This is a genomic window from Paenibacillus sp. FJAT-26967 (assembly GCF_001541095.1).
GTDB lineage: Bacteria > Bacillota > Bacilli > Paenibacillales > NBRC-103111 > Paenibacillus_F.
Genome location: NZ_LMXH01000002.1, coordinates 119,010 through 233,044 on the forward strand (window position 1 = coordinate 119,010; position 114,035 = coordinate 233,044).

The 114,035-nt window shown below is 50.1% G+C and carries 128 protein-coding genes, 1 tRNA gene, 1 riboswitch and 1 other annotated feature; of the genes, 116 read left to right on the forward strand and 13 right to left on the reverse strand.

Features of this window, described 5'->3' with window-relative positions; all coding sequences use genetic code 11:
• Positions 1–177: 177 nt before the first annotated feature.
• Positions 178–780 carry a biotin transporter BioY gene (locus AR333_RS10430; RefSeq protein ID WP_068775313.1) on the reverse strand — a complete coding sequence of 201 codons (603 nt, stop codon included), beginning with the start codon at positions 778–780 and terminating at the stop codon, positions 178–180.
• 160 nt (positions 781–940) lie between these two features.
• Here AR333_RS10430 and AR333_RS10435 point away from each other — a divergent pair, with 160 nt between their 5' ends.
• Complete coding sequence (locus tag AR333_RS10435) at positions 941–1,777, forward strand: ATP-binding cassette domain-containing protein (RefSeq protein WP_253735802.1); 837 nt, start codon at positions 941–943, stop codon at positions 1,775–1,777.
• Positions 1,761–3,875: an ATP-binding cassette domain-containing protein gene (locus AR333_RS10440; RefSeq protein ID WP_068775315.1), complete on the forward strand. Its 2,115-nt coding sequence runs from the start codon at positions 1,761–1,763 to the stop codon at positions 3,873–3,875. Before AR333_RS10435 ends, AR333_RS10440 begins: the two co-directional genes overlap by 17 nt.
• 115 nt (positions 3,876–3,990) lie before the next feature.
• On the opposite strand, the gene AR333_RS10445 is transcribed toward AR333_RS10440, so the two are convergent.
• Positions 3,991–4,260 carry a hypothetical protein gene (locus AR333_RS10445; RefSeq protein WP_068775316.1) on the reverse strand — a complete coding sequence of 90 codons (270 nt, stop codon included), beginning with the start codon at positions 4,258–4,260 and terminating at the stop codon, positions 3,991–3,993.
• A 108-nt stretch (positions 4,261–4,368) separates the two neighbouring features.
• On the opposite strand from AR333_RS10445, the gene AR333_RS10450 reads away from it, so the two are divergent.
• The 3 genes from AR333_RS10450 to AR333_RS10465 all read left to right on the forward strand — a co-directional run bounded on the left by AR333_RS10450 (position 4,369) and on the right by AR333_RS10465 (position 5,746).
• Positions 4,369–4,641, forward strand: a complete 273-nt coding sequence (locus AR333_RS10450; RefSeq protein WP_068775317.1) for a hypothetical protein — start codon at positions 4,369–4,371, stop codon at positions 4,639–4,641.
• Positions 4,642–5,052: 411 nt separating this feature from the next.
• Positions 5,053–5,256: a hypothetical protein gene (locus AR333_RS10460; RefSeq protein ID WP_068775319.1), complete on the forward strand. Its 204-nt coding sequence runs from the start codon at positions 5,053–5,055 to the stop codon at positions 5,254–5,256.
• A gap of 127 nt (positions 5,257–5,383) precedes the next feature.
• Positions 5,384–5,746: a carboxymuconolactone decarboxylase family protein gene (locus tag AR333_RS10465; RefSeq protein WP_068775320.1), complete on the forward strand. Its 363-nt coding sequence runs from the start codon at positions 5,384–5,386 to the stop codon at positions 5,744–5,746.
• A gap of 146 nt (positions 5,747–5,892) precedes the next feature.
• Here AR333_RS10465 and AR333_RS10470 read toward each other — a convergent pair whose 3' ends face one another.
• Complete coding sequence (locus tag AR333_RS10470; protein ID WP_068775321.1) at positions 5,893–6,150, reverse strand: DUF2627 domain-containing protein; 258 nt, start codon at positions 6,148–6,150, stop codon at positions 5,893–5,895.
• Between the two features lie 352 nt (positions 6,151–6,502).
• Here AR333_RS10470 and lpdA point away from each other — a divergent pair, with 352 nt between their 5' ends.
• From lpdA to AR333_RS10490, 4 genes are all read left to right on the forward strand, one after another.
• Positions 6,503–7,927, forward strand: a complete 1,425-nt coding sequence (gene lpdA / locus AR333_RS10475; RefSeq protein ID WP_068775322.1) for a dihydrolipoyl dehydrogenase — start codon at positions 6,503–6,505, stop codon at positions 7,925–7,927.
• A gap of 120 nt (positions 7,928–8,047) precedes the next feature.
• Positions 8,048–9,049 (forward strand): thiamine pyrophosphate-dependent dehydrogenase E1 component subunit alpha, encoded by a 1,002-nt coding sequence (locus tag AR333_RS10480; RefSeq protein WP_068775323.1) that lies wholly within the window; start codon positions 8,048–8,050, stop codon positions 9,047–9,049.
• A gap of 29 nt (positions 9,050–9,078) precedes the next feature.
• The gene (locus AR333_RS10485; protein WP_068775324.1) at positions 9,079–10,059 is read left to right on the forward strand and encodes an alpha-ketoacid dehydrogenase subunit beta; all 981 of its coding nucleotides are present in this window, start codon (positions 9,079–9,081) and stop codon (positions 10,057–10,059) included.
• A 14-nt stretch (positions 10,060–10,073) separates the two neighbouring features.
• Complete coding sequence (locus AR333_RS10490; protein WP_068775325.1) at positions 10,074–11,591, forward strand: dihydrolipoamide acetyltransferase family protein; 1,518 nt, start codon at positions 10,074–10,076, stop codon at positions 11,589–11,591.
• Between the two features lie 7 nt (positions 11,592–11,598).
• Here the strand turns inward: AR333_RS10490 and prli42 are convergent, their stop codons facing one another.
• A complete protein-coding gene (prli42, locus tag AR333_RS24605) occupies positions 11,599–11,700 on the reverse strand; it encodes a stressosome-associated protein Prli42 (RefSeq protein ID WP_156430882.1) in 102 nt (33 codons plus the stop codon).
• Positions 11,701–11,767: 67 nt separating this feature from the next.
• Here prli42 and AR333_RS10495 point away from each other — a divergent pair, with 67 nt between their 5' ends.
• Positions 11,768–12,907, forward strand: a complete 1,140-nt coding sequence (locus AR333_RS10495) for a M20/M25/M40 family metallo-hydrolase (protein ID WP_068775326.1) — start codon at positions 11,768–11,770, stop codon at positions 12,905–12,907.
• A 240-nt stretch (positions 12,908–13,147) separates the two neighbouring features.
• Positions 13,148–14,257 carry an LCP family protein gene (locus AR333_RS10500; RefSeq protein ID WP_084783599.1) on the forward strand — a complete coding sequence of 370 codons (1,110 nt, stop codon included), beginning with the start codon at positions 13,148–13,150 and terminating at the stop codon, positions 14,255–14,257.
• On the opposite strand, the gene mciZ is transcribed toward AR333_RS10500, so the two are convergent.
• Complete coding sequence (gene mciZ / locus AR333_RS24265) at positions 14,236–14,385, reverse strand: Z-ring formation inhibitor MciZ (RefSeq protein WP_084783601.1); 150 nt, start codon at positions 14,383–14,385, stop codon at positions 14,236–14,238. The two genes, AR333_RS10500 and mciZ, sit on opposite strands and share 22 nt — an antisense overlap.
• Positions 14,386–14,627: 242 nt before the next feature.
• Between mciZ and AR333_RS10505 the strand changes: the two genes are divergently transcribed.
• Complete coding sequence (locus AR333_RS10505) at positions 14,628–15,194, forward strand: NUDIX hydrolase (protein WP_068775327.1); 567 nt, start codon at positions 14,628–14,630, stop codon at positions 15,192–15,194.
• 21 nt (positions 15,195–15,215) lie between these two features.
• Here the strand turns inward: AR333_RS10505 and AR333_RS25375 are convergent, their stop codons facing one another.
• Positions 15,216–15,353 carry a hypothetical protein gene (locus tag AR333_RS25375; protein WP_253735803.1) on the reverse strand — a complete coding sequence of 46 codons (138 nt, stop codon included), beginning with the start codon at positions 15,351–15,353 and terminating at the stop codon, positions 15,216–15,218.
• A 48-nt stretch (positions 15,354–15,401) separates the two neighbouring features.
• Between AR333_RS25375 and AR333_RS10510 the strand changes: the two genes are divergently transcribed.
• The 18 genes from AR333_RS10510 to sigF all read left to right on the forward strand — a co-directional run bounded on the left by AR333_RS10510 (position 15,402) and on the right by sigF (position 32,601).
• Positions 15,402–16,418: an endonuclease Q family protein gene (locus AR333_RS10510; RefSeq protein WP_253735804.1), complete on the forward strand. Its 1,017-nt coding sequence runs from the start codon at positions 15,402–15,404 to the stop codon at positions 16,416–16,418.
• Between the two features lie 217 nt (positions 16,419–16,635).
• The gene (locus AR333_RS10515; protein WP_068775329.1) at positions 16,636–17,127 is read left to right on the forward strand and encodes a PCYCGC motif-containing (lipo)protein; all 492 of its coding nucleotides are present in this window, start codon (positions 16,636–16,638) and stop codon (positions 17,125–17,127) included.
• Between the two features lie 221 nt (positions 17,128–17,348).
• Positions 17,349–18,443, forward strand: coding sequence for an NAD/NADP octopine/nopaline dehydrogenase family protein (locus AR333_RS10520; RefSeq protein WP_068775330.1), 1,095 nt, complete (start codon positions 17,349–17,351; stop codon positions 18,441–18,443).
• A gap of 80 nt (positions 18,444–18,523) precedes the next feature.
• Positions 18,524–19,969 (forward strand): Na+/H+ antiporter NhaC, encoded by a 1,446-nt coding sequence (gene nhaC, locus AR333_RS10525; RefSeq protein WP_068776063.1) that lies wholly within the window; start codon positions 18,524–18,526, stop codon positions 19,967–19,969.
• 88 nt (positions 19,970–20,057) lie between these two features.
• Positions 20,058–20,780, forward strand: coding sequence for a sulfite exporter TauE/SafE family protein (locus AR333_RS10530; protein WP_216638972.1), 723 nt, complete (start codon positions 20,058–20,060; stop codon positions 20,778–20,780).
• A 94-nt stretch (positions 20,781–20,874) separates the two neighbouring features.
• The gene (locus AR333_RS10535) at positions 20,875–22,026 is read left to right on the forward strand and encodes a PucR family transcriptional regulator (RefSeq protein WP_068775331.1); all 1,152 of its coding nucleotides are present in this window, start codon (positions 20,875–20,877) and stop codon (positions 22,024–22,026) included.
• A gap of 71 nt (positions 22,027–22,097) precedes the next feature.
• Positions 22,098–22,739, forward strand: a complete 642-nt coding sequence (spoIIM, locus tag AR333_RS10540) for a stage II sporulation protein M (protein WP_068775332.1) — start codon at positions 22,098–22,100, stop codon at positions 22,737–22,739.
• Positions 22,740–22,848: 109 nt separating this feature from the next.
• The gene (locus AR333_RS10545; protein WP_068775333.1) at positions 22,849–23,349 is read left to right on the forward strand and encodes a Fur family transcriptional regulator; all 501 of its coding nucleotides are present in this window, start codon (positions 22,849–22,851) and stop codon (positions 23,347–23,349) included.
• 301 nt (positions 23,350–23,650) lie between these two features.
• Entirely contained in the window at positions 23,651–24,466 is an 816-nt protein-coding gene (locus tag AR333_RS10550) for an SDR family NAD(P)-dependent oxidoreductase (RefSeq protein WP_068775334.1), read from the forward strand.
• A gap of 58 nt (positions 24,467–24,524) precedes the next feature.
• On the forward strand, positions 24,525–25,643 hold the full coding sequence (ald, locus tag AR333_RS10555) for an alanine dehydrogenase (protein ID WP_068775335.1): 1,119 nt from the start codon (positions 24,525–24,527) through the stop codon (positions 25,641–25,643).
• A gap of 623 nt (positions 25,644–26,266) precedes the next feature.
• Positions 26,267–26,503 carry a DUF4227 family protein gene (locus AR333_RS10560; protein ID WP_068775336.1) on the forward strand — a complete coding sequence of 79 codons (237 nt, stop codon included), beginning with the start codon at positions 26,267–26,269 and terminating at the stop codon, positions 26,501–26,503.
• 81 nt (positions 26,504–26,584) lie between these two features.
• Entirely contained in the window at positions 26,585–27,505 is a 921-nt protein-coding gene (gene xerD, locus AR333_RS10565) for a site-specific tyrosine recombinase XerD (protein WP_068776064.1), read from the forward strand.
• A 419-nt stretch (positions 27,506–27,924) separates the two neighbouring features.
• Entirely contained in the window at positions 27,925–28,746 is an 822-nt protein-coding gene (locus tag AR333_RS10570; RefSeq protein ID WP_068775337.1) for a purine-nucleoside phosphorylase, read from the forward strand.
• A 276-nt stretch (positions 28,747–29,022) separates the two neighbouring features.
• A complete protein-coding gene (locus AR333_RS10575; protein WP_068775338.1) occupies positions 29,023–29,403 on the forward strand; it encodes a hypothetical protein in 381 nt (126 codons plus the stop codon).
• A 335-nt stretch (positions 29,404–29,738) separates the two neighbouring features.
• Complete coding sequence (locus AR333_RS10580) at positions 29,739–30,914, forward strand: D-alanyl-D-alanine carboxypeptidase family protein (protein ID WP_068775339.1); 1,176 nt, start codon at positions 29,739–29,741, stop codon at positions 30,912–30,914.
• A 122-nt stretch (positions 30,915–31,036) separates the two neighbouring features.
• A complete protein-coding gene (spoIIAA, locus tag AR333_RS10585; RefSeq protein WP_068775340.1) occupies positions 31,037–31,390 on the forward strand; it encodes an anti-sigma F factor antagonist in 354 nt (117 codons plus the stop codon).
• Positions 31,387–31,833, forward strand: a complete 447-nt coding sequence (gene spoIIAB / locus AR333_RS10590) for an anti-sigma F factor (protein WP_068775341.1) — start codon at positions 31,387–31,389, stop codon at positions 31,831–31,833. Before spoIIAA ends, spoIIAB begins: the two co-directional genes overlap by 4 nt.
• A 12-nt stretch (positions 31,834–31,845) precedes the next feature.
• Positions 31,846–32,601 (forward strand): RNA polymerase sporulation sigma factor SigF, encoded by a 756-nt coding sequence (sigF, locus tag AR333_RS10595; RefSeq protein ID WP_068775342.1) that lies wholly within the window; start codon positions 31,846–31,848, stop codon positions 32,599–32,601.
• A 240-nt stretch (positions 32,602–32,841) separates the two neighbouring features.
• On the opposite strand, the gene AR333_RS10600 is transcribed toward sigF, so the two are convergent.
• The gene (locus AR333_RS10600; protein WP_068775343.1) at positions 32,842–33,051 is read right to left on the reverse strand and encodes a DUF378 domain-containing protein; all 210 of its coding nucleotides are present in this window, start codon (positions 33,049–33,051) and stop codon (positions 32,842–32,844) included.
• 208 nt (positions 33,052–33,259) lie between these two features.
• On the opposite strand from AR333_RS10600, the gene AR333_RS10605 reads away from it, so the two are divergent.
• From AR333_RS10605 to AR333_RS10625, 5 genes are all read left to right on the forward strand, one after another.
• Positions 33,260–33,895 carry a stage V sporulation protein AA gene (locus tag AR333_RS10605; protein ID WP_068775344.1) on the forward strand — a complete coding sequence of 212 codons (636 nt, stop codon included), beginning with the start codon at positions 33,260–33,262 and terminating at the stop codon, positions 33,893–33,895.
• Positions 33,892–34,311, forward strand: coding sequence for a stage V sporulation protein AB (locus tag AR333_RS10610; RefSeq protein WP_068775345.1), 420 nt, complete (start codon positions 33,892–33,894; stop codon positions 34,309–34,311). Before AR333_RS10605 ends, AR333_RS10610 begins: the two co-directional genes overlap by 4 nt.
• Before the next feature lie 21 nt (positions 34,312–34,332).
• Positions 34,333–36,219, forward strand: a complete 1,887-nt coding sequence (locus AR333_RS10615; RefSeq protein WP_253735806.1) for a spore germination protein — start codon at positions 34,333–34,335, stop codon at positions 36,217–36,219.
• A gap of 129 nt (positions 36,220–36,348) precedes the next feature.
• Positions 36,349–37,680 carry a diaminopimelate decarboxylase gene (gene lysA, locus AR333_RS10620; RefSeq protein ID WP_068776065.1) on the forward strand — a complete coding sequence of 444 codons (1,332 nt, stop codon included), beginning with the start codon at positions 36,349–36,351 and terminating at the stop codon, positions 37,678–37,680.
• Between the two features lie 266 nt (positions 37,681–37,946).
• Positions 37,947–38,378 carry a peptidylprolyl isomerase gene (locus AR333_RS10625; protein ID WP_068775346.1) on the forward strand — a complete coding sequence of 144 codons (432 nt, stop codon included), beginning with the start codon at positions 37,947–37,949 and terminating at the stop codon, positions 38,376–38,378.
• A 151-nt stretch (positions 38,379–38,529) separates the two neighbouring features.
• Here AR333_RS10625 and AR333_RS10630 read toward each other — a convergent pair whose 3' ends face one another.
• The gene (locus AR333_RS10630) at positions 38,530–38,802 is read right to left on the reverse strand and encodes a YetF domain-containing protein (RefSeq protein WP_068775347.1); all 273 of its coding nucleotides are present in this window, start codon (positions 38,800–38,802) and stop codon (positions 38,530–38,532) included.
• Between the two features lie 218 nt (positions 38,803–39,020).
• Positions 39,021–39,207, forward strand: a riboswitch (FMN riboswitch).
• A gap of 597 nt (positions 39,208–39,804) precedes the next feature.
• Here AR333_RS10630 and ribD point away from each other — a divergent pair.
• The 8 genes from ribD (at position 39,805) to ytfJ (ending at position 46,414) form a co-directional block, all read left to right on the forward strand.
• Positions 39,805–40,947: a bifunctional diaminohydroxyphosphoribosylaminopyrimidine deaminase/5-amino-6-(5-phosphoribosylamino)uracil reductase RibD gene (ribD, locus tag AR333_RS10640; RefSeq protein ID WP_068775349.1), complete on the forward strand. Its 1,143-nt coding sequence runs from the start codon at positions 39,805–39,807 to the stop codon at positions 40,945–40,947.
• On the forward strand, positions 40,932–41,600 hold the full coding sequence (ribE, locus tag AR333_RS10645) for a riboflavin synthase (protein ID WP_068775350.1): 669 nt from the start codon (positions 40,932–40,934) through the stop codon (positions 41,598–41,600). Before ribD ends, ribE (AR333_RS10645) begins: the two co-directional genes overlap by 16 nt.
• 25 nt (positions 41,601–41,625) lie before the next feature.
• Complete coding sequence (locus AR333_RS10650; RefSeq protein WP_068775351.1) at positions 41,626–42,849, forward strand: bifunctional 3,4-dihydroxy-2-butanone-4-phosphate synthase/GTP cyclohydrolase II; 1,224 nt, start codon at positions 41,626–41,628, stop codon at positions 42,847–42,849.
• A gap of 75 nt (positions 42,850–42,924) precedes the next feature.
• A complete protein-coding gene (ribE, locus tag AR333_RS10655) occupies positions 42,925–43,395 on the forward strand; it encodes a 6,7-dimethyl-8-ribityllumazine synthase (RefSeq protein WP_068775352.1) in 471 nt (156 codons plus the stop codon).
• A gap of 100 nt (positions 43,396–43,495) precedes the next feature.
• Positions 43,496–44,278: a ScpA family protein gene (locus AR333_RS10660; RefSeq protein ID WP_068775353.1), complete on the forward strand. Its 783-nt coding sequence runs from the start codon at positions 43,496–43,498 to the stop codon at positions 44,276–44,278.
• On the forward strand, positions 44,247–44,939 hold the full coding sequence (scpB, locus tag AR333_RS10665) for an SMC-Scp complex subunit ScpB (RefSeq protein WP_084783603.1): 693 nt from the start codon (positions 44,247–44,249) through the stop codon (positions 44,937–44,939). The genes AR333_RS10660 and scpB overlap by 32 nt, the downstream gene beginning before the upstream one ends.
• 181 nt (positions 44,940–45,120) lie before the next feature.
• Positions 45,121–45,837 carry a DUF2953 domain-containing protein gene (locus tag AR333_RS10670; RefSeq protein WP_068775354.1) on the forward strand — a complete coding sequence of 239 codons (717 nt, stop codon included), beginning with the start codon at positions 45,121–45,123 and terminating at the stop codon, positions 45,835–45,837.
• Between the two features lie 109 nt (positions 45,838–45,946).
• Complete coding sequence (gene ytfJ, locus AR333_RS10675) at positions 45,947–46,414, forward strand: GerW family sporulation protein (RefSeq protein WP_068775355.1); 468 nt, start codon at positions 45,947–45,949, stop codon at positions 46,412–46,414.
• A gap of 84 nt (positions 46,415–46,498) precedes the next feature.
• On the opposite strand, the gene AR333_RS10680 is transcribed toward ytfJ, so the two are convergent.
• Positions 46,499–47,173 carry a class I SAM-dependent methyltransferase gene (locus AR333_RS10680; RefSeq protein WP_068775356.1) on the reverse strand — a complete coding sequence of 225 codons (675 nt, stop codon included), beginning with the start codon at positions 47,171–47,173 and terminating at the stop codon, positions 46,499–46,501.
• Between the two features lie 282 nt (positions 47,174–47,455).
• On the opposite strand from AR333_RS10680, the gene AR333_RS10685 reads away from it, so the two are divergent.
• The 9 genes from AR333_RS10685 (at position 47,456) to AR333_RS10725 (ending at position 56,991) form a co-directional block, all read left to right on the forward strand.
• Complete coding sequence (locus tag AR333_RS10685; RefSeq protein ID WP_068775357.1) at positions 47,456–48,622, forward strand: D-alanyl-D-alanine carboxypeptidase family protein; 1,167 nt, start codon at positions 47,456–47,458, stop codon at positions 48,620–48,622.
• A 50-nt stretch (positions 48,623–48,672) separates the two neighbouring features.
• Positions 48,673–49,272, forward strand: a complete 600-nt coding sequence (locus AR333_RS10690; protein WP_068775358.1) for a nucleoside recognition domain-containing protein — start codon at positions 48,673–48,675, stop codon at positions 49,270–49,272.
• Between the two features lie 7 nt (positions 49,273–49,279).
• Positions 49,280–49,816, forward strand: a complete 537-nt coding sequence (locus AR333_RS10695; RefSeq protein WP_068775359.1) for a spore maturation protein — start codon at positions 49,280–49,282, stop codon at positions 49,814–49,816.
• A 162-nt stretch (positions 49,817–49,978) separates the two neighbouring features.
• Positions 49,979–50,725, forward strand: a complete 747-nt coding sequence (locus tag AR333_RS10700; RefSeq protein WP_068775360.1) for a pseudouridine synthase — start codon at positions 49,979–49,981, stop codon at positions 50,723–50,725.
• Between the two features lie 60 nt (positions 50,726–50,785).
• Positions 50,786–51,331 (forward strand): thiol-disulfide oxidoreductase ResA, encoded by a 546-nt coding sequence (gene resA, locus AR333_RS10705; protein WP_068775361.1) that lies wholly within the window; start codon positions 50,786–50,788, stop codon positions 51,329–51,331.
• A 69-nt stretch (positions 51,332–51,400) separates the two neighbouring features.
• Positions 51,401–53,068 (forward strand): cytochrome c biogenesis protein ResB, encoded by a 1,668-nt coding sequence (locus tag AR333_RS10710; protein WP_068775362.1) that lies wholly within the window; start codon positions 51,401–51,403, stop codon positions 53,066–53,068.
• Positions 53,065–54,324 carry a cytochrome c biogenesis protein CcsA gene (ccsA, locus tag AR333_RS10715; protein WP_068775363.1) on the forward strand — a complete coding sequence of 420 codons (1,260 nt, stop codon included), beginning with the start codon at positions 53,065–53,067 and terminating at the stop codon, positions 54,322–54,324. Before AR333_RS10710 ends, ccsA begins: the two co-directional genes overlap by 4 nt.
• 80 nt (positions 54,325–54,404) lie before the next feature.
• Complete coding sequence (locus tag AR333_RS10720) at positions 54,405–55,118, forward strand: response regulator transcription factor (protein ID WP_068775364.1); 714 nt, start codon at positions 54,405–54,407, stop codon at positions 55,116–55,118.
• 1 nt (position 55,119) lies between these two features.
• A complete protein-coding gene (locus AR333_RS10725; protein WP_068775365.1) occupies positions 55,120–56,991 on the forward strand; it encodes an ATP-binding protein in 1,872 nt (623 codons plus the stop codon).
• 284 nt (positions 56,992–57,275) lie between these two features.
• Here AR333_RS10725 and serA read toward each other — a convergent pair whose 3' ends face one another.
• Complete coding sequence (serA, locus tag AR333_RS10730; RefSeq protein ID WP_068775366.1) at positions 57,276–58,859, reverse strand: phosphoglycerate dehydrogenase; 1,584 nt, start codon at positions 58,857–58,859, stop codon at positions 57,276–57,278.
• Between the two features lie 66 nt (positions 58,860–58,925).
• Positions 58,926–59,160: a binding site (T-box leader), on the reverse strand.
• A 202-nt stretch (positions 59,161–59,362) separates the two neighbouring features.
• Between serA and AR333_RS10735 the strand changes: the two genes are divergently transcribed.
• The 3 genes from AR333_RS10735 (at position 59,363) to AR333_RS10745 (ending at position 60,765) form a co-directional block, all read left to right on the forward strand.
• Positions 59,363–59,686, forward strand: coding sequence for a rhodanese-like domain-containing protein (locus AR333_RS10735; RefSeq protein ID WP_068775367.1), 324 nt, complete (start codon positions 59,363–59,365; stop codon positions 59,684–59,686).
• Between the two features lie 236 nt (positions 59,687–59,922).
• Positions 59,923–60,534 carry a CPBP family intramembrane glutamic endopeptidase gene (locus AR333_RS10740; protein ID WP_068775368.1) on the forward strand — a complete coding sequence of 204 codons (612 nt, stop codon included), beginning with the start codon at positions 59,923–59,925 and terminating at the stop codon, positions 60,532–60,534.
• A gap of 6 nt (positions 60,535–60,540) precedes the next feature.
• Positions 60,541–60,765, forward strand: coding sequence for a hypothetical protein (locus AR333_RS10745; RefSeq protein ID WP_156430883.1), 225 nt, complete (start codon positions 60,541–60,543; stop codon positions 60,763–60,765).
• Between the two features lie 108 nt (positions 60,766–60,873).
• On the opposite strand, the gene AR333_RS10750 is transcribed toward AR333_RS10745, so the two are convergent.
• Positions 60,874–61,752 (reverse strand): polysaccharide deacetylase family protein, encoded by an 879-nt coding sequence (locus AR333_RS10750; RefSeq protein ID WP_068775369.1) that lies wholly within the window; start codon positions 61,750–61,752, stop codon positions 60,874–60,876.
• Positions 61,753–61,979: 227 nt separating this feature from the next.
• Between AR333_RS10750 and AR333_RS10755 the strand changes: the two genes are divergently transcribed.
• The 60 genes from AR333_RS10755 (at position 61,980) to AR333_RS11045 (ending at position 111,927) form a co-directional block, all read left to right on the forward strand.
• The gene (locus AR333_RS10755; protein WP_068775370.1) at positions 61,980–62,399 is read left to right on the forward strand and encodes a hypothetical protein; all 420 of its coding nucleotides are present in this window, start codon (positions 61,980–61,982) and stop codon (positions 62,397–62,399) included.
• 243 nt (positions 62,400–62,642) lie between these two features.
• On the forward strand, positions 62,643–63,248 hold the full coding sequence (locus AR333_RS10760; protein ID WP_068775371.1) for a genetic competence negative regulator: 606 nt from the start codon (positions 62,643–62,645) through the stop codon (positions 63,246–63,248).
• A 178-nt stretch (positions 63,249–63,426) separates the two neighbouring features.
• A complete protein-coding gene (locus AR333_RS10765) occupies positions 63,427–64,683 on the forward strand; it encodes a Glu/Leu/Phe/Val dehydrogenase (RefSeq protein WP_068775372.1) in 1,257 nt (418 codons plus the stop codon).
• A gap of 46 nt (positions 64,684–64,729) precedes the next feature.
• Positions 64,730–65,431, forward strand: coding sequence for a glutamic-type intramembrane protease PrsW (gene prsW, locus AR333_RS10770; protein ID WP_068775373.1), 702 nt, complete (start codon positions 64,730–64,732; stop codon positions 65,429–65,431).
• A gap of 63 nt (positions 65,432–65,494) precedes the next feature.
• Positions 65,495–65,650 (forward strand): hypothetical protein, encoded by a 156-nt coding sequence (locus AR333_RS24945; protein ID WP_166541951.1) that lies wholly within the window; start codon positions 65,495–65,497, stop codon positions 65,648–65,650.
• 98 nt (positions 65,651–65,748) lie between these two features.
• On the forward strand, positions 65,749–67,113 hold the full coding sequence (gene ypeB, locus AR333_RS10775; protein WP_068775374.1) for a germination protein YpeB: 1,365 nt from the start codon (positions 65,749–65,751) through the stop codon (positions 67,111–67,113).
• Positions 67,114–67,299: 186 nt separating this feature from the next.
• Entirely contained in the window at positions 67,300–67,959 is a 660-nt protein-coding gene (locus AR333_RS10780; RefSeq protein WP_068775375.1) for a flagellar brake protein, read from the forward strand.
• Positions 67,960–68,034: 75 nt separating this feature from the next.
• The gene (locus AR333_RS10785) at positions 68,035–68,277 is read left to right on the forward strand and encodes a hypothetical protein (protein ID WP_068775376.1); all 243 of its coding nucleotides are present in this window, start codon (positions 68,035–68,037) and stop codon (positions 68,275–68,277) included.
• 127 nt (positions 68,278–68,404) lie between these two features.
• Positions 68,405–69,088, forward strand: a complete 684-nt coding sequence (cmk, locus tag AR333_RS10790) for a (d)CMP kinase (protein ID WP_068775377.1) — start codon at positions 68,405–68,407, stop codon at positions 69,086–69,088.
• Entirely contained in the window at positions 69,088–69,675 is a 588-nt protein-coding gene (locus AR333_RS10795; protein ID WP_172798866.1) for a 1-acyl-sn-glycerol-3-phosphate acyltransferase, read from the forward strand. The genes cmk and AR333_RS10795 overlap by 1 nt, the downstream gene beginning before the upstream one ends.
• Positions 69,676–69,779: 104 nt before the next feature.
• A complete protein-coding gene (gene rpsA, locus AR333_RS10800) occupies positions 69,780–71,039 on the forward strand; it encodes a 30S ribosomal protein S1 (RefSeq protein ID WP_068775379.1) in 1,260 nt (419 codons plus the stop codon).
• Between the two features lie 25 nt (positions 71,040–71,064).
• Positions 71,065–72,114, forward strand: coding sequence for a type 2 isopentenyl-diphosphate Delta-isomerase (gene fni / locus AR333_RS10805; RefSeq protein ID WP_068775380.1), 1,050 nt, complete (start codon positions 71,065–71,067; stop codon positions 72,112–72,114).
• A 137-nt stretch (positions 72,115–72,251) separates the two neighbouring features.
• Positions 72,252–72,800, forward strand: a complete 549-nt coding sequence (locus AR333_RS10810) for a hypothetical protein (protein WP_253735807.1) — start codon at positions 72,252–72,254, stop codon at positions 72,798–72,800.
• On the forward strand, positions 72,797–73,705 hold the full coding sequence (locus tag AR333_RS10815; protein WP_068776067.1) for a YIEGIA family protein: 909 nt from the start codon (positions 72,797–72,799) through the stop codon (positions 73,703–73,705). Before AR333_RS10810 ends, AR333_RS10815 begins: the two co-directional genes overlap by 4 nt.
• Positions 73,706–73,708: 3 nt before the next feature.
• A complete protein-coding gene (locus AR333_RS24950) occupies positions 73,709–73,885 on the forward strand; it encodes a hypothetical protein (RefSeq protein WP_172798838.1) in 177 nt (58 codons plus the stop codon).
• Positions 73,886–74,010: 125 nt separating this feature from the next.
• Entirely contained in the window at positions 74,011–75,333 is a 1,323-nt protein-coding gene (gene der / locus AR333_RS10820; RefSeq protein WP_068775381.1) for a ribosome biogenesis GTPase Der, read from the forward strand.
• A 12-nt stretch (positions 75,334–75,345) separates the two neighbouring features.
• Complete coding sequence (gene plsY, locus AR333_RS10825) at positions 75,346–75,942, forward strand: glycerol-3-phosphate 1-O-acyltransferase PlsY (protein ID WP_068775382.1); 597 nt, start codon at positions 75,346–75,348, stop codon at positions 75,940–75,942.
• Between the two features lie 60 nt (positions 75,943–76,002).
• Positions 76,003–77,043 (forward strand): NAD(P)H-dependent glycerol-3-phosphate dehydrogenase, encoded by a 1,041-nt coding sequence (locus tag AR333_RS10830; protein WP_068775383.1) that lies wholly within the window; start codon positions 76,003–76,005, stop codon positions 77,041–77,043.
• A 94-nt stretch (positions 77,044–77,137) separates the two neighbouring features.
• Positions 77,138–77,410: a stage VI sporulation protein F gene (locus AR333_RS10835; RefSeq protein ID WP_068775384.1), complete on the forward strand. Its 273-nt coding sequence runs from the start codon at positions 77,138–77,140 to the stop codon at positions 77,408–77,410.
• Between the two features lie 139 nt (positions 77,411–77,549).
• Positions 77,550–77,843, forward strand: coding sequence for a 2Fe-2S iron-sulfur cluster-binding protein (locus AR333_RS10840; protein ID WP_068775385.1), 294 nt, complete (start codon positions 77,550–77,552; stop codon positions 77,841–77,843).
• Positions 77,844–77,853: 10 nt separating this feature from the next.
• Positions 77,854–78,522 carry a hypothetical protein gene (locus AR333_RS10845; RefSeq protein WP_068775386.1) on the forward strand — a complete coding sequence of 223 codons (669 nt, stop codon included), beginning with the start codon at positions 77,854–77,856 and terminating at the stop codon, positions 78,520–78,522.
• Positions 78,523–78,548: 26 nt separating this feature from the next.
• Positions 78,549–78,899: a 2Fe-2S iron-sulfur cluster-binding protein gene (locus tag AR333_RS10850; protein ID WP_068775387.1), complete on the forward strand. Its 351-nt coding sequence runs from the start codon at positions 78,549–78,551 to the stop codon at positions 78,897–78,899.
• 63 nt (positions 78,900–78,962) lie between these two features.
• Positions 78,963–79,718, forward strand: coding sequence for a hypothetical protein (locus AR333_RS10855; protein WP_253735808.1), 756 nt, complete (start codon positions 78,963–78,965; stop codon positions 79,716–79,718).
• 267 nt (positions 79,719–79,985) lie between these two features.
• On the forward strand, positions 79,986–81,464 hold the full coding sequence (gene spoIVA, locus AR333_RS10860; RefSeq protein ID WP_068775389.1) for a stage IV sporulation protein A: 1,479 nt from the start codon (positions 79,986–79,988) through the stop codon (positions 81,462–81,464).
• Positions 81,465–81,762: 298 nt separating this feature from the next.
• Positions 81,763–82,035, forward strand: coding sequence for an HU family DNA-binding protein (locus AR333_RS10865; RefSeq protein WP_009671985.1), 273 nt, complete (start codon positions 81,763–81,765; stop codon positions 82,033–82,035).
• Between the two features lie 261 nt (positions 82,036–82,296).
• The gene (locus AR333_RS10870) at positions 82,297–83,379 is read left to right on the forward strand and encodes a stalk domain-containing protein (protein WP_068775390.1); all 1,083 of its coding nucleotides are present in this window, start codon (positions 82,297–82,299) and stop codon (positions 83,377–83,379) included.
• A gap of 104 nt (positions 83,380–83,483) precedes the next feature.
• Positions 83,484–83,560, forward strand: a tRNA-Pro gene (locus tag AR333_RS10875).
• 195 nt (positions 83,561–83,755) lie between these two features.
• The gene (locus AR333_RS10880) at positions 83,756–85,009 is read left to right on the forward strand and encodes a sorbosone dehydrogenase family protein (protein WP_068775391.1); all 1,254 of its coding nucleotides are present in this window, start codon (positions 83,756–83,758) and stop codon (positions 85,007–85,009) included.
• 94 nt (positions 85,010–85,103) lie between these two features.
• Positions 85,104–85,322: a trp RNA-binding attenuation protein MtrB gene (gene mtrB, locus AR333_RS10885; protein ID WP_068775392.1), complete on the forward strand. Its 219-nt coding sequence runs from the start codon at positions 85,104–85,106 to the stop codon at positions 85,320–85,322.
• 71 nt (positions 85,323–85,393) lie between these two features.
• A complete protein-coding gene (locus AR333_RS10890; protein WP_068775393.1) occupies positions 85,394–85,927 on the forward strand; it encodes a hypothetical protein in 534 nt (177 codons plus the stop codon).
• An 83-nt stretch (positions 85,928–86,010) separates the two neighbouring features.
• Complete coding sequence (locus tag AR333_RS10895; protein WP_068775394.1) at positions 86,011–86,874, forward strand: heptaprenyl diphosphate synthase component 1; 864 nt, start codon at positions 86,011–86,013, stop codon at positions 86,872–86,874.
• Positions 86,875–86,889: 15 nt separating this feature from the next.
• Entirely contained in the window at positions 86,890–87,642 is a 753-nt protein-coding gene (locus tag AR333_RS10900; protein WP_068775395.1) for a demethylmenaquinone methyltransferase, read from the forward strand.
• Positions 87,623–88,507: a UbiA-like polyprenyltransferase gene (locus AR333_RS10905; RefSeq protein ID WP_068775396.1), complete on the forward strand. Its 885-nt coding sequence runs from the start codon at positions 87,623–87,625 to the stop codon at positions 88,505–88,507. Before AR333_RS10900 ends, AR333_RS10905 begins: the two co-directional genes overlap by 20 nt.
• Complete coding sequence (locus tag AR333_RS10910) at positions 88,504–89,136, forward strand: UbiX family flavin prenyltransferase (protein WP_068775397.1); 633 nt, start codon at positions 88,504–88,506, stop codon at positions 89,134–89,136. The genes AR333_RS10905 and AR333_RS10910 overlap by 4 nt, the downstream gene beginning before the upstream one ends.
• Positions 89,096–89,959, forward strand: coding sequence for a menaquinone biosynthesis protein (locus AR333_RS10915; RefSeq protein WP_068775398.1), 864 nt, complete (start codon positions 89,096–89,098; stop codon positions 89,957–89,959). The genes AR333_RS10910 and AR333_RS10915 overlap by 41 nt, the downstream gene beginning before the upstream one ends.
• The gene (locus tag AR333_RS10920; protein WP_068775399.1) at positions 89,956–90,930 is read left to right on the forward strand and encodes a polyprenyl synthetase family protein; all 975 of its coding nucleotides are present in this window, start codon (positions 89,956–89,958) and stop codon (positions 90,928–90,930) included. The genes AR333_RS10915 and AR333_RS10920 overlap by 4 nt, the downstream gene beginning before the upstream one ends.
• A gap of 122 nt (positions 90,931–91,052) precedes the next feature.
• On the forward strand, positions 91,053–91,496 hold the full coding sequence (ndk, locus tag AR333_RS10925; protein WP_068775400.1) for a nucleoside-diphosphate kinase: 444 nt from the start codon (positions 91,053–91,055) through the stop codon (positions 91,494–91,496).
• Positions 91,497–91,622: 126 nt separating this feature from the next.
• A complete protein-coding gene (locus AR333_RS10930) occupies positions 91,623–92,405 on the forward strand; it encodes a protein-glutamate O-methyltransferase CheR (protein ID WP_068775401.1) in 783 nt (260 codons plus the stop codon).
• A gap of 60 nt (positions 92,406–92,465) precedes the next feature.
• A complete protein-coding gene (locus tag AR333_RS24955; RefSeq protein ID WP_172798839.1) occupies positions 92,466–92,630 on the forward strand; it encodes a hypothetical protein in 165 nt (54 codons plus the stop codon).
• A 195-nt stretch (positions 92,631–92,825) separates the two neighbouring features.
• Entirely contained in the window at positions 92,826–93,989 is a 1,164-nt protein-coding gene (aroC, locus tag AR333_RS10935; protein ID WP_068775402.1) for a chorismate synthase, read from the forward strand.
• A gap of 1 nt (position 93,990) precedes the next feature.
• Positions 93,991–95,085: a 3-dehydroquinate synthase gene (aroB, locus tag AR333_RS10940; RefSeq protein ID WP_068775403.1), complete on the forward strand. Its 1,095-nt coding sequence runs from the start codon at positions 93,991–93,993 to the stop codon at positions 95,083–95,085.
• A gap of 3 nt (positions 95,086–95,088) precedes the next feature.
• Positions 95,089–95,466 (forward strand): chorismate mutase, encoded by a 378-nt coding sequence (gene aroH, locus AR333_RS10945; protein WP_068775404.1) that lies wholly within the window; start codon positions 95,089–95,091, stop codon positions 95,464–95,466.
• A 420-nt stretch (positions 95,467–95,886) separates the two neighbouring features.
• Complete coding sequence (trpD, locus tag AR333_RS10950; protein WP_068775405.1) at positions 95,887–96,927, forward strand: anthranilate phosphoribosyltransferase; 1,041 nt, start codon at positions 95,887–95,889, stop codon at positions 96,925–96,927.
• Positions 96,917–97,717: an indole-3-glycerol phosphate synthase TrpC gene (trpC, locus tag AR333_RS10955; protein WP_068775406.1), complete on the forward strand. Its 801-nt coding sequence runs from the start codon at positions 96,917–96,919 to the stop codon at positions 97,715–97,717. Before trpD ends, trpC begins: the two co-directional genes overlap by 11 nt.
• A gap of 144 nt (positions 97,718–97,861) precedes the next feature.
• Positions 97,862–98,665, forward strand: coding sequence for a phosphoribosylanthranilate isomerase (locus tag AR333_RS10960; protein WP_068775407.1), 804 nt, complete (start codon positions 97,862–97,864; stop codon positions 98,663–98,665).
• Entirely contained in the window at positions 98,646–99,854 is a 1,209-nt protein-coding gene (gene trpB / locus AR333_RS10965) for a tryptophan synthase subunit beta (protein ID WP_068775408.1), read from the forward strand. The genes AR333_RS10960 and trpB overlap by 20 nt, the downstream gene beginning before the upstream one ends.
• A complete protein-coding gene (gene trpA / locus AR333_RS10970; RefSeq protein ID WP_068775409.1) occupies positions 99,841–100,668 on the forward strand; it encodes a tryptophan synthase subunit alpha in 828 nt (275 codons plus the stop codon). The genes trpB and trpA overlap by 14 nt, the downstream gene beginning before the upstream one ends.
• Positions 100,669–100,705: 37 nt before the next feature.
• A complete protein-coding gene (gene hisC / locus AR333_RS10975) occupies positions 100,706–101,812 on the forward strand; it encodes a histidinol-phosphate transaminase (RefSeq protein WP_068775410.1) in 1,107 nt (368 codons plus the stop codon).
• 17 nt (positions 101,813–101,829) lie between these two features.
• Positions 101,830–102,918: a prephenate dehydrogenase gene (locus AR333_RS10980; RefSeq protein WP_068775411.1), complete on the forward strand. Its 1,089-nt coding sequence runs from the start codon at positions 101,830–101,832 to the stop codon at positions 102,916–102,918.
• Between the two features lie 479 nt (positions 102,919–103,397).
• Entirely contained in the window at positions 103,398–103,976 is a 579-nt protein-coding gene (locus AR333_RS10990) for an RNA polymerase sigma factor (RefSeq protein WP_068775413.1), read from the forward strand.
• 373 nt (positions 103,977–104,349) lie between these two features.
• A complete protein-coding gene (locus AR333_RS11000) occupies positions 104,350–104,922 on the forward strand; it encodes a histidine phosphatase family protein (protein WP_068775415.1) in 573 nt (190 codons plus the stop codon).
• Between the two features lie 179 nt (positions 104,923–105,101).
• Positions 105,102–106,211, forward strand: coding sequence for a hypothetical protein (locus tag AR333_RS11005; RefSeq protein WP_068775416.1), 1,110 nt, complete (start codon positions 105,102–105,104; stop codon positions 106,209–106,211).
• Between the two features lie 112 nt (positions 106,212–106,323).
• The gene (locus AR333_RS11010; RefSeq protein ID WP_068775417.1) at positions 106,324–106,839 is read left to right on the forward strand and encodes a gamma carbonic anhydrase family protein; all 516 of its coding nucleotides are present in this window, start codon (positions 106,324–106,326) and stop codon (positions 106,837–106,839) included.
• A gap of 53 nt (positions 106,840–106,892) precedes the next feature.
• Positions 106,893–107,081, forward strand: coding sequence for an IDEAL domain-containing protein (locus tag AR333_RS11015; RefSeq protein WP_068775418.1), 189 nt, complete (start codon positions 106,893–106,895; stop codon positions 107,079–107,081).
• Positions 107,082–107,396: 315 nt separating this feature from the next.
• Entirely contained in the window at positions 107,397–107,831 is a 435-nt protein-coding gene (locus AR333_RS11020) for a DUF2487 family protein (protein ID WP_068775419.1), read from the forward strand.
• Between the two features lie 273 nt (positions 107,832–108,104).
• On the forward strand, positions 108,105–108,647 hold the full coding sequence (locus tag AR333_RS11025) for a ubiquinol-cytochrome c reductase iron-sulfur subunit (RefSeq protein ID WP_068775420.1): 543 nt from the start codon (positions 108,105–108,107) through the stop codon (positions 108,645–108,647).
• Positions 108,648–108,666: 19 nt separating this feature from the next.
• Positions 108,667–109,338, forward strand: a complete 672-nt coding sequence (gene qcrB, locus AR333_RS11030) for a menaquinol-cytochrome c reductase cytochrome b subunit (RefSeq protein ID WP_068775421.1) — start codon at positions 108,667–108,669, stop codon at positions 109,336–109,338.
• 20 nt (positions 109,339–109,358) lie between these two features.
• Entirely contained in the window at positions 109,359–110,252 is an 894-nt protein-coding gene (locus AR333_RS11035) for a menaquinol-cytochrome c reductase cytochrome b/c subunit (protein ID WP_068775422.1), read from the forward strand.
• A gap of 105 nt (positions 110,253–110,357) precedes the next feature.
• The gene (locus tag AR333_RS11040) at positions 110,358–111,017 is read left to right on the forward strand and encodes a DUF1405 domain-containing protein (protein WP_068775423.1); all 660 of its coding nucleotides are present in this window, start codon (positions 110,358–110,360) and stop codon (positions 111,015–111,017) included.
• A gap of 43 nt (positions 111,018–111,060) precedes the next feature.
• On the forward strand, positions 111,061–111,927 hold the full coding sequence (locus AR333_RS11045; RefSeq protein ID WP_068775424.1) for a sporulation protein YpjB: 867 nt from the start codon (positions 111,061–111,063) through the stop codon (positions 111,925–111,927).
• Here the strand turns inward: AR333_RS11045 and AR333_RS11050 are convergent.
• Positions 111,924–112,796 (reverse strand): YitT family protein, encoded by an 873-nt coding sequence (locus AR333_RS11050; protein WP_068775425.1) that lies wholly within the window; start codon positions 112,794–112,796, stop codon positions 111,924–111,926. The two genes, AR333_RS11045 and AR333_RS11050, sit on opposite strands and share 4 nt — an antisense overlap.
• Positions 112,797–113,021: 225 nt before the next feature.
• On the reverse strand, positions 113,022–113,453 hold the full coding sequence (locus tag AR333_RS11055; RefSeq protein ID WP_068775426.1) for a hypothetical protein: 432 nt from the start codon (positions 113,451–113,453) through the stop codon (positions 113,022–113,024).
• A 212-nt stretch (positions 113,454–113,665) separates the two neighbouring features.
• Between AR333_RS11055 and AR333_RS11060 the strand changes: the two genes are divergently transcribed.
• Positions 113,666–114,004 (forward strand): nucleotide pyrophosphohydrolase, encoded by a 339-nt coding sequence (locus AR333_RS11060; protein ID WP_068775427.1) that lies wholly within the window; start codon positions 113,666–113,668, stop codon positions 114,002–114,004.
• Positions 114,005–114,035: the final 31 nt, after the last annotated feature.

Consider the following 114,035-nt stretch of genomic DNA (forward strand, 5'->3'; position numbering starts at 1 on the left):
CAAACGAAACTAAATAACCAGTCGCCGCTTGAATTCCGACGACTGGCTGCATAACTTGAAAGGTGTTTTGATCCCTGTCTCACAAACAGGGGTCAGTCCTATATGAAGGCGCGGCTTTTTGAGATGATAAGCATTGGAATCAGGTGGGGTAGGTTAAGCATAGGTCGTAAATGAGCTTTAACGGGCAGCCCAAGCTTTCGTTTGACCTCCGACTAGCCGGGAGGCGGGATACATGTGACGGACCGGTACGATAATTAGGGTCGCGATCACCGCTTTGAGTGCATCTCCGATCAGGAAGGGATAACAGCCGACCGCCATGGCTTTGGCAAACGTCATATTAGGCACGACATGCATCATCCATGGTACGCCCGTAACATAAAGCAGCAAGGAGCCGAATAACATCAGCACGCCAAAAGTAAAAATAAATGCGGGAACTCCTTTTCCTTTGATACGCGGAATCATCCAGCCGATGAACAGCGCAGCTAACGGGTAGGCCCAGATAAAGCCGCCCGTAGGCCCGAGAATAAGGTCCAGTCCGCCCCTGCCGTGCAGAAGCGGGAGTCCGGCAGCAGTTAACCCGACGACTAAGGCAATGCTGAAAAATCCATAACGTGCGCCTAAAAGGGCGCCGGCAAGCATAATCGCAAAGTTGGACATCGTGATCGGAACGGGAGAAAATCCGACATGGATGTTAACGAAGCTTAGGGCGACAAGAAGAGCGGCAAACATGGCGCTGAACGTAATGCCGCGGACTGTTAGTGGGGAACGTTTCAATTGCATCTTCTCCATTCTTTTGTTAACTTAATATTATGTATTCGGTTGACAATAACAATTTGCATTGTAGCACAGGAGTAACTCATTGGGAATTGTTTTTTTTTGATAGATTCGAAGATAGAGAGAAGGGGCTGGAACAGTAATGAAGCAGGCAGGTCCCTACCGCATGAATAACATATCTGTTATCTGGACGGCAGACCCGGTAATGACAGATGAGAACAGTAAGGACAAGATTGTCTTGAATAAAATCCGTTTGGAGCTGAATCAGGGAGAGTGGCTCGTTCTGGTCGGCCCCAACGGAAGCGGTAAAAGCACGTTAGCCAAAGCCATCGCTGGATTGATTCCTGTAACGGGAGGAACGGTCGAGCCCGGATGGACGTCCGGAGAACGCATGCGTATGGTGCTTCAGAACCCGGACACTCAGCTGATCGGTGAGACGGTGTATGAAGATATTTGCTTCGGACTTGAAAATATTGCGGCAGACCCGGAAGAAATGCCGGACATTGCAAGAAACGTACTCTCACTCGTAGGGATGGAAAATCGGATGGACGACATGTGCGAACAATTGTCCGGCGGTCAAAAACAGCTTGTTGCTGTTGCCGGAGCATTGGCAGTGGGTGCGTCCGTGCTCATACTGGACGAAGTAACGTCTATGCTCGACGCAAGTTCCAGACAAGCCGTGACGGAAGCTTTGGATTATTTACATAGAAGAGGAACGACCGTCGTCTGGATAACCCAGTGGATGGATGAGTTAGCTCTGGCTGACCGTGTGATTGCCTTGGATCAAGCGGAGATTGTATTTGAAGGTTCTGCTCAGGATTTCTTTTATTCGCAACAAAATGGAATGGATGTTACGCCGTGTGAAAAGTTAGGTTATCAGCCTCCTTATTCCGTACAAGTGATGAGGGAGCTTCAGAAACTGGAGCCGCGCATGTCGGGTCTCCGCCCTGTTTCTTTGGAAGAATGGATGGAGGTTATGAAAGAATATGGGCCTCAAAGTTGAAAATGTGTCTAAACAAGGGGAGGCTGCCTCTGATTTTAGACTTGAAATTTTAGATGGGATTTCTTTTGCTGCGGATAGAGGCGGCATTACGCTTATTCTGGGCCGAAGCGGATCGGGAAAGTCTACCCTGCTCGATGTGGCGGGGGGATTATCCGTACCGGATCAGGGCAGTGTATGGGTGGGCGGGGAATCTCTGTGGCAGCATAGTTCTGCCAGCAGGGACATCCGTCGAAAGCTCGCCATGGTGTTCCAGCAGCCGGAGGAGCAGCTGTTCGCGGCGACGGTTCAGCGTGAGTTTGACTACACGCTGAAGCCGCAGCGCCTGTCTGCGGGCCAAGCGGACAGGCGCATCCGCGAGGCGCTGCAGCAGATGGGCCTCGGCCCCGATCTCCTGGGCCAAAGCCCGCACGAGCTCAGCGGCGGCACGAAGCGCAGGGTGGCGCTGGCCGCTGTCTTCGCGGCAGCCCCAGAGTGGCTGCTGCTGGACGAGCCGACGGCAGGCCTCGATCACGAGGCGGCTGCCGTGCTCGTCAGGACGGTGCGGGAGTGGACGCACCGGACCGGCGGCGGCGCGCTCATCGCGACGCATGATCTGGATGCGTTCCTGCCTGTGGCGGACCGCATCGTGATGCTGTCACGGGGACGTGTCGTGCACGACTGCACCCGTGACGAGCTGGCCCGGCGTCCCGAGCTTCTGCGGGACGGCGGGCTGCAGCTGCCGGAGGCGCTGGCGCTCGGCAGCTGGCTGCGGCGGCAAGGAGCAGCGGTGCCGCCGGGGTTTCCCGCGCCTGCGCAGATGGCGCGGGCAATTGCTGATGCGCTGCGGGCATCGGCGGCGGGGAGCGGGCAGGGGATTAACGCGACCACGGGTGGCGCGCCAATTCTGCCGGAAGCTGCCGTGTCCGGAAACAAGCCCGTACCGAACGAGCCTGCCGAGTCAGCGACAGCCGGGCACGCCGCAGCCCATGCGCGCAGTGTGACAGCCAGCGGCCCTGTTTCCGGGCAGCCGGCAGGAGTGAAGCCTGCACTTCAAGAGCCGAAGGAGCCAGCGGCGCCAGCCGCGCACGTGCTGGGCGCACCGAATACGTGCAGCTTGCCTGACAAGCAACCGTCAGACGATTCTCCGGCAGCACCTGAGGAGTTGACGGCTATGCCGCTTGCGGCCCAAGTTCCCGGCGTAGCTCCCGGCTTCCTGCAGGGCTCCGGGCATGAGCAAGAAACGTATGCCTCCAGCTACCTCCAAACAGGGATGTCTGCCGGAGCTGCAGATGCGAAGCCTATGGGAAGCTGCGATTTGAACCCGTCCGGCTCTCATAAGGATTCGGGCTCAGCACCGGTCCGGATCGGTCATATTCTCGATCCCCGAACGTTCTGGATCGGCTATATCCTGCTTTCTGCCGGTATCCTGATGCAGAGAACGCCGGCGGGACTCGCCGCGGCCGCTATAGTAACGGCAGTGGCTGTGCTGCTGTCCCGGGTACCTGCAGCGGTCATTTGGAGGCCGCTGCGGGCCTTTCTCATCTTCATGCTCATATCCGGCGTCATAGCCGGTATCTCTCTGCCGCTGGGCTCGGGCGGGAGCAGGTGGGTGAGTTTCAACCCGGCCGCTGCCCTGGAAGCGGTCCGCGGGCTGCTTGGGATTATGCTGGTGCTTATTCTGGGAGTGCTATTCCCGCAGTTAATCGGGTATTTACGGATGAAAAGAGGAGTGGAGCAAGGGCTGCACTTTCTCACCCGGTTTAAACTGCCTGTAGAAGCGGTTGCCTTAACGGCCTCTCTTATGTTCCGTTTTATTCCTCTAATCCAGGCGCAGTGGGTCCGGTTTGGCCGCATAGCCAGAGCAAGAGGCCAGGGCCGGAGCAGGAAAGAGGGGATCGGATTGGGGGAGTTTCGAATCATGGCGATCCCTTTTGTGGTCTCCCTTATCCGCATGGCCGATGAATTCTCGACCGCTTTAGAGTTAAGAGGCTACAGCCGGACCGGTGAAGCAAGAACCCGAAGCTTTACGCTTAAGATGCAAAAGTCGGATTACATGGCCTTGTTCATTTTTCTTCTGGTCTTTATTGCGCTCTTCCTGGTGAAGCGTCTGTCCTCCTAAGCGGATGCGGATCAAGGAAGACAAAAAGCCTATGGTCCGGGAAGTTCCCGGAAACATAGGCTTTTTTAACAACCCTTCGACTAGCGGGGCGGATGCCCGGCCGAGACGATCTGGTTTACTTTTCGATTTTCTCCAGAGCTTGTCCGGAAATCTTGTCCAGATAACGGTCCAGACAGTTGCAAAGGAAATCTTTGCGGCAAATTGGGCAGGGTTCTTTGAGCAAACGGCTGATTCTCGAAGCTTTGATTTCACCGGTTTGCAAGTTGCGTTCGAAGAAAATACGGCCGTGTGTACGGTCCTTCAGAATAACGACGACTTCGAACAAGCCGTTCTTGGGATTATCACTTACTTTGGTTGCTTCAACAACCTGCGGATCATATGCCATGTTTCTTCCTCCTTAGTCACTCCTGCATCTTCGGACAAAGACAGGCAGTGGATTTTTATATTATAATAAAATTATCACGTTGTATTCAATAGGAAGGTTGGAAGCCAGATGATTATTGATTATCATGAAGTCCATCCGAGCGAGGCTTACTTAAATGTAACGGTAGGCATTCACTTTGAAGATGAGCCCGATTCGTACTATGTAATCGACCTTTATGCGGCAGAGGACGGTCTGGTTACGGACATGTTGCTTCTTTATAACGGTTTTCAGTGCAAGTACACCTTTAAATCCGAAGAGAAACAGGCAATAACGGCTTATTTGAATGAACAGAAGCTCCTGACACCTTACCTGCACATTCCTCAGGAACTCAGCGGAAAATAACAAACGGAACCGTCCTCAACATAGGGGAACGCGTTCCGTTTGTGTTTGTGTTCTTGTCTCCGCCGTTTTTCTTCTAGAGTAGGCGTCACTCGGGTTAAAGGCTGCACGTCCGACCAACCTCTGCGTTTAACTGCCGGATCTAACTTTCCTTCACGGACTCGTTTGGCCCGCTGTTTACTTGCCTTGCTCGCTGCCATATAAAGTGGCCTCCTTTTCCTATCCTCACCAACAGCGTTCAGTTAGTTTGGATTTCCTAGCGTTTTGAATACCCGTCTATTATACGCCGTACACTGTCAGATTGACAACAGAGCTGTCGGATAAGGATAAGAAGCGCTTATTTATAGACACCGGATTCGGAATGGATAAGAATTTCTTTTGGAGTAGTTGATTACATATAAAAGGAGGATGGAAATGAAAGTGAAAATTGATCTCACCGCAGGTGGAGAACTTGTCCAAGAGGCCGTGATCGAAATCGATGACCGCAAGGTCGAACATCTGGACGAGGATCAGCTGAGACAAGCGATTGAAATCAATATCCGGAGCTGGGCGGACCGGACGATCGGTATTTCATGGGAGATTACGGAAGGGATCGAACGAGAGGAAGACATGGATTAACGGTGGATTCCTATGCTTTCAGTGATTGGCTGATTCTGATTCCGTTGTTATTTATTCCGAATGGGCCTGAAGTTAGCGGGGTATTCTACAGGAGCAGTGAATGTCATCACGGATGGGGTGAAGGATAATGGTTGAAAACGAAGCGGGAACTCCGGCTTGGGACGGTAAGGTGGATGCTTATAAAGAGGGCATCGCACTTTTGAAAAAGCAGCTTCCGGATGTTGCGGAGGCCTATCATCAGTTCACCGGGGAATGCTTCAAGGACGGGGCTCTGCCAGCAAGCACGAAGCAGCTGATCGCTCTCGGAATGGGTCTTTTTGCAAATAATGAAGTGTGTACGTTCTATCATGTCCAGGAAGCGCTTAGCAAGGGAGCAACGGCAGATGAGATTATGGAGACGGTAGCTGTCGCTGCTGCAATCGGCGGAGGCCATGTCATGTCGCAGGGCGCTACCCGTGTAGAGCAGGCACTCCAAGGTCCCGTCCATTAAGGACAGTATCTTTGCAAAGCACTACGCAGCAAAACAACAGCAAAACAGCTCCGAACTGTGAGGATGAGTATCCATCTTTGCAGCGGAGCTGTTTGTTTGTGCACGAATTTGTACGTATTTTATCCTAGTTATGAGATAAGAGCCGTTTATTTTCTGCGCTTGGGCTTAAAACGCGGGGCGACGTAATTGCGTTTGCGATCCCTGAAAAAAGTCCAGCCGCCAATAAAGGCAATACCGAGCCCGAATAAAATAAAACCGAAAACCATTTTGCCCCAAGGAAGATAGCCGTCCGGTTCAAATTGATAGAAGAATGCGTCTTTCATAGCCAGAAAACCGTATGTGGCCATTAAACCCGGGACAACCAGGAGAAGTATGGCGACAAAACGGCCGAGTTTATCTTTCATGATGCGGCTCCTTTTTACGCTGTAGAATAGCGGGAAAATAAGTGGCGAAGACGCCATTATGCTAATCATACCGCCTCTTCGGGCTTCTGTCTATTTTGTGTATAAACTATGTTTCGGTGAGGAATAAAAGTTACAATGAAATTATAGTTGCGGGGGATCTTATTCTTCTAATCTGGCTTTAACTGAATAATATTTGTAGAATGAGAACATAGACCGCATTAGGAAGATACATATAGGATTACAAAGGCTTGGCATGGAATCTTTGAGAAAACAGCTGCCGGTTTTTCTTGTTACGCCACTTGAGGGTGAAGGAAAAACAGGTGCTGCTTATATGAATAGGAGGCAAGACAATATGAGCGGACAAGTTTACGATATCGTCATTCTGGGAGGCGGTACAGGAGGTTATGTAGCGGCCATACGGGCGGCTCAGCTGGGGAAGAAAGTGGCTGTTGTGGAGAAGGACAAGCTGGGCGGTACTTGCCTGCATAGGGGATGTATTCCGAGCAAGGCGCTGCTTCGAAGCGCAGAGGTGCTTGCGGTAACCAGAGGGGCAAAAGATTTTGGAGTCATCGTGCCGGAGGTTAAGCTGGATTTTGAACGGGTACAGGCCCGCAAGGAGGGCATTGTCAGCCAAATCCATAAGGGTGTTCAATATTTAATGAACAAGAATCAAATCGATGTGTACAGCGGCATCGGCCGGATTATGGCACCGTCGATTTTTGCTTCAAGAAGCGGTACGGTTTCGGTCGAAATGGAAGACGGATCGTTCGAGACGCTCGTACCGGGTCATCTCATCATCGCGACAGGTTCGAGGCCGCGTACGCTGCCGGGTCTGGAGACGGATGGGGAGTATATTCTCAGCAGCGACGATGCGCTTCAGCTGGAGACCCTGCCTGAGTCACTGATCATCGTGGGCGGCGGGGTGATCGGAGTCGAATGGGCCTCAATGATGAACGATTTCGGCGTCAACGTAACGATCGTGGAGGCGGGGCCGCGCCTGCTTCCTGGCGAGGATGAGGAAGTCTCGCGCGAGCTGCAGCGTCTGTTCCGCAAGAGGGGCATGACTATTGTAACGGACGCTCAAATACAAACGGATACACTGCAGAAGGAAGCAGGAACGGTTAAGTTTGCGGCAGAGCAGAATGGGGAGCGGCTGGAACTGGCCGCCGACAAGCTGCTCGTCTCCGTGGGCCGGTCTCCGAATGTCGAAGGATTCGGTCTCGAGAATACCGATGTGCTGCTGGCAGGCGGCTTTATAAGCGTCAATGAGTATATGCAGACGAAAGTGCCGCATATCTATGCGATCGGCGATGTGATCGGCGGATTGCAGCTTGCACATGCCGCGAGCCATGAGGGGGTCGTAGCGGTTGAGCATATTTGCGGGCACAAACCGTTCATTCACGAGCCGCACAGAATTCCCCGCTGCGTCTATACGCGCACCGAGATTGCCTCCGTCGGCTGGACCGAAGCGCAGGCCAGAGAACGCGGATATGAGATCCGGACAGGCAAATTCGGCTTCAAACCGCTCGGCAAGGCCATGGTTCAAGGAGAGAACGAGGGCTTCGTCAAGGTTATAATCGATACGGAGAAGAACGATCTGCTGGGTGTCCATATGATCGGGCCTCATGTGACAGACTACATAGCCGAAGCTTCTCTGGCTCAGTTGCTGGAAGCTTCACCCTGGGAGATTGCGAATACGATTCACCCCCACCCGACACTATCTGAAGCTTTTGCAGAAGCGGTTCTTGCGGCGGAGGGACGGGCAATTCATATTTAGACGGCCGGTAAAATAGGACTGCCGAACCAAATGCTCGTTGAATTGGGTTTCATTTAAGTCTATAATAAAGTTATAGAGGCTAGTATTAAGACCAGGTAACAAAAAGGAGGCGCAGCCCCAATGTCCATCGGTCAATACACGAAACACCACCAATTAGGACTATCCGATGAGAAAGTCATTGAAATGTATACAGCTATGCAGCGTGCCCGCAAATTTGACGATCGTTCTCTGGTTCTTCAGCGTTCGGGCAAGATTGCTTTTCACGTATCAGGGATTGGCCAGGAAGCCGCACAGGCTGGAGCAGCATTTGCATTAGACATGGAGAAGGATTATTTCCTTCCGTATTACAGAGATTACGCGTTTGTGCTGGCGGCCGGCATGACGATGAAGGAACTGATGCTTTCCGTATTTACGAAAGCAGAAGATCCGAACAGCGGAGGCAGACAAATGCCGGGCCACTTCGGTCACCGTAAGCTGCGGATCGTAACGGGCTCCAGCCCGGTTACGACGCAGGTGCCTCACGCCGTCGGTATTGCTCTGGCTGCCAAGATGAAGGGAGACCCGCTGGTTTCGTTCGTTACCTTCGGAGAAGGCTCCAGCAATCAGGGGGATTTCCATGAAGGATGCAACTTTGCAGGCGTACACAAGCTGCCGGTTATCCTTATGTGCGAGAACAACAGATATGCCATATCGGTACCCCATCATAAGCAGGTGGCAGGCAATATCGCGGACCGTGCGCTCGGCTACGGTTTCCCGGGCATCAAGGTAGACGGCAATGATCCGCTTGAAGTGTACCGGGTCGTCAAAGAAGCCCGCGAGCGTGCAATGCGCGGAGAAGGACCTACGCTCATTGAAGCGGACATGTACCGCGTCTCGCCGCATTCCACGTCGGATAATGATCTGCTCTACCGGACCAAGGAAGAGGTAGAGGAGAACCGTGCGAAGGACGGACTGCCGAAATTCCGCCAGTATTTGATGGATTGTGAGATCTGGGATGAGGAGAAGGACCGCGAGCTGCTGGCCGCTATTCAGCAGGAAATCAATGATGCGACCGCTTATGCGGATGCGGCTCCTTATCCGGCTGGTGAAGATACGCTGAAGCACGTTTACGCGGAGGCGTAAACGGGAATACGGATGGGGAGGCAGCAAATGTGGCTGTAATTACTTATTTGGAAGCAATTCGCTCCGCGATGCAGGACGAAATGCAGCGGGACGAGAACGTCTTCGTGCTCGGGGAAGATATAGGCAAGGGCGGCGTGCTTAACACGACCAAAGGCTTGCGTGATCTGTACGGCGAAAGCCGGGTCCTGGATACTCCGCTGGCGGAATCGGCTATCGTGGGTACGGCTATCGGCGCCGCTATGTACGGAATGAAGCCGATTGCGGAAATCCAATTCGCGGATTTTATTTTTCCGGCAACGAACCAGATTATCAGTGAAGCGGCGAGAATCCGTTATCGTTCCAATAACGACTGGACTTGTCCCATTGTCATCCGTGCCCCTTACGGCGCGGCTGGCGGCGGCGGACTTTACCATTCCCAGTGTCCGGAATCCGTGTTCTTCGGAACGCCTGGACTTAAGATGGTAGCCCCGTCTAATCCTTATGATGCCAAAGGGCTGCTGATTGCAGCGATACGGGATCCGGATCCGGTCCTTTATTTTGAACATAAAAAAGCCTATCTCTCTCTATCCGCTGAAGTACCGGACGGCGATTTCATTGTGCCGATCGGCAAAGCGGATGTGAAGCGGGAAGGCGACGACATAACGGTCATTGCTTACGGCATCGCGGTTCAGTATGCGCTGCAAGCTGCCGAGGAGCTGGCCGCCGAGGGTATCAGCGCCCATGTGCTGGATCTGCGCACTCTTCAGCCGCTGGATAATGAAGCGATTCTGGAGGCCGCAGCCAAGACAGGTAAAGTGCTGATTGTGCATGAAGACAACAAAACGGGCGGTATCGGAGCCGAAGTAGCGGCGATCATCGCAGAAGAACTTCTGTATGACCTCGATGCGCCGATACGCCGGTTGTGCGGGCCGGATGTTCCGGCTGTCGGCATGAACCCGCCGATGGAGAAGTTTTTCCTTCTCAACACGGATAAATTAGCGGACGCGATGAGAGAACTCGCGCAGTTTTAATGGGGGAACGCGATATGAGCGAAATCAACAGCCGTCTGGCCGAAGTGCCGGTTCCCCATCTTGCGGAGAGCTTAGTCTCCGCAACGGTGGGAACCTGGCTCAAACAGCCCGGCGATTATATCCAGCAGTACGATGTGCTTTGCGAGCTGTATACGGATAAAGTAAACGTGGAAATGCCGAGTCCGATCGAAGGCAGACTTATCAAAATTCTGGTCGGCAACGGCGAAACTGCCGCAGTGGGCGATCCGATCTGCCTGATTGAGCTGCCGGAATCCTCAGCGGGATCTGCGGCGGCACCGGCAGCTCCCGGAACTAACAGCCCGGCTGAAAGAGCGGGAGTTCATAAGCGGAGCGGCGTGCAAGGCGGCTTCACAGCCCGCCCGTCAGGAACTGGCGCACAGCCGCCGCACAGCAGTTCGGCTGGAGGAAGCGGCGGCAATGATCCTATGAGGGGACGCTACTCCCCGGCGGTGCTGCGTCTTGCGGCCGAGCATAATCTTGACCTGGGCCGTGTCACAGGCACGGGCATGGGAGGACGTATCACGCGCAAAGACGTAGAGATGCTTATAGCGCGGGGAGAAGCGGCGGGTGCCGGCCAAGCTGCTTCCGCACCGGCTTACACATCTGCGCCGGTGCAGGCTTATAGCGGCCAGCAACAGGCTCAGGTGCCTCCACAGGCACCTGGTGACGCTGCCGGAATCCCGGCGGGATATCTTCAAGGGGTTAGTGACGCATACAAGGCTGCCCAATTCCCGGTACGAAGCAGCGGAATCCATCTGTCCCAGCATCCGGCTACGCCGCTTGGCGAGATGGAAGAGCGCAGTACGGATGGCCGCGGCGATACGTATATCGACGTTACCCCGATCCGCAATACGATCGCAAGCCGTATGCGTCAGAGCGTGTCCGAAATCCCGCATGCCTGGACGATGATCGAAGTCGACGTGACTAATCTGGTTACGCTGCGCAGTAAATCCAAAGATGATTTTATGAAGCGTGAAGGCATTAATCTGACTTACCTGCCGTTTCTGCTTAAAGCCGTCGTGAACGCGATCAAGGATTATCCGATCATGAATTCCGTATGGGCGGTTGATAAAATCATCATTAAGCGCGATATTAATCTGGCGCTTGCGGTGGGGACGGAAGAATCCGTTCTAACGCCCGTGATTAAGAAAGCCGACCAGATGAATATTGCCGGGCTTGCCCGTGAAGCGGATATGCTCAGTAAAAAGGCCCGCACCGGAAGGCTGTCGCTTGACGACCTGCAGGGGGGCACTTTTACGGTGAATAATACCGGTTCATTCGGTTCCATCTTGTCCAAGCCAATCATTAATTACCCTCAAGCGGCAATCCTTACCTTCGAATCGATTGTGAAGAAACCTGTCGTTATTCAGGACATGATCGCGGTCCGGTCGATGGTTAACATCTGCTTGTCTCTGGACCATCGTATTCTTGACGGAGTCATCTGCGGCAGGTTCCTGCAGCGCGTGAAGGAGAATATGGAAGGTTACGACTTGGACACGAAGCTGTACTGACGGTCGTTTAGAATGTCACCAGGTAGCTGAGGGACATCATCAGAGTGGACAACACCATGCTGAACAGCATAATGTACACGACGATTTTGAACCAGCGGTTTCGTTTCATAATTAATCACTCCTATTCGGACAACTTATAAGACTATTGTAAACCATCGCAACATAGGAGGAAAGATATGATCCAGCAAGAAAGGTTAATTCAGGAATTTATTGAGCTCGTTCAGGTGGATAGTGTAACGCAGCATGAACAGGAAATCAGCCGGGTGCTTCAGAGCAAGTTTGAAGCACTCGGGCTTTCCGTAGTTATGGATGACGCTGCCGCGAAGACGGGTCACGGCGCAGGCAATCTGATCTGTATGCTGGAGGCATCCAGTGGCGCCCCGGATAAGACTCCGTGTATTTTCTTCACCAGTCATATGGATACAGTAGCGCCCGGCAACGGTATCAAACCTCAGATCGGGGAAGACGGAATCATCCGCAGTGACGGCACCACGATTCTGGGAAGCGATGACAAAGCGGGGATCGCGGCTATGTTCGAAGCGATCCGTGTCCTGAAGGAACACAGTATTCCACACGGTCCTGTCCAGTTCGTCATCACCGTAGGTGAAGAATCCGGGCTGAAAGGTGCCCGTGCCATGGACCCGTCTGTCATGAAAGCCGAATTCGGCTATGCGCTGGACTCCAATGGTGAAATCGGCGGAATCGCAGTCGCAGCTCCCGCCCGCGCTGAAATCAAAATTGTGATGTACGGCAAGTCGGCTCATGCGGGCGTAAATCCTGAAGATGGCATTTCCGCCATCCAGGTAGCAAGCAAAGCCATTGCACGTATGAAATTGGGCCGGATTGACTCGGAGACAACGGCTAATATCGGCAGCTTCTCCGGTATCGGACCTCTTAACGTGGTCTGTGACCGGGTGGTTCTCGAAGCCGAAGCGCGGAGCATCGTGCAGGAGAAACTTGTTGCTCAGCTTGAAGCCATGAAAGAAGCATGCCTCAGCACGGCCGCGGACTACGGAACCACATGCGATTTCGAATCGGACATCGCTTACCCGGCGTTCATGTACGAGGATAACGCGCCTGTTGTCCAGCTGGCGATAAAAGCACTGGAAGGTATCGGCTGCAAGACGAGCACCTTCCATTCCGGCGGCGGCAGTGACGCTAACATTTTTAACGGAATGGGCATTCCGACAGTGAACCTGGCCGTAGGTTACAAGGAGATCCACACGACGCAGGAGAATATTGCGGTCTCCGATCTTGTGAAGACAGCTGAAGCGGTTGTTGCGATTATCCGGGAAGTAACGGAGCAGGCGAAGTGAGTACTTCCTTTCTTTAATGTGCATGAGTAGCAGAAATTTTTAACCGACCAGAGAAGTCCCCGGCATTCGATAAGAGTGCAAGGGGGCTTTTTTGTTTACTTCCAACCATTCCAAGCGTCTGGCCTATGCAGAGAATCCCGCAGTTCACAGAAGATGCTAGGCGATCGGGTCATTTTTTTGAGAACGCCTACCGCATACTATGGAGACTGAAATGAAGACTGCAGAGGGAGGAGGGTGAGGATGACAACCGGAAAGAAACGATCTCGTTTAAAATGGCTGCTGATTCCGCTTGCCGCCCTGCTTTTATTCGGGGGCTATTATGTATGGAATGCTTACTCGAGCTGGAATCAGGTATACCAGGAGCACAATCAAACGGGGGAGCGGCCTGTAGAGCCGGTCAGCCCGGTTCCTGTCCAGGAGCCTCTTAATAAAACGACCTACTCCTTTCTTCTGCTTGGCGTTGATTCAGGCAATGTAGAGAAGGGCAGATCGGACAGCAACATGCTGGCGGTGGCCAATGCACAGACGCAGCAAATCTCCCTGCTCTCTATTCCGCGGGATACGTACTTGCCTATTCAAGGGCATGGCAAAGAAAAACTGGCTCACGCTTATGCCTACGGGGGAGCCGGGTTGGCCGTAAAGACGGTGGAGGACTTTCTGGCCACCCCCGTCGATCATTACGTAGCTTTTAATTTCAATGGAGTCCAGAAGTTTGTGGATGCGCTCGGAGGCTTGTCCGTAGATGTGGAGAAAGATATGGATTTTGACGACCGGATTACACACAAGCATGTGTATCTCAAAAAAGGCCGCCAAACGCTGAACGGGGAGCAGACATTAAACTATGCGAGATACCGCGGAGATGCGGATGGTGATTTGGCGCGGATGAGAAGGCAGCAGCAGGTCGTCAAAGAGCTGCTCACGCAAACCGTGAATTACCGGAATGTAGCTAAAATCAATCGTTTCCTTAAAATTATGGGGGATAATGTACGGACGGATATTCCGATCCGGAGGCTTTTGCAGTTTGCGGGAGCTTTCTCGACATTAACTGGGAGTCAAGTGGACACGATTCCGATGGAAGCGGCTCCTTCGAGCATTAACGGTGTGTCTTACATGCTCATCACTGCGGAAGAGCGGCGGCGGGTGCAGGCTCAGCTGCAAGCGCTAATACAAGGCGGCGGCCAAGACCGGGCTCCGGAGCCTGTCACGCATTCAGGCAGCATCAATTCCGAGAGCTCCGCCGATGCCATCCGCTCAGGTGGTCTGACTGATTCGGTTAACAGGTCTGGCAGAAGCACTTTCGGAATCCCTCCAGGCTTTCCGGACTTCCCTCAATCACGGCAGGGGCCATAACGTTTGGTGAGATAGTCGGAGAGAGAGATCTTGTCCTCCTGCCGGCGCAGCATTTGCTGTAAATAAGCTTTGATTTCCCAACCTTTACCGCTTAAACGCAGACCTTGTGCACCGGAATAATTTTTCATCGGATACGCCCTCTTTCTGTTCCTGATTTATGAAAAGCTTATGCGCCGGCGGGACAAGGTATTCCAATTCCTCCACAAGTTATTTCAATCATTCCAAAAGGATCAAAAGAGAGCCGAGGCGGGTTCTCTTTTGTATTTTCCATACTCTGACACAGAGTTTAGCTGATTTTACACAAGAATTTGCTATAATAGAACACGTGAGTTTACGATAATGGATAAGAAACAGCACAGGAGGGATTGTTATGTCTAATCAATCAGCCGATCAGAAATTTGAAGAAGTAACGGTCCGTACCGAGCCTATATTTCAAGGAAAAGTGATCTCCCTGCAGGTGGATCATGTCCGTCTGCCCAACGGGGAGATGGCGACCCGGGAAATCGTTAAACATCCCGGAGCGGTAGGAGTGCTCGCCATAACCGGAGACGACCGGATGATTGTGGTCGAGCAGTACCGCAAACCGCTGGGGAAAAGCCAGGTGGAAATCCCGGCAGGCAAGCTGGATCCGGGCGAAGAGCCCATGACCGCTGCTCTGCGTGAGCTGGAAGAAGAAACCGGCTATCGCAGTAAGTCGCTGCAGCCTGTGTGTTCATTCTATACATCGCCGGGATTTGCCGATGAGATCCTGCACTTGTTCGCAGCCCAAGGCTTAACGGCTGGTGAAGCGCGTCCGGATGAGGATGAATTCCTTGAATGTACGGCTATTACACTGGAAGAAGCTAAGGAACTGATTGCACAGGGCAGAATCAGTGACGCTAAAACCATCACGGCCGTTTATGCCTGGCAATCCTATAAGCTGACAGGTTCCTTCTAACGTGCGGACGTACTACGCGGTTTACATATTCATATCGGCCGTACGGAGAAGGGCGCAGCCGTCAAAATCAGCGGTGCCCGCAATCTGACGTTCTACAACATCGCCCGCGAAGCGTCGGACCGCAAAGGACTGGATATTGTCGGAATTATCGACTGTCATTCACCAGCCGTTCAGGACGAAATCGACCAGTATCTCGCAAATGGTGAAATGGTGGAGCTCCCGGGAGGCGGAATCCGGTATGGCGGCACCACGATCCTGCTGGGCAGCGAGATTGAGGTAAGAGACCCGGGAACGGGGCCGGTTCATCTGCTCGCCTTCTTGCGCTCGCTTCAGGATATGAAAGCATTCACGGAGTGGATGCGGCCGCGCATGAAGAATGTGGAGTTGAGCTCCCAGCGTATGTATGTAACGGCGCGTGAACTGCAGGCGGAAGTCGTGAGCAGAGGGGGAATCCTGATTCCCGCGCATATCTTTACGCCTCACAAAAGCATGTACGGAAGCGGTTCATCCCGCATGGAGCATATGCTTGATCTGGAGGCCATTGCCGGTGTAGAGCTCGGCCTGAGCTCGGATTCCGAAATGGCGGGTTTGCTGTCGGAACTGGACCGGTATACGTTCGTGACCAACTCCGACGCTCATTCTCTTGGCAAAATCGGCCGGGAGTATAACAAGCTTCTCATGGAAGAGCCGACATTCGATGAGCTTGTACTGGCGCTCAGGCGCAAGGACGGGCGCGGGGTTGCGGCCAATTACGGCCTGAATCCGCGTCTGGGCAAATACCACCGCACTTACTGCCCTAGCTGCGAGAGCATCCTGGATGAAAGCGAAGCGGCAGTAGGGCGGTGTCTGTATTGCGGCAGCCCCAAAATTGTGCGGGGTGTAATGGACCGCATTATGGAGCTTTCCGACCGCTCCGATTCTTACATCCCGGACTATCGGCCTCCTTATTTGTACCAGGTGCCGCTGGAATTTATACCGGGTCTGGGGCCGCGTAAAATGACTGCGCTGCTGGACCGGTTCGGTTCGGAGATGGCGATTCTTCATGAGACTTCCCAAGAAGCGCTTGCCGAAATTGTGGGCGCAGAGATAGCGGGCATGATCGCTGCTGCGCGAAGCGGTACTTTAGAGCTTCGTGTGGGAGGCGGCGGGACTTACGGCAAAGTAGCTTCATTGCCGGCAACCTCAGCCGAAACTGCTGGACGCGGGACGGTACCGGAGGAATAGCCGGGCAAGTGAGGCCTCGAGTTACGCAACTGCATTAGATGGGCAAGAGTACTAAACATGGGTCCACCCATGACAATATACGCCGCCTTAAGTAGTCCGAGGGACTGGACAAGCATGCAGCTCAGAGGCTGCATGCGGCTTAGCCGGATGGATCAGCCCCTGGCTAGGATCGTCCTGTCTTTTGCGCGAACAAGCAGGCTTATGGAGAGTGAAACATATGAAAAGAAACATGAGTTGGACTTTGCTGCTCATTATGCTCGCAAGCCTTGTCCTGACCGCTTGCGGCGGCGAGTCTAAGAAGACGGAGCACACTACGGAGCACGCGCCTAACGGCGACCTTCAAGAAAAGACCGCTTCGGTGAAAGTGCTGCCGGCTTTCCTGGCAAGTCAAAAAGAGGAAATCCGCACGATTTACCAATTAGCGGGTGAGAACAAAGAGCTGCTGGAATGGATGCCATGCTACTGCGGATGCGGCGAAAGTGCCGGACATAAGAGCAATCAGAACTGCTTTATCCGTGAAACCGGCTCCGACGGCTCCATCGTATGGGATGATCACGGAACCCGCTGCGGTATCTGTCTGGAAATCGCCCTTAAATCCGTAGCTATGAAGAAGCAGGGGAAGAGCACGCTTGAAATTCGTAAAGCGATTGACGAAGCTTACAAAACCGGTGCAGGCAAACCGACCGACACTCCGATGCCGCAAGCTTAATGCTGCAGATGTACACCCAAAGTTCCCTTCCGCTTTGTCGCGGCGGGGAACTTTTTTGCGTTGGCTCGGCAGCAGAGATGAACTTTTCTTCGGGGGAGCGGAAGCGCAGCCAATCCTGTGATTTGTGCTCCAGCACAATTTTTTTTGAATAGACGAACGTAGAAATCGCTTTCAGACTGTGAGATAACTAATTAGGAAGAGCAAAGGGAGGTTATCACATCATGAATGTAACCAGAGTCGCCATTCTAGGCGCCGGAAACGGCGGTATCACTGCTGCCGCGGACTTAAAGGCAAAGGGTTTTGAAATCGCTTTATTTGAAATGCCGGAGTTTGGCGGCAACTTGGAAGGCATCCGTAGGCGAGGAGGCATCCTCCTGCAGGATACAAAGGGTGAAGCATTCTATGAGGTAGACGTCGTCACGACGGATCTGGAAGAGGCGATCCGGGGCGCACAGATTGTCATGCTGACGGTTCCGGGATTTGCCATAGAACTGTTTGCCGGGCAGCTGGCTCCTCTGGTATCGGAAGAGCAGGTGATTCTGCTGAATGGAGCGGCGGCTATGGGCTGCGTACGTTTCGTCAATAAAGCCAGAGAGCTGGGGATTCAGAAGGAATTCAAAATAGCCGAGACTAATTCGTTGACATACGGCACGAGGGCTTTTCCCGAGGAAGCAAGGGTGGAGCTGTCTCTTCGGGTAAAGAAACTGTTTTTTGCCGCGTATCCGCACGAGAACAGTAAAGAATTGTTAGAAGTCTGCTCACAAATTTATAATTGCTTTGTATTGGCGGACAACATTTGGCACACCACACTGGAAAACGGGAACCCGGAGGTTCACCCGGGACCAAGCTTGCTGAATGCCGGAAGAATTGATTATTCCGAAGGAGAGTTCTGGCTTTACCGGGAAGGAATCACGGAGCATACCGTTAAAGTGCTTAGGGCCATTGAGCGCGAACGTATGGCGATCGGACAAGCATTCGAATTTCAGCTGGAAGATGCGGTGCAAAGCAGGGCCCGGAGGGGATATTTCCGCAGCGAGGAAGAGGACCTGCAGACACTTTTTAATACGAGCGAAGTGTTCACGCAAATTAAAGGACCGCATAGCGTGAGGTCCCGTTACTTTACGGAAGATATTTCGAACGGATTAGTCTTATGGTCCGATCTGGGTAAAGCGTCCGGTGTGCCGACTCCAAATATCGATGCCGTTATCGTACTGGGCGGTTCCTTGCTGGATACGGACTTTTACCGGGATGGTCTGAACCTGCAAAAGCTGGGTTTTGAAGGCTTTACGGTCAGGAAGTTAATTGAAAGCGTTTAATCAGCCGAAGGCAGCCGGAAAAACCGAGCCTGTCTATCATGCATGGGTGAGGGGGCAGCTGGATGAAGGGAGGCCTGTCTGTGAAACGTAAGCCGACATTACTGGAATCGGTATCCTGTCTGGTGTTTATGGCGGTCGCTGTCGGGGTAGGATTTGGTTATTTTAAAATAGGAATTCAGCCGTTACTGATCTTATCGGCCGTATACGCCGCTTTTATCGGCAAACGGGTAGGATTGACATGGGACGAAATGGAGAAAGGGATATCTGTCCGGTTAGGTAACTGCATGCCCGCCATTTTCATTTTGTTTGCGGTTGGTATTGTTATCGGTACATGGGTCTACTCCGGGACGGTTCCGATGATGATTTATTACGGGCTCAAAATTATTAACCCGAGCTTTTTCCTTGTGACTGCTTTCGTCATTGTGGCTATCGTATCGACGGCTACAGGTACGGCATGGGGTTCTACCGCAACGGCGGGGGTCGCGCTAATGGGTATCGCTGCCGAATTGGGGGTTCCGCTGCCTATGGCAGCCGGCGCGATTATTGCGGGCGGAGTGTTCGGGGATAAACTGTCCCCTCTCTCCGATACGACCAATCTGGCTCCTATGATAACCGGCGTCAACTTGTTCGACCATATCAAACATATGCTGTATACGACGATTCCGGCGTCAGTGATCGCGATGGTTGTGTATGTCATTGTCGGTCTCAACAGGGAGGCCGGGACCGTGAACGATGCCAACATCCAGGCGCTGCTGGCCGATCTGGATTCGATTTATCAATGGAATGTATTTATGCTGCTGCCTTTTGCCGTGATATTCTGGGGCGCTTATTACAAAAAACCAACCGTGCCTGTGATGCTGCTGTCTTCGGCCGCAGCCGTTGTGGTTGGTATGCTGTCCAACGGATTCGGTTTTGTAGACGGATTCCAGTCGATGATCAACGGGTTTAACGTCTCCATGGTGCATGCCGCGGGATTCGACCCGTCCGCCATTTCCGACACGGTAACGAAGCTGATTAACCGGGGCGGTATTTTCTCGATGACGACCATCGCGGTAACGATTATTTGCGGCTATGCTTTCGCTGGCATTGTTGAAGTGGCAGGCTGCCTGGATGTGATCCTGGATGCCTTTTACAGCAAAGTATCCAAGGTATGGCATCTGATCGGTGTTACGATTCTGGGAAGTGCCGCCATCGTGTTTACAGCAGGCGTAGCCTCAATTTCCATTATTATGATGGGAACGTTACTGAAGGACGCTTATGCCAAAATGGGACTGCATCCCAAGAATCTCTCCAGAACTCTGGAAGATTCGGGTACGATGCTGCTGCCATTTGTTCCTTGGGGCGTATCCGGAATATTCTACCTGGAAGTTCTGGGAGTCGGCCCGGGGAGCTTCTGGATCTGGGCTATCCCATGTTATTTATGCGTCGTGTTCGCGATGATTTACGCCTTTACCGGCTTTGGAATCGAGAAGCTGAAGAAGCAAGAGCATCCGGTCAATCCGCAATCGGCTGTGAACGTGAAGTAAGGGGACGTGAAATAAACGCAAGCGATTAGTTCAGTAGTGGCTCCATCTGGTATTAACTGGATGGGGCTGTCTTTTTGGAGGTTCGAAGATGTCCATTACTTTGCAGGAGTTTCTGTTCTTGCTTGTCGTATTAATCGGCAATACCGTGGAATCCATGACAGGTTTTGCGGGCACTTTACTCGCCATGCCGGCATCCGTGCTTCTGATCGGGGTTGATGAGGCCAAGACGGTCCTGAATGTCATGGCGCTCATCTGCTGCTCATGGATCGCCTTCAGGCACCGCAAACATATTAACGGGAAAGAATTTAGAAAGATAACCGGATATATGTTCCTGGGAATGATCGGCGGCGTCGTGATTTACGATACGCTGCCATCTGCTTTCCTGCTTAAAATTTATGCGGTTCTCATCATCGCCATTGCCCTCAAGAAGATGTTCATCAAGAAAAACGTTACGCTTCCCGGTCTGCTGCTGATTCTGACTATTCTGGGCGCAGGTGTAATTCACGGAATGTTCCTGTCGGGGGGATCGCTGCTGGTCATTTATGCCGTCATGGTACTTAGAGACAAGTCGGAATTCCGTGCCACGCTCGCCGCCGTCTGGGCCGTGCTTGATTTCTTCTTGTTCCTGAACCAGGCGAGGCTCGGACACGTGAACAGCGACACGATTCCGCTGATCGGGATCGCGCTGGTTCCCCTGGCGCTCGGGATTGCGCTCGGCAACCGCCTGCATCACAGAATCAATCAGAACCATTTCCTGCTGGTTACCTATGTCCTGTTATTCATTTCCGGTGTGTCTCTCCTTGTCAAATAACCGTATGTAAGCCTATCCTATTCATAAACGATCCGAGTTGTGGATGGACTTAAGAGAAATGATCACCAAGGAGTGAACGGCTATTTCCATTCTGTTGAGCAAACTTTACCATAGCGTAGTCGGACAGTATTCGATCAAGCTGGTTGCTGGGGAAAACGGCTTAAGCAATGCCGTCAAGTGGGTGCATATGGTCGAAAACAAGGAGATCTCCTCCTTTCTGGATGGGCAAGAAATCGTATTTACAACCGGAATCGGCATACAGACACCGGAGGATCTGCTTGCTTTAATCAAAGAGAATGTACGCAACCGTGCAAGCGGGATGGTCGTCAATATCGGTCCTTATATCAAAGAAGTGACTCCCGAAATGCTGGATTACTGCAATGAAGTGCATTTTCCCTTATTCGTAGTTCCCTGGCAGGTCAAGATGGCCCGTATTATCAAGGTTTTCTGTTCTTATATTTTAGAGTCCGAGAAGCATGAGGTCGAGCTGGCGAGTGCCGTGCAGAACGCGATCTACTCACCCGATCAAACAAGACTCTATGTTCCGGTGTTTGAAGAACACGGATTTCGTGAGCCCGGCAAATTTCATGTGGCGATAGTCGATGCCGGAGACCGGAAGGTGTCGGAAGAGATACGTGTAGATAGAAAAAGAAAAATCGAGTACCGCTTAGAATCCTTCCAGGCAAAAGTGATTGTGGCTGATGTCGATACATCATTTGTCCTATTTTTCATGGATGTCCCTATGGAAAGAATCAATGATTTCTCGGAGAAGCTGCTGGCCTTTATGAACGCTAAATATGAGAACGATATGTTCCGCATAGCCATCGGGAATCAAGTGAGTCGTCTGTCGGAGCTGGTCAAAAGCTATACGCAGGCGTGCCGCATTCTTCAAATCAGCGGGGATACTGCCGAAGGCCGCTTCATTACGAACTACAGCGAAATCGGTGCCTATAAGGTGCTGCTGGAACTTGATCGCAAGGAGATAAGCGAAGCCTATATTCAAGAAACCATCGGGCCTCTGATCGAATATGACAAGTTGAATAACAGTGACTTCGTCCAAGTGCTCGATTTATATTTGCGGCATAGCGGACGCGTACATCCCGTGGCCGGCACTCTTTTTGTGCACCGCAACACCATCAATTATAAATTGAAACGGATTGAGAAATTACTGGATTGTGATTTATCCGATTTTTATGTGCGGCTGAACCTGGCTGTCGCACTAATGCTAAGGAAAATTACCCGGTGAGCGAATTGGCATAACAGGCGGCGCAAATGCATAAGCATCCTATAATGACAGGCGGACAAGGAGGACTTATCATGGCAGCCAAACATTCGCTCAATCAGTACTTCCGGGACCAGCTTACGTTGTTTATCTTCGTCTCTGTCCTCTTCGTGGTAGGAGTTGTATTCGGAGCGATTATGGTCAATGCGCTTTCTCTGGAGCAAAAGCAGGAGATCGGGCGATACTTAAGCTCATTTTACCGCTCGGTTGACGAAGGGGCGTCCGTGGACGGCAAGCAGTCGCTTATCGCCGCTTTCTCCCTCCACATGAAGTGGATTCTGCTGATCTGGACGCTGGGTTTATCCGTCATCGGACTCCCTCTGATTCTGGTGCTTGATTTTTTAAAAGGCGTTCTGATCGGATTTAGTGTCGGTTTTATGGCTGGGCAGTTATCCTGGAAAGGGATCGCCTTTGCGCTTGTCTCTATCGCTCCGCCGAATCTGATCGTCATTCCGGCTATTCTGATCTGCAGCGTCGTATCCATCGGATTTTCGTTATTTATTATCAAAAACCGGCTGCTGCGCCGCAGCGGCACCCTCTATCAGCCGTTTATGCGTTATTCCTTTACAACGCTGTTTATGGGGGGATGCATGCTGGCCGCCTCCGTTATGGAAGCCTATTTATCCCCGGTTATGATGAGGTGGGTAACGCCGATGCTGGCCGCTTTTGCTAACTAGAATAATTCTAAATAAGAGTTTGACTTTATGAACCCCCTCCCTCTATAATGAAAAAAGGAAAGTTATCGCGAAAGTTGAAGCTAGCGCGTTTTGTAAGAGGGGGAGGAGTATGGAAGCACGTATTGATAAGATCAAGCAGCAGCTGCAATCCCAAGGTTACAAGCTGACTCCCCAACGGGAAGCAACCGTTCGAGTGCTGCTGGAGAACGAAGAGGATCACCTTAGCGCCGAAGACGTGTTCATGCTCGTTAAGGACAAAGCGCCTGAAATCGGACTTGCTACCGTGTACCGGACACTCGAATTGCTCAGCGATATGCATGTGCTGGAGAAGATGAATTTCGGAGATGGGGTCGCACGCTACGATCTGCGTAGTGACAGCACTCATCATCATCATCACCATCTGATTTGTGTACAGTGCGGGTCAGTGGATGAAATTATGGAAGATTGGCTGGGTCCGCTCGAAGAGCGGTTGGCTCAAGAATATAATTTTAAAGTTCTGGATCACCGGCTTGATTTTCAAGGCATTTGTCACCGCTGCAATGAGAAAAGCGCGGAGCAAATGAAGGAGAAGGACAAGCAGCCGGATAAAGATAAACCCTCTACGATTTGATCAGGATCTTTGATCAAGAATCAATGAAATGAACCCAGGCAGCACAGCAGGCGGTTGCGGTTTCCCGCAAGGCCTTCTTTGCAGCCTCATACGTACGATTATGCCAAGCCCGAAGCTTACCGCTTCGGGTTTTTTTGTGTTACGCCAGGACAGCGGAATCTCTGCCGTGATGATCTTTGGTTTTGTCTCGAGGGAAGGCGTTTCTCTGCTCATTTAACGGGGTAATGAGGCATGGAATATGCATACATTCAACTCTGCTTGGTAAACTAGTACAGTGGAAGCGAAATTGGAGGAATGTCCCATGTCAAGTGAAAAGCAGCCCGGTCAAGAAGCGAGCCGATCCAATCTAGCGGGCAAAACGGCACTGATTACCGGAGCAAGTTCCGGAATCGGTAAAGCAGCCGCACTCAAGCTGGCTAAACAAGGCGTCAAAGTATGCCTGCTGGACATTACACGCAAGCACGCGGAGGATGTGCAGGAAATTATTCTTCGCAAAGGCGGAGAGGCCATCGTAACGGAAGCGGACATTGCGGATACAGATCAGGTTAAGAGAAGTATCGGGAAACTGATAGAGAAATGGGGACATCTCGACATCGTATTCGCTAACGCGGGTATTAACGGTGTCATCAGTCCGATTGAGGACTTGGAGGCGGACGATTGGGATGCGACCCTTAATACGAATTTGAGAGGAACGTTTTTGACAGTCAAGCACGCTATACCCTATTTGAAAAAGCAGGGCGGGAGCGTTATCATCACCAGTTCCATCAACGGGAACCGGATTTTTAAAAATTTCGGATTCACCGCTTACAGTTCATCCAAAGCCGGGCAGGTTGCTTTTGCCAAGATGGCTGCCCTTGAACTGGCCCAGTACAAGATCCGTGTGAATGTCATATGTCCCGGTTACATAAGCACGAATATTGAAAAGAACACGGAGCGGTCTCCGGAGATCGCGGATATTCAAATTCCAATTGAGTACCCCGAGACCAGTATGCCGCTTGAGGACGGACCCGGCAAGCCTGAACAGGTTGCGGATCTTGTCAGCTTCCTGGCATCGGATGAATCCAGTCACATTACAGGTACGGAGATTTATATTGACGGCGCGGAATCGCTGCTCTAACGGATCATCCAGATGCTGCCGTTGACGGAATACGGTTAGAAGTCAGGAGGAGACGGCTATGATTGTCGGAGTGCCCAAAGAAATTAAAAATAATGAATATCGTGTTGCTTTAACTCCGGGTGGCGCAGGAATGCTGGCACAGGAAGGACATAAAGTACTTGTAGAAGCCGGGGCAGGAGAAGGCAGCGGGTTTACAGATGAAGAATATGTCCGTGAAGGTGCTGAAATTATTGCGCTGGCCGGGGAGGTGTGGGGCCGCAGCGAAATGATCATGAAGGTCAAAGAACCGCTGCCATCCGAATACGGGTATTTCCGCGAGGGGCTGATCCTGTTCACCTATCTGCATCTGGCCGCAGCAGGCGACTTAACGGCACAGCTTACGGCCAGTAAGGTAACGGGGATAGCCTATGAGACCATTCAGCTGTCCGGAGGCGGTCTGCCCCTTCTGACGCCTATGAGCGAGGTTGCCGGAAGGATGTCCGTACAGGTGGGCGCCCAGTTCCTAGAGCGCTTCTACGGCGGACGCGGTATCTTGCTTGGAGGGGTGCCGGGCGTACCGCCGGCTGATGTGATTATTCTGGGCGGCGGGATTGTCGGGACCAACGCGGCCAAGATCGCCCTCGGGATGGGCGCCAACGTAGTCATGATCGAGCGCAGCGCAGACCGGATGCGCTACCTGGATGATGTTTTTGGCGGACGCCTGCGGACGCTGATGTCGAACCCGTACAACATTGCGAGCGCGGTACAGAAGGCCGATCTGCTGATCGGCGCGGTTCTGATTCCCGGAGCGCGGGCGCCGAGGCTCGTGACGGAGGCAATGGTGAAGACGATGAAGCCCGGTTCGGTCATCGTCGATGTGGCGGTCGATCAGGGCGGCACGATCGAGACGGTCGACCGGGTCACCACACACAGTGACCCAACGTATATCAAACACGGCGTCCTCCATTACGCTGTGGCCAACATGCCCGGCGCCGTCCCGCGGACCTCGACGCTGGCGCTTACCAACGCCACGCTGCCGTACGCGCTGGAACTGGCCGGGAAGGGCTTCGCGGCAGCGGTCACCGGGAATCCGGTGCTTCTGCCGGGCGTGAACACCTACGGCGGCATGGTGACGCATGCCGCCGTAGCGGAGTCTGTCGGCCTGCCGGTTGCAGAGCTGGCCGACCTGCTTCCGTGACAGCCTACCAGCTTAGCGGGTTCGGCTGTCACGGTCTCCGGCGCGCGATAGGCGCCAATCGGCGTTAAACAAGCATGCAGCAGCGGCGGTGCCGTCTGCTGCATGCTTGTTTGCCGGAGGAGGCGTGCTCGCGCCGCCGTGTATCTGCGCCCAGAAATCGCAAGGCGGTATAGCCGGGACCGATTTCCGCTTATGAATATCCGAACCGGCTGCAAGCGGTAAGGTTTACTGCACGCGGCACAATGGCGTGCCGCGGGCTTGAATAAAGCAGCAGCATTCATTGTGTACCCGCTCTAGTTTCATCCTGAACGAACCAGTTCTGCCTCCTGTGCAGGGTGGCTTTTAAGCAGCCTGTGAATGGATTCTAACTTACACTTGAATAGGCCGGTTGATCCTATTGGAAACATGGATCGGGCTCATCAGCGAGGACTCCATATATTTTTTTAAGACAGATACGTTTTCTTGAGTATTTAGGATGGTTTTACAAACGGAGCGGCGCCTCATGCCTTGTATGGCCGCGTCAAGGTCTCCCGGCGGTACTTTTATTCCAATAAGTTTTCACGGAATTCGGATCATATATTCTCCTCTTCTCTCATAGGATGACGGTAAAAGGGGGGACAGGTATGATCTTATCCGTTCATAAGTGGCTGCAGCGGACCCGTTTTCTGATCCTGTTCATATCGTTGACTTATCTGCTCTACCGGCTGTTATCTGTATTCTCGTACTGGGTGGAGCCCGTTGACAAATACAGGCATCCGAGCGGAGCTTCAGTTAAAGTTTTTCAGCAGCATAATCTGCATACAGACGGCAGTGCAACGATGTCGGAGAGACTGCGCTTGTTTTATTGGTACGGTGAATGAAGGAATTAGCGTTTGGGTGACGAATGGTATATAGACTCACTACCCCTGTCATAGGCGGGCTAAATGAAGGAGCAAGGGACCTTGAGACAAGATCTGGAAGTATTCATGGACTATTTGGAGCATGAGAAACGATTGTCCCGGAATACGCTTGAATCGTATTCTCGGGATTTGTTGCAGTACATAGATTTTCTTGAAGAGCAGAATGTGCACGATCTTGCTGAAACGAGCAAAGTACATGTCGTGACCTATATCGCCCGTCTGAAGCAGCTGGGCAGAGCCACGGCGACCCAGTCCAGGACGCTTGTTTCCATTCGTTCGTTATACGGCCACATGATCCGGAGCGGACGAATGGAACATGATCCCACGAGGGATATAGAGAATCCGAAGCAGGACAAGAAGCTTCCGCAGGTACTGACGCTGGAGGAGATGGAGCGCCTTCTCGGCGCTCCGCAGCCGGCCTCTACGAATGGCGTGCGCGACAAAGCCATGCTGGAAGTTCTATACGCGACTGGCATCCGGGTGTCCGAGCTGATCAGTCTGGATGTCGGTGATGTGAATACGAGTCTGGGCTTCGTTCGCTGCGTAGGAAGCGGTGCCAAGGAACGGATCATCCCGCTGGGCTTGATGGCAGCCCAAGTCGTCGATGACTATGTATCGAATTCACGGCCGCATTTAATGAAGGCACACAAGCCCGAGACCGCTTTGTTCGTGAATCATCTGGGAACTAGAATGACGCGTCAGGGCTTCTGGAAAATGCTTAAACGGTATTCGGCGGAAGCATCCATCGACAAGGACATAACGCCGCATACCCTGCGGCATTCCTTCGCAACCCATCTGTTGGAGAACGGGGCGGATCTCCGCTCGGTGCAGGAAATGCTGGGGCATGCCGATCTGTCTACAACTCAGGTGTACACTCATGTAACACGAAGTAAGATGAAGGAAGTTTACGACCGGTCTCATCCCCGCGCCAAGATGACCGGAGCCATAAGCCCCGGCAATTAAGCGAGCACACAACAGCTTCTTATTGCTGGCTCGGCAAGCGTGCAGATTCTGGTATCCGAAGATACCGGCTGCACGTTTCTTTCTTTATATAACCGATCCGCATAAAGGATCGTTAAATAGAGATTTTTTTGCCGGATGTCTTTGCATCTGTACGGTAAAAATGAGATAATGTCCGTGGTGTTTTAGGCTCTATAAGGTTTTAGGCACCTCCTCCTGACACGAAGTGTTTAACCGGTATTACGTTTCTTAAGCCCCGGCCTTCACAACAGCTGTATTCTTGGCTGGAGGCCTTAACGGAACCGTGCACCACTACCATACATAGGCGATTTATCGATTACCCGTATAATTGTCCAAGCTTATTTGAGCGTCTGGCAAAGGCGCGAACAAATCCAAACCTATTTGAAAGGGTGACCCTTACTATGAACAATGAAAAAGAGCGCATTTCTGAAGCGGCTGGGTATATTGAGAAAGAACTTGGTTTCCGTCCAACCATCGGTCTTATTCTGGGTTCAGGGCTGGGAGTTCTTGCGGATCTGATTGAAGATGCCGTAGTGGTAGCTTACAAAGATATTCCGCATTTTCCGGTCTCGACAGTTGAAGGACATGCCGGCGAACTGGTAGCGGGCCGTATCAAAGGCCGCGAGGTTGTTATGATGAAAGGCCGTTTTCATCAATACGAAGGATATGGGGCGGAGACTGTCGCTTTCCCTGTCCGTGTTATGAAGGCGCTCGGTGTCGGCACGCTGATCGTGACCAATGCCGCCGGTGGCGTAAATACTTCGTTCGAAGTCGGTGATCTGATGGTCATTCAGGATCATATCAACTTCATGTTCCGCAACCCGCTGATCGGACCGAATGACGATGAACTGGGTCTGAGATTCCCCGATATGTCGGAGGCTTACAGCAGACGTCTGGGCAAACTTGCGCATGGGGTTGCAGAAAAGCAGAACTTTTCGCTGCGCGAAGGCGTGTATTTGGGTCTGCTCGGACCTACGTATGAAACACCGGCTGAGATCCGCATGATTCGTACACTGGGTGCCGATGCGGTTGGAATGTCTACCGTACCGGAAGTTATCGTGGCCCGGCACGCAGGGATGGAAGTGCTCGGCTTCTCCTGTATTTCCAACATGGCTGCAGGAATTCTGGATCAGCCGCTGTCTCATCAGGAAGTAATGGAAACAACGGAACGCGTCAAACCTAAATTCCTGAAGCTCGTTCTGGGGATTATCGAAGAACTGTAAGAATCAGGCCTTCTTTTGCAAGGATCGTTAGCAAGAAATATTGGTATTTCCCGAGCAATCGCATGATTCGTCATATTGTGACACAGTCAAGAGACAGAGCTCTGCGAGGATGTCATAAAATCACATTTTTTTGTTATTTGCAGACGATCCCTCGCGTTCCGGACTAAAAATCACGGAATTGTCACAAATTATTCGAAGTTTCAGTTGCGAAGGGATTAGGCAATTTCCATAATTTTAGGTACAATAATTAAGTAATTACGCGATGGGGGGATCTTCATGTACAAGTGGTTAATGTTTGTACTTTTTATCGGTGCCAGTGCTATGGGGATAGGGTTCCTATTTTCAGATATTTCAGCCCGACAAGCCGAGATGGCAGCTGAGCAGACTGCAGGCCCGAGCCTGAAACTTTCAGCAACGAACTGGAAATTTGATCAACAAGAGTATAAGATTCCAAAAGGCCAGACCAAAGTTTCCCTGATTAACAAAGAAGGAATCCATGCTGTTGACATCACAGGCGAAGGTCTGGATATCAAGCTGGATGCTCAGAACAAATCTCAGGATGTTAACTTTGAGAAGCCCGGCAAATACGAAATTCACTGCGTTCTTCCATGTGGAGAAGGCCACGCTGATATGAAGGCTGTTTTGATCGTTGAATAATAAGCTTAAACAGCCCAAGAAAGGGAGCCCGGAAGGGCTCCCTTTCTTTATTATGCGAACGAGGCGCGAAGACAGAATTTGACATAGGAATTCGGGATTCAGCTTCAGGCTTGTATAAAGGCTTCCTTGCATCTTTTGGTGCATGGGGAGCCTTTTGTATGTTCTTTAACTGTAATAAAGGGGACGGAAGGAGCAGCTGCCTTAAAAATACGGATATTGGCATGAGACGGCGGAATATTTTACCTGAATCCGGTCAAGACTGGTTACTGATATTTCTAGTTTCCGCGGTATGCGATTTTGTGTAGCAGGATCAATGAACAGGAGGGGTAGAAACGATGTTGAAAAAAATGTGCGGAGCGCTGCTATGTATACAATTAGTGCTCACAGCCGTCATGCCGGCCGTCCTGGCTAAAGAGGATAAGGCTCCATCTGTAGACTTGACGCCAAGTGCCTTGTCGGCCGTTCTGATGGATGCCGATTCGGGTACGATTATCTCGAACAAGAATATGGATGCCAAGCTGCCGCCCGCCAGTATCACGAAAGTGATGACAATGCTCCTGATTGTTGAAGCGGTGGATGCGGGCAAAATTAAGATGACTGATAAAGTCAGTACGAGTGAATACGCGGCTTCAATGGGAGGATCGCAAATCTTCCTGGAGCCGGGTGAAGAGATGTCTGTCGAAGAGATGTTAAAAGGGATCGCGATGGCATCCGGCAATGATGCTTCCGTTGCTATGGCTGAGAAAATCGCGGGCTCGGAAGAGAACTTTGTCGCCATGATGAATGAGCGCGCGAAAGAGCTCGGAATGGTGAACACTCATTTTGTTAACTGCAACGGCCTTCCGGCAGAGAACCACTATTCCACCGCCCGTGACATTGCGATCATGTCCCGGGAACTGCTCAAACATTCGGAGATCACCAAGTTTACCGGTAGCTATCAGGATTATCTTCGTAAAGACTCCGCCAAGCCTTTCTGGCTGGTGAATACGAACAAACTGGTCCGCTTCTACACGGGTGCCGACGGCTTGAAAACCGGCTATACGGGCGAAGCCAAGTTTTGTTTATCCGCTACGGCGGCGCGGGACGGCTTCCGGGTTATTGCCGTAGTCATGGGCGAGCCCAATACGAAAACACGCAATGCGGAAGTGGCGAAACTGTTTGATTACGCATTTGCGCAGTATACGAATTTCCCGATTTTCAAAGCGGGTGATGCGCTTGGCGAGCTAAAAGTAAGCAAGGGAAGCTTATCGACGGTTCCGCTTACAGCCAGCCGCTCATACAGCATCCTTCTCAAAAAAGGCGAGACCAAAGAAGGTATCCGCCATGAGCTTCAGCTCCGGCAAGATCTGATGCCGCCCATTGCCAGAGGTCAAACCATCGGCAAGGTCGTCGTCTACAAGAACGACGCCGTGCTGACGGAGTATCCGGTTGAATCCCCGGTTGATGTGGCAAAAGCAGGCTGGTGGACGCTGTTTAAGAGATCCGCCAGAAGTATGTTCGGCAATGAGTAATAAGTCGTAATTTCCCGCAACATAAGGGCTTTTGGCGCTTTTCTTCTAGTTTTGTCAGCAGGCAGGAAATGCCATGAGGGTTGTAGAACTTGTGAGTCATGTGGGAAGGAGTGGCATGACACATGAGTCTGCAAATCGAATTCGAGCAGGGAAGAAAAGTGCTAGTCGTCCGTTTGAAAGGGGAACTCGATCATCATACGGCGGATGTGGTCAAAGCCCGCATGGAAGAAGCTATTTTCCGGCAGGATACCAAGCATCTGGTGTTAAGCCTGAAGGATTTGTCTTTTATGGACAGTTCCGGGCTCGGAGTGATTCTGGGACGATACAAACAGATCACGGGTAAGGGCGGCCGGATGGTCGTGTGCGACGTGTCTCCTGAAGTCTACCGGTTGTTTGAATTATCCGGCATGTTCAAGATCGTATCGATTCAAGAGAACGAGAGATCGGCCATCTCCAGTCTGGAGGTCGCGTTATGAGCGAGAAGAACTTCATGAAGCTCCAATTCGCAAGCAAATCAGAGAATGAAGCTTTTGCGCGCGTCGCTGTTGCATCTTTTATCTCGCAGCTCGATCCTACTATGAATGAATTGACGGATATTAAGACGGTGATTTCCGAAGCGGTGACGAACTGCATCATTCACGGATATGACAATAAGCCCGATGGCATTGTGACCATCACAACGGAAATTAACGATGATGAAGTGTTTATTACGGTGGAAGACAACGGGGCCGGTATCGAGGATCTGGAAGAGGCCAAACAGCCGCTCTTTACGTCCAAACCCGAACTGGAAAGATCGGGTATGGGATTTACCATTATGGAGAATTTCATGGATGAGGTGGACGTTATTTCCGAAATCGGAACGGGCACTCGCATACGGATGAAGAAACGAATTGAATCCAAAAAAGCTTTGGTTAATTAGGGGTTTGATGCCATGGACGTCGATTTGAAAGGTTCCTCGAACAGTTTCCTGGATGATAGTGAAGTCAAGCGACTAATCGCACTCAGCCAATCGGGCGATTCACTCGCCCGCGAGCGGCTGGTTAACTCAAACATCCGGCTCGTCTGGTCCGTGGTTCAGCGCTTTTTGAACCGTGGCTACGAAGCCGAGGATTTGTTTCAAATCGGCTGTATCGGACTGCTCAAATCGGTCGACAAGTTTGATTTGTCGTATGATGTGAAGTTTTCCACCTATGCGGTTCCGATGATCATCGGGGAAATCCAAAGATTCCTCCGGGATGACGGAACGCTCAAAGTCAGCCGATCACTTAAGGAACTGGCCAGCAAAATTCGTAAAGCCAAGGATGAGCTGTCCAAAGGCATGAACCGACTGCCGACTATTAAAGAAGTGGCGGAAATGCTGGGAATCACTCCGGAAGAAGTTGTGTTTGCCCAAGAAGCGAGCAAGCCTCTTTCATCCATTCATGAGACTGTATTTGAGAATGACGGTGACCCGATCACCCTCATGGATCAGATTGCGGATGAGACGCAGGACAAATGGTTCGAGAAACTTGCCCTCAATGAAGCTATCGGGGCTCTGAATGAAAGGGAGAGACTGATTGTGTATCTCCGCTATTTCAGGGATCAGACACAGTCGGAGGTCGCCAGCAGGCTCGGGATTTCGCAAGTTCAGGTATCGCGGCTTGAGAAAAAAATATTGCAGTCCATTAAGGATCAGATTGCACAATAATAGAAAAGATCTAAAGGTGCTCTTTAGAGTGGATCGAACACCAACAGGTGTATCGGTTCATTCTAAAGAGTCTTTTACGTAAATCGGGTAATAAAGCTGTTCTTTACTTCCAAACGGGTAAAAAGCTTGTTTTATTAGTAACTTTGCCGGCCGGCCCCGTGTCGGTTTTTTGTCTTGTACAGAGACGGTAAGCAAAGAAGGCTGTCCGCTCTGGACAGCCTAGTGAATACAGGGCGGACTTTATTTCACAACAGCGTCATCCTGGAAGAAGAATGAGATGCTGTATAGACCCGCCAGCCCGACGAGGGTGTAGATGATTCTGCTGAACGCGGAGGAATCGCGATGCACTTCACCTCCGAAAATAGCGGAGACTAGATCCCACTCGAAGATGCCGACAAGCAGCCAGTTCAGCGCCCCTATAATAATGAGGGTAAGAGCTAGTCTGGACATGGATATGTTCACCACCTGTTTAGAGTAGATACTTGCTGCCTTTAATGTTCCTCAACGGTTCACGGTTATTCATCGCTGCAGAGCTTAAGAAACACGGGCGAAAAGAAATGGTTAATTTGACCAAACCGGTTTGACGGCAGTTCTTGGATTATCTGGTGCTAAGCTTCGCATACTACTGGCAAAAGGATGGTTTGGGGAGCTGATATAAATGAATCAAACCACCGCTGCTTGTCTCTATATCCGGCTGCGACGGAGAGTCAGAGTATCGCCTAATGAAACCGTTAAGCTGGATAAGATTGCTCAGCTTATCGTCGAACCGGCATACGAAGCCGCTTTGAAAGACCTGACCGTCGTCAGGCTGCAGACAAAGGACGGCAATCGGGTTCTTGTCGATATGCTCAGCATAGTTGCGAAGATTAAAAACCTGTATCCCCATCTTCAGATCGAACATTTCGGCGAGCCTCACACGCTATTGGAAGTGCAGACTGCTGCCCGTAAACCCAATCTGCTGTTTCTTGCAGCCGTATGGATTTTGTTGTTTATAGGTTCGGGTCTTACAATCATGAATTTTCACGCGGACGTCTCTATGGTTGAAGTGCACCGGCGCGTCTATGAATTGTTAACCGGTAACCGTAGTGAGCATCCCTTTCTGCTGCAACTTACATATTCAATCGGACTTGGCATTGGAATGTCCGTGTTCTTCAATCATTTTTTTAAGAAAAAATTTAATGAAGAACCGAGTCCTCTTGAGGTTGAAATGTTCACCTACCAGGAGAACATTGACCGCTATACGATCGCAGAGGAGTATCTGACCTTAGCTGATGAAAAGAAGCCGACATCATGAACGCGCTTCTGGGCTGGTCAGCGGCAGCTGTTTTCGGATTAGCCGGAGGAATCGCGGTAGGAAGCGGCATGGTGGCCTTCCTGTTAGTTCTGGATATCATCCCGCGGCTCCTGCAGATCAGCAGGGCTATGAACCGGATCCGAAGCTGCGAAATAGCCGTTATAACCGGCTCTCTGACCTTTACTGTGCTCGATTTTATGGATTGGCATCTATCTGCGCCTCTTTGGTGGACAGGCTTCTTTGGCTTATTCGCGGGAGCTTTTGTCGGCATGCTTTCTGCCGCGTTGACCGAAATCATAAATGTGCTTCCCGTATTGGCCAAACGGGTGGGAGTTGCTTCGCATATGGTGTGGCTCCTGATGGCTATGATCTTGGGTAAGGTGCTCGGTTCGTTGTTCGAATGGTTTATTTATTGAGGATTGAAGGAGGAAGAACAGGTGAAGAAGCTAATGGGCCAGATGATGGACAAAAAACGCGGGAACAAACAATCGGCGGAAACCCGGCAGCCCGAGGCTCTGCAGATAGATGAAGAGGGGAACTTATTTACAGCTTCGGATAAAATGGTTGAGAGTTCCGAGTCTTCTGATGACAGCAGAACCGATTTTGGAATCAAGACGATCTTACAGGATAATATCAAGGTGACCGCTTCTGCTCAAGATGAGCAAGACGGGCAGGATGATACGTCCGGTCCAGGCACTGTCTCTGTCAGCGGCAAAGAGCAAACCGCTTCCAACCAGGAGGAAAGCGGTGTGCCAGCCGATCAACGGCAGAACGCAGCCAGAGCCCCGGAAGACGCACCGGAAGATGCGAATCAGGGGCAGGAACCGCAAAATTCAAAGAAAACGGGTCAAAAAAATGACCCGATTCCCTTTAAAATGGAAGCGATTAAAGCCGAATTGGAAAAACGGGCTGGATTAGGTACTTCTTTTGACCTTGTTCTTCGCGAAATGGTGTTTGATACGATTCGTACCGGGTTTTTCTATGTCAATGGATTCGCCAAGGATGACGTGCTGACGCTTGTACTCGATCGATTATCGACGGTTCATGATGAAGCGATGCGGGCAGCACCCGCCAATGCGCTGATAGAGTATCTCATTCCTCATATCCAAGTTGAGCCCTACGAGACGATGGAAGAAGTAATCGGTCAAGTTCTGGCCGGCGGCACGGCTGTATTTATCGAAGGGGAGAAGCAGGCAATCGTTATCGATGCCAAGCAATTTCCTTCAAGGTCAACGGAAGAACCGGATTTGGAGCGGGTTGTCCGCGGTTCGAGAGACGGCTTCGTAGAGACGCTGATGACGAACGTAGCGTTAGTGCGAAGACGGATTCGGGATCCGCAGCTTAGGCTGGAAATCACACAGGTAGGTAAGCGCACGAGCACAGATATCTGTATCGCATATATTAACGATATAGCGAACAACGATCTCGTGCAGTCTTTGCGGGATAAAATCAAACAAGTCGAGATTGACGGAATTCCCCTGGCTGAGAAGCAGCTGGAAGAAGCCATCATGAACAGCAACTGGAACCCTTACCCGAAGGTAAGGTATACGGAGAGGCCGGATGTGGCATCGGCTCATCTGCTCGAAGGGCATGCCATTGTTATGGCGGATACGTCGCCGAGCGTCATGATCATGCCGACGACCTTCTTTCATCACGTGCAGCATGCGGAAGAGTACCGCCAGCTTCCCATTATCGGCAGTTATCTCAGATGGGTGAGATTCATGGGGATGCTGGCTTCGATTTTCCTGCTTCCACTCTGGTATTTGCTGGTGCTGGAGCCTTCCTTAAAACCGGCTGGGCTTGAATTTATCGGACCTCAGGAGCTTGGACAAATTCCAATCCTGATTCAATTCCTGCTTGCGGAGCTGGGGATTGACCTCATGAGAATGGCCTCCGTGCATACTCCGACACCGCTCTCGGTAGCCATGGGCCTGGTGGCCGCAATCTTGATCGGGGATATTGCGGTTAAGACAGGCTTATTCACCAACGAGATCATTTTCTACATTTCAATAGCAACGATCGGTATGTTCGCCACGCCGAGCTATGAGCTCAGTCTGGCTAACCGGATTGTGCGGCTTCTGCTGCTTTTTGCGGTAGCTATCTTCAAGGTGCCGGGCTTCGTAGGTTTGTGTACCCTGTGGATGATTTTCTTATGTGCGCAGCGTTCCTACAACGCGCCTTACATGTGGCCGTTTATTCCCTTTAACGGGAAAGGGCTGCTCAACATTGTGTTCCGGCTTCCGGTGCTTAAGCATAAGACCCGGCTCAGTATTACAAGAGCCAAAGATGTCACGCGCCAGCCGCCTGATAAAAGCCCGGCGTGACCGCTTTATGTTCTCCGTAAAAAGTTGTGTTGTCAGCCCGGTGACATTATGATACTTTAATTAATAATGTAACGGAGAGCTATGCGGAGAAACGTAGAGGATAACGGTGACGAAGAGGGGAAACTGACGATGTATCTTCATGGAACTAGCAAAATTAACGATAAAGGGCACCTGGAAATAGGCGGTGTCGATTCCACCGAGCTTGTTCAGCGTTATGGAACGCCGCTGTATGTCATGGATGAGGCGCTTGTGCGCAGACGCTGCCGCGAGTTTGTCGATGCTTTCCAGGCAACGGGTTTGAAATTTCAGGTAGCTTACGCAAGCAAAGCACTCTGTGTCATGGCCATGTGCCGTATTGTGGAACAAGAGGGGCTCTCTCTGGACGTGGTTTCCGATGGGGAGCTGTACACAGCCCTTCAGGCAGGATTCCCGCCGGAACGCATTCATTTCCACGGCAACAACAAAACGCCTATGGAAATTGAGATGGCGCTCGATGCCGGAATCGGCTGTTTCGTAGTCGATAATTTGACGGAGCTTCGCCTTTTGAACGCCATTGCCGGAGAGAAAGGAAAGCGTGTTCCTATTCTATTGAGAATAACGCCGGGTGTAGAAGCTCATACGCATGAGTATATTTCGACGGGCCAGATCGATTCGAAGTTCGGATTTGATCTGGGCAACGGTGCGGCTTTTGAAGCGGTGCGCGAAGCGTCCCAGTCTGCTCATGTACGGCTTCTCGGTATCCATTCCCATATTGGATCACAGATTTTTGAGGTGGAGGGTTTCTCGCTTGCCGCTGAGAAAATGGCATCCTTCGCCTCCCGTGTAAGGGATGAGCTCCAAATCGTATTCCCGGTAATTAACCTGGGAGGCGGATTCGGCATACGTTATGTGGAAGGCGACACCCCGCTTCCCATGTCGACTTACGTGGAAGCGATCTCTGAAGCTGTCAAGACACAGTTCCATGCGGTTTCCTATCCGATGCCGGAAATTTGGATTGAGCCGGGCCGCAGTATTGTAGGCGATGCGGGTACAACTTTGTATACGGTCGGAACAAGCAAAGACATTCCGGGCGTACGCAAATACGTGTCGGTAGACGGAGGAATGACTGACAATCCCCGTCCGGCCTTATACCAATCCGAATACGAGGCTATGCTTGCCAACCGGGCTAATGATGCGGCGGATGAGCTGGTATCCATTGCAGGCAAGTGCTGTGAAAGCGGCGATATGCTGATATGGGATGTGCAGCTGCCTGTCGTGAACAGCGGTGACATTCTTGCTGTAGCCAGCACGGGCGCTTATAACTATGCGATGGCCAGCAATTATAACCGTATCCGCAGACCGGCTCTGGTTTTCGTGAAGGACGGGGAATCCGATCTGGCTGTCAAGAGGGAGACGCATGACGATCTTGTCCGTAATGACGTAGTGCCTGAGCGGATGAAGCAGAAAGAAACAGCCCGGTAACAGACCTTCAATCCGTTTGAGGTTTCGTTTATTCCGTTCAATTAGATGCGTATGCGGATAAATAGAAGCAGGAAAGAACCGGAGGCGATCCGGTTCTTTCTTATATAGGGAAAGAACGGGAAACAAAGAAGAGAAATTCAAAAAGGCTGCTTTTTTTTCCTTATTTGTGCATGCAGATGATTTGGAGTACAATGTAAAGGATTGCTTGTTCAATCTTAATTACCGCAATCTAGGCAGGAACCTATACATAAAGGAGAGTGTTTCACATGGCAAAACAAGCGAAAATCACGATGGCAGGCGGCGGAGAAGTTGTGATCGACCTGTTTGAGAAGGATGCTCCGAACACGGTAGCGAACTTCGAGAAACTGGCTCAGTCCGGCTTTTACAATGGCCTGAATTTTCACCGCGTAATTCCGGGCTTCGTAGCTCAAGGCGGCTGCCCGAACGGTAGTGGTACCGGCGGTCCAGGCTACACGATCGATTGCGAAATCAACCCGAACAAACATGAGCGCGGTACCCTTGCGATGGCACATGCAGGCCGCAATACAGGTGGCAGCCAATTCTACATTTGCTACCAGCCGCAGCCTCACCTGGACGGTCAACATACCGTTTTCGGTAAAGTCGTCAAAGGCATGGAGTATGTAGATGCTTTCAAGGGACGCGACGTTATGGAGAAAGTTGAAATTGTAGAAGCTTAATAAACTTCTTCAGCGGCTGGAGTTAAGTTTCCAGTCTGGCTGCGGGCAGCTTTTTCCCGACAAAGCCCTGTTTTCGCGCATATATGATGTGCGAAAACAGGGCTTTTTTTTCGTCTGGAAATGGCGATAGGAGAGGAAGCTAGAGAATCGGTCAGGGCTGCTGATCACGGTTCGCTCGTCTGTTATTATGTCTGGAAACAACGACTAAACAGCCTGGCTGCGTTAATTCTGCTTGGATAACTTCTGAGAGCGAGTTAACTCCCGTCTGATCAAGAAGCATCCAGAGCTCTGCTTTGGTAATCCCGGCTGTGTACAGGTTGAGCGGGAACACGTGCCCATAGGAAATGAGGGGAAAAGGATACTTGGGAGCCGCTTTATCCGGGACGGAGAGGGCAGTCGTTCTCAGGTCTGGGGGTTCGGACATATAAGAGTTCCTTTCTTAATCGGTACCGCTCATGCTTTTCGGTGTACTCATGCTGATCGGAGTACTCATGCATGATCATCCGTGCTATCACCATATCCCGGATAGGCGGCTTTTATACGTAAGGAACTTATATCCGACTAATTTTGTTGTATATAAACTTGATTTTTTAAAGGCACAATGGTACTATTCATTCAAACCAATTACAATCGCATAATTGAGTTATCCTTCGGGGCAGGGTGAAATTCCCTACCGGCGGTGTTGCAGCAGTACCGGATTACCGGACTGCGGCTTAGTCCGTGACCCGGAATCTGTTTATCCAGCGTACCAACGCAAGATCTTCAGGCTCCGGCTGACTTGGTGAGAGTCCGAGACCGACAGTTACAGTCTGGATGGGAGAAGGAGAAGAAAAGAATCTGTGTACGAATGTTTAAACGTACCTTTCTTAACCTATTATCTTAGATACGGGAGCGGATGGAAGGCAGTCGTCATTTTTTTGGTATTATTAAACAAATTATGGAATGGCTGTTTGAGTCTTGCTTTTGCAATGGGAGAATAGGAAATGAAATGTTCCAGGAACCTTTCCTTGTATGTAATATAAGGACGGGGATTCCTTTGTTTGCTGACGCTAGAAGACAGTTATTCCGGTTTGATCCCTGTATGTGCGGTATGGTGCAGCACATGCATCAATTTCTCTGGAGGCTGATCTTTCTGACTGTACCGGCAATTAAAGAAAATCCTGAACAGGTGCGCAAAGTCTCAGGCGGATAATGAGCTCCGCCGCTGCTGTTTAGTTGTAACGTAAGGACTGCTTTCGTGCAGACCTTTCTTCTACTGCGCAGTTTGACTGTAAACTTAGTAAACAGCTGATCTTTATTCTTTGTCGACTTTCATCTTACAACGACCCCCGTTCATTGGAACCGGGGGTTTTTTTGATGTTTTAGCGATAATAGCACGACGGGTTGTTACGGATTTAAATTTCAGCGGATGAGGAGCGACCAAACCATGCTTCAGCCTTTGCAGGATGAAACTTATATGCGTCTTGCGCTCCAGATGGCGCAAAGCGCTCAAGGCCAGACCGGGGTAAATCCGGTCGTGGGCTGTGTGCTTGTCAAAGACGGCCGCATCGTAGGCATGGGTGCGCATCTGAGGCGGGGCGAAGGCCACGCCGAAGTGCTTGCGCTGCAGATGGCCGGTGCAGAAGCGGCCGGAGCCACCGCGTATGTCACGCTGGAGCCGTGCAGCCATTACGGGCGCACGCCTCCATGCAGCGACCGGCTCATCCGCAGCGGGGTGCGCCGCGTCGTCGTAGCCTCGGTGGACCCGAACCCGCTCGTTGCGGGTTCCGGCATCGCGAGGCTGAAGTGCAGCGGCGTCCGGGTGGATGCCGGCCTGCTCGCAGAAGAGGCGAACGCCATGAACGAGGCGTTCAATAAATTCATCGTGACCCGGCTGCCTTTTGTCACGATGAAGAACGCGAGCACGCTCGACGGCAAAATTGCTGCCCGCACAGGCGACAGCAAATGGATTACCGGCGCCCCGGCGCGCGAGCTCGTACACACGATGCGGCACCGGCATGCCGCCATCATGGTCGGCATCGGCACAGTGCTTGCCGATGATCCGGAGCTGACCACCCGGCTGGCCGTACCGGCGCTCCACCCGCTGCGGGTCGTCGTCGACTCGCAGCTGAGGACGCCGCTGTCCGCGCGGGTGCTGCCGGCGGGTCAGGATGAGGGGTCTACGCTCATCCTGACCACCGCAGGCGCCCCGGCTTCAAGACGCGAAGCGCTTGAAGCGCAGGGCGCCAAGGTGCTGACGTGCGGCAGCGGACCGCACGTCGATCTCCCGCTCGCGATGAGGCTGCTCGGCGAGATGGAAGTCCCCTCCGTCCTGCTGGAGGGCGGAGGACGGCTCAGCGGGGCGATGCTGGAGAACCGGCTTGTGGACAAGGCGGTCCTCTTCTTCGCCCCGAAGTGGATCGGCGGCGGGGCACAGGCACCCGACAACGTCTCATTCGGCGGCTTCGGCCGGATGAGTGAGGCGATCCGGCTGGCCGGAATGACGGTTCAAACGGTCGGCGACGATGTCTGTCTGACCGGTTATCCGCAGTACGCCGAAGAGGAGGCTTCATCATGTTTACCGGAATAATCGAAGAAATCGGCGTGATGCGCCGGATACACAAACAAGGTCAGGCCATGGTGCTGACGATCGGTGCCTCTCTTGTTCTCGAAGATGTCAAATTGGGTGACAGCATTGCCGTTAATGGTGTCTGTTTGACGGTGATCGCCTACGATAAACACACATTTGCCGTAGACGTGATGCCCGAGACCTACCGTAAGACGAACCTGAACGGGCTTCAGACAGGAGCCCGCGTTAATCTGGAGAGGGCCATGCCGGCAAGTGGCAGGTTCGGAGGGCACATCGTGCAGGGGCATGTCGATAGTACAGCCGCTATTCGTACGCGGACTCCTGAAGAGAACGCGGTTGTCTATCGTTTGCAGCCGGCCAATCCGGATGTGCTGCGCTATATGATACCAGGCGGTTCAATTACGATTGACGGGATTTCACTGACTCTGGTAGATGTAACGGAGCAGACCTTCGCGGTCTCCATTATCCCCCACACGCTGGCTCAGACCGTCCTGCAGGATAAGCATCCGGGGGACACGGTAAACATGGAATGTGATGTGCTGGGGAAATATATTGAAAAACTTCTGCAGCCTTCGGCAGCAAAAGGAGCTGGCTCCGCCGCTTCACGGGGCGGACTAACGAAAAACTTTTTAGCCGAGAACGGCTTTTTCTGACTCAAGAAACAAAGGAGGGATAAGTATGGCTGAGAGAGAAACCTACACATTTCATTCGATAGAGGAAGCTGTTCAAGATCTGGCCGCGGGGAAAGTTATTATCGTCGTAGACGATGAAGACCGCGAGAACGAGGGCGATTTCATTGCCCTTGCGGATAAAGCGACCCCCGAAGTCATTAACTTCATGATCAGAGAAGGTAGGGGCCTCGTGTGTACTCCGTTAACCGAAGAACGCGCCGGGGAGCTGGACCTGCCCCCGATGGTCTCCCGCAATACGGATTATCACGGGACTGCCTTTACGGTTTCAATCGATCATGCGGATACCACAACGGGTATATCGGCTTATGAACGTTCGCGTACCGTGCAGGCGCTTATTGATCCGGCTGCAAAGCCTCTGCAATTCCGTCGACCCGGTCATGTTTTTCCGCTTATCGCCAAGAAGGGCGGCGTGCTGCGGCGTGCAGGTCATACGGAAGCGGCGGTTGATCTCGCCCGTATGTGCGGCTCTTACCCGGCTGCTGTTATCTGTGAGGTGATTAAAGAAGACGGTACGATGGCGCGGGTGCCGGATCTGATGGAAGTGGCCCGGATTCATGATCTCAAAATTATCACCATCAAGGATCTGATCCGGTACCGCAACGAGCAGGAGAAGCTTGTCCAGAGGGAAGTGGAAGCTAATTTGCCAACAGACTTCGGTACTTTCCGGGCAATTGCCTATACAAACCAGATTGATCAGAAGGAACATGTGGCTTTGGTCAAAGGTAAAATAGACCCTTCTGTCCCTGTTCTGGTGCGAGTGCACTCCGAGTGTCTGACTGGCGACGTGTTTCATTCCCACCGGTGTGACTGCGGCCCTCAGCTTGCTTCGGCGCTGCAGCAGATCAATGAGGCAGGGGCCGGTATCCTTCTTTATATGCGCCAGGAAGGCCGAGGCATTGGTCTCATTAATAAACTGAAAGCTTATGTTCTTCAGGAAGAAGGTCTGGATACCGTCCAAGCCAATGAAAAACTTGGTTTTGCGCCGGATTTGAGGGAATATGGCGTGGGTGCGCAAATATTGAAAGACCTCGGTGTCCGTCAAATGCGCCTATTGACCAACAACCCGCGTAAAATTACCGGTCTGGAAGGATATGGACTCGAAGTTGTTGAGCGGGTTCAGATTCAGCTGCCCCACAACGAAGATAATGCCCGCTATTTGCATACCAAGCAGGAAAAATTAGGGCATTTGCTCCGGTTTGATCCGAGCTGATTTCTGTTTTCGCAAAATATCTCTTTTTATATGGAAGATAGGTTTGTATACTAGAAGATGAAGGAGTAGGTACACATGGTCAAGAATTATGAAGGTAACCTCATTTCGCAAGGATTAAAATATGGGATTGTTGTAGGTCGTTTTAACGAGTTTATTACATCCAAACTGCTGGCGGGAGCGCTTGATGCCCTGCAGCGTCATGGAGTTGAGGAAACTGAAATTGAAGTGGCTTGGGTACCTGGAGCATTTGAAATTCCTTTGATCGCTCAGAAAATGGCTGAAGCCGGAAAGTACGATGCGGTGATTACACTTGGAACGGTCATTCGCGGTTCGACTCCGCATTTTGATTATGTTTGCAATGAAGCAGCGAAGGGTGTGTCGGCTGTTTCACTTAAGACGGGGGTTCCTACGATTTTCGGCGTTCTGACTACCGACTCTATTGAGCAGGCTATCGAACGAGCAGGAACTAAAGCGGGTAACAAGGGCTGGGACGCTGCTGTTACCGCCATTGAAATGGCAAATCTGACGAAGCAGTTGAAGGGTTAAGCACGGCTGTACCGCGGGCGTGCTCCCAGACGGCTGCAAGCAAGGATTCGAAAGCCCCGGCCTACTTGGACGGGGATCTTTTTTTTGGGAGAACGATGTTATGAAAATGCTGTATAAACTGGAAGTGTTCGAAGGGCCGCTCGATCTTCTGCTGCATCTGATCGACAAATCCGAGGTTGACATCTATAATATCCCGATCAAGGACATTACGGAGCAGTACATGGCGTATGTCCAGGCTATGCATGAGCTGGAACTGGAAGTCACCAGCGAATTCCTGGTTATGGCGGCTACGCTGCTTGCGATTAAGAGCAAAATGCTTTTGCCGAAACCGCCTGTATTGGACATGGAATTCGATTTCTACGAAGAGGAAGATGTCGATCCTCGCGCAGAGCTGGTGCAGAAGCTGATTGAATATCGTAAATACAAAGCGATAGCGGATTTGCTGAGGGACAAAGAGGTTGAACGCAGTCTGGTGTTTACCCGTGAACCCGAAGATCTGACGCCTTACACGCCGCAGATCCAGGAGAATCCGGTCAAAGGCCTGGGAGTAAGCGACTTGATGATGGCTTTTCAGCGGACACTCCGCAAAATGGTTCACCGCAATCAGGTTGCCAAAATCCGGCGCGATGAAATCTCCGTCAAAGACCGGATTGTCGATATTATTGAGCTTCTTCAGAACAAGGGAGGACGCATCTTGTTCTCGAAAATGTTCGAAAAGGACTGCAGCCGCGAGGAAATTGTAGTCACATTTTTAGCGATACTGGAACTGATGAAGATGAAGAAAATTCAGTGCTTTCAGCACAGGCTGTTCGATGACATCGTTATTCAGGCCAAGGAGGGAGAACTGTCCGATGGATTATCAACAGATGAAATCGATTATTGAAGGACTGCTCTTTGTAGCCGGGGACGAGGGACTGGACAAAAAGCAGCTGGCAGACGTACTGGAATCGGATGTGCATTTCGTTACGGAGCTGGTTGATGAATTGACCGAGGATTTGCGCCGCACCGGACGAGGCGTCCAAATCACGAGGGTTGCAGGCGCTTATCAGATGACGACAGTGCCGGAGCATGCTCCGTATTTCGAGCGTCTGGCTTACTCTCCATCTCGTTCCTCCTTGTCTCAGGCAGCTTTGGAGACTTTGTCGATTGTAGCGTACAAACAGCCTATTACCCGGGTGGAGATTGAAGAAATCCGCGGTGTGAAGTCCGAGCGTGCCCTGCACACTTTAATGGCCAAGGAATTAATTATCGAGACCGGACGCGCGGAAGCTATCGGAAGACCGATCTTGTACGGAACATCCAAGCCATTTCTGGAATACTTCGGACTCAGTTCCATTCAGGAGCTTCCCGAATCACCCTCTTTTGTGGGAGATTTCGATCTGGAGGAGGAGACGAAGCTCCTGTTCGACAAATTGGACGGTGACAATACCGATCAGCTCACATTTGAGGATTTAGGGAATGAAGAGAATACATTAGTAGCGGACGAGAACGACACCGCACTTCTTCCCGCTCCGGATGATGACGATCCTTTTACAAGCTCTTAAGACAGCTAGGATTAATAGTACAACCTATCAAACCAACGAACGACGCCTTCCTTTTCATTTTTGAAAAAGAGGCGTTTTTTTGTTGGCATGCCGCGCAAATCCAGGTCTGCTGCATGAAATTATGGACTGCGGTGATACTACTAGCAGCAATTGTTAGGACCTGAAGGAGGGATGAACGATAGTGGTGATCGGAGCCATACTGGCGGTACTGCTCGCCGCTCTAATAGGGGTTGTAATCGTGAGCCCGGTTAAGTTTACCGGCTTTTGGAGCCGGATGGATCAGAATGACGAGATTTATTTGCAGATAAAGGCGCTCTATGGCTTAGTGTGTTACCGGTTTAATCTGCCTGCTGTAAAATTTCTTAATTTTAATGAGGGGATTTTGGTAGCGGAAACCAAAGTAAATGAGAACAAACTGAAAGTGAATGAGGACCGGAAGGATAAAATTGATCAAGAAATGATTCGCCGCTTTAAAAGGGATGCCAAGGAAATATTGCTGAATACAAAAGGAATAAAAAAGTGGACGGTGCAGACCCTTCAATTATTCCGCTGCTCCGAGCTCAAATGGACGACGGGCATAGGGGTCGGGGACGCACCTCATACGGCCGTTTTGACTGGGGCCGTATGGTCCTTAAAGTCGATTGCGATTGGTATTATGACCCGTTACATTCCTTTGGAGACGACCCCGCAGCTCGCTGTTAACCCGCAATATAACCGGATGATGCTGCAAATCAAGTTTGTAGGGGAAGTAAGAGTGTCGGTGTGGTCCTTAATCCTCTCGGTTATCCGGCTCCTTGTCCGGATTATCCGTACTCCAGGCGGCTTCAAAGCCTGGGTAAACCTCATCCGGCGGGCGCTGCATAAGCCCAAGACCCGAAGGGAACCGGCACCGACATGAGAAAGCACCCTTACATAGAATGGACAAGTGCAGGGCAACCTACCGGATGCAGACCTATTACTCCTTCAGGCCGGAACCCTGTCTTGAAGGAACAAAGGAGGAGACTTCATTGACAGATCACCCTATTCAAGGCTTAATGAAAACGGCCATGGAGAATATTAAAGCCATGGTCGATGTCAACACCATTGTAGGTGATCCGGTTGAGACTCCGGATGGCAGTGTCATCATGCCGATCTCTAAAGTCGGATTCGGATTTGCAGCAGGCGGAAGTGAGTTTACGACGGAAACGATTCCCGGCGCTGGAGAGAATGCTACGGTATCTATGCCTTTCGGCGGTGGTAGCGGCGGCGGCGTATCCATTACGCCAATCGCTTTTCTGGTTGTAGGCATTCATGGAGTCAAAATTGTACCGCTTGACAATCAGACCCACTTGTTTGAAAGACTTATCGACTCCGCCCCGCAAATTGTTGACCGCGTACAGACGATTTTCAAAAGCAGTGGCACGTCGTCGAATGCGCAGTCCCAGGGATCAACTCCGAATATTACGATTCAGGCAGATTCCGTCGATATGAACTGACTCTGGCCGTTGATCAGACCAAAAAAGCTGTTCTTTATTGAACAGCTTTTTTGTCTTGTTTTCAAACTCGAATTTATAGCAGGATTAAGCAGGTCCCTTTGCTGCTGAAATGATTAAAAACATAGGTCTCCGGTTTTCATCCTTCATTTCAGGTACTGTTTGTAACAGTTCATCAGAAGGCATGGGCTCTTTGACGGCTCTTATGTTAAATCCGGAGCTGATTAAGTCATTCAGATAGGTTGAGAGGGTCCGGTGATATTTAACAACGTTCTCCGTTAAGAAGGAGGTTTCACGTATTCCTTCAGATTGATAGTGGTCGACTGGCCAGTGAAGCCGGTTTCCTTGGTCATCCGAGTACCAATCTTGCTCGCTTCGGGAAGTAAAGATGGGATGTTCGACTGAAAAAATAAAACTTCCCCCGGGCTTCAGCCAAGCATAGACTTTCCGGCAGATTGTTTCAAACGACATAATATAGTGAAAAGCCAACGAACTGATAACCACATCAAATTGTGAGTCCGTAAATTGAATGTCTTCAATAGGAGCCTTTATATATGTAATGAAAGGATCATCCGTATTTTCACGAGCCTTTTGAAGCATTTTCTCGGAAAGATCTACGCCTGTCACAGAGCTTGCCTGCTGCTCGGGTATCAGTGCTTGCAGGACATGCCATTCTCCAGCACCTTCAAGCCCTTTGACGGATCGCGGCATTTGTTCGTAAGCAGAAAAGAAAGTTTCTTCATCATATTTATTCTGTTTCATCCGTAATACAACTCCTGCAGATTAAAGTAGTCTTTTAAAAAATATCGCGACCTCAATTTCAGGATGCTATCTATAATCTCCTTACCACTATTTTCACCTCATTCGTTTTAGAACAGCCGTTATCTAATAGCATAACACACTCTATAAAGGGAAAAGCGTGTCTTGTCCCCAAGATCAGACAAGCGGAATGAAGCATGCTTGACGGGCATATACATGTACAAGGCTCCCGGCTTGGGCGCTATCTTAAATAATCGGATGCGAAGGCAAATGGGAGGAACGCTTATGAGCAGACGGATATGGGTGTCCGGTGTGCTTGCGCTGTTGTGCATGTTGAATCTATGGAGTGGAGCGGTCTTAGGGGCGGGACCTCCGCAAATCGGTACTCATGCAGAAGCCGCAGCTCTGATCGACGTGAAATCGGGCCGGCTGGTATACAGCAAACGGGGAGACAGGCCCATGCGGATCGCCAGTCTGACCAAAATTATGACGGCGATTGTCGCCATAGAAGAAGGCAAGCTGACCGATGTCGTTAAAGTCAGCAGCCGTGCGGCAGGCAAAGAAGGCTCTTCTTTGTACCTGAAAGCGGGACAAGAAATGAACTTGAAGCATATGCTCTACGGCCTTATGCTGCGTTCCGGCAATGATGCGGCGACCGCTATAGCAGAGCATGTAGGGGGAAGTGTTGAAGGCTTCGCTGTTATGATGAACCGTAAAGCGGAACAGATCGGCATGGAGCATTCGAATTTCTCCAATCCTTCGGGCCTTGACGAGGGTGAGCATTTCTCGACTGCCAATGATATGGCTAAGCTGGCTGCGTACAGTCTCAAGAATCCAAGCTTTCAGGAAATTGTCCAGACGAAAATGATCAAAGTGCCGAATCCGAATGATTCGTGGGAGTATACGTGGTTCAACAAGAATAAGATGCTGAGTCTCTTTGAAGGCTCCGATGGGGTCAAGACGGGATACACGAAGCTTGCTAAGCGCTGTCTCGTATCATCCGCAACACGAAGCGGCCAACAGTTCGCTGTTGTGACTCTGAATGACGGAGATGATTGGGCGGATCATGCCAAGCTGCTCAACTGGGGATACGAGAACTACCCGCTCGTTCCTCTACTCGAGAGAGGGAAGCCCGTAGAGGGCACTAATTTCGTGGCTGCTGCTGATTTCGCTTACCCGCTGCTGACGGAGGAGAAGGACAAGATTTCCCGCATCACAGAGCTGTACCCGCCGGAATGGCTGGAATCGCGGCTGGGCGAACGCGGCAAGCTCGTACTTAAGCTGGGAGATACCGTTATCGGAGCGGTTCCGCTTGTAGAGGCCGGCAGTCCCAGACTGAAGGCCGCCGACAAATCGGCATTTGGCTTCCGGGCAAGTGAATCGGATATAACTCTGTGGAATGAAATGAATGTCGTCTTTCGCAAAGTACTCAAGGCTATGCTTTCACCATAGGTCGTACAAGTAAGGGCATGCATATAATCCGGTAGAGAGGAGAGATAGGTATGGTCAATTGGATCTGGTTGTTTTTTATCGTGACAGGCTTCATCGTATCGGCTGTTCAAGGCAATGTGGAAACCGTTACACAGGCTGCATTCGACGGGGCCAAGAGCGGCGTCACTGTGTGCTTCGGCCTGATCAGTGTACTCGTTTTTTGGCTCGGGATTATGAGGATTGCGGAAGATGCGGGTCTTCTGTCCAAGCTTGCTTTTCTGCTGCGCCCCGTGGTCCGGTTCCTTTTTCCGGGCATTCCGAAGGATCACCCGGCGCTCGGATACATCATGTCTAATATGAGCGCCAACATCTTGGGACTGGGTAATGCAGCTACTCCCATGGGGATTAAAGCCATGCAGGAGCTGCAAAAATTAAATCCGGACAAAAACGCGGCCAGTCCGGCTATGTGTACACTGCTTGCCCTCAACACGGCCAGCATTACCTTAATACCGACCACGCTGATTGCCATCCGGATGAATTACAACTCGGTTAATCCGGCTGAGATTGTGGGGACTACCCTGCTCGCTACCGCGATTTCAACTGCCGCTGCCATTATAGTAGACCGCTGGTACAGGCGGAAGCAAACCTTAATTCCAACCACGAGGGGGTGAGCGGCCAGTGTATGCACTCGTAACCCTGCTCTCCGCCTGGGCGATCCCGGTCCTAATCGTCTTTATTCCCCTGTACGCCGCTTACCGGAAGGTTCCCGTCTATGAATCGTTTGTGGAGGGTGCCAAGGAAGGGTTCGATACCGCGATCAAAATTATCCCGCATCTCGTAGGGATGATGGTTGCCATCAGTATATTCCGGGCATCAGGTGCACTTGAATTGACCCTCGGCTGGCTTAAGCCGCTGTTCCAGGCATTCGGGGTGCCTTCCGAGGTTCTTCCTCTGGCTATCCTGCGCCCGATTACGGGTGCGGGATCGCTTGCCTTTACGACAGACCTCATCGCCCAGTTCGGACCCGATTCGTTAATTGGGAGAATAGCCTCTACGGTTCAAGGCAGTACGGACACAACCCTTTATGTGATAACCGTATATTTCGGCGCGATAGGAATCCGTAAGGCGGGGTACGCGCTCAAAGTAGGTCTTATTTCCGATGTAGTCGGCTTTATCGCTTCTATTATTATTTGTTTGCTTGTTTTCTCATCCTAATGTACCAAAAGGAACAGACTAATTCGCCTTTCATTGAATGCTCCTTGCAAGAAATGGTAACAATAAAAGGACAGGCTTTAGGATCGGACTAACATTTTCCTTGATCGAAGCTTGTGATTTCCCTCCAGGATAGGTATCATAAGCTTTGAGGTGAACGTAAGCATGGAGAGATTGCAGAAAGTGCTGGCCGAGGCCGGAGTGGCTTCCCGCAGAAAAAGCGAGGAACTTATTTCGGCAGGACGGGTTATTGTGAACGACGAGGTCGTTACACAGCTCGGCTTCAAGGTGAATCCCGCAGAAGACGTCATTACGGTGGACGGTCGCGGCATTAGGCAGCAGACGAAAGTATATGTCATATTGAACAAACCCAAAGGCGTCATTACAAGTGCTTCTGATCCAAAAGGCCGTAAAGTCGTAACCGACTATCTGCCCGGGATAAGAGAACGCGTCTATCCGGTGGGACGGCTTGATTACGATACGGAAGGTCTTCTTATTCTTACCAATGACGGTGAATTTGCGAACCTGATGATGCATCCGAGACATCATGTCGCCAAAACGTATCATGCTACCGTTAAAGGTGTTGTGCACGGTTCCGTTCTGGATAAGCTGAGAGCGGGCATTAAGCTGGATGACGGTATGACCGCTCCCGCTGAAGCCGAATACGTCGATGTCCGTCCGGAGAAGAACGAGACCGTGATTTCGATTACAATCTATGAAGGCCGGAACCGCCAAGTCAGAAGAATGTTCGAAGCGGTGTCTTTCCCGGTTATGCGACTGAGAAGGGTACAATACGGTCCGCTCCTGCTGGCCGGTCTGCCGAGAGGCAAGTACAGAATACTGCGCAATGACGAAGTTAACAGCTTGCGCGATGAGGCCTTGCAGTCACATAAAATTCAAAAAGGCCGTTAAGTCTGGCCTTTTTTTTCGTTATAATGAGTATAGTTATGTCTGAAATTGAGGGTGTTTTGCGTGAAAAAGAACAAAAAATGGATTCAAATTATCATTTTGAGTATTGTTCTGATCATCGGGGTCTACACAATTGTGAGCAATTTAACATCTTCCGATGATAATAAGTATCCGGTTGAAGGTTCTAAAGCACCTGACTTCACTTTAGCGGGCCTCGACAACAAAACGTACAAGCTATCCGATTATGCAGGCAAGGCTGTACTCATTAATTTCTGGGGAACATTTTGTCCTCCCTGCAAGAAGGAAATGCCTGCGCTGCAGAGCCAGTATAATCTTTCGAAAGACAAAAACGTCGAATTTCTGGAAGTTAATCTGGATGCAAGCCGCGTAACGGTACAAAGTTTTATTGATCAGTATAACCTGACGCTTCCTATTCTGCTGGATAGTGAACATGTCGTTCGTAAACAGTATGGGGTAGTCGAGTACCCGACGACTCTCTTTATTAAGCCGGACGGAACGATTATGAAGATCCACAAAGGCGAAATGGACGAACCGTTTATTGAAAACATGTTGAAGAAGTTGACGGAAGGCGCGCAGCAGGGCAAGTGAAGGTGAGCAAGGCAAGCAGGGCAATTAAGCAAGACAATTGAATCTAACTGCATAGAGGGGGGATGCGGCATGTTTCAGAATACGAAATGCGAATGTGGGCATCAGAACCACGTAGGCACCGTGCTCTGTGAATATTGCGGCAAGCCGCTGACCGAAGAGGCGCAAGCCAGTGACATACTGGAGATGAGATACGATGGAGTGGCCAGGCGTTCACAACGTCAGAATCCCTCCTGGATCAACAAAATCTGGAATTTCTTTTCCTCGGTGAAAATAGCTGTCTGGATCATTGCTTTAACACTGGTCGGCTCTTCACTCGGAACGATCTATCCGCAGGAAAGCAACTTTATCTCCGTGGAACCTTCTACTTACTACAAAGAAACCTACGGGACGCTGGGGCACATTTATTATTTGCTTGGACTCTCCCATACCTACGAATCCTGGTGGTTCAAGCTGCTGATTCTCATGATCGGCACATCGCTGGTCATATGCAGTCTGGACCGGGTGCTCCCGCTTTACCGCGCTTTGTCCAAACAAAGCATCCGCAAGCATCACAGTTTTCTGCTGCGCCAGAAAGTATCTTTCGACGGACAAATTCCGGCGGGCAAGGACGAGCTGGCCTGGACGGAAGAAATGGCGAATCAGCTCCGCAAAAAAAGATATCGCGTACATACGGACGGTACGGCACTATTGGCCGAGAAATACCGTTTCAGCCGTTGGGGGCCCTACGTTCTTCATATCGGTCTGATTATTTTCCTGCTTGCGGTATTAATGAGAAGTTTCCCGGGCTGGCATATGGATCAATACTTGGGAATACGTGAAGGGGAAACGAAGAGAATTCCCGAGACCTCACTTTATATCAAGAACGAGAAGTTCACGATTGATTTCTACAAACCTGAAGAAATGACAGATGAATTCAAAGAACGCAACCGCGCGGTACCCAAGATCTATGAAACGCAAGCGGTTATTTATTCATGCGAAGCCAGGTGTGACACGCCGGGACAGGAACCGGAGCTCAAAGAAGTCCACCGGCAGAAGATTATTGTGAACGAGCCCCTCGATTATAAGGGACTGCTTGCCTTCCAATATGATTACGAAGATGACCCTCTGTTAATCTCGGTTCAGCCGACTCTTAAGAATAAACAGACAGGCGAAGCCTATGGCAGCTTTGTGCTTCCTATGAAAGACCCTCAATCTTCTTATGAAGTCGGGCCCTATCGATTATCGCTCAAGGGCTACTTCCCGGATTTTGGTTTAGACGAAAAGGGAGAACCGATTACGAAGTCGAACGAAGCCAAAGCTCCAGCGTTTATTTTTCAGATGACAGGTCCGGGCCTGAATGAAAAAGGGGAGCCGTACTTGTACTTCCCGCGTCAAGTCGATAAACAGGAATTCCGGCAAGACGAGATTAACGGTGCACTGGGCAGTAAATTCGAACTGTCCGTCGATTCGATGGATAAAGTATCATTTTCAACCTTCACTTCCTTCCTTAATATCCGCACGGACCGGGCACTCCCTTACATCTGGGCCGGTTCTGCGATAGGAATGCTGGGATTAATTATGGGCTTTTACTGGCAGCACCGGCGGGTCTGGATCCGCATAGACGAAGGCCGTCTGGTGCTTGGCGCGCACACGAACAAGAACTGGTTCGGAGTCCGCAAAGAGGTTGCAGCGGCTCTATCGGCAACGGGAATTGAGACCGATCAGAAGCAGCTAGAAAAAGGAGGGGATGCACATTGAATTGGTTAGCTATTAGCGGTAATGCCTTGCTCATTTCTTTTATTATTTACTGTATCGCATTTCTGATTTTCGTGCTTGCCATTACGGGTAAGACATGGAGCAATCGTGATGCAGCGAAGCATTCGCGCAAGTGGGGTGGCGCGGCTTACATCTTATCTGCGGTAGGCCTCTTAGCTCAGATTATTTACTTCTTTACCCGCTGGTACGGCGGAGGTCACTTCCCGCTCAGCAACATGTTCGAGTTTATGACTTTCCTTGGACTGGCCATTATGGCTGCCTTCCTGGTTATGTACGCCATTTATCGTACCCCGGTTCTCGGGGTGTTTTCTCTGCCGGTCGTAGTTCTGATGATCGCTTATGCGGCTGTATTCCCAAACGAAGTACAACCGTTAATCCCGGCGCTCCAGAGCTATTGGCTGAAGATTCACGTGTCAACAGCAGCAGCGGGCGAGGCATTCTTCGCCGTTGGTTTTGCGGCTGGGCTCATGTACCTGCTCCGCACGGTCAATTTTGACGGCAAAGAAGCCAAAGACCGCAAAGAGCAAAGAGGTGTGGAATTTACCATCTTCGTTATCTTCATGCTGGTTGCCTTTATCGGATCAGTCTTTACGTTCAATGCAGCAGGTTACGAAGCGAAGTTTACTAAAGAATCCATTGTGAAAAGCAATGATGGAACACAAAATAAGGTGGCGCAGTCCGTAACATACGTACTCCCTCCAATTGTGGCGCCTTATCAAGCCAATTTGGAACACATGGACACATTCCTCGGAATGGACAAGCCTCTCTTTACGGCTCCTTCCTGGATGAGCGGAGAGAATGCCGGTCGTAAGTTAAACACGGTCGTGTGGACGGTTCTCGGCGGCATTGTGCTATATGGACTGCTGCGCCTGATTCTGCGCAAGTCGGTCGGCAAGGCGATCTCGCCTATTATGAAAGGCATGGAGCCGGAGGATCTGGATGAGATCGGTTACCGTTCCATTGCCATCGGTTACCCGATCTTCACACTCGGAGCTCTCATCTTCGCGATGATCTGGGCCCATAAGGCTTGGGGACGGTTCTGGGGATGGGACCCTAAGGAAGTATGGGCGCTTATCGTATGGTTGTTCTATGCGGTCTTCCTGCATTTGAGACTATCCAGAGGGTGGCAGGGCAAGCGGTCTGCGTGGCTTGCCGTTATCGGCTTCCTGGTCGTTATGTTCACACTGGTCGGTGTTAACCTTGTCATTGCTGGTCTGCACTCTTATTCCGGTGTATAATTTGAACTACACGAACATGTAATCAAAGGAACCAATCATTCGCTACTATCGTTTACGGACGGAAGGGACTGTGAAACTCCATGGAACAGAAATTGCATATTCTGGTTGTGGACGATGAAGAAAGAATTCGGCGTCTGCTTCGTATGTATCTCGAGAAAGAAGGCTACGGGATTGAAGAGGCGGAAGACGGGGAGACGGCACTGGCTCTGGCTACAGAACGTGACTTTGATCTGATTCTGCTTGATCTGATGCTTCCGGGTATTGATGGTACAGAGGTGTGCGCACGACTGCGGCAGGTGAAATCAACTCCGGTTATCATGCTGACTGCCAAAGGCGAAGAGACCAACCGCGTCCACGGCTTTGAAGTCGGTGCAGATGATTATGTGGTCAAGCCTTTTTCCCCGAGAGAAGTCATCTACCGGGTAAAAGCCATTCTGCGCAGATCATCGGCTACCGCTTTTCTGTCCAAAGATGCGAATTCAAGCAATAACATTGTATTTCCCCACCTGGTTATCGAACATGATGCTCACCGTGTATCGGCGGGAGGCCAGGAAGTGGCGTTGACACCTAAAGAATATGAGCTGCTGCATTATCTGGCAGTTTCTCCTGATAAAGTTTTCTCGCGTGAAGAGCTGCTCAAAGATGTTTGGAATTATGAGTTTTTCGGAGATTTACGTACGGTTGATACGCACGTGAAAAGGCTGCGCGAGAAGCTCAACAAAGTGTCGACTGAGGCTGCTGTCATGATTACCACGGTATGGGGCGTAGGATACAAGTTAGAGGTGCCGAAATAACGTGTTTAGTCTGCGAAGCGTTGTCGGCAAGCTGTGGTTAACGATTATCGGACTCGTAGCCCTTATACTGATGATTCTTGGATTGTTTCTCGTTCAGTCTCTGGAGCAATATTTTTCCCAGTCTGAAGATCAGATCAAGAATCTCGAGAAATTAGCAACCGATTATTCCATCGGAGCGTCTTCTCATCCTATGAGAGATGATGAATATTACCAGATGGCTAACGAGCTTTTGGAGCTACAGGATGCCAGGATGATTGTACTCGACAAATCGCTGACTGAGCTGAATTCGGCCGCAACCGGGAACAACGAAGAACTTCTTCGTTTCCATGCGGTCGATTTTTTCTCGGAACAAGAACTGGCTTCCGTATTAAGCGGATCTATAGTGGAGAAGCAGATACCCTATAACGAGAAAAAAACGAATACGCGGAATGACTACATTGCCGTAGCTGTTCCCATTTATGCGAGTCCGAATAACGGTTCCAATGAAGTACAAGGCGCCATTATTATTTATCAGTCTTTGAAATCATTGGAGTCGACGCAGTGGGATGTTTTTAAACTATTTGTCATTGTTTCGATTATCGGATTTCTTATGACGACCGTTTTTGCTTTCTTCTTGTTCTACCGGATTACGCGGCCGCTGCTTCAGCTCAAAGAAGCGGCCGGACGTATATCCAAAGGGGAGTACGGGACGAAAGTGCCTATTTTATCATCCGACGAAATCGGGGAGCTTGCGAAATCTTTTAACGTGATGGGCGAGGATTTGCAAGAGAGCGTGAGGGCACTCCGCCGAGAGAAAGAAAACCTTGCCAGCGTACTGAGAAGTATGACAGATGCCGTCATGACCTTTGATTCAGAGGGCTCTGTCACGCTGACGAACCCGCAGGGAGATAAGATTATTCAGGAATGGAACAAAATCACATGGAACCCGGATATTCAGCCGGAGGAGGGGGAAGAGACTTCCCTCATTCCGGCAGGCCGCAGCATTCCGGCTCCGCTTGCGGTTATGTTCCGCCATGTCGTCAAGGAAGCGCGTGAACAGACGGACAAACTCCACGTGGAGAACGAAGTCTGGTCGGTGGCTATGACCCCGCTGCACTCACGCGAAGGCGTCCGCGGAGCGGTTGCGGTCCTCCGTGATGTTACGGAGGAGTTCCGCCTTGACAAGCTCCGCAAAGACTTCGTGGCCAATGTCTCTCATGAGCTGCGGACACCGCTGTCCATGGTACAGGGCTACAGCGAAGCCCTGATCGACGACATCGCGGGATCGCCCGAGGAGCGGCAGGAGCTCGCTCAGGTGATCTATGACGAGGCGCTGCGGATGGGCCGCCTCGTCAGGGACCTGCTCGATCTGGCCCGTATGGAGGCCGGCCATCTCGAGATGAACTTCAACCGGACGGATGTAGGCGGGCTCATGAAACGGATGCACCGCAAGTTCTCCGTCCTGGCGAGGGAGAAGGATATTCGCCTGAGCTTCGAACTGCCGCAGGAGGAGCTCTTCTGCTTGGCGGATGAAGACAGGCTGGAGCAGGTGCTCACGAACCTGCTCGACAACGCATTCCGGCATACGCCGGGCGGCCGGGGGATCACGATTAAAGCAGAATCGTGTTCGTATAAATCCGGTCCCGGCTGCCAGATTGAAGTGATTGACGAAGGCCAGGGAATCCCGGCCGAGGACGTGCCATACGTGTTCGAGCGCTTTTATAAAGCAGACAAGGCTCGGACACGCGGGGCAACCGGCGGAACAGGACTGGGCCTGGCCATCGTCAAGAACATCGTAGATGCGCATCAGGGGACCATTACGATGCGCAGCAAGCTGGGCCAGGGCACGACGTTTACGATTGTGCTGCCGTGCCGCTCCTGCGAACTTGCGTGATGGTTCACGCAAGGACCGTCTGCACAGACGGAAGAGCGGCGTTGTCAGTTACATCCAGACACATTGTTAATACTTCCCGAGATTTGCAGACCTTCAAATAGCGGTGAAAAAGGCGGAATGAGTGCTGAAAAACAGCGCCTTTCCGCCTTTTTTGTTGAAAAAGAAAGCTAAATCTTGTTGTACGTGAAACAATCCGAATTTCAGGCAACCCTTATGCTGTTGATCTTCATAAAAAAGAGCCTGCCCGGGAATGAAGATTCCAGGGCAGGCTCTTTAAAACTGTTTTAGATCGCCAATTGGCGTACGTTTACGATTTCCGGCTGTTTTTCAAGTTCGGCGATCACTTCTTTGGAAGCTTTTTTGTCAATCGTCAGGACCATGATGGCAGATCCGCCGACGACAGTACGACCCACCTGCATCGTTGCGATGTTCACATCATTACTTCCCAGAAGTGTACCCACGCGTCCGATGATACCCGGCTTATCATTGTGCGAGATAAGCAGCAGGCTGCCTTCCGGTGCAAAGTCTACCGGGTATTGGTCGATTTGTACGATGCGCTCGCCATAACCCGAAAGCAGGGTGCCTGCGAAGGTACGGTCACCTTGCTTGGACTTGATCGTGATCGTCACCAGGTTCGTGAAAGTGCCTGTAGTGGACGATTGCTGCGTCGTAATGTTGATGTCGCGCGATTTGGCCATATGCATAGCGTTTACAAGGTTAATGCCTTCTAGATGCTGGGTGAATACACCCTTCACGATATAGCGTGTCAGCGGGTTGGTATCGACATCGGCAAGATCCCCGGAATAGCTGACAACGATTTCGTTAACTGGGCCTTCGGTCAACTGACCGGCAATAAGACCGAGCTTCTCTCCAAGATTAAAGTACGGCTGAAGCTTATTCATAACGGTTGCCGGAACTGGCGGCATGTTGACTGCATTCTTGAACGGCTCATCGCGCAGAATGTGCAGCAGTTCTTCCGATACGTCAATTGCAACGTTCTCCTGGGCTTCGATTGTGGAAGCTCCGAGGTGAGGTGTCACGATGATTTTCGGATTATTCAGGAAAGGATGGCTCGCCTGCGGAGGCTCCTGCTCGAATACGTCGAAAGCAGCGCCAGCGACAGTTCCGCTCTCAATCGCTTCTACGAGCGCATTCTCATCAATGATTCCGCCGCGTGCGCAGTTAACGATGCGTACGCCTTTTTTCATAATAGCAAACTGTGCAGGACCCACGATGTGACGGGTTTCGTTAGTCAGTGGGGTATGAACGGTAATGAAATCAGCTGCCGCCGCGATATCATTGACAGAGCCGAGCTTCACGCCGATTTTCTCCGCACGTTCTTCCGTTAGGAACGGGTCATAGCCGATCACGTTCATTCCGAATACTTTGGCGCGTTTGGCCACTTCGCTGCCGATCCGGCCCATGCCGAGAATACCCAGCGTTTTATTGCGCAATTCAACGCCGACGAATGTTTTACGATCCCATTCACCTGTGACCGTTTTTTTGTAAGCTTGAGGAATCGAACGCGCTACCGACATGATCATGGCAAAAGTATGCTCGCATGTAGCAATGGTATTTCCGTCAGGAGCATTGATAACGACGATTCCGTGTTTGGTAGCCGCTTCAAGGTCAATGTTGTCGACACCGACACCTGCGCGGCCGATTACTTTCAGCTTAGGAGCTGCATCCATAATGCGGGGAGTTACTTTGGTCTGGCTGCGTACAAGCAGCGCGTCGTAATCGCCGATGATAGCGATGAGTTCTTCTTCGCTAAGTCCGGTTTTTTTGTCTACCTCAACATCGCTTGCGTCATGGAGCATTTGAATGCCCATATCGCTGATTGGATCCGATACAAGTACTTTAAACATGATAATGCCTCCTTAGTAGTCGTTTGAAAATATAAAAAAACCCCCGAACCTCATACGTAACCCGTATGAAGGGACGAGAGTTATCTTCGCGGTGCCACCCAACTTTACCTCACGCTTGCACGGGAGGCCTTATAAGTCCTATCAAGGACTTTGAACGATAACGGGTTCTGCCGATTGATCCTCCGCAGTGCTTCGGACCGATGCTCGGGAGTGCTCTGTATACGCGTATCCTGCCGGTTCTCACCAACCACCGGCTCTCTGAAAGGCTAGCATGCATACTTGTCTCCGTCAACGCTTTAACGTGTTATATGACTTTAAGTTGACCTTAATGTAACATGGCTTCGTCGGGGGTGTCAATAGGGTTTGAGAGAGTTTCACGCATTCTTTGCAAAGTGCCGAGCTGTCCGCAGAATAGTCTTCTTTACACCTTGAGGTTGCTTCGGGAATTGTGTATTCTGCATAGAGGCATATACACGGATGATGGACGAAAGGTGGTTAACCCTTTGAAACAGATCGGACCGGAACCTTTTCTGAGACTATTAGAAGAAGGGGAGAATATTCACGGGAAATACATGGTGATCGATGTACGTGAGACAGTTGAATGGAACTACTATCATTTGGAGGGGACGGAGCATATTCCGATGAATACGATTCCAGGCCGTCTCGGAGAACTTCCTGAGGATGTTCCCCTATATGTGATCTGTGCTCACGGCGTACGAAGTGAGATGGTATGCGCTTATTTGCAGCAAAATGGTTACGAGCACATGATCAATGTAGAGGGCGGTATGGCCGCGGTATCGGGGCTGCGGGGCTTTGCGTACGATTAAGAGCCTGAGACTCCCTATTAATTTAAGCGTGCAATCTGAATGATTGCGGGCTTTTTTTATGCAGCTGCAGATGGAACTTTTGAAGGGTCTAGTTCGTTATAAGAGAGTAAGATTTTCTGAAGCGTCAATTCATGGTATGTTAAAAGAAGAGCGCCAAGTATGCCGGACAGCTGCAGCGAGGCGCAATTCTGATAAAGGGCGATTGGGAGCCAATTGATTCCTTGGGAAGGACCTTCATGAATAAATGGAAATCGAAATGGAAGGACCTCAAAAATATCCGCTTCCAAAAAGCGGTTCGTGTAGACGAACTGAGCGATAAGGTCCTGCTGCTGAACTTATATGCAACGCAAGTTTTAATTCTGATCATCGGTGTGATTATGCTCCTGGTTCAACAAACGGATTTGAACACCCTGCTTTCATTTAAGCCGGGTTGGGGGATTCTTCTGTGGGGCGGCGGACTGGCTCTGCTTGTTGTTGCAGCCGATCTGATCGTAACGAGGTTTGTTCCGGAGGATGTAATGGATGACGGCGGTGTCAATAAACGCATTTTTGCGCAAAGGCCCTTATGGCACATCGCAGTTCTATGTTTGGTCGTGTCGGTCTGTGAGGAACTGCTGTTCCGCGGAGCTATTCAGCACTATCTGGGTCCATACTGGACGAGTATCTTGTTCGCTGCTATTCATGTCCGTTATTTGCAGCATTGGCTTATGACAGGTCTTGTTTTCAGCATTAGCTATGGGATTGGCTGGATATATGTACATACCGGTTCTCTATGGACAGCTATTTGCGCTCATTTTATTATCGATTTTATTTCAGGATGCATTTTGAGGTACAGTAAGGAGGAGTAGTGAAGCATGCGCCACAACCAGACCGGCGAGGAATTGGTTAATCAGCCGAACACCATTGAAGCAGGCGAAGCAGCCGAAGATGAAAGCCATTACCTGCCCCCGCGAAGCTCCGTTCATCCGTCTGAGCAAACGAAAGTAACCCGGACTTTTTATCAGATCCTGCTTCTTTTGTTTCTTCTGCTCGTAGTCGGACTTGGCTGGTGGGGGATTGAATATACGTCCAAACCTTGAATGGCCGGGATCGTATATAACGTTGGATACTAAAAGCCTGCACTAGGGCGAATACGGGCTGATTCATGCCGGTATTGCACCCGAATGCAGGCTTTTGTTACGGATGGATTAAGATTCCGCAGTAATTTGCGCCGGATCGACAAACGTATAGCCTTTCTTTTCTAGCTCTGTAAGCAGTTTGTCCAGCGCATCTGCCGTCCAGGGAAGTTCATGCATCAGAATGTTGCTTCCGGGATGAAGCTGTTCAAGTACGCTCGCGACAATTTTGTCCGGATCGTTCTTCTCTGCGGACATCTCCCAATCCATAGATCCGTTGGACCAAGTCATATAAATCAGTTGATGAGCCTTGGCTTTTGCTTTGACTGCATCATTGCCTGAACCGTAAGGCGGGCGGAAGAACCGGGGCTTACTGCCGGTCGTCTCTTCCAGAATTTTAACCACATCCCCAATCTGATGATCCAGATTATCCGGATTCTCCTTCTTAAGATCCACATGATCCCAGGAATGATTGCCAAGCGCTTGTCCCCGGTCATGGATCAGTTTGGCGAGTTCGGGATGCTGCTTGATGCGGGTTCCGTTCATGAAGAAAATGGCTTTGGCTTTATGTTTATCGAGAGTGCCCAGCATAGATTCAAGCATGGCTTTTTCTTTGGGCCCGTCATCGAAAGTTAGAAGCACCACCTTCTTTTCGCCGCCCGCATCGACTGGAACGACATCATAATTTGAATTGATGCGGTACTTTGATTTCTGAGCAGCCTCCGGGGAAGGTGCCGGCGAAGTCTGCTGCCCGTTAGGGGAAGGCGAGGCGCTGGGGGCCTGCGGCGCTGGGGATGATGCTGGGTCAGGGGAACGCGTTCCCGTCTCTGTCTGATTTGCTGATGGATCTGTACTGGCGGTCTTACTGTCCGTCCCGGGTCCGCAAGCTGTAAGTGTCAGACTGAGGGTAAGGGCAATTCCGGCCGTTCTCAGGATATTCGTAAGGGTCATGGTACCAAAGCTCCTGTCTTATTTTTTGTATAAGCTTATGTGTAAGCGGCTTATTCCTTTTTCAAATTCTACCATATTAATATAGGTTTTGGAGCGCCGCCGGTATATTATACCCGTTGATCAGTAAGGCGAATCCCTGCGATTCCCTGCAAAGCTGCGCATGACCCCTGTAGAGCAGACGCAACCTAACAAAGATTCAATTCATTCTAAACTTTGGAGGGATACAGATGAGATTCAGTTCTTTGCTTATCGGGGGCATAGCCGGTGCGGCGCTTACTGTGTATGCCATGAATCGCAAAAACAGCTTCAGGGCTGCTTTAATGAGTTCCGGCAGCAGTACGGGCAAGGCAGTCAACGGAATAATGAATGAAGCGATGCAGATGTTTTCAGGGAAATCAGCTTCAAATTCGCCGAACCAGGGTCAGTCCGGCAGTCCCGCCCAACCGGACTCGAAAGCCGCTTCCCATGGAAGCAGCAACTCTGCTTCTTACTCGCAGCCCAAGCAAAGCCACAGTGTCAGTTCCGCCGTTAACTCCGCAGAGGACGAGCAAGTGATTAAAGAACTCATCGCCAAGGACTTACACGTGAAGTCTGCCGTGGATGAAATTCTCGACAAGAACGATTCCAGGCCATCCGGGACTATCTGAAGTTAATCCTGCATGACCATAGAGGAATGGAAGATCAACCCCGAACACCGCTTCTGCCATGGGCAGAGGCGGTGTCTTTAAATTTTTCCCGCATGACTAACATTTTGCGCGTGACATGGTATAATAATATAAGGTGGCACCCAGTTATGTGCTTGTTTCAGCAAGCGCACACACCGTGGTTTTCAACCGGCATATTATGTTTATAACCATTCAATAAGGTGTCATGGAAAGGAGGATCCTGTCATGAAAATCGAACGTCTAAGCCCGGATAAAATACGGATTTTCCTTACATTCGATGACTTGACGGAACGGGGTATCCAGAAGGACGATATGTGGAGGGAGATACCCAAAGTTCACGATCTGTTTAGTGACATGATGGATCAGGCTTACTCCGAGTTGGGTTTTGAACCTTCCGGACCTTTGGCTGTTGAAGTATTTGCACTTCCTGCCCAGGGAATGGTCGTCATCGTGACCCGCGGAAACATGGATTTATCCCTGCAGGCCGACATTCTTGATGATCATGAGGCGGAGGAAGTATATGAGATGGAAGTAACGCTTGAGCAAAGCGATATTATTTCTTACGCATTCCGCGATTTTGAAGATTTGCTGCGTGCCGCCAAAGTCATCAAACCGATGTTAACGGATGGCGGGGCGCTTTATACGTATAAGAATAAATGGATCCTTCAGCTCGAACCGACGGAGTTGCCTGAAGCAAAGTTCCAGACACTCATTGCAGTACTTTCTGAATACGGGGATGCTACGAATGTGACGAAAGCCGTCCTGGAAGAGTACGGCAAAGCCGTCATTGCCGAACAGGCGGTTCCGGAACTGTGCCGTCATTTCGCTTGAGTTTAAGACCTATATCCGGTGCGGCTTGACCGGGCTGGCGGATCAAGCCTGTCCCTTATGTTCTTACACCGGACAAGATATAGGCTGCTGCTGGTAAAGCATTCTCCAAAAACACCCGTTTTTGCAGGATGCTTTATTTTCATTGTGTCATAATACATAGATGAGAGGTGGTCACACCATGACTGACAAAAACATAGAAAATTTAAACGTGCTGGAATCGACTCAAATTATTATTGAACAAGCTTTGAAGAGACTCGGGTACTCGGATGAAATGTATGAATTGCTTAAAGAACCTTTGCGTGTCCTGACCGTTCGTATCCCTGTGCGCATGGACGACGGCAAGGTGAAGGTGTTTACAGGTTATCGTGCTCAGCATAACGATGCAGTCGGTCCAACAAAGGGAGGGGTCAGGTTTCATCCCGGCGTAACGGAAGATGAAGTCAAAGCGCTTTCAATCTGGATGAGCTTGAAGTGCGGTATTGTTGATCTGCCTTACGGCGGCGGCAAGGGAGGAATTATTTGCGACCCGCGCACGATGTCTTCCCGTGAACTGGAACTGCTCAGCCGCGGTTATGTCAGATCCATATCTCAACTTGTAGGGCCTACCAAGGACATTCCGGCACCGGATGTTATGACGAACTCGCAGATTATGGCTTGGATGCTCGATGAATACAGCCGGATTCGTGAATTTGATTCTCCGGGATTCATAACGGGCAAGCCGATTGTTCTGGGAGGTTCGCACGGCCGGGAGACCGCAACAGCCAAAGGTGTTACGATTATGATTAACAAAGCACTGGAGAAACGCGGCATTCCGCTTCAAGGCGCGCGGGTAATTGTCCAGGGTTTCGGCAACGCAGGTAGTTTCCTGTCGAAGTTTATGCATGAAGCCGGCGCCAAAGTAGTAGGGATTGCGGATGTGAACGGGGCTTTATACGATCCGGAAGGCCTGGACATCGAATATCTGCTCGACCGCCGTGATTCATTCGGAACCGTGACGAATCTGTTCTCCGATGTCATGCCGGCCCAAGATATTTTGGAACAAGAATGCGACATTCTAGTTCCGGCGGCTATCGAGAATCAGATCACTCGTGAGAATGCACACCGCATTAAAGCCAGCATTGTGGTCGAAGCGGCCAACGGCCCTACCACTCTGGAAGCAACCAAAATTTTGACGGAACGCGGCATTCTTATTGTACCGGACGTACTCGCAAGCGCGGGCGGAGTTGTAGTTTCGTATTTCGAGTGGGTACAGAACAACCAGGGATATTACTGGTCGGAGAGTGAAGTTCATGCCAAACTTCAAGAAGTCATGGAAAATGGCTTCGAAAATGTCTATAATATTCATAAGACACGTGGAATCGATATGCGACTTGCGGCCTATATGACCGGTGTTCGCAAAATGGCCGAAGCGGCCCGATTCCGCGGCTGGGTCTAAGTAACGGAACGTTATTCGTCTGCCGTAACAGAAAGGGGGAAAAGGGATGGACTTGTTTTCCGTGCTTATGGCGGCTGTTGCTCCCGGAATCTCCCTGCTTGCCTATTTTTATTTAAAAGACCGGTATGAAACAGAGCCGATTCATCTGGTCGGCAAATTGTTTCTTTTCGGTGTTCTGCTGGTCATCCCCGCTATGGTTATTCAGAGCGCTTTTATTGAAGAAATCGGCGGGGAGAACCAGTTTACATTCGCCTTTTTTATCTCAGGCGGTCTTGAAGAATTTCTGAAGTGGTTCGTGGTGTATCACCTGATTTACCGGCACTCCTCATTCGATGAGCCTTACGACGGTATTGTTTACGCGGTAGCGGTAAGCTTGGGTTTTGCCACGCTTGAGAATATTCTCTATGCACTTGTTAACGGCACGAGCATTTCCATGTTGATTATGCGTGCTCTGCTTCCTGTATCCGGTCATGCTTTATTCGGAGTTATGATGGGTTACTATCTGGGCAAAGCTAAATTTATGCGTGCTCATGAACGCAAATATTTGTTTGCTTCCATGCTGCTGCCGATTTTGTGGCACGGTTCCTTTGACTACATCCAGCTCGTTGCCCAAAGCAATTGGATCTGGTTTATGCTGCCATTTATGACGCTGCTGTGGATAAGGACCATTTGGAAAATAAACAGAGCGAATGAACATTCGCCGCTGGGCCGTATTATGCGCAGTGACGAAGAGTTTGAAGTCGGATAAATTTGCCCATACTGGTATAAGAACACTTATATATTTGCACTATGGGGTGCGGAGGGTGAACTTATGTCCGGGAACCGAATTAAAGTAACCATACGCTGCAGACAATGCGGGGAGCGATTTATCCTTAAGGGACGCCGGGATAACGGCAGAATCGAAACCGGATTTAAGCAGTGTATTTGTGACAATGACCATGACCTTGAAATGGAAACGCAAGAATGAAAAGACCTGCGCTTATGCGCAGGTCTTTTTTGCTGTATAAACTTCTTTTGGTAGGCAGACAATAACGGCAACATCGCCTAAGAAAGGAGTTTTTAAGCATGTACAGAAAACTTAGCATGGTACTCTTTCCTCTCAGCACTCTTGCTTTAGTCGGCACGGCAGTCTGGGGGTACAATCAGCAGCAGCAAAAAAATGAAGTAATGGTAAGAGGCGAGAATCAGTATCAGAGAGCTTTTCATGATTTGTCGTTTCATGTGGAAAAGCTACATACGGAGCTTGGCAATACTCTGGCCTTGAATTCGACATCAAGCGACAGTTACCGCAAAGGACTCGTGAACGTTTGGAGGCTGACCAGTGAGGCTCAAAGTGAGGTGAATCAACTGCCGCTCGCCCTGCTTCCATTTAACAAAACGGAGGAGTTTCTATCCAAGGTGGCGAAGTTCAGCTACCAGACATCTGTCCGTGATTTGACCCAGAAGCCGTTAACCGATGGAGAAGTAAAGACATTAAGCACGCTTTATCAGCACTCCAAGGACATCACGAAGGATTTGCGCGGGGTGCAGGATAAGGTTATCGCGAATAACTTGCGCTGGATGGATGTGCAGACGGCTCTTGGCCATAATACGGAGCCCAATGACAATACCATTATTGACGGCTTCAAGACAGTGGACAAAAAAGTCGGGGAGTATAACGATTTAAAAGAAGGTCCGTTTACTATGTCAACCCAGGCTAAATACAGTGCCAAGATGCTCGATGGGAATGATATTAGTGAGCAGGAAGTCCGTCAGAAGGCGGCAGCTTTTCTCGGAGTCAACAATCCGGCCGTATTCCAAGTCGTTAAGAACGGCAATGGCGGCAGTGAATATGAATCGTATACCTGTACGCTTCCCGGAGGGAAGAACGGGACAGATCTTTCTATGGACTTCACGAAAAAGGGCGGGCAGCTTATTTATTACTTGAACCCGCGGGATGTCAAATCAGCTAAATTAAACGTGGAACAATCCAGAGCAGCCGCTGAGCAGTTCCTGGAGCGTCATGGGTATAAAAATATGACGGCTGTCAGTTTTGACCGCCATCAGAATATATGCAACATGACGTTTGCCAGACAAGACCAAGACACGGTAGTGTACCCGGAAAAGCTTGTAGTTAACGTAGCGTTAGACGACGGACAAATCATCGGTTTACAGGGGACGGATTACGTATTCGCAAACAGGAAGCATCCGCTGCTGGGACAAGAACCTAAGATTTCGGTAGAAGAAGCAAGGAAACATCTGAGTCCTAAATTAAAAGTAACCCGTCAAACGAAAGCTCTGATTATGAATGATATGAACGAGGAAGTATTGTGCCATGAGTTCATCGGAACCATGAATGGGCAAATTTACCGGATTTATGTCAATGGCGATAACGGAGTGGAAGAAAAAGTCGAGACCATCCGCCAGGAAGATATTCAGGAAGCCAAATAGTGGGTCATGCAGCAATAAAATCAGATACCGGATAAGTTGGAGAAAGAGCGGTTTCAGGGATGCCTGGAATCGCTTTTTGTTCGTAATTTGATCTTCCTAAATAGAGGGGGCGTGCTATAATTAATGAAGAAGCAACCGGTGCATCAGCGCGCCGCGCAGGAATAGGAAGAGGGATGAGGCATAACTGTGGCTGAGCTAATGAAAGTGAACCAGCTTCTGCACCTGCAGGTCAATACGATTGACGAGGAAGAAGCCAAGCAGGAATACAAAGCAAGAATTTCGGATGTACGGGCCGATACGATTCTAATTGAAGTTCCGATGAATGAGCGTACCGGCAGGCTGAAGCGTCTCTACACGGGAGATGAATTGAATGCCTACTACGTTAGCGACGGGGGTGTCAAGAATTACTTCCAGTCTTCGGTAATCGGATTTCGCGAGCAGGGGATCAAGCTCGTAGCTATAGCTAAGCCGGATCCGGCATCAATCACCAAAATACAGCGGCGAAGTTTCTTGCGCATCCCGGCCGAGCTCGAGGTCTCGGTTACCTCCGCCGGTCATACTCCATTCATTGCTCTTACCGAGGACGTGGGCGGCGGCGGCGTGTCGTTTATTTGCGGCGGGGATGAGAAGGTCGAAGCATCCGATCACGTCAACTGCTGGCTGGTGGTGCCATACAAGAACGGGTCTATCGAACATCTTAATTTCAAAGCAGAAGCCGTCCGCATCAAGCCTCTCGAATCGGGCCGTAAAATCGTGATGCTGCAGTTCAGTGAAATCGCGGACCGCGATAGGCAGAAGCTTATCCAATACTGCTTTGAGAAGCAGTTCGATCTCCGGAAGAATTAATTCAGCGTCTTACATAATTTAACCGGTTTCGGGTAACACTGCATCCAGGACAAGCTGTTTGACAGGAGGATGCACGTGAGGAGCCGGAAATTTACACAACGTAAAGAGCCTTTAACTTATGATAGCTACGAGCAACTGTTTGTTGAATTTTCCGATCGGGTTGAAAGAATGCTGTTAAGATTGGTAGGTTGTGTCCTGGTTCTTCTGATCTTCAGCCAGCTGCTGCTGCAGGTCGCTCCCCTAAGAAGCATTATGACCAGAGTCGATCCCCTCGAAGGAGATCCTTATGTCCAGCATTCGCAGAAGCAGCAGCGCTAGGGCATGACAGCCGCTATGCGCCCGCTAGCGTTTTTGCATCTGCCTCCCGACTATGGTATAATTTACAACGTTAGCAGGCTATGCCTGCTTTTTTGTTCGTAAGGTTGTACTAGGAGGAGCCTTGGTTTTGACTAAATTTAATATCGCAATCGATGGACCTGCCGGTGCAGGCAAAAGTACCGTCGCACGTATGGTAGCGGGCGAACTTGGCTTTATTTATGTGGACACGGGAGCCATGTATCGTGCGGTGACCTGGAAAGCCCTCCAAGACGGCATTGATCCTGGAGATGCCCCCGGTGTATCCCGGGCAGCTTCGGCTATGCAGATCAGCCTGGTACCCGGCAAGGACGGCCAGCAGGTATTTGTGAACGGTCAGGATGTATCTGTCCCGATCCGCAGCAAGACCGTAACCGATCATGTCTCGCAAATTGCAGCAATCCCTGAGGTTAGAGAGCTGCTTGTGAACTTACAAAAGCAAATGGCCGCATCCAAGGGTGTCGTTATGGATGGCCGCGATATCGGCACGCATGTACTTCCTGATGCGGAGGTCAAAGTATATTTGACTGCAAGTGTGCGTAAGCGGGCCGAAAGAAGATTTGAAGAGGTCCGAGGCGCAGGTGCGGTGACGACCCTTGATGATATGGAAAGGGATATCGCCCGCCGGGACAGGCTGGATGAAGGCAGAGAGGCTTCCCCTTTAGTTCAGGCTAAAGACGCCGTCCTGCTGGACAGCACGAATATGACCGTACCCGAGGTAGTCGAGTACATTCTTCAGTTAGGCCGATCGAGAACAGGCGGTGAGAACCAATGATGTTTTACCGGTTCGCGCGGGGACTTTGCAATATTTTCTATGCCTTATTCTTCAGGCTTCGCGTAATTGGAAGAGAGAACATCCCCGAAGAAGGGGGGGTGCTGCTGTGTTCGAATCACATCAGCAATTTTGACCCTCCGACTGTGGGCATCCGCCTTAAGCGCCAGGTACACTTTATGGCAAAAGCGGAGTTGTTTCAAATTCCGGTTCTTGGTCCAATAATTAATAAACTGGGCGCTTTTCCGGTCAAACGTGGAGGCGTCAGCAAAGAATCGATCAAGGGTGCAATTTCCCTTCTTCGGGACGGTCATGTGCTCGGGATTTTTCCGGAAGGAACGCGCAACAATCCAGGCGGTATCGGCAAGAAAGGCGCGGCAATGTTCGCGCTGAAATCTGGTGCAGCCGTTATTCCGGCTGCTATCATAGGCGATTACCGGCTATTCCGCCGGATGACGGTCGTCTACGGTAAGCCTGTTGATTTAACATCCTTCACCGAATCAGGTTCACCTGATCTGGAACAGGTCACCGAGCACATTATGCAAGCTATTCAGGCCTTAGCCGACGAATATCGGAACAAGGTCGCTTAATTTTTGAAAACGAACCCGGTTGTGTAGCCCCTTCACTCTCTAAACAGTGAAGCCGCTTATACAAATTAACCGATGGTGTGTTTATTTTGAGGAGGCGTATCCCTATGTCAGAAGAAATCAAAAACAATGAAAACCAAGCGAATGAAAACCAAGCTGAGCAAGAAGCTCAAGAATTAATGAGCCAAGCTGCTGCAGTCAAAAAAGGCGATATCGTAAAAGGTAAAATCATCAAAGTTGAGCAGGATCAAGCTATTGTCGATATCGGTTATAAGTACGACGGAACGATTTCTCTCCGTGAACTTTCTTCCGTTCAAATCGAGAATGCGGATCAAGCGGTTCAAGAAGGTCAGGAAGTAGAACTTAAAGTCGTGACAATCGATGATAACAAAGAGAAGCTTGTTCTTTCGAAGCGTTCTATCGATAGTGAAAAATCATGGGAAACTCTTCAGCAGAAGCTTGACGAGAAAGTAATTCTCGAAGCTACCGTTGCTGAAGTTGTAAAAGGCGGCCTTGTCGTTGACGTAGGCGTACGCGGTTTCGTACCTGCTTCCATGGTTGAACGCTCTTTCGTAGAAGATTTCAGCGATTACAAGGGCCGTACTCTTCGTCTGAGAGTCAAAGAAATCGACCGTGAGAAGAATAAAGTGATTCTGTCCCAAAAAGACGTGCTGGATGAAGAATTCGAAGTACAGAAGAAAGAAATCATCGGCAAAATCGAGGTTGGCCAAACTTACGAAGGTACGGTACAACGCCTGACTCAGTTCGGCGCATTCGTAGACATCGGCGGAATCGACGGTCTGGTTCACATTTCCGAAATGGCTTGGCACCATGTTGAGCATCCGTCCGAGATCGTTAAAGAAGGCGACAAAGTAAGCGTACAAGTACTGAAAGTTGATCCGGAGAAAGATAAGGTCAGCCTGAGCCTGAAAGCGACTCAAGAAGGTCCATGGGAGAAAGCTGAGAAAACTTTCACAACGGGTGAAATCATCACAGGTACAGTAAAACGCCTGGCCGGTTTCGGTGCGTTCGTTGAAATTGCTCCAGGTGTTGAAGGTCTGGTTCATATTTCTCAAATCGCTCACCGCCACATCGCGACTCCGCAGGAAGTTCTGAAAGAAGGCCAGGAAGTGAAAGTGAAAGTCCTGGACGTGAACGCAGCTGAGAAGCGTGTAAGCCTGAGCATTAAAGAAACGGAAGAAGCGCCTGCGCAAACAGCTTCCACTTCATATTCTTCCAGACCGGAGAAATCCTCCAACCACCAGAAAGAACTGGCTGGCAACGAGAATGTATCCCTGAGCAATCAAGGTCTGTCCATGACGCTCGGAGAGCGTTTCGGAGATAAGCTGTCCAAATTCAAAAAATAAGATGGATTGAACAGGAGGAAGCTCAATGCGCTCATCGCGCAAAATGGATCATGTGCACTATGCGCTCCAGACCGGGCAGTCCGGTAATCAAGGACTGTCCGATGTAAAGCTGGTGCCCAATTGCCTTCCGGATGCTTCCACTGAGTCAGTCGCACTATATACGACAATCGGCGAACTCAAATTGAGTTCGCCGATTGTCGTTAATGCGATGACCGGGGGAGCAGACGAAACGGAGGCAATTAACCGGGAATTGGCCGTTGCGGCGAGAGAGTGCGGGTTAGCCATGGCAGTAGGCTCGCAGATGTCTGCGATCCGTGATCCGCGTAACGAATCCAGTTACAAAGTGGTACGCCAGATGAATCCCGGCGGACTGGTATTCGCCAATCTAGGCAGCGAGGCGAATGTGGAGCAAGCAGAGCGTGCGGTTAATATGCTCCAGGCAGATGCCTTTCAGATCCATCTGAATGTCATGCAGGAGCTGATTATGCCGGAAGGGGACAGGAACTTCCATGGCATGCTCGGAAGGATACAGCGCATTGTAGAAGCCCTGCAAGTGCCTGTGATTGTCAAAGAGGTCGGTTTTGGAATTCCGCGCGAGAATGCAGCGGCACTCCGGGAGGCCGGCGTTCAAATACTGGATGTAGGCGGTTCGGGCGGAACCAATTTTGCCGCAATTGAGAATGCCCGGCGCCAAGTTCCTCTTTCCTGGTTGAACGAGTGGGGGATGCCGACCGGTATAACCTTGCTGGAAGCGCTGCAAGTCTTCCCCAAGGGCAGCGTTATGGCTACGGGGGGAATCCGCACCAGCGAGGATATTGTAAAGGCCCTTGTACTAGGGGCATCTGCGGCGGGGATAGCAGGATTGCTGCTTAAAGTGCTTCAGGAAGAAGGAACGGCCGCTTTGATTGAGCGGATCGACGAACTGCATGAAGGAGTCCGTCTGATGATGACGGCACTTGGAGCGAACCGGATAGAAGAATTATGGAAGCGTCCCGTTGTCATTACCGGCAGCATGGCGCAGTGGTGCGGGGCAAGAGGGATCGACCTAACTGAATATGGGACTGGACGCAAGTAGAGTAAAAACGGGCTATTTTGTCATACTAGGAGTAAAGAGACAGATCTTAGGTGAACAAAATGAATCCAGGCTATCTTGCTTCCGTGCTTTTCTTCATCCTGCTTATTTTTTTCTTGAGCGGTTGGAGGGAAATCTTAATGAGAAGTATATCCAGGCGTGACATACTTCTTTTTTTTATGTGCTGGCTCCCGGCATTGTTCCTCAATGTCACAGCTCCGAGTTTCATCTTGAACGGGGCCGTTGTTGTTACTTTCCTTGCCGCCATGCTCGTATGTTTCCGTAGCCGTCACGTCTCCCATGCCGCCAATCTGCTATCCATGGGACTGCTGCTGTCTGCGATCTATTACCTCCTGCTTGAGCTGTACAGCGTAGATCCTATTATGGTGGTCACGAGGCCGGATTGGGATATAGCTGTGATCCTGGCGGTTCTTGTCGTCGGCATGCAGCGAGGAGCGGCTGATCAATTTGCTTGTTTGACCATCGGAGTCGTACTGGGAGAGCTAAGCTACTTGTATTTGAACCGGGAGTTGATGCCAGTCGTACTGGGGACACCCTCCCTGCTGGATAAATGGCTCCTCGCATTCATTCTGGCAAGGTTAATGACGGCGTCGGCAGAAGGAATCTGGGCGGGTTTCAAGGCATCGACCCGGACTTGGAGTGATCGAAAGCGAGGATGGAGAAAATGATTGCCCTGTTTATATCACAAAAAGAAACCGTCGCTATCGTCATGGGTTTGTTCTTCGGGATCGCCGCCCGTGTCTACCTGCTGCGGACAGACTATCGCCAATATCCGACCTATCCTCATGGTAAAATTATTCACATGTCGCTTGGTGTCATCGCCGCCGGCCTCGGTGCGGTTGCCGTACCGGCTTTATTCGACAAAAACTATACGGCCGTAACGTTCCTGACGGTGGCTGCCCAGCAGTTCCGAGATGTACGCAATATGGAGAGGCAGAGCCTGACTCAGGTAGACCAGATGGAGCTTGTGCGCAGGGGAGCATCTTATATTGAAGGGATCGCTATGGTATTCGAAGGGCGCAACTATCTGGTTATCTTTACTTCCATGATGGCTTCCCTATTCAGTTTGTTATTCGCCTGGTACTGGGGAGCTGCAGCCGGTCTCGCAGCATTGCTTATTTCCGTATTTTTTATGACCGGTAAAAGCATGAATCAGATTGTAGATATCCAGACAACGGATGTACGGCTTGAAGGACCGAATCTGTATGTCGGCAGTATCTACATAATGAACGTCGGCCTGGAGAGTGACAGAGAGCTGATCGCCAAGCAGGCGATAGGTCTTCTGGCTGTTCCCAAGGGACCAGATGCCCGCGTCACGATCGCAAATCTGGGCCAGCGTCAGGCTATTCTTCATGACCTGTCTACCGTATTAGGCGTTTACAGAGACAGCGGTGAACCGGCTCTCATGCCTATGGCAAAATTAGATTTGAACAGCGGCACTCTGGGAATTCTCGTACTCCCGCAAATCAAGGATGCTGCCAAAGCAGTAGCAGCCCTGCAGCGGGTTCCCGTTCTTGAATCCGCTGTCCGGATGCCTACGGAATCCGCCGCCGGACCGCATAAGGAGGCATAAGAAGTGGCGACAATTAAAGCGATTGCTGTACTAAATGGGAAAAAAGTAGACGGCGGCGCTCCTATTTTTATCGCGGAGAATGAAGATGAACTTCAGCAGCTTGCTTTTGACCTCGAAAAAATATTAGATGCAAATGCCCATGACCTAAAAAATGGAACAATCATCATTGTAGAACACTAATTAAGGGGCATTACAGGCGGGTAACACCATTTTAATAGCCAAGAAGACTCTTTTTTGCTATGATGAAGAATGTGAAATTTCCAATAATGAGAATTTGAGTGACCAATCAGTAAGGAGTGAACCGAATGGCAAGACCCATTCTAGCGATTGTCGGGCGTCCGAATGTCGGGAAATCGACTATATTTAACCGGATAATCGGCGATCGGCTGGCCATTGTTGAAGATAAACCGGGAATAACCCGAGACAGATTGTATGGTATTGGCGAGTGGCTGAACCGTGAATTCAGTGTCATTGATACCGGCGGTATTGAAATTGAAGGCGAAGATCAGATTCTGAAATCCGTCCGGATGCAGGCGGAACTCGCCATTGAAGAAGCGGATGTTATTGTTTTTATGGTGGATGCCAAAGCGGGTGTGACAGGGGCCGATCAGGAAGTGGCCCAAATGCTGTTCCGTTCGCGTAAACCTGTCGTTCTGGCTGTAAACAAAGTGGATAACATTCAGCGCCAGGATGACATTTATGAATTTTACAGCTTAGGATTTGGCGATCCGATCGGTATTTCCGGGGCGCATGGTATCGGAATTGGCGATATGCTTGAAGCCGCTTCCGAACATTTTCCGGAAGAAAATGACGAAGAGTATGGGGACGAAGTTATCAAGGTTGCTCTTATCGGACGTCCGAACGTCGGTAAATCATCCCTTGTGAACGCTATTCTCGGAGAAGACCGCGTTATCGTGAGTGATCAGGCGGGTACGACCCGTGACGCGATCGACACCCCTTTTGAAAGAGACGATCAGAAATACGTGATCATCGATACGGCTGGGATGCGGAAGCGGGGCAAAGTGTACGAGAATACAGAGAAATACAGTGTCATGCGCGCTATGAAGGCTATTGAACGTGCAGATGTGGTACTCGTTGTCATTAACGGCGAGGAAGGCATTATCGAGCAGGACAAACATATTGCCGGTTATGCGCATGAAGCAGGGAAGGCAGCGATTTTCGTTGTGAACAAATGGGATGTTGTCGAGAAAGACGACAAGACAATGCATCAGTTTACACAAAAAATCCGTGACCATTTCTTGTTCATGACCTACGCACCCGTACTCTATGTATCTGCCCGTACTACAGCGCGCGTGCAGAAATTAATGCCGGTTGTGAACCAGGTCGCTGAGCAGCATACCATGCGGGTTCAGACCCACGTTCTTAATGATGTCGTTTCGGATGCGGTTATGTTTAATCCTCCGCCGACGGATAAAGGCAAGCGGCTGCGAATTAACTACGCTACGCAAGTGTCTGTTAAGCCGCCGACCTTTGTGTTCTTTGTGAATGAACCGGATATGATGCATTTCTCGTATGAACGGTACCTGGAGAACAAAATCCGAGCTGCTTTCGGATTTGAGGGGACACCGATCCGGTTGTTTACACGCAGAAAATCTGACGACGAATAGGGGAGAAGTCGTTTGATCTACATAATTCCTGTAGTGGCAGCTTACTTAATAGGATCGCTTAGTTTCAGCTTTATAATCGGCAGACTGGTCAAAGGAATTGACATCCGCAAGCATGGGAGCGGGAACGCAGGAGCTACGAATACGCTCCGCGTACTCGGTAAGGGTCCCGCTATTCTCGTGCTTGCTCTCGATGTTGTCAAGGCCATCCTGGCTGTCTGGATCGGCAAGTGGCTGGCTCCCGACGATGTCTGGGTTCATGTAGCCTGCGGTCTTGCCGTTATAATTGGACATAACTGGCCGGTTTTCTTCGGCTTCCGCGGTGGTAAGGGTGTTGCCACGGCTATTGGTGTAACGGCTACTCTCTGCTTTCTGCCTGCGCTTTTTGCCGGAATTATCGCAATAGGATCCATTGTTATTACCCGGTATGTTTCACTCGGTTCGCTTCTGTTCACCGCACTTTTACCATTCTTTGTATGGGGGATGAGCCGGCCGGTTGAAATTTTATGGGGCGTCATTATTATCGGCTTGTTTACTTTTATTCGTCACCGGACCAACATCAGCAAGCTGGTTCAAGGCAGAGAGAGTAAGATCGGTTCCAAGAACTTGTAGCTTTTGATTACAATGGAGCATCAGGGCTGTGCTTGACCATCATGAGAAGGGGGACTCGCCATGACTAAACAAGTATCTGTGCTGGTTGCGGGGAGCTGGGGGACTGCTATTGCCTCTGTGCTTGCGGACAACGAGCTTGATGTAACGCTGTGGACAAGAAATTTACAGCAAGCCGAAGAAATTAACGAGCTTCATACGAACAGCCGGTATTTAAAAGACATCCAGCTGTCTCCCCGGATTCGGGCGACAACGTCGATTCGCGAAGCAGTGGAGAATAAGGATGCGGTAATATTCGTTGTTCCCTCTGCCGGTATGCGAGAAGTGGCTGCTCAAGCCAGACCTTTCATTTCTCCTGATACCCTGATTATTCATGCTACGAAGGGGTTTGAAGCGCTGACATTGAAAAGGATGACAACCGTTCTGGCTGAGGAGCTTCCTCATTGTGATCCGGGGCGCTTTGTCGTTCTGTCCGGTCCCAGTCATGCGGAAGAGGTCATCCGTGAGTGTCCCACGACAATCGTGGTCGCGTCTCCGACCGCCGAAGCGGCTGATCAGGCTCAAGATTTATTAATCAGCAATTACTTCCGGGTCTATACCAATCCGGATGTAACGGGTGTCGAAGTCGGCGGTGCGCTCAAGAACATTATCGCGCTGGGAGCCGGATTATCCGATGGTCTGAAATTCGGCGATAATGCGAAAGCTGCTCTCCTCACCCGCGGACTGGCTGAAATTGCCCGGCTCGGCGTCGAGATGGGAGCGAATCCCATGACTTTCGCGGGTCTTGCCGGGATTGGCGATCTGGTGGTGACTTGCACAAGCACACACAGCAGGAACTGGAAAGCGGGCTATATGCTCGGACAAGGTGAGCCGCTGGATACTGTGCTGGAGAAGATGGGGATGGTCGTGGAAGGGGTCAAAACGACTAAATCGGCTTTTGCGCTCGCCCAGGAATATGGCGTGACGATGCCGATCACTTCTGAACTTCATCAGGTGTTATTCGAAGGCAAAGAGCCTCGTGCGGCTGTGGAAGATCTCATGGGCCGGGGCCGTACGCATGAGATCGAGGAGATAGCCAATCAGAATAATAAATGGATTCTCTAGCCTACACCAATCCTGCCGAGCCTTCATACAATACCATAGGTTTAACGCCCGGTTACTTAGGCGTACCCGATGGAACATGTAAGGAGGCGGCAGTGTGCCCAAGAATCCTAAAGATATTCTTAATGTCGTTAAGAAAAAAACGGGTAAAAGCGTAACGGAAAAAGATATTCAGAAACTTGCCAGTGGTGTGAAACCGTCCACTGTTCAGGATGAAGCGCAGCTGCGCCAGCTGATCAAGCAGGTATCCCAGCTCGTCGGCATCGATGTGCCCGAACAGACGGTGAAGGAAATTATTCATGCCGTCAAAAGCAGCAAGCTGGACGGGAATAACATGCAGCAGCTCATGAGTCTGATCATGAAGCAGTAAGAGATCATTCCGGGACCGCAGGAGTAGCCATGTGCACTCCGCGGTCTTTTTCTATGTGTCTCCCAAAGCTGCCGGCTAAATGCTATAATCATCATAAAAAGATTTGCATCTTTGTGGATACCAAGGAGGAACATGCAGCATGATTACACTACGCACACGTAATGGGGATAAGACGGTAGAGCCTGAGGCCGGTTTAAACATTCTGGAACTGGCTTTGAAAAATAAAGTGGAGTGGGGATTCTCCTGCACCCGCGGAACTTGCGCACGCTGCCGCTGCTTCGTCAAAGAAGGCATGGAACTGCTGGAACCGCCCACAGAGGCGGAGCTTAACCGGCTGGAGCCCGAAGAAATCGAACTCGGTTACCGCTTGGGCTGTCAGGCCGTTATCCGCACGACCGGCACGGCTTCCGTGACCCACAAGCCATACTTCTAGGAGGAAGCCGATGAAACAGATGTCGCGGATGGGGCTGGAATCTGAAGAGTGCGTTACGAATCCTGCGGATTCCGGACTATTTCCCGCTCTGACGGTAGCTGTAAGCAGGATAACGGAGTTGCTGAGCCCAACAGGCACAGCGTGGCTTCTAGGAGGAAGCTGCGGCCTTGCCCTGCAAGGGGTCGAAATCGGAGCGCAGCCAAGGGATCTGGATGTGTATGTGGATGCTCCTGAGGCTGAGATTGCCGCACGCTCACTGGCAGAATATGCTGTGGACGAGCAGGAGCTTAATTGTACGGACATGTACACATCCATTCTCAGCCATTACGAGTTAGACGGGGTTCAGGTTGAACTCGTGGGAGGATTTCAAGTGCGAACTTCTGGTTCGCAATATGCGGTGGAAGCCTCCTATCTTCGCAGGACACATCCGGAGATCAGGACGATTAGTGGCGGAACACTGGCTTTAATGCCGCTTGCTCACGAACTTCTGTTTAATATCCTGCGCGGCCGCCCGGACCGCTACGAGGCCATTGCGGAGGTCATGAACAGGGACATTGCCTGCCACCTGCCCGTTCTTCAGGATATAATCGCCAGACACACATGGAGCGAGGAGACGTCTCAGCAAATAGCTAAGCTTATGCCTGACTGCTTGATTATAAAGGATAGAGAAGACACGTGAACGCTAATACAAAGGATGTGTGCCGGATGAATCAGCGTACCATCAAAGTGACTTTTATGCCGGATAACCGGACCGTGTCTGTCCGTCCGAAGCTGACACTGCTGGATGCGGGCCGGCAGGCTGGCGCAGGAATCCGGACCCGTTGCGGAGGCCGGGCTGGCTGCCTCATGTGTAAAGTGCATGTAGAAGATCAGAGCGGGTTAACTGCGCCTGCCAAGAACGAATGTCTGAAGCTTGGGGATCTGATACAATCCGGCACCCGTCTGGCGTGCCAAGCCCGGCTCACCGGGGATACGACCGTCCAGGTTCCCGAGGACCCGCTCAAAGCGGCTGTTCGTGCGCAGCTGGCCAGGCAAAAAGAAGAAGATAATTGGTGATAAATAATGGGAACCTAGATGGTACCAACTGGAATAAATGAAAAGCCAGGAAGGGGCTCGGTCATGAAAATCAGAAGAGGCGGTTATGCTTCACGCATGTTGGTGTGCATTGCCGCTCTTATTTCGCTAACTTTACTCGGCGGCTGTATGTATCCGAAAGAAATGAAGAAAGAAAATCAGACAAATCCTAGTGAATACATAGCAGTTGTTCAGCAAAGTATCGAGACGTATCACCAGAAGAAAAGTGTCTACCCGATCAAGAACAGTGACATGGATACCCCGCTCTATGAGAAATATGTAATCGATTTTCAGAAATTGAAAAACAGCGGTTATTTGACGAACCTTCCCGCTAACGCTTACGAAAGCGGCGGGGATTATATGTATGTGCTTGTCGACCCCGAGGATAAGCCCAGAGTAAAAATGTTTGATCTGATCGCTTACCGGGCCGTTTCGGATATCCAGAAGAAGGTTTACGATTATTTCGGCAAAAATAATGCGGCCGTGCCTGGCGGTGAATTGTATTCTCCCGGCTTTTATTATGTTGATTTCGATAAGCTGAACATGAAGGCGCCTGAGATTAAAAGCGTGTTTAACCGCCAGAGTCTTATTCATTTTCTGGTCCACGAGACAGGTAAAGTAGCCATTGATTATGGCCCGGATCTTGCCGGCCTTATCAGAGAGAAGCAGCTTCAACCGACTTTGAAGAAGGGCCAAAAGCTGCTTCCGCTTCTTGTAGAGGAAGGTCATTTCGTACCGATTCAATCGTTCGATTACGAATGGGATGCGGGCAAGCAGATACCGGTTCCAGTCATGAAATAACTTGTATATCTCGTAAAAGCCGAAACCTTGCGGCCCCTTTCTTGAAATTCGGAGAAGGGGGTTTTTGCTGTTTGCGCATAATCCTTCACGCGGGCTCATATATTTTTTCAGAGATGAATGCCTGGCATATTTCCATGACCGGCACATATATTGGTTACAAGTCCAAATGATGTACGAGTTATGTCGCATACGGATGGCAAAAGGAAGGCCGGCTAAAGAACGTATCGTGGCTCTCGCTTCATTTAACAACCTGTAGGAGGGATTCTCTTGGAGAAAGTGGATATCTTTAAAGACATTGCTGAGCGAACGGGAGGAGATATTTACCTGGGGGTCGTTGGAGCGGTCCGTACGGGAAAATCGACCTTCATTAAACGCTTCGTGGAATCCGTCGTACTGCCTAACATCCAGAGTGAAACCGATCGCATCAGAGCCACGGATGAGCTCCCGCAGAGTGCGGCAGGGCGCACGATTATGACGACCGAGCCGAAGTTCGTTCCGAATAATGCCGTGCAAATATCCGTGGCGGAGGGATTGAATGTAAACGTACGGCTGGTGGATTGTGTCGGCTATGCCGTTGAGGGAGCCAAGGGCTACGAAGATGAGAATGGTCCCCGTATGATTTCGACGCCATGGTTTGATGAGCCGATTCCATTCCAGGAAGCAGCTGAAATCGGAACGCGCAAAGTCATACAGGAGCACTCAACGCTCGGGGTTGTGGTTACAACGGATGGCACGATTTCCGATATTCCTCGTTCTTCCTACGTATTGGCTGAGGAGCGGGTCATTACGGAACTGAAAGAAGTCGGCAAGCCGTTCATCGTCGTGATTAATTCGCAGAAGCCTAACAGCGAACCGGCTCAGGAGCTCCGAAGCGAGCTGCAAAGCAAATATGACATTCCGGTAGTCACTATGAGTGTAGCTACGGCAGGCGAGGATGAAATGATCGGCGTGCTGAGGGAAGTCCTCTACGAATTCCCTGTGCACGAAGTGAATGTGAATCTGCCGAGCTGGGTCATGGTTCTTCCGGAGAAACACTGGCTGCGTACTCATTTTGAGAATTCTGTTCGAGACACCGTTCAAGATATCCGGCGTTTGCGCGATGTGGAGCGGGTCGTGGGACAATTCTCCGAATATGAGTTCATTGACCGTGCAGCTCTTGCAGGAATGAATATGGGGCAGGGTGTAGCCGAAATCGACCTGTATGCACCGGATGAGCTCTACGATAAAATTCTGGTCGAAGTAGTAGGCGTAGAGATTCGTGGGAAAGATCACCTGCTGCAGTTGATGCAGGAGTTTACGCATGCCAAGAGGGAGTACGACCAGTTCGCAGAGGCTCTTGAAATGGTCAAAACGACGGGCTACGGCATCGCACCGCCAACGCTGGCTGAGATGGCACTCGATGAGCCTGAGCTCATTCGTCAAGGTTCACGCTTCGGAGTAAGGCTCAAGGCTACCGCTCCTTCCATTCACATGATCCGCGTCGACGTAGAATCGGAATTCTCGCCGATTATCGGTACAGAGAAACAGAGTGAAGAGCTGGTCCGCTATCTGATGCAGGATTTTGAGGACAATCCGCTTAAAATATGGGAATCGGACATTTTTGGCCGCTCTCTTCATTCCATCGTACGCGAAGGTATTCAAGGCAAGCTGGCGATGATGCCGGACAATGCCCGCTACAAGCTCCAGGAAACGCTCGGACGTATCATTAACGAAGGTTCAGGCGGCCTGATCGCAATTATCTTGTAAGTGGCCGGAACTACTTGACATTTCTATGATTCTAGTGAACAAAACAAGGATATTTTCAAGAGAACCATCGGTTCTCCAAGAATATCCTTGTTTTTTTGTGCATTTTCCACAAAAACACCCCCCTAGACTTGAAATAAGCTCACACGTATATTACTATAAGTTTGTTCGTTTTCCTCTGTACTCGTTTTTCGTTGATGGGACTGGGGTTTTGGCCCAGTTCATGTATATTTTTTGACGAAACGGTGAAAACAGAAAGTAACAACGATTTAGTAGATATTTTGGGAGGGAGGTGAAAGGCATGAATAAATCCGAACTGATTGCTAAAGTATCTGAGACCTCCGAGCTTTCCAAGAAGGATGCGACGAAAGCGGTTGACGCTGTATTCGATGCAATCTCCGAAGCTCTGCAGCAGGGCGACAAAGTTCAACTGGTTGGTTTCGGTAATTTCGAAGTTCGCGAACGTTCCGCACGTAAAGGACGCAACCCGCAAACTGGCGATGAAATCGAAATCCCTGCCAGCAAGATTCCTGCTTTCAAACCTGGCAAAGCGTTGAGAGACGGCATTCAATAATCGCTTCTCTACATACGATTCAGAAGAAGACAACCGTGTGCCTAATAAGGCGCGCGGTTGTCTTTTTAGCAATCGGGCATTTATTTAACTAAAATTTAACTAAATGGAAGAACAGAAATGTAACAATCCTAATTAGTAGGCCTAAAGTCACAAAAAATTATTGATAAAAACCTTATGCAGAGTTATAATTCCCTTTGGCAAATAATTCCTGGCAGTATAAAGAGAGTTCCGGGAAAAGAGAACATAAAGGGGTCTGCTAACATGTCAAAATTGTTGAAGTTTCTATGTTTAATCGCTATATTCATGGTTTCGATTCCTTTAGAATCCCATGCGGCAAACAGCAGCTATCAATTGTTCGTGAATGATAAAAAATTCGAGGGCCAGTATCAGCCGATCGTCCGCAACAATGCCATCTATGTGCCTATGTGGGGAGTGTTATCGGAGCTGGGTATTTCTCCGGAATGGGATGAGAAGTATCGCACGTTTAGAGTGAACACCTCTTCCGGTGTCGTTTTCTTTAAGACCAACAGTCCTATGATCATCAGAACGGAACTCAATGTGAACAATTTCGATGGAGGAGACACAAGCCAATCGAGTGACAAAAAATTCGGCCGGGAAGTTCTCCGTTTGAATTATTATCCGATTGCGGTTAATGATGTGGTCTATATTCCGCTCGTGTTCATGACCAACTACTTGAATTTGAATGTGGTGTGGGGCGAGAACAATGATATTCAGATCAGCGGCGGGAATTTCAGCGTGGAACAAAATTTAAGGAACCTGTATAAAGCCTGGAACGATAAATTCGGTAAAACGGGAAATTCATACTCGAATTACTGGTATGCCTATAATTTTGAAAGCTTTCGCAGCAAGTATTTTAATACAGCCTTTATGTACTTTCCTCAACAGCTAGCGAATTACTCAGAGCTTGCCGAGTATTTTAATCAAGATCTGTGGGTCTACAAACCTTCCGATTTATTCTCGGATGTAGGACTTCCTAACCTAACGAAAGTAAAGATTACTTATATCGGTGACGGGGCGATTCTGGTTAATGACGGCAATTATGATTATACGGTTCCGATCAGCCCATTGGCTGAAGATTCAATATCGGGATTTTTAACCGAGAATCCTTACAAAACCTATAATTGGACGCAAAAGGCCTGGGATGCGATCCGTGCCGAAAAAATAATGGTTGGCATGAATCAAGATATGGTTGTGATGTCATGGGGGTATCCAAAACGTACGAATTCTTATGAAGGCCTTTATGGGACGTATTCTCAGTGGGTGTATTATTCGGATACCTACGTTTATTTCGAGGATGGGATACTTTCCTCTATTCAATATTAATATAGACATGAATAGATACATGGGGACCAGAAACCTCTTTACAACATCGCCGGACGAAATTATAATGATTTTATCATTCAAAACCCGATTACGGGTTACGGCGTCGGGGTATGGCGCAGTCTGGTAGCGCGCACCCTTGGGGTGGGTGAGGCCGTGGGTTCAAATCCCGCTACTCCGACCATTAAGCTGTACATACAAACAAGCTTTCGAGCAGGCCCAGGCCAATCGGAGGCTTTTTTTGTTCATGGCGTCTAAGGATGAGCGTTTATGTCTTAAAGCTGCAAGAATTTCAGCTGGATTCGCTTGGATTTACTCTTTTTTGGTAAAAGTGTGCGGCTATGTTACGATGAGCTTAACGGTATAAAGGAGGTCTGCAATGAACCAGCCTTTCAAAAAGCGTATATATTTATGGGGGACATTGTTTGCTGCATGTGCCATTGTCTTGTCGGGCTGTGATCAGCAGGTCACAACGGATCGCAGTAATCAAGAAAGCACAGCTGAAGGAAATAAACCGGTAGTGCCTAAGCTGCAAGAGATCAGTAAGACAGGCTATGATACGGAGATTGTTGCTTCCGGTCTTAACGTTCCTTGGGAGATCGCATTTGCGTCAGGCGATCGCATATATTTTACGGAACGACCAGGCAAGGTTCGCGTTATTCAAGGAGACAAGCTTCAGGAGAAGCCGCTTCTTACACTAGAGGAGCCTTTTGTCAGCAGCGGCGAGGGAGGCCTGCTCGGGCTGGCGCTTGATCCGGCTTTCGATACGAATTCATACTTATATGTCTACCATACCTACACCAGCGGTGCAGAGACCAGGAACAGGGTCCTGCGGCTGGTTCAGGAAGGGGATACCGCCCGTATTGACCGGACCTTGATTGACGGCATCCCGGGTGCGGAGAATCACAACGGGGGCCGGATTAAATTCGGGCCCGATGGAATGCTCTATATCACCGCCGGTGACAAATACGAGCCATCTCTCGCACAGGATCAGCAGAGTCTCGGCGGTAAAATTCTGAGAATCCGTCCGGACGGCACGATACCGGACGATAATCCATTCCCGGGTTCGCCTGTTTATTCCTGGGGGCATCGCAACGCCCAGGGGCTGGCATGGGAACCCGGCAGCGGGAATTTGTTCAGCTCCGAGCACGGCCAGTCGGCCCATGATGAGCTGAACGTCGTGATCCCGGGCGGCAACTACGGCTGGCCGCTCATCGAAGGGGACGAGACAACGGCCAAGGATGGCGTCTCGTCACCTGCGCTGATTCCCCCGCTGCTTCACAGCGGCCGGGATACATGGGCCCCTTCGGGCATGACATTCGTCACCCAGGGCCCCTGGAAGGGGCGCCTTGTCGCGGCAGGGCTCCGCGGTACGCGTTTGCTGGTCTTTAGCTTGGAAGCGGAGAAGAAGAGCGGACCGGCTGCTCAAGGAAGCCCGGGCGATGCCGGTAAGCCGCCTGTGTACCGCATTACGGCTGCAGAGTTGGCCTACAAGGACGTTTTCGGCAGGCTCCGTACGGTATCGGAAGGCAAAGACGGCTTCTTGTATCTGCTGACGAACAACCGTGACGGCCGCGGCAAACCCGCAGGAGATGACGATAAGATCATCCGTCTTAAGCCGTCAGCACCTTAGAAGGTTGGATAGAGGTTGACAGGCGCCGTCTTTTTAAGCATGATAAATTGTAAGCAATTTCGGCTAAGCAGCCTGGACATATGGGGGTAGAGCAATGGAACAGCAGGGCGATTATTTTATTATTAAAGCGAAAGAAAACGGCGTTCATGTAATCGGATTGACAAGAGGACAGGACACCCGCTTTCATCATACGGAGAAGCTCGATAAGGGCGAGGTCATGATTGCCCAATTCACAGAACACACTTCGGCAGTCAAAGTGCGCGGCAAAGCGATCATTATGACGAAATTCGGCAACGTGGAAACGGAACAATAATTTGCGCCGGCAGGCATAGCCTGCTTTTTTTCATTGTACAATGGGGTATAGACAGGAGGTGCCCCTGTACAATGAGAATGGATAAACGGATTGTTCTGGCAGCCGCCTTATGTGCGGCTATAGTTATGGCGATGAGCTCTGTTCCGCTGCTGGATAAGCTTGCTGTGAGCCAAAGAGCATATACCTGGCAGCATGTATCAGGCTCGGAATTGACGGAGCTTAATCTCGTGGATTACATGGCAGGGCTGCCGCTTCAGCTGCGGGTACGCAAAGTGGAACTAAATCATTCCATCTTGTCCGTCGATCTGCTGCTGCCTGGAAGTGCCGAACCTAGAGTCGTCTATGGGGATCTTTACCGGCTGGCGCAGTCCTCCCTCCAGCGGACGTCGAACATTAGCCGGGTATTGATCCGTGTGCTGGAGTATGGCCGGGATCCCGGAGCCCCGGGGCCGCAGCTTGTTATAGCTATGGAAGCGGCCAGGGAACAGGCCAAGAGACTTGCTCCGCTCCAATCGTTTGAGACGCAGCAGCTGCTGGCGGGCGAACTTAAGCGGAGATTTCAGCTGACCTATACTAAGAAATGGCAGCAGCGTTACCCGGAATAAATGCTTGTGCGCCATTCAAAAGGTTATGCTATAATTGCTTAGATACGATCTAGGAAATAGGCACATGTACGGAGGCTTTTTGTATGAATTCATATCGGATCCCCGAGATCGCTAAACAATATACGGATTATGACATGATCCGGCTGCATACGGATCTGCCTGATTTTCCAGAATTTCGGGCGAGATTGCTGTATGCTTTTTTGAGCAGGGATTCCCGGCTGAATTCTTCATCCGAACTGTTTGCTCTCGTTACATCGCTTGTCCAGCTGGGACTCGATACGCATGACGAAGTGACGGTATCGAGTGACGTCAAGGAGAAGAAAGCGGCTAGATCCCGCCAGATGAAAGTACTCGCGGGCGATTACTTCAGCTCGCGTTTTTATCATTTATTATCTCAAGCCGGCCGGATTGACCTGATCATGAGACTTTCCACGGCTATATGCGACTTGAACAAACTTAAGACGGACTTTTACTTAACTATGAAGCAGCTCAAACTCACTTCTGAAGATTATCTTCGTCTCTCGGTTGAGATTAAATCGTATTTGTTCCGGGCTTTCGGCGGGCTGATGGACGAAGCTCACCGTCTTGTCTGGCCGGAGCTTCTATCCGATTTTACCCGTTGTGAAGTGATTTTCAAAGAGATCTTCCGCTGTGAGTCGTTGAATGATTTCGAAGGCAGCTGGGGGTACTGGCACATTCTCCAGCACGGCTCCAAAGATGAACGCAAACTCATTCAAGCAGGTGAAGAGGATCCGGGCAAGCTCCGTACCCTTCTGCACAAATATAACGTCCTTTCTCAGCTTTACGTTCTGCTTGATGATCAGCTGACCCAACTGGGGAACAAATTAAAGCAGCTGGATTCGGACAAGCTCGCAAGTGAACTGTTTCACATTGGCGAGCCGTTTTTTCGTTTTAATTCCAAGGCAAGATTACTCGAAGAAAGATAGGTGGGGGGGAGAGTCGTGCAGCAGGGCAAAACGAAAGAACAGTTTGTTCATTCGGTGTTTGAGAAAATCGCACCCAAATACGATTTAATGAACAGCATTCTAAGCTTCCGCAGGCATAAGGCCTGGCGGAAATTTACGATGGCCAAAATGCGAGTGAAACCGGGATCGCGTACAATTGATATTTGCTGCGGCACATGTGATTGGACTATTTCGTTAGCCGAGCAGAGCCAAACCGGGCCGACGGTCGGACTTGATTTCAGTCAGAATATGCTGGATTACGGAGCCGTAAAGGTCCGTGAGAAGGGGCTGGGCCAGCAAATCCGTCTTGTCCAGGGCAATGCGATGAGCCTGCCTTTTGAGGACAATTCGTTTGATTACGCGACGATCGGTTTTGCACTCCGCAACGTCCCGGACCTAAAGCAGGTTCTGCGGGAAATGCAGCGTGTGGTTAAGCCCGGAGGATTAGTCGTTTCGCTTGAACTGTCTCAACCAACCTGGAAGCCTTTCAGGTCCCTTTATTATTTTTATTTTCAAAAAGTGCTTCCGTTGCTGGGTAAACTAATTGCCAAATCCTATGATGAATACAAATGGCTCCCGGAATCACTTATACATTTTCCAGATCACAAGCAGCTTGCCGAAATTTTCCGCGGTACCGGACTTGAGAAGGTCGAAGCTTATCCGCTTACCGGTGGAATTGCAGCGCTGCACATGGGTGTGAAAGGGAATTCAAGTCAGGAGAGTCAGCCAGATGCAGCAATTCATTCGTAAAGTTAAAATATTTCTGGAAATGATCAAATTTGAACATTCCATTTTTGCCCTGCCGTTTGCATATATGGGAGCTATTCTCGGAGCGGTTGTCCTGACGGGGGAACTGCCGGAGTGGTCTAAGATTGGTTGGGTTACACTTGCCATGATTGGAGCCCGTACGGCTGCCATGTCGCTCAATCGTGTGATCGATAAGAAATATGATAAGAAGAATCCGCGTACTGCGGGCAGGGCTATTCCGGCCGGTCTTATTTCGATTACGGAGGTTATGCTGTTCGTCGCGCTATCCTTCCTTCTGCTCTTCTGGTCGGCTGCTCAGCTTAATATGCTGTCTGTCTACCTGCTGCCGGTCGCGGTCTTCTTTCTTGTTTTCTACTCGTATACCAAACGCTTTACCTGGGCCTGCCACTTCGTACTCGGTATTACGCTCGGCCTGGCGCCTCTAGGCGGCTGGGTGGCGATTACAGGTGAAATTACGCTGGCATCTCTTGTGTTATTTATAACCGTTGCCATGTGGAGCGCAGGCTTCGATCTGATCTATGCTTGCCAGGACGTGGAGTTTGACCGTGAGGAGGGACTTCATTCATTTCCCGGCCGATTCGGAATTCCAACGGCGTTAATTACCGCTAAAATCCTTCATGTGCTGACGGCAGTCGGGCTGATCGCGCTGTTCTTTATGACTAGTTTAAGCTGGTTATATTTAGTCGGCATTCTTATTGCTTATATTATTTTGTTTTATGAGCACAGGCTTGTATCGCCCAAAGATTTGTCCAAACTCAATACGGCTTTCTTTACGATGAACGGGGTACTCAGTGCAGTTGTGTTTACTTTCACGTTGATCGACGTCCTGATGGAGTCTTTTAAATGAAGAAAGGCTGGGTTGTCGGAATAACGGGGGCGAGCGGTGCTGCTTATGGGGTCACGCTAGTTAAGGAGCTGCTTTCAAGAAGTCTGCCTGTCCACCTTGTTATTACAGAGGCAGGGTGGCGGGTGCTTCACGAAGAGCTGGATTGGGTCGTTACCAGACGCAAGGAGACGCTGGACGCTGAATTTGGCGGATACCCGGCTTCCTATGAATATCATTCTGTGAAAGATATTGGAGCAAGCATTGCAAGCGGCTCGTTCCGGACCGAAGGCATGGTAGTGATTCCATGTTCTATGGGAACACTATCGGGGATATCGCGCGGTGCATCGGATAATCTGCTTGAACGCACAGCGGATGTTATGCTCAAAGAAGGGCGCAGGCTTATTCTTGTTCCCCGCGAAACGCCGCTGCATGCGATCCACCTGGAGAACATGCTGACTTTGGCAAGAATGGGCGTCCGGCTTATTCCGGCTATGCCGGCTTTTTATCAGCGTCCTGAGACGATAGAAGATATCATTTCCTTTCTGGTGGGGAAGGTACTAGACAACATGGACTTGGATCATGAACTGTTCAGAAGATGGGGAGAAGGCAATGACTACAACAGAGAACAAACTGAGGATCGGAAGGATTGATTTTACTAACGTCTGGCCAGTGTTTCATCACTTTCCGATGCATGCAATGGGCAATTCAATTGAGTTTGTCAAACAAGTGCCGACAGGACTGAACCGCGCGCTTGCAGCCGGTGAAATAGACATGAGTGCGATTTCATCGTTTGCATACGGGGAGTCGTTCAAAGATTATGTGCTTCTTCCGGATTTATCCGTAAGCGCATTGGGTCCGGTAAATTCACTCCTTCTCTTTCACAAAAAACCGATTGAGGAACTTAGGAACGGCAGGATTGCTCTGCCCACGACTTCGGCCACAACGAATAATTTGCTGAAAATCATTATGGAAAAAAAATACGGCGGCAAGCCCGCCTACACATACGCCCGTCCGGATTTGGATGAAATGATGCCGGAGCATGACGGGGCACTGCTTATCGGAGATCATGCAATTAAGGCAAGCTGGCTGGATAACGGGTATACCGTCACGGACCTGGGACAAGAATGGAAAGACTGGACAGGCCGCTGGATGTCATTTGCCGTCTGGGCTGTACGCAAATCAACCATTGAACGCTCCCCGGAGCTTGTGAAGAAAGTATGGGACGGGTTTGTTGAGAGCAAGAGGAAGTCCCTTCAGGATTTAACCGGCGTTGTGAGTGAAGCCGTACGTACGATCGGCGGCACCGAAACTTACTGGCACCATTATTTCAGTCATCTGTGTTATGAGTTTGGTCCTGACCAGTGGAGCGGCCTTGAGCTGTATTACCAGTATGCGTGGGAACTTGGCTTTTTACCGGAGCAGGTGCCTATTCAGATTTGGTCTGATATTACGAGGGTGCGGGTGACAGAATGAAAATTCTTAACATATATGTTCGGAAGAAAAAAGACGTGGGCGTAATTGAGCGCGAACTGGAAGCGCATCTGCAGACGGATCACGCACTGCTGACTGAAACGTCCATGCATTTACTCAAGGCCGGGGGCAAACGAATCCGGCCTGTTCTCGTCCTGTTAGCTGGTGAATTCGGCCGTTATGATATCCAGCAGCTCAAATACATCGCGGTCCCGCTGGAGCTGTTTCATTCCGCATCTCTTGTACATGATGATGTAATCGATGATTCGGATAAACGCCGCGGGCAAGATACCGTCAGAGCCAAATGGGACAACCGCATCGCGATGTATACAGGTGACTATATTTTTGCTAAAGGTCTGGAAATTGTGGCTCACGTTGACAATCCGCGTGTGCACCAAATTTTATCCAAAGCCCTGGTAGAGATGTCAATCGGTGAAATGGAGCAAATCCGGTTCTTTTTTCGCCCGGATCAGAGCCTGCGTGATTATCTTCTGCGGATTAAGCGTAAAACAGCTCTTCTTATCGCGATCTCCTGCCAGCTCGGTGCTATGGCTGCACATGCTCCGGAGTCTGTATCTAACCGTCTGTATTCGTTCGGTTACAACGTTGGTTTGGCCTTTCAGATCCGCGATGATATACTGGACTTGTGCGGCACGGAGAAAGAAATCGGCAAACCGCCCGGGAGTGACATTAAACAAGGCAACATTACACTGCCGGTCATATTTGCCCTGCAGGATGAGAAACTGCGTCCGCACATTCAGGCTGAGCTGAGACGTATTCACGAAGCGGACGGTCAGACGGATGTCAGCCGGGTGCTGGATATGATCCGCCGCAGCGGCGGGATTGAGCGGGCGAGCGCGCTCGCAGACCGCTATATAGCCAAAGCTATCGAGGCGCTTGAGCCTTTGCCGGACATCCGGGCTAAGCAGGACCTTATTCAGGTGGCGCATTTCATAGCCAACCGTTCGCATTGAACCCGAATTGGTGAGCGGTACTTTTCCTTGTAGGTCTAGTGTGCAATTCTTCATTGTATCTGTAATAAAACCCCTGTACAGTAAGGGCAGGAAAACATGACTACCAGATGGAGGCAAATGACATGGAAAAAACATTTCTTATGGTAAAACCAGACGGTGTCCAGCGCGGATTGATTGGCGAAATTATCAAAAGGCTGGAACAAAAAGGCTTTCAATTGGTAGCCGGCAAATTGATGCTGATGACAAAGGAGCAGGCTGAGGAGCACTATGCCGAGCATAAAGGTAAAGACTTCTTCGAGCCGCTTGTTGAATTTATTACATCAGGACCTGTCTTTGCAATGGTATGGCAGGGAGAGCAGGTTATTGCACTTTCCCGGATTCTAAATGGCAAAACCAATGTGCTCGAAGCAGCACCGGGAACGATTCGCGGCGATTTCGCATTACATACGAGACTTAACCTGATTCACGGTTCGGATTCTGTTGAAAGCGCTGAACGTGAAATCAACCATTTCTTCAAACCGGAAGAAGTTCTGGATTATAAACGCGACGTATCCCGCTGGCTGTAAGATCGACATACGCGCTTGAAGAAAAGATATGGGCACAATCGGCTCATATCTTTTTCTTTTAAGCAGGAATTTAGATGAGTCTCATGGAATATTTCACGGACGATTACATCAGAGGTGGGATACGGATTGGAGACCGATGACTTTCCATTGTTCATACGTAAGATTAAAGAATTTACTTCCATTGATCTCGCTTTATACAAAGAAGCGCAGATGAAGCGGCGTTTAACGACTCTGCGCACCAAGAAAGGGTATGATACCTTCCTGGCGTATTACGAAGCATTGACCAAAGACAAAGCATTGTTTCATGAGTTTTTGGATCGCATGACCATTAATGTATCAGAATTCTGGAGGAATCCGAATCGCTGGGAAGTGCTTGAGAGTAAGTTTCTCCCTGAGCTTAGAGCTGTGAGCCGCAATCTTAAAGTCTGGAGTGCCGCATGCTCTACAGGGGAAGAGCCCTACACATTGGCGATGATCTTGGCGCAGCAGGGCGCTTTACGGGATACCTCAGTATTGGCAACCGATATTGACGACGGGGCCATTGAGAAAGCCCGCCGCGGCATTTATGTGGAACGTTCTCTTAAAGACGTACCTGCCGCTTACGTTCAAACGTATTTTAAACAAGAGCAAACCGTATATCATATTGCAGATGAGCTCAAGAAAGCCGTCAGATTTCAAAAGCAGAATCTTCTTGAGGACCGGTTCGATTCGGGATTCGATTTGATTATATGCCGGAATGTGATTATTTATTTTACGGAAGAAGCGAAAGACAGGCTGTATCAGAAGTTTTCCAAAGCGCTGAAACCGGGCGGCATTTTGTTCGTTGGCTCCACAGAGCAGATTTTTTCACCGGCTCAATACGATCTTGAACCCGCAGATACCTTTTTTTACCGTAAAAAAGGGAAGTAGAAGTATAACTTTTCCCATTCTTACCCATACTTGGAGTACCGTCTCTCAAGGAGGACTGACATGGATAAACGAAAAGTGATTTCTGCTTATCGACGGGGGTTCATCACCATGCAGGAATGCGCTCAGATTCTTGGAACAGATTCTGTTCAGATTCTAGGCATGATGAATGATCCGAAAATGGTGGAGCCGATTGGGCCCAGGCAGAAGCAGTCTGCAGGGGGATAATCATCCGCTCTCATTTCGGAGAAGACAAAGGCCGATGGAACACGCTTTGTGCCGCTGACGGGCAAGGCGTGTTTTTTGCGTGCGCGGTTGTCAAACGCAGGGTGGTATACTATAATGATAGAAAAACTTAGTCGCTTGAAAGCGCTAAAGTGTCCTTGGCACGATTAGCGCTCGGATTAGGGAGGGAGCAAGATTGTGAGATATTTAACGGCGGGGGAAACACATGGTCCGCAGCTGACCGCGATTATTGAAGGATTTCCAAGTAATATAACGATTGATTTTGAGGCAATGAATCATCAATTACATAGACGGCAAAAAGGTCATGGCCGGGGACGCCGGATGCAGATCGAGAAAGATACAGCAAGTATCGTAGGCGGAGTACGTCACGGCAGAACTACCGGGGCTCCGATCGCTCTTGTTGTTGAGAATAATGACTGGAAACATTGGACGTCAATTATGAACATCGAAGAACAGCCGGATACGGTGGAAGGCAAGCGCAGAGTAAACCGCCCGCGTCCGGGTCATGCGGATTTGAGCGGCGGACTTAAATATAACCAGCGCGACCTCCGGAATATTCTGGAACGTTCGAGCGCTCGCGAGACGACTATGCGCGTCGCATGCGGAGCCGTTGCCCGTCAGCTTCTGGAGGAGTTCGGAATCAAGCTGGCAAGCCACGTCGTACGGATTGGAGAAGTCGAAGCTAAAGCTCCTGAACTGCCGATAGATGAGCTGATCCGCATAACCGAGGAGTCGCCTGTCCGGGTTGTCGACGCGGAGGCAGAGGCTGCGATGGTTGCAGCCATTGATGCGGCCAAAGCGGACGGCGATACCTTGGGAGGTATCGTTGAAGTTATCGTAGAAGGCGCACCAGTGGGTCTGGGAAGCCATGTCCAGTGGGATCGTAAGCTCGACGGAAGAATCGCACAAGCCGTTTTGTCCATTCAAGCTTTTAAAGGCTGTGAAATCGGTATTGGTTTCGAAGCGGCTAAGCTTCGCGGTTCCAAGGTGCATGATGCCATTCATTTTGATGAGAATAGCGGCTTTCACCGCGCAACGAACCGTGCGGGAGGATTCGAAGGCGGCATGACTACCGGAGAACCTATCGTTGTCCGCGGCGTTATGAAGCCAATCTCCACTTTATACAAACCGCTGCAAAGCGTTGATATCGACACGAAAGAGCCTTTCACTGCCCAAGTCGAACGCTCAGACACCTGCGCAGTGCCGGCAGCAGGCGTTATTATGGAGAATGTCGTCGCTTGGGAAGTCGCTCAGGCATTCATGGAGAAATTCGGAGGGGATTCCCTCGAAGAGATCCGCCGTAACTATGAGAGCTACTTGAAGCAAGTGGAGAGCTATTAAGATGATGGAGCTAAAGGTTGATCTGGGCGAGCGATCTTATCCGATCTACCTCGGGGAAGGTTTGCTCCAAGAGGCGTCCGCTTATTTCGACAAGCACGGAGTAAGCAAACGCTCCCCGATTCTAATCGTTACGGATGATTCCGTAGCCGGCTATCATTTGCAGCCTGTTAAGGACGGATTGCAAGCCGGAGGATACAATGTGCATTCATTTGTTGTCCCTTCCGGCGAAGCATCCAAATCCCTTCATATGCTGGAGCGGATTGTGACGGCATCGCTGGAAGCGGGTCTTGACCGCAAATCCGCGATTGTTGCACTAGGCGGAGGGGTTGTAGGGGATTTGGCCGGCTTTGCTGCTGCGAGTTTTATGCGGGGAATCGCATTCATTCAGATGCCGACTACAATTCTGGCTCATGATAGCAGTGTAGGCGGCAAAGTAGCGGTAAACCATCCGCTGGCGAAGAATATTATCGGTGCTTTTCACCAGCCAGAAATGGTCCTTTATGATGTATCTACGCTCGCTACGCTGCCTAAACGGGATATTTCAGCCGGCTTCTCGGAAATGATCAAACACGGTTTGATCTGGGATGCGGAGTTTACCGGGTGGCTTGAAGAGAACCGGGAGCGGCTGTTAGCCCTTGATCCTCAGGCGCTCCAGTACGGATTATACCAGGGCTGCCGGGTTAAATCGCTGGTTGTCTCCGAGGATGAGCGAGAGAACGGCCTGCGAGCCATCCTTAATCTGGGCCACACCATTGGCCACGCTTTGGAGGCAGTTGCAGGATACAATGAGCTTCTGCATGGTGAGGCGATTTCTATCGGAATGGTCGGTTCTGCGAGACTTGCGATGAAACTCGGCTATTCCGAAGAAATTTATACGGTAACGAAGCGGGTGCTTCAAGATTTCGGTTTGCCGGTTCGGCTTCCTGAACATTACGATACAGCCCAAATCATGAACGCAATGATGCACGACAAGAAGTTCAAGGAAGGCACCATGACGTTTGTTATTCCGACGGAGATCGGACGGGTTGAAATCCGGAGCGATGTCCGCCGTGAATGGGTTGAAGAAGTTGTGGAACAATTGAAGCGGGAGGCATAATTCATGTACGTGAGAGGGATCCGTGGAGCAACGACTGTAGAGAACAACGAGGAAGGTCCGATCTTGTCATCGACTCTGGAACTGCTGGATAATATTGTTCAGGAGAATTCGGTTAATCCGGCCGATATATCCTCAGTTTTCATTACGGTTACAAAGGAGCTTACAGCGACATTTCCGGCAAGAGCGATCCGTCAGATGGATGGCTGGGATCTTGTACCGCTGATGTGTTCCATCGAGATTGATGTGGATAACAGTCTGCCGAATTGTATTCGGCTCATGGTACTGGTTAACACGGAGAAGAAACAAGATGAAATCCGGCACGTTTATTTAAAAGGAGCAAAAGTGCTTCGTCCGGACATTGTGAAATTGACAAATTCATAACCCCGGTAGTATAGTGGATTTAGATGAGAGCAGTAGAGCCGAGAAGAGATCAGTTGAGAAGAGTAGAGAAGAGCGCAGCGTATAGTTGGAGTCCAGCCTTGTTGTAGTAAACAAGGATTCTGTTTCTGTAACGATACCCGGTATGGGTATAGAGTAGTGAATCTGGCATAAGCATGGCCCGATTCGACAGAGGCAGTTTATGAGCAGTCAATTGCGGTTTAGGGATTGGCACTGCAGGACCCAGCACGCGACTAATTCTGTAAACCTACAATTCTTATGATACCGACGGCCTCTACGCCTATGTAGAGGTCTTTTTACATTTCTCGCGTGGCAGAGAGCAAGCAATCGTTTTACAAGAACATCTACGAGAACAGCCCGGTGATCGCAACAAATACGACTTTATAGAAGGAGGACGGTCTGATGACGGCGAATGGTACCATTCAGCGGGCAATCTCGATACTCATTGGAGGCGGGAATTTATCTCGCGAAGAAGCAAGGGAACTTATGATTACGGTGATGGATGGAGAAGCGACTCCGGCACAAATCGGCAGCGTGCTGACGGCAATGAGAATCAAAGGGGAAACCATTGAGGAATTGACCGGCTTCGCTGAAGCTATGAGAGTGAAAGCGGCGTCGGTCCATACGGTCCAGCACAACCTGCTTGATACTTGCGGAACAGGTGGAGATGGCGCAGATACTTTTAACATTTCGACTGCTTCTGCCATTGTTGCGGCTGCAGGCGGCATCCGTGTCGCTAAGCATGGGAACCGTGCGATGTCCAGTAAAAGCGGGAGCGCAGACGTTCTGGAGGCCCTCGGTGTGAACATCGAGCTGGATAGTACACAGGCCGCTCATTGTCTGGATCAGCTTGGTATTTGTTTCATGTTTGCGCAGCGGTACCATCAATCGATGAAACATGCTGCCGGCCCGCGCCGCGAGCTCGGAGTGCGTACGGTCTTTAATCTTCTCGGACCGCTTACGAATCCGGCTGGTGCCGACCGTCAAGTGATGGGTGTGTTTGACCGCAGTAAAACAGAACTTGTCGCTAATGCGCTCGGAGCGCTCGGACTTAAAAGAGCCGTGGTCGTAGCCAGCTATGACGGTTTGGACGAAATCAGCATCTCGGCACCCACTCAAATTACGGAACTTAAGGACGGAACGATTCGTACGTATTCCGTATCTCCCGATGATTTGGGAATTCAAAGTCATGATCTTCATCTTATCAAAGGCGGAGATGCCGGTGAAAACGCGGATATTATCCGACGCATTTTCATAGGAGACAAAGGTGCGCACAGAGAGATCGTGCTTGCCAATGCCGGAGCTTGCTTCTACGTAACAGGCTCGGCAGGAACATTGCAGGAAGGCGTGAAGCTGGCTGCGGACGTGATAGACAGCGGCAGAGCCATGGAAAAATTACAGCAATTAGCCCACTATACAGGAGATTTGAGCTATGTTTCTTGAACGAATTGTCGCAACAAAGCGCGAAGAAGTGCAGGAGCTTCAGACTCGTATTACCACAGCTGAGCTGGAGCGCCAAATTTCAGATTTAAAAGAGTGCCGCGGATTTGAACAGGCGCTCCGTACAAGACGTAACCGCAAGACGGGCTTAATCGCAGAGGTCAAGAAGGCGTCGCCTTCCAAGGGCTTGATCCGGGCGGATTTTGATCCGGTACGTTTAGCCGAAGCGTACACACAAGCAGGAACAGACTGCATATCCGTTCTTACGGACGTTCAATATTTTCAAGGCGCCAATGATTACTTGAGTGCAGTCCGTGAAGCGGTTCATGTGCCGCTGCTGCGCAAAGATTTCATTATTCACCCGGCACAGATCCTTGAGGCTCGTGTCATTGGAGCAGACGCTATTCTCTTGATCGCTTCTATTCTTAATCGCGCTGAAATGAAACAATTCATGGGTCTAGCCCGTGATTATGGCATGGATGTGCTGGTCGAAGTGCATGACCGCCGTGAGATGGAGACTGTTTTGGAATTGGATGCGACTCTAGTCGGGATTAATAACCGCAACTTGAAAACTTTCGTTACCGACATACGGACCACGGAAGAACTGGCTTCCATCGTTCCGAAGGATCGGCTGCTTGTGAGCGAGAGCGGCATTTCAACCCATGATGATCTGGACTTTGTGTCTAAGTCTGGTGCAGGTGCAGTACTGATCGGAGAGCATTTTATGAGACAGCCGGATGTAAGTCAGGCAGTTGAAGATTTGATGGGGAAAATGGAAGGTATCCGGGCCTAGCCCGGATGCGCTCCTTTTCTTTTTTTACAGGAAAGATTGATTATCCAAGGTGCGGGCCTTATATATACAGCGGTTCGTAAACAGGGTTCTTCTGCAGGAGATTTAAATTTCCGAAACTCTCTCACGTTCTCAAGGAGTGATTAAATGAGTGGTATAAATGTGGCTACGGATGTAAAAATTTGTGGACTTCAAAGCGTTGAAGTGTTAAAATCTATCGTACATCTCCCGATTGATCAGATCGGGTTTGTTTTTGCACCGAGCAGGCGCAGAGTAACGGCGGGACAGGCTGCGGACATGATTTCTTTTCTGAAGCAATCTTCCGAATCAGGCGGTCCGATTCCCTTAACAGTCGGTGTATTCGTAAACCCGGCGCTGGATGAATTGGCTGAAATTCTGGCTGTTGCCCCTCTGGACATCGTACAATTTCACGGCGATGAGACACCTGAGAATTGCGCTTTAATCAAGGAACGTTTTCAGGTTCAGCTCTGGAAAGTGGCATCGATTCAAAATCAGGAGCAGCAGGGTGAACCCGGCTCTTTTTCCAATAGTCAACCTAGTAGTCCGGATCGTGTAAACAACAGCGCAGTTAGGGCTGTGGAAGATAGGAAATCAGAATATGTGCATTCGGTTATTAATCGGCTTATTCCGTACAAGGATATAGTGGATGCTGTGCTGGTCGATACCTTTGATCCCGTATACGGGGGCGGATCGGGACGCACTTTTGCATGGGACTGTATCCCGGAAGTACAGAGGTGGGCACGCTCGCAGGGCTTGCCCGTGATCGTTGCCGGAGGATTGAATGTGGATAATGTTGGCGGGCTGGTGGATACTTACCGGCCTGATGGCGTTGATGTATCCAGCGGAGTTGAAACACAGGGAGTCAAAGATATTGCTAAAATCGCAGCTTTTGTGGGAAGGGTGAAGAAAAATGGCAACAGTACTACCTGATGAACATGGAAGATATGGCCGTTTTGGAGGGAAATATGTTCCAGAGACGCTGATGAATGCTTTGATCGAATTGGAGGATGCGTACCGCAAATATGCGCAGGATCCCGAGTTCGTTAGTGAGGTCCAGGCGCTTCTGCACGATTATTCCGGAAGACCGACACGTCTTTATTACGCGGAGCGTTTATCGGAGAAGCTCGGTGGAGCGAAGATTTATTTGAAACGTGAGGATTTAAACCATACAGGAGCCCATAAAATCAATAATACGATCGGCCAGGCGCTTCTTGCCAAGCGTATGGGCAAAACGAAAGTGATTGCCGAGACGGGAGCGGGCCAGCATGGTGTGGCGACTGCCACGGTAGCGGCCCTGCTCGGCTTAGAATGCAAGGTCTTCATGGGCGAAGAAGACATGAAACGCCAGCAGCTTAATGTTTTCCGTATGCGTCTGCTAGGCACTGAAGTAGTTCCGGTACTTTCGGGTACACGCACGCTCAAAGATGCGTGTAATGAGACGCTGCGTTACTGGGTAAGCAATGTGCAGGATACGTACTATATCCTTGGCTCCGTAACAGGACCTCATCCGTATCCGATGATCGTGCGTGATTTTCAGCGTGTAATCGGGGATGAGACCCGTTCTCAAATCCTGGAGCTTGAGGGGAAACTTCCGCATACAGTAATTGCGTGTGTCGGGGGAGGCAGCAACGCGATGGGGATGTTCTATCCGTTCGTAGAGGATAAAGATGTCCGCCTGATCGCGACGGAAGCAGCTGGTAGCGGCATTGACACCGAAGAACATGCAGCAACGATGACTAAGGGAAGCCCCGGGGTCTTTCAAGGCTCGCTCAGCTATGTTCTGCAGGATGAATACGGACAGGTTATGCCGGCACATTCCATATCCGCGGGTCTTGATTATCCGGGTGTAGGTCCGGAACATGCTTATTTGAAAGATTTGCAGCGTGCGGAGTATTTGCCGATCACGGATGCGGAAGCGTTGGAGGCTCTCCAACTCCTCTGCCGTACTGAGGGAATTATTCCTGCGCTTGAAAGCTCCCACGCGGTTGCACAGGCCATGAAGACGGCACCCACTATGTCCGAGGATCAAATTCTGGTAATTTGCCTGTCGGGCCGCGGGGACAAAGACGTGGAAGCGATTATGGGGTATCTCGGAGGTGCTGACAATGAATCGCATTGATTTGAAATTCGCAGAGCTGAAAGCCGCGGGCAAGAATGCTCTAATCCCGTTTATTACAGCGGGAGACCCGACACTGGATCATACGCTGGATATCATTCTGGAACTTGAGAAGTCCGGCGCGGACATCGTTGAGCTGGGGGTCCCTTACTCGGACCCTCTCGCCGACGGTCCTATTATCCAGGAATCTTCCGGACGTGCTCTACGCGGCGCTGTTAACGTGCTGGATGTTATAGAACTTGCCCGGAAGGCCCGAAGTGCCGGTTCCGAGCTGCCGTTCATTTTGTTCACTTATTTCAACCCGCTGCTTCGTATCGGTCTTGAACGTGTATTCAAGCTGATGAGCGAGAATGAAATCAGCGGAGCGATCATTCCGGATCTCCCCATGGAAGAAGATTCGGAAGCTAAGCAGCTCGCAGAGCAGTACGGCATCCATCTGATTCCGCTCGTAGCGCCGACGTCGAAGAATCGCGTGCAGCAGATCGTATCGCGGGCTTCCGGCTTCATCTACTGCGTCTCTTCACTCGGAGTGACAGGCGTCCGCTCGGAATTTCATACCGGAATCGACGAATTCCTTGCATCCGTGAAGGCGGCTACCGAGCTTCCGATCGCGATCGGCTTCGGTATTCAGAGCCGGGAGCAGGTGGAACGCTTCGAGAAGACGTGTGATGCTATAGTAGTCGGCAGCGCTATTGTACGCCGGATCGGGGAGCAGGAACACCGTCTTAATGACGAGAGCACCAAGCAGGAGGCATTATCCAAGATTGGTGATTTTATTAGAGAGCTTAAAGGAACGTCCTTTCAGCCTCAGAACTGAAAAACTATGGATAACGACTAACGCGAGGTGAAAGAAAGTGCAAGCTAAGCAGCAAGTGTTGAATCTACCCGTGTACCAGCCAGGTAAGCCGATTGAAGAGGTTAAGCGGGAACTGGGACTGACTAAAGTCATTAAACTGGCGTCCAACGAAAATCCGTTCGGATGCTCATCGAAGGCTAAAGAGGCTATTCTTGCCGATCTTGAACATTTGAGCCTTTACCCGGATGGAGCCGGAGCAGAAGTTACACGGGCTGTAGCGGAGCATTACGGGTTTTCAGCCGATCAGCTTATTTTTGGAACCGGCTCAGATGATGTTATTCTCATGATTGCGCGCGCCTATCTTCTACCGGGCGATGAAACGATTATGGCCTCGCATACGTTCCCACAATACAAACATAACGCGGAAATCGAAGGCGCCGTATCCATACAGGTGCCGCTTAAGGACGGTAAGCATGATCTGGATGCTATGCTGGAATGTGTGACGGAGCGGACCAAAATAATCTGGGTCTGCAATCCGAATAACCCGACAGGTACAATCGTAAGTCATGATGAGCTGCTTGCTTTTATAGCTAAAATTCCTCCGAGCGTTATGGTCGTACTGGACGAAGCCTACTATGAATACGCAACGACAGCAGAGTATCCTCAGAGTCTGGAATTGCTTCAAGCGTATCCCAACCTGGTTATACTCCGTACTTTTTCCAAAATATACGGTCTGGCAGCACTAAGAGTCGGGTATGGAATCGGTCGCCCGGATGTCATCCGTACCATTAATCAGGTGCGAGAGCCTTTTAATACGTCGCGTCTTGCACAGGCAGCGGCAGCGGCAGCGATCCGTGATCAGCAATTTGTGGATCAGTGCCGCGTACGCAATGCCGAAGGATTGAAATATTTGGAGACGGAATTCCAACGTTTGAAGCTGACGTTCTTCCCGGCCCATGGGAATTTTATCATGGTGGACATCGGGCGTCCGTCCGGTCCTGTGTTCGATGCTCTTTTGAAGCAGGGAATCATTGTACGCAGTGGAGAAAAGCTTGATTTCCCCACTATGCTTCGTGTAACAGTAGGGAGCAGGGAGCAGAATGAAGCCTTCCTTCATGCTTTAGAAGGTATTCTTCAGGATTCTCCCAAGATTCATAATACTTAGAGGAAAAGGTTAATTTCATGACTACGATTTCAATATTCGGCGTCGGGCTGATTGGCGGCTCGCTCGCTTTGTGCTTCAAAGACAAACCGGATACGCGGGTTATCGGGCACTCCAATAATCCGATATCCGTAGACAATATGCTCAAGCACCGTATCGTGGATGAAGCGACGACTTCTATGCAAGAAGCGGCTGAAGCTGCAGATATCATTTTCCTTTGCGTACCTGTGGGAGCTCTGGAAACGTATCTGGTCCGTTTGAAGCAGTTTTCCTTACGTAAGGGATGCATTATTACAGACGTAGGCAGCACGAAGCTGTCTGTGGTTGAGTGCGCCGAGAAACTGGGTTTCGAGGATGCATTTTTTATCGGGGGCCATCCCATGGCCGGTTCTGAACGCTCCGGTATGGAGGCAGCCTCTGCCCACTTGTTCGAGAATGCTTTCTATGTGCTGACTCCCGGTACGAACACGCCACCGACTGAGATTGATCGGCTGGCTAATCTGCTTGCATGGACACGCGCGCAGATCATACGGGTGGATGCCAGAGAGCATGATGATATTGTAGGGGCAATCAGCCATCTGCCGCACATTATAGCGGTGGCGCTTGTGAATCAGATACGTTCCTATAATGAATCCAATGAGCTGTACAAGAACTTGGCGGCGGGGGGGTTCCGCGATATCACCAGGATCGGTTCGAGCGATCCTTCCATATGGCGTGATATCCTGGTCAATAACCGCACGGTACTGCTTAAGCTGTTGGATGATTGGGATCGTCAGATCTCGACATTCCGTGAACTGTTAATCAACGAGGATGGCGAAGGCATTCAGCGACAGTTCGAAACTTCCCGTGATTTCCGGAGACAGCTGCCGGACCGCCGAAAAGGCATGCTAAGTCCGCTGTATGATATTTATGCGGATATTCCGGATCATCCCGGAATGATCGGCCAGATTGCGACACTGCTGGGTAAGCACCGGCTTAATTTGAGCAATCTGGAGATTATTGAAAGCCGTCTGGATGTTCCTGGCGTTCTTAGGTTATCTTTTCGCGATCAAGAGACTGCAGAGCGGGCTTCTGCTCTTTTGAGCGAACAATTCTCCATCCATGTGTAGCGATAACAGCTATAATACCTTCTTCCAGCGCTGAAGCGGATTCGATCCGTTTGATTCGCTAAGCACTGGAAGAAGGTTTTTCTTTGACTTTATCCAAACAATTGATTTAATTTCGAAAACGTTTACAAAAATCATTGACATATTGTAAACGGATACATATAATAAAAGTACAGTATGGTTTCTCTCCACTCCTATCCGATAATCGCACAATGTGCAGCCACCTCCTTGAGGTGGTTTTTTTTTGTTTCCAATTTCTGTGTTTGGTTTAAAACATAGAGGTGTCAGCTACAGCACGATCCGATCAAACGCTTGAATTACACAAAATTTTACAGTCATACATTAATTTTGATATAGTGATAGCATGTTGTTGTAGAAAAAACCTAATTTTATCTGCAGAGCACGCAACTTTTAAGGTTCCTGCCAAGTACAAGTAGTATATAAGCGGGAGCCGGACGTATTGTGCAGGAGGGGTGCACGTTATGACGGATACCCAGTTAATTCGTGAAGTCAAGAATGGTAATGTAGAAAGATACAACGAGTTGATGCATCGATATGAGCGTAAGATTCTGGTCTTTATTTATCATATGTTGAGGAATTCCCAACAGCAATTATTAGCAGAAGATTTGTGCAACGAGACGTTCTACAAAGCATACCGCAGCCTTCATTCATTTCGTGAAGTGGAAGCCACGTTCTCAACTTGGCTCTATACGATTGCACGCAATACCGTTCTGAGCGAGCTTCGCAAACATAAAATCGTGAAAATATCTCTTGATCATTGTGGTCATACCCCTCAAACTTCCTTTGAATCTTTACCGGAGCAAATGGTCATACGCAGCGAGAAAGTTTCGATGGTGCGCATCGCTATTAACAGATTGCCTGAGAAACAAAGGTCTGCCTTAATTCTGCGTGAATATGATCAGCTTGAATACCAGGAAATCGCTGTGATTCTTGGACAAACGGTTAGTTCGGTCAAATCGTTGTTGTTTCGTGCAAGGGCGAGTGTTAAGATTCAGCTTGAACCGTATTATGCAGAAAAGTGGCTGGATACGAGGGGATGAATAGACGATGAGATGTCATCACGTTAGGGCATGGCTTGCAAGTGGTGCAGGGGATTCCATAGACAATTCCAAAAGCAGGGCCGTAAAGCGCCACGCAGCAAAGTGTTCCAGCTGCGCGCATGAGATGCGTCTATGGAAAGAGGCTGGCGAACTTCTCCGCCTGGTACTTGGGGATAAAGTGCCCCAGCCTCCCCATAACATCGCAGAAGCGGTTATGAAGAGAATAAACAAGCAGAGTACCCCGGTATATTCGGGTAATGATACCTTTCATGAACGGTTCGACAAACTGGACGAAACGCAGTTTTTTTTGCTATGCTGATTTTTGTTTGCGCTTTCGGACTAAGAGAGATAGTTTTAGGGGGGAATATTAAACATGACAATGGTTGGTTTAATCCGGCATGGCAGTACCGAATGGAATCTTCAGGGCCGAACACAAGGTGCGCTTGATACTGATTTGACGGAGGAAGGCAGAGAACAGGCAAGACAGCTCGGCAGAAGATTAAAGGCCGAGCCATGGGATTTTCTGATCTCCAGTGATCTCCGCCGGGCGCGCGAGAGTGCGGAATTAATAAGCGCTCTATCCGGTATTCCTTTGCTTAGAACAGATTCCAGACTGCGTGAGAAAAGCTTCGGTCAGCTCGAGGGAACGACGCTTCAGGATCGCATCGAGCGATGGGGACCACAGTGGTCTGATCTGGATCACGGCGGAGAGACAGATGAGCAGGTCAGAGACCGCTGGATGGCCTTCTCCGAGGATTTGTTTGCGGAATTCCCCGATAGCCGGATTCTCCTTGTTAGTCATGGCGGATTTATTGGACGTGCCTTGGAGACAATGAATCTGGAGCGTGCGGATGAGCCGCTGACAAACGCCTCTCTGACTCTAGTGAAAAAAGGCGGGCAACTGTGGGAATGTTCATTATATAACTGTACTGTTCACCTGAAATGATACGAAATTAAGACACCGGCATAACTGCTTTTCAGCAGTTATGCTTTTTTTTGTTGTTGAACGTTTAAATTAGGCGATTTTTCCCATACTGATTACTACAAATGGCAAGCTAAACAGTGTATGCAAGCTCAAAAGATTGATTGCGTTCAGAATGAAACCAAGAGAGAGGAGGTGCGCGCTTGAATTTGGCCGATATGCTCAGCTATGCAGACATTCATGATCTGAATCGGATCGCGGACACTTACGCTTGTGACTGCAACATGCATTCGAAGAATGAGCTGATCCAGTCTATTTTGAACACAGTGGGCAGAAGAGAGGTATTCGAGCAGCGGATAGAAGATTTGACGATGGAAGATGTCCGTTTTTTGAATACGCTTTTATTTGACGAACGGGGTTCCTTCAGCCTGGAAGAACTTGTCGCACGCGTCCAGCAGGCGAAGTTTCTGAAAGAAGACAAAGAAGCTACGAATCCCCGGGATACTATCACTAAGTTTAAAAAGCATGGCTGGCTGTTTCACGGCTTTTCGCAGCAGACGAAATATTTGTTTCAGGTTCCCCATGACTTGAAGCGGCGTTTCGGCGATGTGCTGACGAGAAATTACAAGAGCCGCCTCTCTTACTCAAGCAGTCCGAATGCCTACAGAGATGAGCAGAACTTGCTAGGAGGAGATGTCCTTCATTTGCTCCGGTTTGTCCGGGATCACGAGGTACTTCTAACTCACGACGATACGATGTACAAGAGGCAGCTTGCTCAACTGCTTAGTGTGATGGCTGTGAATGAGGAACCTGTAGGCAAAACGGCTTGGAGGTTCGGATATGGACGTAAGTTCAAAGAATATCCTAACCGGTTTTCTTTAATCTACGACTATTGTTACTTTCAAGGGCTGCTTCAGGAACGCAGCGGGATTCTTAGAATTACGGAGAGCGGGGCAGACATAGCGGCAAGGGGACTCCAGGCTGATCCGGCAGAGCTGTACCGCTTCTGGCTCCGTCTATACAAAGGGCCCGTCTACAATCTGCAGCCGATCGTACAGTGGATTTCCCGTCTGGCAGGAGACTGGGTTAGTACAGCCTCTCTGGCGGAAGTCCTGTGTCCGCTGATCCGTCCCTTCTATTATGATACCCCGGAGTCTATTTTCGAGCAGAGGATTATCCGGATGATGATGCATCTGGGACTCCTTGCAATAGGCGAAGAGGACGCAGCGGGTCAAGTCATCCGCATGACTACACAAGGAAAATTAATAATTGCCGGCAACAAAGTTGCTGAAGAAGATGCAATTGAATTGTAACTATGTCGCTTAAGCCGCTTGTATCTGCTCGCTTATGGCGAGACGGCGTTGACGATCTCCTGTACTGCTACTATGATGAGGACAACAAAGTGAACAAGGAGTGAACCTCGCTATGCTGCATCCTTATCAAGGTATTCTGCCTGTTGTAGCACCAACCGTTTATATCGCCCCGGGCGCACAAATAATAGGAAACGTTACGGTCGAAACTGATTCTAGCATTTGGTTCAATACGGTTCTGAGAGGAGATTTAGCTCCGATCATAATCGGGAAGAGATGCAATATCCAGGACGGCTGTATCGGTCATGTGAATACAGATCAACCTCTGATTGTGGAGGACGATGTATCTGTAGGACATGGAGCTATCATTCACGGGTGCCGCTTAGGCAAAGGCACATTAATCGGAATGGGGGCGATAGTACTAAACGGTGCGGACATCGGTGAATATGCTTTAGTAGGGGCAGGTTCTCTCGTAACAGAAGATACGATTCTTCCTCCATATACTTTGTCGCTTGGTACTCCGGCCAGAGTCGTCAGGGAATTAACTGCACGAGATCTTGAAAGGATGAAGCGGACGACAGACAATTATGTGATCAAGGGAAAAGAGTATCGGCTGGAACCGGGGAAATAACAATCCTATCGCTGCTCTTATCTGGTGCGGACGATTCTTGGAGGTAGATCCCTATGGGAAGAATGAATGTTTCTAATGAAGCGCTGCTAGGTCTGGTCGCGGAAATGATCATGGATGACGCTATACGCACATATAAAGAAAAGAATCTCTATCAGCAGATTGATAGTGCTCTTGCCGAAGGAGACGAAGCTTCATTTCTAGCGCTGACTGCCGAGCTTAAGTCCATCCAGTCCCCAGGTTAACGCACTTTATTCGCTTTTCGCGCCAAGGGTTCACAGGCCTATCTGAATTACCCGCTTAGCCGCTTACACTTAAACTCCCGATGTACAGAAGCAGTTCATCCGTCTGGATGAACCGCTGTGCATCCGGGGGTTGTTTTTGTTGGGCACCTGCTTAGCGGCTTGTTTGGTTTGCAAGTACAGTTTGAAAGTGGGGGTGAATATTCGGTCTGAAAGCACCGGGGGCTCGGTGAATTCTTTTCTTGTCAGACAAGATACCCAAAAAAATGCCCGGATGTGTTAAAGTAACACTAGCGCACGATGAGGAGTGAATGATGAATGAAATTCAGCGAAATTACGGAGAAAGAATGGCCGGGACTTCAGCTCTATCTGGACACCTGCATCCTTCCGGTGACCGGAATGACCGGCAATGAGCAGCCATGGGAAGCGGGAGATGCCCTGGAGGGTCTGCGCGATATTCTCGACGGTATTGAATTCCCTTACAAAGGAAGGGTGGTTACCTATCCGGCTCTTCATTACTGTGAAGGCAATGATTCCGGCAGAGCGTATATAGAACAAACTTGCAGAGGACTGCGCAGCGCCGGATTTACCTATGTCGTGGTGGTTACGGCTAAACCTGAGATAGCGGAGTTTGTCCTGCAGGAGGCGGATCTGCTTTTGTCGGTTCCCGAGGAGGCTCTCCGAGAGCAGGGCCGGGAAGCGAAGCGGATCGCCGGCGAGAAGATTACGCAGCTGTGGATGTCCAAAAAATAATTTGGGATCTTTCGTTATTTTTCGAAAAAATGGCAAAGATAAAAATGTTGAGGGTTTTCCAACGCAGGAATGTGACAATTTCGTTAAATTTGCCAAAAAAGTGAACTTTGCACCAAGAAGACCAGGCGTCTTCGTTCTTGACGCCCTACAGGTCGTAGGATATTATTAGAAATGTCCTAGTCTATGAAGTGTAAGATAATGTCGAACGACACGTGATATAGGTTCGCTTTGTCATGCCGACAAAACGAATTGCTTAGGGGGGTAGCACGCGAAATGAGTGAACGCAACAATTCAAATGAGCACCACGGAAAGAAGCCTAAAGTACGGACTGAAATGTCCCGCCGGCAGTTTCTTTCGTATACGCTCGGCGGCACAACCGCTTTCATGGCGGCTGGTATGTTGGCACCGATGATTAGATTCGCCGTGGATCCAGCTCTGAAACACAAGGGCGAAGCCGATTGGGTGAAGGTAGTCGAAGAAGCGAAAGTAACCAACGAGCCCCAGTCGTTTGCGGTACAAGTCCATCAAGTTGACGGTTGGTATGAGAGTGAAGTCGAATTGACCGCTTGGATCAGCAAAGGAACCGACGGGAAAATTTTCGCCCTGAACCCGACCTGCAAGCACTTGGGCTGTACGGTCAACTGGAACACGAATCCGCAGTACAAAAACCAGTATTTCTGCCCATGTCACGGTGCGCATTACACGGCAGACGGCAAGAATCTGGCCGTAGCTCCGGCACCACTGGACGAGTACAAGGTAAAAGTCGAGAACGGCTTCGTGTATTTGGGTCAGCTGGGAGCTAATACAAGGGGATAAGGGAGGGCGTAACGTTCAGATGTTTAAAAATATGTACAACTGGATCGACGAACGTCTAGATATCACGCCGATCTGGAGAGATGTAGCGGACCATGAGGTTCCGGAACACGTCAACCCGGCTCACCATTTTTCCGCGTTTGTTTATTGCTTCGGCGGATTGACGTTCTTTATTACCGTTATTCAAATTCTGTCAGGTATGTTCCTGACGATGTATTACACACCGGATATTATTAACGCCTATGCCAGTGTAGACTATCTTCAGCATCAGGTTGCCTTCGGTGTTATCGTGCGCGGTATGCATCACTGGGGTGCCTCACTTGTAATCGTTATGATGCTTCTACATACGCTTCGCGTGTTCTTCACGGGTTCTTATAAAGCTCCTCGTGAAATGAACTGGGTAGTCGGCATGTTAATTTTCTTCGTAATGCTTGGTCTCGGTCTGACGGGATACCTGCTTCCTTGGGATAACAAAGCATATTATGCGACCCAGGTTACGATCAAAATTGCTGCATCCGTTCCAGTAGCAGGTCCTTACATCCAATCGCTCATGCAAGGTGGAGACATTGTAGGTGCGCAGACGCTGACGAGATTCTTCGCGCTTCACGTGTTCTTCCTGCCAGCGGCTCTCCTCGCATTACTGGCCGGACACTTCTTGATGATTCGCAGGCAGGGAATTTCCGGACCGCTATAAAATGAAAGGAGGGCATTGAAGTGGCGCATGACCAAAAAAATGGTAAAGTTGAAAAAGTCGTTTATGTAGGCGACTCTCGCGTTCGCAAAACAGTAAAAAATAATGTTCCACCCGATTATTCGGCTTACCCGGGTAAATCCGAGGCCTTCATCCCTAACTTTCTTTTGAAGGAATGGATGGTTGCCGTTGTATTCCTGGTCGGAGTATTATGTCTCGTAATTTCCGAACCGGCTCCGCTGGGCTATCCGGCAGATCCGAAAAACACCGCTTTCATTCCAATGCCGGACTGGTACTTCCTGTTTATGTACCAACTCCTGAAATACCCGTATACGTCTGAGAATTACGTTATTTTGGGAACTCTGGTTATTCCGGGCCTGATGTTCGGCGGTCTGCTGCTGGCTCCATTCCTGGATACAGGCAAAGAACGCCGCTTCTACAGACGCCCAATCGCTTCTTCTCTTGCTCTTCTTACCCTGATCGCATGTGTATACCTTACAGTGACTTCCTGGCACCATTACCAAGAAGAGCTGAAGGCTTCCGGTACGATTCCGGAGCACATTAAGCGTGAAGAAGAAATGAAAGAAAAGAAAGCCGCGGGGCAACCGGCCGGTGGCGGTACCTCTGCACCGAAAGCCGCAGGCATCGTAGCTGCAGATGATCCGGCTGCCGAAATTTACAAGAAAGCTACTTGTATTTCTTGTCATGGCGGCGATCTGAAAGGTGTTCCTTCCAGTGGATTCCCAGCACTTCGCGGTGTAGGCGATAAGCACGACAAGAATCAAATCATGGACATCATTAAGAATGGCCAAGGCAAAATGGCAGCCCAGTACAACGATAACATTGCCAAAGGTTTAACCGACGATGATATGAATAAACTGGCTGACTGGCTTGCGAAACAGAAGAAAGCCGAATAAGATGTCTAAGAACCTGACCGAACGCAGACGGTCAGGTTTTTTTGTAAGGAAAAGAAAGGGCTTTAACAAAGTCATGCTGAATATCAAGGGAGGTCATCATCCGACATGAGCCAATCAATCTTATGGCACCGGGGAATGGCTCTGCTTACCAGCCGTCCGGTTCTGTGGTTATTATTCGCCGTTAATGCACTTGGAACCGTATACGGCTATTACTGGTACAAAGGACAACTGGAAGATACGTTTTTGTTTGAACCTTTGTGGTACCTGCCGTTTGTACCGGACAGTCCGACAGCAAGCCTGTTCTTTACGTTGACTTTGATCTATTTGCTTGTTGCAGATAGGAACAAAGGGCTGGGACTAGGTAAGCGGTCTGTTCTGCGGGGGTTCGTCGAAGCATTCGGACTTATTACATCCGTCAAGTATGGAATTTGGGCAGTGGCAATGATTTGGTCCGGCTATGCTATGGGGGATACCATTGTATGGCAGGATTGGATGCTTACGCTTTCACATTTAGGCATGGCGCTTGAAGTGCTGTTATTTGCGGCATATACAACCTATTCGATTTCTTCCATTGTACTTGTTGCCATTTGGATTTATGCAAATGACTGGATGGATTATGAGCAAGGTATTTTTCCGAGATTGTCCGAAGTGCTGCTTCCGCATTTACATAGCATTCAATGGTTTACTATCGCTTTAAGCACCCTATCCATTGCTATCGCGCTCTTTGTACTCCAATTTCAAAAACACCGCAGATCCAGGGTCTAAATGTGGACATCCCTCCATAAGATGTGATAGGAGGGATGTCCACATGTTGTTTTATTCCGCCAAGCGGATCATTGGGTTATGTTTATGGGTTGCTATCCTTACAGCAGCGATTGGCTGCTCTCCTGTAAGCAGGGAGGCCCTGCCCGCGGCAACTGTGTCTCCGAGTCAAATACAAGCAGCCGAATCCCTTAATCAGGCGGCTGAAGAACTGTATAAGCTTACCGAGCAGGGGAAGACGGACGAAGCGAGAATACGGCTCGAGCAGCTAGGTGAGCAAGCGACTAAGCTTACCTATGACGGGGCGATTACCATAGAAGGTTTGCATGCTTTAACGGAAACCATATCCAAGGCTAAACGCACTTTTGCAGCTACTGATTTTTCGCAAGACGAAGCTCTGTTTGCTTCCGCCAAGATCAGACTAGCCGCAGACGCCTTAACCCACCGCAACCAGCCTATGTGGCTCCAATACTACAAGCTGGTTAAAGATGACTTGGAACGGCTCGATTCTAATATCCGGGCTGGCAAAAAACTGGAATCCTTGCTTGACTATAGCAAGCTGTACCGGCATTATTCGACAATCCGGCCTGCAATCCTGATCAATCGTTCTCCCGCCGATGTCAACAAGATGGATTCTCTGCTCACATTTTTGAAAAAAGGATTAGCTGAAGACCGCTTAGACAAGACTGCGCTTCATACCGCCATGGAACATGCTCACAAAACCATCGACGGACTATTCGGCCGTTCTGAACGGGAAGCCTTCCTTCCAATGCCGGATACCCAGGATCCCATTATATGGTCGATAGGAATCGGAACCTTCATAATCGGGGTACTCTTATTCGCAGGCTGGAGAATGTTCCGGTTAAAACCTGGCTATGAACGTGTTAACCATAAGAAAAGGGAGGGCTTCTAATGGACCTTGAAGCCTTCCCCAAGTACTTCATGAACTTCCCCGATAATGATGAATGCGGCTGGATCGGTCTTGCGTATTAACTCCTTCAGCCGGCTCATCTGCTGCCGGTACACGACGCAATAGACGACTTCTTTGGATTGCCGGGAAAATGCCCCCTTGGCTGGAAACAATGTGACACCGCGGTCTAGTTCCTCCGAGATCATTCTGGAAATTTTCTCGGGCTCGTTCGTGATGATGGTAAAGGCTTTGGCCGAATGTGCACCTTCTGTAATGTAATCAATCATTTTGGAACCGATAAATACGCTGACCAGGGAATACAAGATCTTTTCCTTAGGTATGTATAGTAGAGAGGTGCCGATTACAATGAGGTCAATCAACAGAATCATTTGGCCTACACTCCAGCCCTTCCACTTGTTGCCAAGCTGGGCGAGGATATCAGAACCGCCTGTCGTACCCCCAAAGCGGAATACGATTCCGAGACCAAGTCCGATGGTGAAACCGGCATAAAGGGCGGCGAGCAAATAATCCTGTTTGGTGATAAAAGGAATGAGCCAGCCTTTTCCGATCATAACTTCCATAACCCACAGGAAGAAAGAAACGGAGAGCGATCCGAAGATGGTGTAAACCATAGCTTTGGAACCGAAACTGCGCCAGCCCAGATAGAACAGGGGAACGTTCAAGACGAGCGTAGTCAGGGACGGAGGCAGGCCCAAAGCGTAATGCAGCAGCAGCGAAACGCCGGTTACGCCCCCTTCCATTAATTCATTGGGGATTACAAAGTAATGGACGCCAAAGGCGAAGATAGCGGTACCTAAGGCGATTGGCAAAAAATGCTTAAGAGATGCAAGTGTGCTTTCCTTGAAGGCCATTGATGACTCCTCCTTTCGAGGGGTTTATTTCTATTGTATTCGTTTTAATTAGGAAAATCTGTAAAAATAAAAGATTGTAACTCCTAGACGGCACATAAAGTGCAAGCCGGTATAAAAAAACAGGCCAGGTTGGGTAACTAGGCCTGCACGTTAACATTTAAGAGGATAGTTATTATTCCTGTATAAGTACGTTTACCCTTAACGGCAACGATTCTTACACAAGATTTAATAAAAATTTTTCTTTCGCGTTTTTCCCATTAGGCCAGTTAAGCCAAGAACACCGAGAAATCCCATCCAATCCAGCTTGCGGCTTCCTTTTTGGGCCGACGGAGAGATTTTGCTGTCAAATTGCATCATGTTAATATTGTTAGGCTTGGCTGGAGGATAACTGCCCGGTTTGGGAGTCGGCTCGAGGAAGGGAGCAGACTGATTCGTACGGATACCTCCGTTTGAAAATTCGGCCGGATCATAAAGGCCTGTAGAACCGCTTATACCGGAATGAATGGTTTGGGAGCCATAGGAAGAACGGTCTTGAACATAGGCTTCGGAGTTTCCTGTTAGACCGCTATACCCAGTGCCGGCCGCTTGAACCGGCACGGTAGAGATTATTCCACAGCTAATAAGAGCCGCTGCTGCCAAAGTGAATAACCGCTTCATTAAGAACACCTCCTGCTGTAGATTTTCTCTTCATTGGTTTACCCTGCGCCATGAATGTCATGCAAGGAAAAGTCCTCTAAAACAGGGCTTAGACAGGTTTCGGCAATTTATCTTCACGGTGGCAAGATATAGAAACTGAAATTGCAATACAAACGAGTCTATAATAAGATGTTGATTAGATTGAAGTCTGGTGTCAGAAAGAAGGGGAAGCTATGGGAGAACGTTCGCTGAAGGATATGCAGCAGGAAGTGGACGCATACATATCGCAATTTAAAGAGGGTTATTTCTCTCCACTCGCCATGCTTGCTCGTATGTCTGAGGAAGTTGGCGAGCTTGCACGGGAAGTCAATCACGAATTTGGAGAAAAACCTAAGAAATCTTCCGAAGAAGATAATTCCATCGAGCTTGAGCTCGGTGATATTTTGTTTATTACCATTTGCTTTGCAAATTCACTGGGGATCGATCTGACAGAAGCCCACGATAAAGTAATGCATAAGTTCAATACGCGAGATGCCGACAGGTGGACGAAAGTGAACACCGATTCTGAATAGATCTCATATGCTGTACCATCCCCCGAAAGTA

Coding starts and splice junctions, on each gene's coding strand:
- AR333_RS10430 (WP_068775313.1), bottom strand. CDS start 780: ATGCAATTGAAACGTTCCCCACTAACAGTCCGCGGCATTACGTTCAGC.
- AR333_RS10435 (WP_253735802.1), top strand. CDS start 941: ATGAATAACATATCTGTTATCTGGACGGCAGACCCGGTAATGACAGAT.
- AR333_RS10440 (WP_068775315.1), top strand. CDS start 1,761: ATGGGCCTCAAAGTTGAAAATGTGTCTAAACAAGGGGAGGCTGCCTCT.
- AR333_RS10445 (WP_068775316.1), bottom strand. CDS start 4,260: ATGGCATATGATCCGCAGGTTGTTGAAGCAACCAAAGTAAGTGATAAT.
- AR333_RS10450 (WP_068775317.1), top strand. CDS start 4,369: ATGATTATTGATTATCATGAAGTCCATCCGAGCGAGGCTTACTTAAAT.
- AR333_RS10460 (WP_068775319.1), top strand. CDS start 5,053: ATGAAAGTGAAAATTGATCTCACCGCAGGTGGAGAACTTGTCCAAGAG.
- AR333_RS10465 (WP_068775320.1), top strand. CDS start 5,384: ATGGTTGAAAACGAAGCGGGAACTCCGGCTTGGGACGGTAAGGTGGAT.
- AR333_RS10470 (WP_068775321.1), bottom strand. CDS start 6,150: ATGAAAGATAAACTCGGCCGTTTTGTCGCCATACTTCTCCTGGTTGTC.
- lpdA (WP_068775322.1), top strand. CDS start 6,503: ATGAGCGGACAAGTTTACGATATCGTCATTCTGGGAGGCGGTACAGGA.
- AR333_RS10480 (WP_068775323.1), top strand. CDS start 8,048: ATGTCCATCGGTCAATACACGAAACACCACCAATTAGGACTATCCGAT.
- AR333_RS10490 (WP_068775325.1), top strand. CDS start 10,074: ATGAGCGAAATCAACAGCCGTCTGGCCGAAGTGCCGGTTCCCCATCTT.
- prli42 (WP_156430882.1), bottom strand. CDS start 11,700: ATGAAACGAAACCGCTGGTTCAAAATCGTCGTGTACATTATGCTGTTC.
- AR333_RS10495 (WP_068775326.1), top strand. CDS start 11,768: ATGATCCAGCAAGAAAGGTTAATTCAGGAATTTATTGAGCTCGTTCAG.
- AR333_RS10500 (WP_084783599.1), top strand. CDS start 13,148: ATGACAACCGGAAAGAAACGATCTCGTTTAAAATGGCTGCTGATTCCG.
- mciZ (WP_084783601.1), bottom strand. CDS start 14,385: ATGAAAAATTATTCCGGTGCACAAGGTCTGCGTTTAAGCGGTAAAGGT.
- AR333_RS10505 (WP_068775327.1), top strand. CDS start 14,628: ATGTCTAATCAATCAGCCGATCAGAAATTTGAAGAAGTAACGGTCCGT.
- AR333_RS25375 (WP_253735803.1), bottom strand. CDS start 15,353: ATGACAGTCGATAATTCCGACAATATCCAGTCCTTTGCGGTCCGACGC.
- AR333_RS10510 (WP_253735804.1), top strand. CDS start 15,402: ATGGTGGAGCTCCCGGGAGGCGGAATCCGGTATGGCGGCACCACGATC.
- AR333_RS10515 (WP_068775329.1), top strand. CDS start 16,636: ATGAAAAGAAACATGAGTTGGACTTTGCTGCTCATTATGCTCGCAAGC.
- AR333_RS10520 (WP_068775330.1), top strand. CDS start 17,349: ATGAATGTAACCAGAGTCGCCATTCTAGGCGCCGGAAACGGCGGTATC.
- AR333_RS10530 (WP_216638972.1), top strand. CDS start 20,058: ATGTCCATTACTTTGCAGGAGTTTCTGTTCTTGCTTGTCGTATTAATC.
- spoIIM (WP_068775332.1), top strand. CDS start 22,098: ATGGCAGCCAAACATTCGCTCAATCAGTACTTCCGGGACCAGCTTACG.
- AR333_RS10545 (WP_068775333.1), top strand. CDS start 22,849: ATGGAAGCACGTATTGATAAGATCAAGCAGCAGCTGCAATCCCAAGGT.
- AR333_RS10550 (WP_068775334.1), top strand. CDS start 23,651: ATGTCAAGTGAAAAGCAGCCCGGTCAAGAAGCGAGCCGATCCAATCTA.
- ald (WP_068775335.1), top strand. CDS start 24,525: ATGATTGTCGGAGTGCCCAAAGAAATTAAAAATAATGAATATCGTGTT.
- AR333_RS10560 (WP_068775336.1), top strand. CDS start 26,267: ATGATCTTATCCGTTCATAAGTGGCTGCAGCGGACCCGTTTTCTGATC.
- AR333_RS10570 (WP_068775337.1), top strand. CDS start 27,925: ATGAACAATGAAAAAGAGCGCATTTCTGAAGCGGCTGGGTATATTGAG.
- AR333_RS10575 (WP_068775338.1), top strand. CDS start 29,023: ATGTACAAGTGGTTAATGTTTGTACTTTTTATCGGTGCCAGTGCTATG.
- AR333_RS10580 (WP_068775339.1), top strand. CDS start 29,739: ATGTTGAAAAAAATGTGCGGAGCGCTGCTATGTATACAATTAGTGCTC.
- spoIIAA (WP_068775340.1), top strand. CDS start 31,037: ATGAGTCTGCAAATCGAATTCGAGCAGGGAAGAAAAGTGCTAGTCGTC.
- spoIIAB (WP_068775341.1), top strand. CDS start 31,387: ATGAGCGAGAAGAACTTCATGAAGCTCCAATTCGCAAGCAAATCAGAG.
- sigF (WP_068775342.1), top strand. CDS start 31,846: ATGGACGTCGATTTGAAAGGTTCCTCGAACAGTTTCCTGGATGATAGT.
- AR333_RS10600 (WP_068775343.1), bottom strand. CDS start 33,051: ATGTCCAGACTAGCTCTTACCCTCATTATTATAGGGGCGCTGAACTGG.
- AR333_RS10605 (WP_068775344.1), top strand. CDS start 33,260: ATGAATCAAACCACCGCTGCTTGTCTCTATATCCGGCTGCGACGGAGA.
- AR333_RS10610 (WP_068775345.1), top strand. CDS start 33,892: ATGAACGCGCTTCTGGGCTGGTCAGCGGCAGCTGTTTTCGGATTAGCC.
- lysA (WP_068776065.1), top strand. CDS start 36,349: ATGTATCTTCATGGAACTAGCAAAATTAACGATAAAGGGCACCTGGAA.
- AR333_RS10625 (WP_068775346.1), top strand. CDS start 37,947: ATGGCAAAACAAGCGAAAATCACGATGGCAGGCGGCGGAGAAGTTGTG.
- AR333_RS10630 (WP_068775347.1), bottom strand. CDS start 38,802: ATGTCCGAACCCCCAGACCTGAGAACGACTGCCCTCTCCGTCCCGGAT.
- ribD (WP_068775349.1), top strand. CDS start 39,805: ATGCTTCAGCCTTTGCAGGATGAAACTTATATGCGTCTTGCGCTCCAG.
- ribE (WP_068775350.1), top strand. CDS start 40,932: ATGTTTACCGGAATAATCGAAGAAATCGGCGTGATGCGCCGGATACAC.
- AR333_RS10650 (WP_068775351.1), top strand. CDS start 41,626: ATGGCTGAGAGAGAAACCTACACATTTCATTCGATAGAGGAAGCTGTT.
- ribE (WP_068775352.1), top strand. CDS start 42,925: ATGGTCAAGAATTATGAAGGTAACCTCATTTCGCAAGGATTAAAATAT.
- AR333_RS10660 (WP_068775353.1), top strand. CDS start 43,496: ATGAAAATGCTGTATAAACTGGAAGTGTTCGAAGGGCCGCTCGATCTT.
- scpB (WP_084783603.1), top strand. CDS start 44,247: ATGGATTATCAACAGATGAAATCGATTATTGAAGGACTGCTCTTTGTA.
- AR333_RS10680 (WP_068775356.1), bottom strand. CDS start 47,173: ATGAAACAGAATAAATATGATGAAGAAACTTTCTTTTCTGCTTACGAA.
- AR333_RS10685 (WP_068775357.1), top strand. CDS start 47,456: ATGAGCAGACGGATATGGGTGTCCGGTGTGCTTGCGCTGTTGTGCATG.
- AR333_RS10690 (WP_068775358.1), top strand. CDS start 48,673: ATGGTCAATTGGATCTGGTTGTTTTTTATCGTGACAGGCTTCATCGTA.
- AR333_RS10700 (WP_068775360.1), top strand. CDS start 49,979: ATGGAGAGATTGCAGAAAGTGCTGGCCGAGGCCGGAGTGGCTTCCCGC.
- AR333_RS10710 (WP_068775362.1), top strand. CDS start 51,401: ATGTTTCAGAATACGAAATGCGAATGTGGGCATCAGAACCACGTAGGC.
- AR333_RS10720 (WP_068775364.1), top strand. CDS start 54,405: ATGGAACAGAAATTGCATATTCTGGTTGTGGACGATGAAGAAAGAATT.
- serA (WP_068775366.1), bottom strand. CDS start 58,859: ATGTTTAAAGTACTTGTATCGGATCCAATCAGCGATATGGGCATTCAA.
- AR333_RS10740 (WP_068775368.1), top strand. CDS start 59,923: ATGAATAAATGGAAATCGAAATGGAAGGACCTCAAAAATATCCGCTTC.
- AR333_RS10745 (WP_156430883.1), top strand. CDS start 60,541: ATGCGCCACAACCAGACCGGCGAGGAATTGGTTAATCAGCCGAACACC.
- AR333_RS10750 (WP_068775369.1), bottom strand. CDS start 61,752: ATGACCCTTACGAATATCCTGAGAACGGCCGGAATTGCCCTTACCCTC.
- AR333_RS10755 (WP_068775370.1), top strand. CDS start 61,980: ATGAGATTCAGTTCTTTGCTTATCGGGGGCATAGCCGGTGCGGCGCTT.
- AR333_RS10760 (WP_068775371.1), top strand. CDS start 62,643: ATGAAAATCGAACGTCTAAGCCCGGATAAAATACGGATTTTCCTTACA.
- AR333_RS10765 (WP_068775372.1), top strand. CDS start 63,427: ATGACTGACAAAAACATAGAAAATTTAAACGTGCTGGAATCGACTCAA.
- prsW (WP_068775373.1), top strand. CDS start 64,730: ATGGACTTGTTTTCCGTGCTTATGGCGGCTGTTGCTCCCGGAATCTCC.
- AR333_RS24945 (WP_166541951.1), top strand. CDS start 65,495: ATGTCCGGGAACCGAATTAAAGTAACCATACGCTGCAGACAATGCGGG.
- ypeB (WP_068775374.1), top strand. CDS start 65,749: ATGTACAGAAAACTTAGCATGGTACTCTTTCCTCTCAGCACTCTTGCT.
- AR333_RS10795 (WP_172798866.1), top strand. CDS start 69,088: ATGTTTTACCGGTTCGCGCGGGGACTTTGCAATATTTTCTATGCCTTA.
- rpsA (WP_068775379.1), top strand. CDS start 69,780: ATGTCAGAAGAAATCAAAAACAATGAAAACCAAGCGAATGAAAACCAA.
- fni (WP_068775380.1), top strand. CDS start 71,065: ATGCGCTCATCGCGCAAAATGGATCATGTGCACTATGCGCTCCAGACC.
- AR333_RS10810 (WP_253735807.1), top strand. CDS start 72,252: ATGAGAAGTATATCCAGGCGTGACATACTTCTTTTTTTTATGTGCTGG.
- AR333_RS10815 (WP_068776067.1), top strand. CDS start 72,797: ATGATTGCCCTGTTTATATCACAAAAAGAAACCGTCGCTATCGTCATG.
- der (WP_068775381.1), top strand. CDS start 74,011: ATGGCAAGACCCATTCTAGCGATTGTCGGGCGTCCGAATGTCGGGAAA.
- AR333_RS10830 (WP_068775383.1), top strand. CDS start 76,003: ATGACTAAACAAGTATCTGTGCTGGTTGCGGGGAGCTGGGGGACTGCT.
- AR333_RS10840 (WP_068775385.1), top strand. CDS start 77,550: ATGATTACACTACGCACACGTAATGGGGATAAGACGGTAGAGCCTGAG.
- AR333_RS10845 (WP_068775386.1), top strand. CDS start 77,854: ATGAAACAGATGTCGCGGATGGGGCTGGAATCTGAAGAGTGCGTTACG.
- AR333_RS10850 (WP_068775387.1), top strand. CDS start 78,549: ATGAATCAGCGTACCATCAAAGTGACTTTTATGCCGGATAACCGGACC.
- AR333_RS10855 (WP_253735808.1), top strand. CDS start 78,963: ATGAAAATCAGAAGAGGCGGTTATGCTTCACGCATGTTGGTGTGCATT.
- AR333_RS10865 (WP_009671985.1), top strand. CDS start 81,763: ATGAATAAATCCGAACTGATTGCTAAAGTATCTGAGACCTCCGAGCTT.
- AR333_RS10870 (WP_068775390.1), top strand. CDS start 82,297: ATGTCAAAATTGTTGAAGTTTCTATGTTTAATCGCTATATTCATGGTT.
- AR333_RS10880 (WP_068775391.1), top strand. CDS start 83,756: ATGAACCAGCCTTTCAAAAAGCGTATATATTTATGGGGGACATTGTTT.
- mtrB (WP_068775392.1), top strand. CDS start 85,104: ATGGAACAGCAGGGCGATTATTTTATTATTAAAGCGAAAGAAAACGGC.
- AR333_RS10890 (WP_068775393.1), top strand. CDS start 85,394: ATGAGAATGGATAAACGGATTGTTCTGGCAGCCGCCTTATGTGCGGCT.
- AR333_RS10895 (WP_068775394.1), top strand. CDS start 86,011: ATGAATTCATATCGGATCCCCGAGATCGCTAAACAATATACGGATTAT.
- AR333_RS10905 (WP_068775396.1), top strand. CDS start 87,623: ATGCAGCAATTCATTCGTAAAGTTAAAATATTTCTGGAAATGATCAAA.
- AR333_RS10910 (WP_068775397.1), top strand. CDS start 88,504: ATGAAGAAAGGCTGGGTTGTCGGAATAACGGGGGCGAGCGGTGCTGCT.
- AR333_RS10915 (WP_068775398.1), top strand. CDS start 89,096: ATGACTACAACAGAGAACAAACTGAGGATCGGAAGGATTGATTTTACT.
- AR333_RS10920 (WP_068775399.1), top strand. CDS start 89,956: ATGAAAATTCTTAACATATATGTTCGGAAGAAAAAAGACGTGGGCGTA.
- ndk (WP_068775400.1), top strand. CDS start 91,053: ATGGAAAAAACATTTCTTATGGTAAAACCAGACGGTGTCCAGCGCGGA.
- AR333_RS24955 (WP_172798839.1), top strand. CDS start 92,466: ATGGATAAACGAAAAGTGATTTCTGCTTATCGACGGGGGTTCATCACC.
- aroB (WP_068775403.1), top strand. CDS start 93,991: ATGATGGAGCTAAAGGTTGATCTGGGCGAGCGATCTTATCCGATCTAC.
- aroH (WP_068775404.1), top strand. CDS start 95,089: ATGTACGTGAGAGGGATCCGTGGAGCAACGACTGTAGAGAACAACGAG.
- trpD (WP_068775405.1), top strand. CDS start 95,887: ATGACGGCGAATGGTACCATTCAGCGGGCAATCTCGATACTCATTGGA.
- trpC (WP_068775406.1), top strand. CDS start 96,917: ATGTTTCTTGAACGAATTGTCGCAACAAAGCGCGAAGAAGTGCAGGAG.
- AR333_RS10960 (WP_068775407.1), top strand. CDS start 97,862: ATGAGTGGTATAAATGTGGCTACGGATGTAAAAATTTGTGGACTTCAA.
- trpB (WP_068775408.1), top strand. CDS start 98,646: ATGGCAACAGTACTACCTGATGAACATGGAAGATATGGCCGTTTTGGA.
- trpA (WP_068775409.1), top strand. CDS start 99,841: ATGAATCGCATTGATTTGAAATTCGCAGAGCTGAAAGCCGCGGGCAAG.
- AR333_RS10980 (WP_068775411.1), top strand. CDS start 101,830: ATGACTACGATTTCAATATTCGGCGTCGGGCTGATTGGCGGCTCGCTC.
- AR333_RS10990 (WP_068775413.1), top strand. CDS start 103,398: ATGACGGATACCCAGTTAATTCGTGAAGTCAAGAATGGTAATGTAGAA.
- AR333_RS11000 (WP_068775415.1), top strand. CDS start 104,350: ATGACAATGGTTGGTTTAATCCGGCATGGCAGTACCGAATGGAATCTT.
- AR333_RS11010 (WP_068775417.1), top strand. CDS start 106,324: ATGCTGCATCCTTATCAAGGTATTCTGCCTGTTGTAGCACCAACCGTT.
- AR333_RS11015 (WP_068775418.1), top strand. CDS start 106,893: ATGGGAAGAATGAATGTTTCTAATGAAGCGCTGCTAGGTCTGGTCGCG.
- AR333_RS11020 (WP_068775419.1), top strand. CDS start 107,397: ATGAAATTCAGCGAAATTACGGAGAAAGAATGGCCGGGACTTCAGCTC.
- AR333_RS11025 (WP_068775420.1), top strand. CDS start 108,105: ATGAGTGAACGCAACAATTCAAATGAGCACCACGGAAAGAAGCCTAAA.
- qcrB (WP_068775421.1), top strand. CDS start 108,667: ATGTTTAAAAATATGTACAACTGGATCGACGAACGTCTAGATATCACG.
- AR333_RS11040 (WP_068775423.1), top strand. CDS start 110,358: ATGAGCCAATCAATCTTATGGCACCGGGGAATGGCTCTGCTTACCAGC.
- AR333_RS11045 (WP_068775424.1), top strand. CDS start 111,061: ATGTTGTTTTATTCCGCCAAGCGGATCATTGGGTTATGTTTATGGGTT.
- AR333_RS11050 (WP_068775425.1), bottom strand. CDS start 112,796: ATGGCCTTCAAGGAAAGCACACTTGCATCTCTTAAGCATTTTTTGCCA.
- AR333_RS11055 (WP_068775426.1), bottom strand. CDS start 113,453: ATGAAGCGGTTATTCACTTTGGCAGCAGCGGCTCTTATTAGCTGTGGA.
- AR333_RS11060 (WP_068775427.1), top strand. CDS start 113,666: ATGGGAGAACGTTCGCTGAAGGATATGCAGCAGGAAGTGGACGCATAC.